This window comes from Pseudomonas sp. B10(2017) (assembly GCF_002113295.1).
GTDB classification, from domain to species: Bacteria; Pseudomonadota; Gammaproteobacteria; order Pseudomonadales; family Pseudomonadaceae; genus Aquipseudomonas; species Aquipseudomonas pudica.
Genome location: NZ_NEJU01000003.1, coordinates 1 through 114370 on the forward strand (window position 1 = coordinate 1; position 114370 = coordinate 114370).

Annotated in this window: 100 protein-coding genes, 2 tRNA genes, 1 other RNA gene and 3 pseudogenes (1 of these 106 cut by a window edge); 42 read left to right on the top strand and 64 right to left on the bottom strand. The window is 62.5% G+C overall.

Annotated features, from left to right (window positions below):
* Window positions 1–601 precede the first annotated feature (601 nt).
* The 9 genes from msrQ to mrcB all read right to left on the bottom strand — a co-directional run bounded on the left by msrQ (window position 602) and on the right by mrcB (window position 10465).
* The gene (msrQ, locus tag CAF92_RS04760; RefSeq protein WP_046613101.1) at window positions 602–1198 is read right to left on the bottom strand and encodes a protein-methionine-sulfoxide reductase heme-binding subunit MsrQ; all 597 of its coding nucleotides are present in this window, start codon (window positions 1196–1198) and stop codon (window positions 602–604) included.
* Complete coding sequence (gene msrP / locus CAF92_RS04765) at window positions 1198–2211, bottom strand: protein-methionine-sulfoxide reductase catalytic subunit MsrP (RefSeq protein ID WP_085599554.1); 1014 nt, start codon at window positions 2209–2211, stop codon at window positions 1198–1200. Before msrP ends, msrQ begins: the two co-directional genes overlap by 1 nt.
* Before the next feature lie 79 nt (window positions 2212–2290).
* Entirely contained in the window at window positions 2291–3142 is an 852-nt protein-coding gene (pssA, locus tag CAF92_RS04770) for a CDP-diacylglycerol--serine O-phosphatidyltransferase (RefSeq protein WP_003250045.1), read from the bottom strand.
* 150 nt (window positions 3143–3292) lie between these two features.
* A complete protein-coding gene (gene ilvC / locus CAF92_RS04775; protein WP_013974255.1) occupies window positions 3293–4309 on the bottom strand; it encodes a ketol-acid reductoisomerase in 1017 nt (338 codons plus the stop codon).
* Window positions 4310–4366: 57 nt separating this feature from the next.
* On the bottom strand, window positions 4367–4858 hold the full coding sequence (ilvN, locus tag CAF92_RS04780) for an acetolactate synthase small subunit (RefSeq protein WP_003250040.1): 492 nt from the start codon (window positions 4856–4858) through the stop codon (window positions 4367–4369).
* Window position 4859: 1 nt separating this feature from the next.
* The gene (locus tag CAF92_RS04785; RefSeq protein WP_085599854.1) at window positions 4860–6584 is read right to left on the bottom strand and encodes an acetolactate synthase 3 large subunit; all 1725 of its coding nucleotides are present in this window, start codon (window positions 6582–6584) and stop codon (window positions 4860–4862) included.
* Between the two features lie 408 nt (window positions 6585–6992).
* A complete protein-coding gene (locus CAF92_RS04790; RefSeq protein WP_031324603.1) occupies window positions 6993–7325 on the bottom strand; it encodes a YqcC family protein in 333 nt (110 codons plus the stop codon).
* On the bottom strand, window positions 7325–8128 hold the full coding sequence (locus CAF92_RS04795; RefSeq protein ID WP_046613103.1) for a M48 family metallopeptidase: 804 nt from the start codon (window positions 8126–8128) through the stop codon (window positions 7325–7327). Before CAF92_RS04795 ends, CAF92_RS04790 begins: the two co-directional genes overlap by 1 nt.
* A 15-nt stretch (window positions 8129–8143) precedes the next feature.
* Entirely contained in the window at window positions 8144–10465 is a 2322-nt protein-coding gene (gene mrcB, locus CAF92_RS04800; protein WP_023661650.1) for a penicillin-binding protein 1B, read from the bottom strand.
* A gap of 116 nt (window positions 10466–10581) precedes the next feature.
* Between mrcB and CAF92_RS04805 the strand changes: the two genes are divergently transcribed.
* Entirely contained in the window at window positions 10582–12144 is a 1563-nt protein-coding gene (locus tag CAF92_RS04805) for a bifunctional aminoglycoside phosphotransferase/ATP-binding protein (protein WP_085599556.1), read from the top strand.
* 244 nt (window positions 12145–12388) lie between these two features.
* The gene (locus CAF92_RS04810; protein WP_013974260.1) at window positions 12389–12667 is read left to right on the top strand and encodes a TfoX/Sxy family protein; all 279 of its coding nucleotides are present in this window, start codon (window positions 12389–12391) and stop codon (window positions 12665–12667) included.
* 177 nt (window positions 12668–12844) lie between these two features.
* Here CAF92_RS04810 and CAF92_RS04815 read toward each other — a convergent pair whose 3' ends face one another.
* Genes CAF92_RS04815 through CAF92_RS04830 form a run of 4 tightly spaced genes read right to left on the bottom strand, consistent with a single transcriptional unit; the run spans window position 12845 to window position 16465 of the window.
* On the bottom strand, window positions 12845–13726 hold the full coding sequence (locus CAF92_RS04815; RefSeq protein ID WP_085599558.1) for a ChaN family lipoprotein: 882 nt from the start codon (window positions 13724–13726) through the stop codon (window positions 12845–12847).
* A 53-nt stretch (window positions 13727–13779) separates the two neighbouring features.
* On the bottom strand, window positions 13780–14547 hold the full coding sequence (locus tag CAF92_RS04820; RefSeq protein WP_085599560.1) for a heme ABC transporter ATP-binding protein: 768 nt from the start codon (window positions 14545–14547) through the stop codon (window positions 13780–13782).
* Window positions 14547–15584 (bottom strand): iron ABC transporter permease, encoded by a 1038-nt coding sequence (locus tag CAF92_RS04825; protein WP_046613107.1) that lies wholly within the window; start codon window positions 15582–15584, stop codon window positions 14547–14549. The genes CAF92_RS04820 and CAF92_RS04825 overlap by 1 nt, the downstream gene beginning before the upstream one ends.
* Window positions 15581–16465, bottom strand: coding sequence for a hemin ABC transporter substrate-binding protein (locus CAF92_RS04830; RefSeq protein ID WP_085599562.1), 885 nt, complete (start codon window positions 16463–16465; stop codon window positions 15581–15583). Before CAF92_RS04830 ends, CAF92_RS04825 begins: the two co-directional genes overlap by 4 nt.
* Window positions 16466–16613: 148 nt before the next feature.
* On the opposite strand from CAF92_RS04830, the gene CAF92_RS04835 reads away from it, so the two are divergent.
* Window positions 16614–16931, top strand: coding sequence for a Rieske (2Fe-2S) protein (locus tag CAF92_RS04835; RefSeq protein ID WP_046613109.1), 318 nt, complete (start codon window positions 16614–16616; stop codon window positions 16929–16931).
* On the opposite strand, the gene sfsA is transcribed toward CAF92_RS04835, so the two are convergent.
* Both sfsA and CAF92_RS04845 read right to left on the bottom strand, forming a co-directional pair.
* A complete protein-coding gene (sfsA, locus tag CAF92_RS04840; RefSeq protein WP_085599564.1) occupies window positions 16921–17637 on the bottom strand; it encodes a DNA/RNA nuclease SfsA in 717 nt (238 codons plus the stop codon). The genes CAF92_RS04835 and sfsA overlap by 11 nt on opposite strands.
* On the bottom strand, window positions 17637–18809 hold the full coding sequence (locus tag CAF92_RS04845; RefSeq protein ID WP_085599566.1) for a pyridoxal phosphate-dependent aminotransferase: 1173 nt from the start codon (window positions 18807–18809) through the stop codon (window positions 17637–17639). Before CAF92_RS04845 ends, sfsA begins: the two co-directional genes overlap by 1 nt.
* 210 nt (window positions 18810–19019) lie before the next feature.
* On the opposite strand from CAF92_RS04845, the gene dksA reads away from it, so the two are divergent.
* The 13 genes and pseudogenes from dksA (at window position 19020) to CAF92_RS04905 (ending at window position 37878) form a co-directional block, all read left to right on the top strand.
* On the top strand, window positions 19020–19463 hold the full coding sequence (gene dksA, locus CAF92_RS04850; RefSeq protein WP_046613112.1) for an RNA polymerase-binding protein DksA: 444 nt from the start codon (window positions 19020–19022) through the stop codon (window positions 19461–19463).
* Window positions 19464–19527: 64 nt separating this feature from the next.
* Window positions 19528–20415 (top strand): tRNA glutamyl-Q(34) synthetase GluQRS, encoded by an 888-nt coding sequence (gene gluQRS, locus CAF92_RS04855; RefSeq protein ID WP_085599568.1) that lies wholly within the window; start codon window positions 19528–19530, stop codon window positions 20413–20415.
* A 245-nt stretch (window positions 20416–20660) separates the two neighbouring features.
* Window positions 20661–20837 (top strand): hypothetical protein, encoded by a 177-nt coding sequence (locus CAF92_RS26450; protein ID WP_003250005.1) that lies wholly within the window; start codon window positions 20661–20663, stop codon window positions 20835–20837.
* Window positions 20821–23796, top strand: a complete 2976-nt coding sequence (locus CAF92_RS04860) for a sensor histidine kinase (RefSeq protein WP_173015123.1) — start codon at window positions 20821–20823, stop codon at window positions 23794–23796. Before CAF92_RS26450 ends, CAF92_RS04860 begins: the two co-directional genes overlap by 17 nt.
* Window positions 23797–23800: 4 nt before the next feature.
* Window positions 23801–25243, top strand: a complete 1443-nt coding sequence (locus tag CAF92_RS04865) for a sigma-54 dependent transcriptional regulator (RefSeq protein WP_046613115.1) — start codon at window positions 23801–23803, stop codon at window positions 25241–25243.
* 891 nt (window positions 25244–26134) lie between these two features.
* Window positions 26135–27523 (top strand): polynucleotide adenylyltransferase PcnB, encoded by a 1389-nt coding sequence (locus CAF92_RS04870; protein WP_085599572.1) that lies wholly within the window; start codon window positions 26135–26137, stop codon window positions 27521–27523.
* The gene (gene folK / locus CAF92_RS04875) at window positions 27520–27999 is read left to right on the top strand and encodes a 2-amino-4-hydroxy-6-hydroxymethyldihydropteridine diphosphokinase (protein ID WP_046613117.1); all 480 of its coding nucleotides are present in this window, start codon (window positions 27520–27522) and stop codon (window positions 27997–27999) included. The genes CAF92_RS04870 and folK overlap by 4 nt, the downstream gene beginning before the upstream one ends.
* 262 nt (window positions 28000–28261) lie before the next feature.
* Window positions 28262–29062 (top strand): 3-methyl-2-oxobutanoate hydroxymethyltransferase, encoded by an 801-nt coding sequence (gene panB / locus CAF92_RS04880; RefSeq protein ID WP_046613118.1) that lies wholly within the window; start codon window positions 28262–28264, stop codon window positions 29060–29062.
* Complete coding sequence (panC, locus tag CAF92_RS04885; RefSeq protein WP_046613119.1) at window positions 29059–29922, top strand: pantoate--beta-alanine ligase; 864 nt, start codon at window positions 29059–29061, stop codon at window positions 29920–29922. Before panB ends, panC begins: the two co-directional genes overlap by 4 nt.
* Before the next feature lie 264 nt (window positions 29923–30186).
* On the top strand, window positions 30187–31851 hold the full coding sequence (gene pgi / locus CAF92_RS04890) for a glucose-6-phosphate isomerase (RefSeq protein WP_046613120.1): 1665 nt from the start codon (window positions 30187–30189) through the stop codon (window positions 31849–31851).
* A gap of 166 nt (window positions 31852–32017) precedes the next feature.
* On the top strand, window positions 32018–33952 hold the full coding sequence (gene acs / locus CAF92_RS04895) for an acetate--CoA ligase (protein WP_085599574.1): 1935 nt from the start codon (window positions 32018–32020) through the stop codon (window positions 33950–33952).
* A 42-nt stretch (window positions 33953–33994) separates the two neighbouring features.
* Window positions 33995–34863 (top strand): annotated as a pseudogene (locus CAF92_RS04900) (oxygenase MpaB family protein).
* Between the two features lie 78 nt (window positions 34864–34941).
* Window positions 34942–37878, top strand: coding sequence for a DUF748 domain-containing protein (locus CAF92_RS04905; protein ID WP_085599576.1), 2937 nt, complete (start codon window positions 34942–34944; stop codon window positions 37876–37878).
* Window positions 37879–38010: 132 nt separating this feature from the next.
* Here CAF92_RS04905 and CAF92_RS04910 read toward each other — a convergent pair whose 3' ends face one another.
* Window positions 38011–38424 (bottom strand): VOC family protein, encoded by a 414-nt coding sequence (locus CAF92_RS04910; RefSeq protein WP_010955354.1) that lies wholly within the window; start codon window positions 38422–38424, stop codon window positions 38011–38013.
* Window positions 38425–38484: 60 nt separating this feature from the next.
* Here CAF92_RS04910 and CAF92_RS04915 point away from each other — a divergent pair, with 60 nt between their 5' ends.
* Window positions 38485–38787 (top strand): putative quinol monooxygenase, encoded by a 303-nt coding sequence (locus CAF92_RS04915; protein WP_085599578.1) that lies wholly within the window; start codon window positions 38485–38487, stop codon window positions 38785–38787.
* A gap of 78 nt (window positions 38788–38865) precedes the next feature.
* Here the strand turns inward: CAF92_RS04915 and CAF92_RS04920 are convergent, their stop codons facing one another.
* The 16 genes from CAF92_RS04920 to rlmE all read right to left on the bottom strand — a co-directional run bounded on the left by CAF92_RS04920 (window position 38866) and on the right by rlmE (window position 54845).
* The gene (locus CAF92_RS04920; RefSeq protein WP_046613125.1) at window positions 38866–39216 is read right to left on the bottom strand and encodes a BON domain-containing protein; all 351 of its coding nucleotides are present in this window, start codon (window positions 39214–39216) and stop codon (window positions 38866–38868) included.
* 262 nt (window positions 39217–39478) lie between these two features.
* Complete coding sequence (pnp, locus tag CAF92_RS04925) at window positions 39479–41584, bottom strand: polyribonucleotide nucleotidyltransferase (protein ID WP_046613126.1); 2106 nt, start codon at window positions 41582–41584, stop codon at window positions 39479–39481.
* A 251-nt stretch (window positions 41585–41835) separates the two neighbouring features.
* The gene (rpsO, locus tag CAF92_RS04935; RefSeq protein ID WP_003249971.1) at window positions 41836–42105 is read right to left on the bottom strand and encodes a 30S ribosomal protein S15; all 270 of its coding nucleotides are present in this window, start codon (window positions 42103–42105) and stop codon (window positions 41836–41838) included.
* A gap of 146 nt (window positions 42106–42251) precedes the next feature.
* On the bottom strand, window positions 42252–43169 hold the full coding sequence (truB, locus tag CAF92_RS04940) for a tRNA pseudouridine(55) synthase TruB (RefSeq protein WP_085599580.1): 918 nt from the start codon (window positions 43167–43169) through the stop codon (window positions 42252–42254).
* Between the two features lie 3 nt (window positions 43170–43172).
* Entirely contained in the window at window positions 43173–43571 is a 399-nt protein-coding gene (gene rbfA / locus CAF92_RS04945; protein WP_046613128.1) for a 30S ribosome-binding factor RbfA, read from the bottom strand.
* A gap of 116 nt (window positions 43572–43687) precedes the next feature.
* Window positions 43688–46228, bottom strand: coding sequence for a translation initiation factor IF-2 (infB, locus tag CAF92_RS04950; protein ID WP_046613129.1), 2541 nt, complete (start codon window positions 46226–46228; stop codon window positions 43688–43690).
* A 27-nt stretch (window positions 46229–46255) separates the two neighbouring features.
* Complete coding sequence (nusA, locus tag CAF92_RS04955; protein ID WP_003258062.1) at window positions 46256–47737, bottom strand: transcription termination factor NusA; 1482 nt, start codon at window positions 47735–47737, stop codon at window positions 46256–46258.
* Window positions 47738–47796: 59 nt separating this feature from the next.
* The gene (rimP, locus tag CAF92_RS04960; RefSeq protein ID WP_003249960.1) at window positions 47797–48255 is read right to left on the bottom strand and encodes a ribosome maturation factor RimP; all 459 of its coding nucleotides are present in this window, start codon (window positions 48253–48255) and stop codon (window positions 47797–47799) included.
* Between the two features lie 130 nt (window positions 48256–48385).
* A tRNA-Met gene (locus CAF92_RS04965) sits at window positions 48386–48462 on the bottom strand.
* A gap of 100 nt (window positions 48463–48562) precedes the next feature.
* A tRNA-Leu gene (locus CAF92_RS04970) sits at window positions 48563–48648 on the bottom strand.
* A gap of 21 nt (window positions 48649–48669) precedes the next feature.
* Complete coding sequence (gene secG / locus CAF92_RS04975) at window positions 48670–49068, bottom strand: preprotein translocase subunit SecG (RefSeq protein WP_046613130.1); 399 nt, start codon at window positions 49066–49068, stop codon at window positions 48670–48672.
* 4 nt (window positions 49069–49072) lie between these two features.
* Window positions 49073–49828, bottom strand: a complete 756-nt coding sequence (tpiA, locus tag CAF92_RS04980) for a triose-phosphate isomerase (protein WP_046613131.1) — start codon at window positions 49826–49828, stop codon at window positions 49073–49075.
* A 65-nt stretch (window positions 49829–49893) separates the two neighbouring features.
* Window positions 49894–51234: a phosphoglucosamine mutase gene (glmM, locus tag CAF92_RS04985; protein WP_046613132.1), complete on the bottom strand. Its 1341-nt coding sequence runs from the start codon at window positions 51232–51234 to the stop codon at window positions 49894–49896.
* Between the two features lie 16 nt (window positions 51235–51250).
* Window positions 51251–52102, bottom strand: coding sequence for a dihydropteroate synthase (gene folP / locus CAF92_RS04990; protein ID WP_046613133.1), 852 nt, complete (start codon window positions 52100–52102; stop codon window positions 51251–51253).
* Window positions 52103–52110: 8 nt separating this feature from the next.
* Window positions 52111–54015 (bottom strand): ATP-dependent zinc metalloprotease FtsH, encoded by a 1905-nt coding sequence (gene ftsH / locus CAF92_RS04995; protein WP_015271861.1) that lies wholly within the window; start codon window positions 54013–54015, stop codon window positions 52111–52113.
* A 203-nt stretch (window positions 54016–54218) separates the two neighbouring features.
* Window positions 54219–54845, bottom strand: a complete 627-nt coding sequence (gene rlmE / locus CAF92_RS05000; RefSeq protein ID WP_046613134.1) for a 23S rRNA (uridine(2552)-2'-O)-methyltransferase RlmE — start codon at window positions 54843–54845, stop codon at window positions 54219–54221.
* Window positions 54846–54947: 102 nt separating this feature from the next.
* Here rlmE and yhbY point away from each other — a divergent pair, with 102 nt between their 5' ends.
* Window positions 54948–55256 (top strand): ribosome assembly RNA-binding protein YhbY, encoded by a 309-nt coding sequence (yhbY, locus tag CAF92_RS05005; RefSeq protein WP_003249945.1) that lies wholly within the window; start codon window positions 54948–54950, stop codon window positions 55254–55256.
* A gap of 141 nt (window positions 55257–55397) precedes the next feature.
* Here yhbY and CAF92_RS05010 read toward each other — a convergent pair whose 3' ends face one another.
* From CAF92_RS05010 to grpE, 8 genes are all read right to left on the bottom strand, one after another.
* Window positions 55398–55838: a hypothetical protein gene (locus tag CAF92_RS05010; RefSeq protein ID WP_049798463.1), complete on the bottom strand. Its 441-nt coding sequence runs from the start codon at window positions 55836–55838 to the stop codon at window positions 55398–55400.
* The gene (gene greA, locus CAF92_RS05015; protein WP_046613135.1) at window positions 55816–56298 is read right to left on the bottom strand and encodes a transcription elongation factor GreA; all 483 of its coding nucleotides are present in this window, start codon (window positions 56296–56298) and stop codon (window positions 55816–55818) included. The genes CAF92_RS05010 and greA overlap by 23 nt, the downstream gene beginning before the upstream one ends.
* The gene (carB, locus tag CAF92_RS05020) at window positions 56295–59516 is read right to left on the bottom strand and encodes a carbamoyl-phosphate synthase large subunit (RefSeq protein WP_013974293.1); all 3222 of its coding nucleotides are present in this window, start codon (window positions 59514–59516) and stop codon (window positions 56295–56297) included. Before carB ends, greA begins: the two co-directional genes overlap by 4 nt.
* A 105-nt stretch (window positions 59517–59621) precedes the next feature.
* Window positions 59622–60758, bottom strand: a complete 1137-nt coding sequence (gene carA, locus CAF92_RS05025; protein WP_025340706.1) for a glutamine-hydrolyzing carbamoyl-phosphate synthase small subunit — start codon at window positions 60756–60758, stop codon at window positions 59622–59624.
* Between the two features lie 328 nt (window positions 60759–61086).
* Window positions 61087–61893 (bottom strand): 4-hydroxy-tetrahydrodipicolinate reductase, encoded by an 807-nt coding sequence (dapB, locus tag CAF92_RS05030; RefSeq protein ID WP_046613137.1) that lies wholly within the window; start codon window positions 61891–61893, stop codon window positions 61087–61089.
* Window positions 61894–61906: 13 nt separating this feature from the next.
* Complete coding sequence (gene dnaJ / locus CAF92_RS05035; protein ID WP_025340707.1) at window positions 61907–63031, bottom strand: molecular chaperone DnaJ; 1125 nt, start codon at window positions 63029–63031, stop codon at window positions 61907–61909.
* 197 nt (window positions 63032–63228) lie between these two features.
* Window positions 63229–65154: a molecular chaperone DnaK gene (gene dnaK, locus CAF92_RS05040; protein ID WP_085599582.1), complete on the bottom strand. Its 1926-nt coding sequence runs from the start codon at window positions 65152–65154 to the stop codon at window positions 63229–63231.
* Between the two features lie 101 nt (window positions 65155–65255).
* Entirely contained in the window at window positions 65256–65813 is a 558-nt protein-coding gene (gene grpE, locus CAF92_RS05045; RefSeq protein ID WP_025340709.1) for a nucleotide exchange factor GrpE, read from the bottom strand.
* Between the two features lie 192 nt (window positions 65814–66005).
* Here grpE and recN point away from each other — a divergent pair, with 192 nt between their 5' ends.
* On the top strand, window positions 66006–67679 hold the full coding sequence (gene recN, locus CAF92_RS05050; protein ID WP_085599584.1) for a DNA repair protein RecN: 1674 nt from the start codon (window positions 66006–66008) through the stop codon (window positions 67677–67679).
* 175 nt (window positions 67680–67854) lie between these two features.
* On the opposite strand, the gene fur is transcribed toward recN, so the two are convergent.
* Window positions 67855–68259: a ferric iron uptake transcriptional regulator gene (gene fur, locus CAF92_RS05055; RefSeq protein WP_012274258.1), complete on the bottom strand. Its 405-nt coding sequence runs from the start codon at window positions 68257–68259 to the stop codon at window positions 67855–67857.
* Between the two features lie 97 nt (window positions 68260–68356).
* Here fur and CAF92_RS05060 point away from each other — a divergent pair, with 97 nt between their 5' ends.
* Window positions 68357–68890, top strand: coding sequence for an outer membrane protein assembly factor BamE (locus CAF92_RS05060; RefSeq protein ID WP_085599585.1), 534 nt, complete (start codon window positions 68357–68359; stop codon window positions 68888–68890).
* A gap of 61 nt (window positions 68891–68951) precedes the next feature.
* On the opposite strand, the gene CAF92_RS05065 is transcribed toward CAF92_RS05060, so the two are convergent.
* Window positions 68952–69386 (bottom strand): type II toxin-antitoxin system RatA family toxin, encoded by a 435-nt coding sequence (locus CAF92_RS05065; RefSeq protein WP_046613141.1) that lies wholly within the window; start codon window positions 69384–69386, stop codon window positions 68952–68954.
* 162 nt (window positions 69387–69548) lie between these two features.
* Between CAF92_RS05065 and smpB the strand changes: the two genes are divergently transcribed.
* Window positions 69549–70031, top strand: a complete 483-nt coding sequence (gene smpB, locus CAF92_RS05070) for an SsrA-binding protein SmpB (protein WP_085599587.1) — start codon at window positions 69549–69551, stop codon at window positions 70029–70031.
* 135 nt (window positions 70032–70166) lie between these two features.
* Here the strand turns inward: smpB and CAF92_RS05075 are convergent, their stop codons facing one another.
* The gene (locus CAF92_RS05075) at window positions 70167–70934 is read right to left on the bottom strand and encodes an FCD domain-containing protein (RefSeq protein WP_085599589.1); all 768 of its coding nucleotides are present in this window, start codon (window positions 70932–70934) and stop codon (window positions 70167–70169) included.
* A gap of 255 nt (window positions 70935–71189) precedes the next feature.
* Here CAF92_RS05075 and CAF92_RS05080 point away from each other — a divergent pair, with 255 nt between their 5' ends.
* The 6 genes and pseudogenes from CAF92_RS05080 to CAF92_RS05110 form a co-directional block, all read left to right on the top strand.
* Entirely contained in the window at window positions 71190–72860 is a 1671-nt protein-coding gene (locus CAF92_RS05080; protein WP_015271872.1) for a lactate permease LctP family transporter, read from the top strand.
* Between the two features lie 63 nt (window positions 72861–72923).
* Complete coding sequence (gene lldD, locus CAF92_RS05085; protein ID WP_013974303.1) at window positions 72924–74069, top strand: FMN-dependent L-lactate dehydrogenase LldD; 1146 nt, start codon at window positions 72924–72926, stop codon at window positions 74067–74069.
* 75 nt (window positions 74070–74144) lie between these two features.
* The gene (locus CAF92_RS05090; protein ID WP_085599591.1) at window positions 74145–76955 is read left to right on the top strand and encodes an FAD-binding and (Fe-S)-binding domain-containing protein; all 2811 of its coding nucleotides are present in this window, start codon (window positions 74145–74147) and stop codon (window positions 76953–76955) included.
* Between the two features lie 271 nt (window positions 76956–77226).
* On the top strand, window positions 77227–77523 hold the full coding sequence (locus CAF92_RS05100; protein WP_013974305.1) for a hypothetical protein: 297 nt from the start codon (window positions 77227–77229) through the stop codon (window positions 77521–77523).
* Window positions 77524–77622: 99 nt separating this feature from the next.
* Window positions 77623–78014: a transfer-messenger RNA gene (gene ssrA / locus CAF92_RS05105) on the top strand.
* A gap of 334 nt (window positions 78015–78348) precedes the next feature.
* A pseudogene (locus CAF92_RS05110) lies at window positions 78349–78459 on the top strand (WYL domain-containing protein); the annotation flags it as partial.
* 67 nt (window positions 78460–78526) lie between these two features.
* Here CAF92_RS05110 and CAF92_RS05115 read toward each other — a convergent pair.
* On the bottom strand, window positions 78527–80065 hold the full coding sequence (locus CAF92_RS05115; protein WP_085599593.1) for an MFS transporter: 1539 nt from the start codon (window positions 80063–80065) through the stop codon (window positions 78527–78529).
* A 155-nt stretch (window positions 80066–80220) separates the two neighbouring features.
* Here CAF92_RS05115 and CAF92_RS05120 point away from each other — a divergent pair, with 155 nt between their 5' ends.
* A complete protein-coding gene (locus CAF92_RS05120; RefSeq protein ID WP_046613146.1) occupies window positions 80221–81084 on the top strand; it encodes a LysR family transcriptional regulator in 864 nt (287 codons plus the stop codon).
* 57 nt (window positions 81085–81141) lie between these two features.
* Here the strand turns inward: CAF92_RS05120 and gabP are convergent, their stop codons facing one another.
* The 3 genes from gabP to CAF92_RS05135 form a co-directional block, all read right to left on the bottom strand.
* The gene (gene gabP / locus CAF92_RS05125) at window positions 81142–82533 is read right to left on the bottom strand and encodes a GABA permease (protein WP_046613147.1); all 1392 of its coding nucleotides are present in this window, start codon (window positions 82531–82533) and stop codon (window positions 81142–81144) included.
* A gap of 383 nt (window positions 82534–82916) precedes the next feature.
* Entirely contained in the window at window positions 82917–84260 is a 1344-nt protein-coding gene (locus tag CAF92_RS05130) for an MFS transporter (RefSeq protein WP_085599595.1), read from the bottom strand.
* Between the two features lie 175 nt (window positions 84261–84435).
* Complete coding sequence (locus CAF92_RS05135) at window positions 84436–85377, bottom strand: 2-hydroxyacid dehydrogenase (RefSeq protein ID WP_085599597.1); 942 nt, start codon at window positions 85375–85377, stop codon at window positions 84436–84438.
* Window positions 85378–85476: 99 nt separating this feature from the next.
* Between CAF92_RS05135 and CAF92_RS05140 the strand changes: the two genes are divergently transcribed.
* A complete protein-coding gene (locus tag CAF92_RS05140) occupies window positions 85477–86364 on the top strand; it encodes a LysR substrate-binding domain-containing protein (RefSeq protein WP_080958385.1) in 888 nt (295 codons plus the stop codon).
* A gap of 109 nt (window positions 86365–86473) precedes the next feature.
* Here the strand turns inward: CAF92_RS05140 and gudD are convergent, their stop codons facing one another.
* Both gudD and CAF92_RS05150 read right to left on the bottom strand, forming a co-directional pair.
* Window positions 86474–87820: a glucarate dehydratase gene (gudD, locus tag CAF92_RS05145; protein WP_085599599.1), complete on the bottom strand. Its 1347-nt coding sequence runs from the start codon at window positions 87818–87820 to the stop codon at window positions 86474–86476.
* A gap of 19 nt (window positions 87821–87839) precedes the next feature.
* Window positions 87840–89192 (bottom strand): MFS transporter, encoded by a 1353-nt coding sequence (locus CAF92_RS05150; protein WP_085599601.1) that lies wholly within the window; start codon window positions 89190–89192, stop codon window positions 87840–87842.
* A gap of 261 nt (window positions 89193–89453) precedes the next feature.
* Between CAF92_RS05150 and CAF92_RS05155 the strand changes: the two genes are divergently transcribed.
* Window positions 89454–90161 carry a FadR/GntR family transcriptional regulator gene (locus CAF92_RS05155; RefSeq protein WP_046613718.1) on the top strand — a complete coding sequence of 236 codons (708 nt, stop codon included), beginning with the start codon at window positions 89454–89456 and terminating at the stop codon, window positions 90159–90161.
* A gap of 147 nt (window positions 90162–90308) precedes the next feature.
* Here CAF92_RS05155 and CAF92_RS05160 read toward each other — a convergent pair whose 3' ends face one another.
* From CAF92_RS05160 to CAF92_RS05175, 4 genes are all read right to left on the bottom strand, one after another.
* Window positions 90309–91319, bottom strand: a complete 1011-nt coding sequence (locus CAF92_RS05160) for an NAD(P)-dependent alcohol dehydrogenase (RefSeq protein ID WP_046613153.1) — start codon at window positions 91317–91319, stop codon at window positions 90309–90311.
* A 163-nt stretch (window positions 91320–91482) separates the two neighbouring features.
* The gene (locus tag CAF92_RS05165; protein ID WP_046613154.1) at window positions 91483–92073 is read right to left on the bottom strand and encodes an HAD family hydrolase; all 591 of its coding nucleotides are present in this window, start codon (window positions 92071–92073) and stop codon (window positions 91483–91485) included.
* Entirely contained in the window at window positions 92070–92939 is an 870-nt protein-coding gene (gene tesB / locus CAF92_RS05170) for an acyl-CoA thioesterase II (protein ID WP_046613155.1), read from the bottom strand. Before tesB ends, CAF92_RS05165 begins: the two co-directional genes overlap by 4 nt.
* A gap of 95 nt (window positions 92940–93034) precedes the next feature.
* The gene (locus CAF92_RS05175) at window positions 93035–93604 is read right to left on the bottom strand and encodes a GNAT family N-acetyltransferase (protein ID WP_046613156.1); all 570 of its coding nucleotides are present in this window, start codon (window positions 93602–93604) and stop codon (window positions 93035–93037) included.
* A 179-nt stretch (window positions 93605–93783) separates the two neighbouring features.
* Here CAF92_RS05175 and CAF92_RS05180 point away from each other — a divergent pair, with 179 nt between their 5' ends.
* From CAF92_RS05180 to CAF92_RS05190, 3 genes are all read left to right on the top strand, one after another.
* Window positions 93784–94476 carry a histidine phosphatase family protein gene (locus CAF92_RS05180; RefSeq protein ID WP_085599603.1) on the top strand — a complete coding sequence of 231 codons (693 nt, stop codon included), beginning with the start codon at window positions 93784–93786 and terminating at the stop codon, window positions 94474–94476.
* 195 nt (window positions 94477–94671) lie between these two features.
* Window positions 94672–95586 (top strand): histone deacetylase, encoded by a 915-nt coding sequence (locus CAF92_RS05185; RefSeq protein ID WP_085599606.1) that lies wholly within the window; start codon window positions 94672–94674, stop codon window positions 95584–95586.
* Window positions 95587–95734: 148 nt separating this feature from the next.
* A complete protein-coding gene (locus CAF92_RS05190) occupies window positions 95735–96970 on the top strand; it encodes a TIGR03862 family flavoprotein (protein WP_085599608.1) in 1236 nt (411 codons plus the stop codon).
* A 120-nt stretch (window positions 96971–97090) separates the two neighbouring features.
* On the opposite strand, the gene CAF92_RS05195 is transcribed toward CAF92_RS05190, so the two are convergent.
* Window positions 97091–98422, bottom strand: a complete 1332-nt coding sequence (locus CAF92_RS05195) for a DEAD/DEAH box helicase (protein ID WP_085599610.1) — start codon at window positions 98420–98422, stop codon at window positions 97091–97093.
* A 56-nt stretch (window positions 98423–98478) separates the two neighbouring features.
* Complete coding sequence (yedA, locus tag CAF92_RS05200; RefSeq protein ID WP_025340737.1) at window positions 98479–99399, bottom strand: drug/metabolite exporter YedA; 921 nt, start codon at window positions 99397–99399, stop codon at window positions 98479–98481.
* Window positions 99400–99553: 154 nt separating this feature from the next.
* Here yedA and CAF92_RS05205 point away from each other — a divergent pair, with 154 nt between their 5' ends.
* On the top strand, window positions 99554–100003 hold the full coding sequence (locus CAF92_RS05205; RefSeq protein WP_013974322.1) for an Lrp/AsnC family transcriptional regulator: 450 nt from the start codon (window positions 99554–99556) through the stop codon (window positions 100001–100003).
* Here the strand turns inward: CAF92_RS05205 and CAF92_RS05210 are convergent.
* The 3 genes from CAF92_RS05210 to CAF92_RS05225 all read right to left on the bottom strand — a co-directional run bounded on the left by CAF92_RS05210 (window position 100000) and on the right by CAF92_RS05225 (window position 102011).
* A complete protein-coding gene (locus CAF92_RS05210) occupies window positions 100000–100605 on the bottom strand; it encodes a PolC-type DNA polymerase III (protein ID WP_085599613.1) in 606 nt (201 codons plus the stop codon). The genes CAF92_RS05205 and CAF92_RS05210 overlap by 4 nt on opposite strands.
* An 8-nt stretch (window positions 100606–100613) precedes the next feature.
* Window positions 100614–101093 (bottom strand): NYN domain-containing protein, encoded by a 480-nt coding sequence (locus tag CAF92_RS05215; RefSeq protein WP_046613162.1) that lies wholly within the window; start codon window positions 101091–101093, stop codon window positions 100614–100616.
* A gap of 162 nt (window positions 101094–101255) precedes the next feature.
* Entirely contained in the window at window positions 101256–102011 is a 756-nt protein-coding gene (locus tag CAF92_RS05225) for a DUF2076 domain-containing protein (protein WP_085599617.1), read from the bottom strand.
* A 166-nt stretch (window positions 102012–102177) separates the two neighbouring features.
* On the opposite strand from CAF92_RS05225, the gene CAF92_RS05230 reads away from it, so the two are divergent.
* The 4 genes and pseudogenes from CAF92_RS05230 to CAF92_RS05245 all read left to right on the top strand — a co-directional run.
* Window positions 102178–102834, top strand: a complete 657-nt coding sequence (locus tag CAF92_RS05230; protein ID WP_085599619.1) for a YciC family protein — start codon at window positions 102178–102180, stop codon at window positions 102832–102834.
* 87 nt (window positions 102835–102921) lie between these two features.
* Window positions 102922–103410, top strand: coding sequence for a hypothetical protein (locus CAF92_RS05235; protein ID WP_085599621.1), 489 nt, complete (start codon window positions 102922–102924; stop codon window positions 103408–103410).
* Between the two features lie 33 nt (window positions 103411–103443).
* A complete protein-coding gene (locus CAF92_RS05240; RefSeq protein ID WP_085599623.1) occupies window positions 103444–103974 on the top strand; it encodes a hypothetical protein in 531 nt (176 codons plus the stop codon).
* 233 nt (window positions 103975–104207) lie between these two features.
* Window positions 104208–104495: pseudogene (locus tag CAF92_RS05245) on the top strand (hypothetical protein); the annotation flags it as partial.
* 12 nt (window positions 104496–104507) lie between these two features.
* Here CAF92_RS05245 and CAF92_RS26475 read toward each other — a convergent pair.
* Together CAF92_RS26475 and hrpB are read right to left on the bottom strand one after the other, a co-directional pair.
* On the bottom strand, window positions 104508–105050 hold the full coding sequence (locus CAF92_RS26475; RefSeq protein WP_143516066.1) for a hypothetical protein: 543 nt from the start codon (window positions 105048–105050) through the stop codon (window positions 104508–104510).
* Between the two features lie 192 nt (window positions 105051–105242).
* Window positions 105243–107771 carry an ATP-dependent helicase HrpB gene (hrpB, locus tag CAF92_RS05255; protein WP_085599627.1) on the bottom strand — a complete coding sequence of 843 codons (2529 nt, stop codon included), beginning with the start codon at window positions 107769–107771 and terminating at the stop codon, window positions 105243–105245.
* Between the two features lie 117 nt (window positions 107772–107888).
* Between hrpB and CAF92_RS05260 the strand changes: the two genes are divergently transcribed.
* A complete protein-coding gene (locus tag CAF92_RS05260; RefSeq protein ID WP_085599629.1) occupies window positions 107889–108302 on the top strand; it encodes a polyribonucleotide nucleotidyltransferase in 414 nt (137 codons plus the stop codon).
* A gap of 22 nt (window positions 108303–108324) precedes the next feature.
* Window positions 108325–109197 carry a cation diffusion facilitator family transporter gene (locus CAF92_RS05265; RefSeq protein WP_085599631.1) on the top strand — a complete coding sequence of 291 codons (873 nt, stop codon included), beginning with the start codon at window positions 108325–108327 and terminating at the stop codon, window positions 109195–109197.
* Between the two features lie 124 nt (window positions 109198–109321).
* Here the strand turns inward: CAF92_RS05265 and CAF92_RS05270 are convergent, their stop codons facing one another.
* Window positions 109322–110107, bottom strand: coding sequence for a DUF6515 family protein (locus tag CAF92_RS05270; protein ID WP_085599633.1), 786 nt, complete (start codon window positions 110105–110107; stop codon window positions 109322–109324).
* A gap of 395 nt (window positions 110108–110502) precedes the next feature.
* Between CAF92_RS05270 and CAF92_RS05275 the strand changes: the two genes are divergently transcribed.
* The gene (locus CAF92_RS05275; protein ID WP_003249795.1) at window positions 110503–110979 is read left to right on the top strand and encodes an Lrp/AsnC family transcriptional regulator; all 477 of its coding nucleotides are present in this window, start codon (window positions 110503–110505) and stop codon (window positions 110977–110979) included.
* A 53-nt stretch (window positions 110980–111032) separates the two neighbouring features.
* Window positions 111033–111236: a DUF2788 domain-containing protein gene (locus tag CAF92_RS05280; protein WP_013974331.1), complete on the top strand. Its 204-nt coding sequence runs from the start codon at window positions 111033–111035 to the stop codon at window positions 111234–111236.
* Between the two features lie 136 nt (window positions 111237–111372).
* On the opposite strand, the gene CAF92_RS05285 is transcribed toward CAF92_RS05280, so the two are convergent.
* The 3 genes from CAF92_RS05285 to CAF92_RS05295 form a co-directional block, all read right to left on the bottom strand.
* Window positions 111373–112011 (bottom strand): pseudouridine synthase, encoded by a 639-nt coding sequence (locus tag CAF92_RS05285; RefSeq protein ID WP_085599635.1) that lies wholly within the window; start codon window positions 112009–112011, stop codon window positions 111373–111375.
* A 6-nt stretch (window positions 112012–112017) separates the two neighbouring features.
* Window positions 112018–113481 carry an AMP nucleosidase gene (amn, locus tag CAF92_RS05290; RefSeq protein ID WP_046613207.1) on the bottom strand — a complete coding sequence of 488 codons (1464 nt, stop codon included), beginning with the start codon at window positions 113479–113481 and terminating at the stop codon, window positions 112018–112020.
* 177 nt (window positions 113482–113658) lie between these two features.
* Window positions 113659–114370: the 3' portion of an acyl-CoA dehydrogenase family protein gene (locus CAF92_RS05295; RefSeq protein WP_085599637.1), read on the bottom strand. The gene runs 941 nt beyond the window's last position; only the last 712 of its 1653 coding nucleotides appear in the window; its start codon lies off the right edge, out of view — the gene reads right to left on this strand; its stop codon occupies window positions 113659–113661.

Sequence of the window (114370 nt, forward strand, 5' to 3'; positions counted from 1 at the left end):
CAATACTGCTTGGGTTTTTAAGAAACCCTAAACTTGGCTCAGCAATCTCAAATGACTATGTGATTTCTCGCATGGCCACTTGTAATGCTGATAATCTTTGTGACTATCAGTCCATACTCACAAGCACCCACACGAATTGCTTGATTCGATTTGTTAAAGAGCGTTTGGTTAAGAGCGTTTCGTCTCAACCGAGGCGCGCATTCTACGCTTTCCTCACTTGCTGTCAAGCGTTTATTTTGAAGTTTTTTGCGAGAAACTCGTTTAGCTTCAAACACTTGACTCGCTGCGATCTCTCGTAGCGGGAGGCGAATCATACAGCGTTTAGAAGCGCTGTCAACCATCATCTCAACCGCTGGCGACCTTTTGATCGTAGCCCTTTCAGCTCTTTCCGAACAACCTAACTTATTGAATTTCAAGAAGTTTGTCGTTCCGATGTCGCTGGAAGTGGGGCGCATTATAAGGGGATCCGAGAGGGCGTCAACCTTTAATTTCATTTATTTGAAATGTTCCAGGCGAAGACCTTATCAAGGCTACCAGGTGCTCGCCACTACACCTTCTGCGCCTGTGAGATCGAGCGCCGCACAGGCCCTTGCCCCCTCCCCTATCTCCGGCCAATTCTGGGCAGCACCCGCGCAACAGCAGGAACCCGCAACACCATCAACACAGCCCCAATACCCGCATAGATCGCCCACTCCCGCAGATCCGAGCGCACGATCCACAAGAAATGCAGCAACCCCAACCCAAGTATCACGTACACCAACCGATGTAGCTTCTTCCAACGCGCCCCCAACCGCCGCTGGCTATACCGATTCGAGGTAACGGCCAGGGCCAGCAACCCAAGAAACCCAAGCGCCCCCACAATAATGTAAGGCCGCTTGCGCAACTCCACCGCCAACTGCCCCCAGTCCAGCCCAAGGATAAAGAACAGGTAAGCCAGGATGTGCAGCACGATATAGGCGAACACCCACAACCCCAGTTGCCGGCGCACCACGATCCAACCCGACCATCCCGTCAGCTTCTGCAGCGGCGTCATGCCCAAGGTAACCAGCAGGAAGGTCAGCGCCCCGAGCCCAAGCCGGTCCATCATGATCTTTCCAGGATCAGGCCCTAGCAGATTCATCGCCGCCTCATACAACCACCAGGCCGGGAACAGGCACCCCACGATGAAGATGGCCAGGCGAAACCAGGGGTAACGCATCAATAGTTCTTCCGCAGATCAAGCCCGGCATACAGCGACGCCACTTCATCGGCATAGCCATTGAACATCTGGGTTTCTCGCACATTGGGACTGAACAGCCCGCTGGGCAGCCGCCGCTCACGCGCCTGACTCCAACGGGGGTGGTCGACCGTCGGGTTCACATTGGCATAGAACCCATATTCATCCGGCGCCAACCCTTCCCAGGTGGTGCCGGGTTGCTCCGTCACCAGGCTGATACGCACGATCGACTTGATGCTCTTGAAACCATACTTCCACGGCACCACCAGCCGCAACGGCGCGCCATTCTGGTTGGGCAGCTCCCGGCCATACATGCCAACCGCCAGGATCGCCAAAGGATGCATCGCCTCATCCAGACGCAAGCCTTCTCTATAAGGCCAGTCGATCAGGGCGAACCCCGAACGCTGCCCCGGCATGTGCTCCGGGTCTTTCAGGGTTTCGAAGCGCACATAGCGCGCCTTGGACGTCGGCTCTACCTGCTTGAGCAACTGCGCCAACGGGAAGCCCAGCCACGGAATGACCATCGACCACGCCTCCACGCAACGCAGCCGGTAGATGCGCTCCTCAAGCTGGTACGGTTTGACGAAGTCTTCCAGTGCATAGCGCCCGGGCTTACCCACCTCGCCATCGACCACAACGCTCCACGGTTCGGTTTTCAGGCTATCGCCCTTGGCCGCCGGGTCGCCCTTGTCGGGCCCGAACTCGTAGAAGTTGTTGTAGTGGGTGGCATCCTTGAACGGCGTGATTGTCTCACCCTGGACCGTTACTGCCTGCCATCGGGTGGCCGCGAGTTTTTCACTGAACCAGCCAGGCGCCCTGCCAGCTTCGACATCGGCGTAACGGCTGGTTTCAGCTGCGCGCGCCATGCTCGGCAAGGCGCCCAGCGCCAGGCCGGCCAACGAGCCACCCAGCAGGGTACGACGGGAGAGGTAGATGCCTTCGGGGGTGATCTCCGATGCCTTGCACTCGGAAGACCTGGAAAGCTTGATGAGCATGAGCGGCTCCACAGCACTGGATAACGGATGTACCAGTAAGACTATGGAGCCGGCGGGTTATTCCTGCATTAAATGATTGTCACGCTTTGCGACGGCGTGCCTTGAGCAGGAACTGGATCGGCCCCGAAGCCGCATAGGCGAGGAAGATCAGCAGCAGGATACGCGGCGGGTCGCTGAACACCACGGCAAACACCAGCACCACGGCCAGGATAGCCACGAACGGCACACGACCCTTGAGGTCCAGCTCCTTGAAGCTGTTGTACTTGATGTTGCTGACCATCAGCATGCCGGCAGCAGCCACCAGCAGCGCCACCAGGAACGACAGCTTGGAGCCCTGGATGCCGTAGTCACTGAACGCCCACACGGTACCCGCGACCACGCCCGCGGCAGCTGGGCTGGCCAGGCCGATGAAGTAGCGCTTGTCAGCGGTGCCGACCTGGGTATTGAAGCGTGCCAGACGCAGTGCTGCACCGGCCACATAGATGAAGGCGACCATCCAGCCGACCTTGCCCATGTCGCCCAGCGCCCAGCCAAAGGCCAGCAAGGCCGGAGCCACACCGAAGGCGACCATGTCCGACAGCGAGTCGTACTCGGCACCAAAGGCGCTCTGGGTGTTGGTCATGCGCGCGACACGACCATCGAGGCCGTCGAGCACCATGGCCACGAAGATGGCGATGGCAGCGAAGGCAAAGTACTTGCTCGCCTCGCGCGGGTCACCGGCGCTCAGTGCGCTCTGTGCGCTCATCGAGCTGATGATGGAATAGAAACCGGCAAACAGGTTGGCGGTGGTAAACAGGTTGGGCAGCAGGTAGATGCCACGATGGCGCACCTTGCGCCCTTCGGCGTCATGCCCTTCTTCAACGTGCTCATCGACAGGTAGCAGGCTTTCGGCGTCGGAGGGCTTGTTCGGCTCTTCGGGACGTTCGCTCATGGAGGGTACCTTGCAACAGGATGGAAAATGTTCGACACGGGCCTGCAAAACAGGTTCTGACGGCAGGCCACTGGTCTGCTTTATACCAGAAGCGGACTGTCAGAACGAAAAAACGCGGCCGAAGCCGCGTTTTTCATCTTTCGACAAGACTTAGTTCTTGGTCTTGTCGACGATTTTGTTAGCCGAGATCCACGGCATCATCGAGCGCAGTTGCTCACCGATGATTTCGATGCCGTGAGCGGCGTTGTTGCGACGCTTGGCAGTCATCGATGGATAGTTGGTAGCACCTTCGGAGATGAACATCTTCGCGTACTCGCCGTCCTGGATGCGCTTCAGGGCGTTGCGCATGGCCTTGCGGGATTCTTCGTTGATGACTTCCGGACCGGTTACATACTCACCGTACTCGGCGTTGTTGGAGATCGAGTAGTTCATGTTGGCGATGCCGCCTTCGTACATGAGGTCAACGATCAGCTTCAGTTCGTGCAGGCACTCGAAGTAGGCCATTTCCGGCGCGTAGCCAGCTTCGACCAGGGTTTCGAAACCGGCCTTGACCAGCTCTACGGTACCGCCGCACAGAACAGCCTGCTCACCGAACAGGTCGGTTTCGGTCTCGTCCTTGAAGGTGGTTTCGATGATGCCGGTACGGCCGCCGCCTACGCCCGAAGCGTACGACAGGGCAACATTCTTGGCGTTGCCGGAGGCATCCTGGTAAATGGCGATCAGGTCAGGGATACCGCCGCCCTTGACGAACTCGGAGCGAACGGTGTGGCCCGGGGCCTTCGGCGCGATCATGATCACGTCGAGGTCGGCACGTGGAACAACCTGGTTGTAGTGGATCGAGAAGCCGTGGGAGAAGGCCAGGGTAGCGCCCTTCTTGATGTTCGGCTCGATTTCCTGCTTGTACAGTTGGCCTTGGAACTCGTCCGGGGTCAGGATCATGACCAGGTCGGCAGCAGCGACGGCAGAGGCAACGTCGGTCACTTTCAGGCCATGGGCTTCTGCCTTGGCAACGGTGGCCGAACCTTTACGCAGACCGATGGTGACATCTACACCGGAGTCCTTCAGGTTGCACGCCTGAGCGTGGCCTTGGGAACCGTAACCGATGATGGCGACTTTCTTACCCTGGATGATGGAAAGGTCGCAGTCTTTATCGTAGAAAACTTTCATGAAAATACCCCTGGTTATATCTCGGCCCCTGCGGAGCCATCGCTAATTTTTTTGAATTTAGATGCTGAGCACTTTGTCGCCACGGGCAATGCCGGTAACGCCGCTGCGCACGGTTTCGAGAATCGATGCAGTGCCGATCGCCTGGATGAAGCTGTCCAGTTTGTCGCTGGTGCCGCTCAGCTGCACGGTGTACACGCTGGCAGTCACATCGACGATCTGGCCACGGAAGATATCCGTGGTGCGCTTGATCTCGGCGCGCTGGGCACCGGTGGCCTTGACCTTGACCAGCATCAGTTCACGCTCGATGTGAGCGCTTTCCGACAGGTCGACGAGCTTGACCACTTCGACCAGCTTGTTCAGGTTCTTGGTGATCTGTTCGATCACTTCGTCATGGCCAACAGTGGTCAGCGTCAGACGCGACAGGGTCGGGTCTTCGGTCGGCGCCACGGTCAGGCTTTCAATGTTGTAGTTACGCTGGGAGAACAGGCCGACCACGCGGGACAACGCACCTGGTTCGTTTTCCAGCAGCAGGGAAATGATGTGCCGCATATCAGGTACGCTCCGTCTTGCTCAGCCACATGTCACGCATCGAGCCATCCTTGATCTGCATCGGATAGACGTGCTCACTGCGGTCAACCGCGATGTCGATGAACACCAGGCGGTCCTTCATCGCAAACGCTTCTTCCAGCTTCGGCTTGAGGTCCTTCAGGCTGGTGATGCGGATACCCACATGGCCATAGGCCTCGGCCAGCTTGATGAAGTCAGGCAGCGACTCGACGTACGAGTGCGAGTGACGACCGTTGTAGGCCATGTCCTGCCACTGGCGGACCATGCCCAACACACCGTTGTTCAGGTTGACGATCTTCACCGGCAGGCCGTACTGCATGCAGGTGGACAGCTCCTGGATGTTCATCTGGATGCTGCCTTCGCCGGTCACGCAGGCCACGTCCTGGTCCGGGAAGTTGAGCTTGACGCCCATCGCCGCCGGGAAGCCGAAGCCCATGGTGCCCAAGCCACCGGAGTTGATCCAGCGGTTCGGCTTGTTGAAGCGGTAGTACTGCGCCGCGAACATCTGGTGCTGGCCCACGTCGGAGGTGACGAAGGCATCGCCATTGGTCACTTCGCACAGGGTCTCGATGACTTTCTGCGGCTTGATGACATTGCCGTCGCCCTTGTCGTACGGGAACAGCTCGCCATTGCCGCGCCATTCGTCGATCTGCTTCCACCAGGCGTCCAGCGACGCCTTGTCAGGCTGCTCGCCGATTTCCTTGAGGATGCCAAGCATTTCGCTGAGCACGCTGTCGACAGGCCCGACGATCGGTACGTCGGCCTTGATCATCTTGGAGATCGACGCCGGGTCGATGTCGATATGGATGATCTTGGCGTTCGGGCAGAACTTGGCCGGGCCGTTGACCACGCGATCGTCAAAACGGGCACCGACGGCGAAGATGACGTCGGCATGGTGCATGGCCATGTTGGCAGTGAAGCTGCCGTGCATGCCGAGCATGCCGAGGAACTGGCGGTCGGTACCCGGGAAGCCCCCCAGCCCCATCAGGGTATTGGTGACCGGCAGGTTCAGCGACTTGGCGATTTCGGTCAGGGCTTCGGAGCCACCACCGAGGATCACGCCGCCACCGGAGTAGACGATCGGGCGCTTGGCCGCCAGCAGCATCTCGGCAGCCTTGCGGATCTGGCCGGAGTGGCCGCGTACCGCCGGGCTGTAGGAGCGCAGCTTGACCTTTTTCGGGTAGACGTATTCGAACTTCTCGGCCGGGTTGGTCATATCTTTTGGAATGTCGACCACGACCGGACCTGGGCGACCGGATTGCGCCAGGTAGAATGCTTTTTTCAGAACTTCGGGGATTTCACTGGCATGTTTGATCATGAAGCTGTGCTTCACGATCGGCCGCGAAATACCGATCATGTCGGTTTCCTGGAAGGCATCGGTGCCCACCATGGTGCTAGGCACCTGGCCGGACAGGATGACCATCGGAATCGAATCCATGTAGGCGGTGGCAATACCGGTAATGGCATTGGTCGCGCCCGGGCCGGAGGTCACCAGCACCACGCCGGCCTTGCCGGTGGCGCGGGCGTAGCCGTCCGCCATATGGGTAGCTGCCTGCTCATGACGAACCAGGATGTGCTCGACTTCCGGTTCCTTGAACAGCGCGTCGTAAACATGCAGGAGAGCACCACCAGGGTACCCGTAGATGTGCTTAACGCCTTCGTCACGCAAGAAGCGGACGACCATCTCAGCGCCAGATAAAAGCTCCACGTTGTTCACCTCTAAAACGCCAGAATACCGCCCTCACTGGACGGGTCTTAATAGGTTTACTGCCAAGCAGAGCATGAGCGAACGTCAGCACTGACTGAGCAAGTATTGGGAGCACCCCAGAGTGTTGCGGGGTTTTCCCACCCAGCGCGAGGTAACGCGTTGCGGGGTGTAACAGGTCGGCGCGGGTGTGCGCCTCATGATCTGCTTAGCGGGTCTGCTTCTGGCAGTCCCTCTACAGCGGAGATTGGATTCTTCTGATTCGGCGCCAACAAGTCAAGAAAAATTATTGCCAATTTTTCCCCAAGATGAATTCCTGCCACCACTAAAAATCGCTTCAGCAGCAGAATAAATAACATTTCTACAAAAAAGGGCCACAATCTGCGGCCCTTGAAGGAAAAACTGAAGAAATCAGGCGGAAGGAGCAATCAATTGGTCAAATGCTGCCAACAGGCGCCGTAGCTCACGACTTTGTTCTGGCCGGTCGGTAAACACGGTTTCGGCCATTACAAGGATGCCTGATGCATTGGGCAGCGGGTGGCCCAGCTCGATGATGATCTTCATGCGCGGCAGGAAGATCCATTGCAACCACTGCTCGAAACTGAGGGTGTCGACTGCAAAAGGCACCGTACTGGCCAGTGCCTCGTCGCTTGGCGGCTCGTCATCCCACCAGCCTTGCACTTGCAGCTCACGCTCGATCAACAGCAGGTGGTCGGCAACATCCAGAATGCGCTGCTCGATCATCACGAATTGACCCGTGCCTTTTGCCGGGCCAGTGCTGCACCAGCGCTGTCACCCTGCTTTTCGCGGGCCTGGGCAATGGTGTTCCACAGCTCGGCCTGAAGGCTCGGGCGGCCGTTGGCGTAAGTCAGGGCACGACGTGCCAACTGCTCGGCCTGCGGTGCATCGCCTTGCGAAAGACGCACCTGGGCCAGGCGGTAAAGCACCTGCGGCTCGCGCGGGGCAATGCGCTGGGCACGCTCCAGGCTCGAGGCGGCACCGTTGAAGTCACCACTGCCCTGCTGGGTTTTCGCGGTGGTCAGCAGCGCCAGCACCGGGCCGTCCAGCTGCTCGTCGGCCGACAAGCCACCTGCAGCTGCGCTGCTACGCGGTATACCAGTTGGTGCGCTGGTGGTTTGCGGGGCACTGTTCATCGCCGCGATATCGAAAGGTTCGTCGGCGATCGGGTTGGGGTTGGTGGTCATCGGTGCCGAAGTGACAGGCCCTGTGGTGATCGGCCCCGGAGTGATCGGGGAGGTGCTGATCGGCGCTGCGCCATTGGCCGCCGGGAATGTCTGAATGCCCGAGGCGCCAGCGCCCTGCGGGATCATCACGGTGACGCCGGAGTCTTCAGGCAGCGTTTGCGCCTGTGCGGTGCCCGCGCTATAGCCACCCGCAGAGCGGTTGGCCGTCACGCGTTCGCTGTTGGACACGCGGGTGCTCGAGTCGACCACCGGAATATTGCCACGCGGGACGCTGGCGCACCCCTGGAGCACCGCCAGCGCCGTCACGGCAGGAAACAGCCACTTGTTCACGTCACACCTCATCAATGCAGCCTGTGCTTAATTCATCCAGCCCTTGACCCAGTCCATGACCGATTCAACTGGATCCTGCTCACCGCCACAGGTCGCGCCGGCGGGCGGTTCACTGCCGCGAATATACGGCATCTGCACCGCTCCCGGACAGCTGCCATCAGACCCGTGGCCACTGTACGGGTCGATCCAGGCCTGCACCACGTTGTCCGGTTGCGGCATGTCCAGCGGCAGCGGGTCGGCCTTCTTCATGAAGCTGGTCCACACCTGCAAGGCACCGGTGGCACCGGTGAATGGCGTCTTGCCGTTATCGTCACGCCCCATCCATACAACGGCCAGCAGGTCCTGGCTGAAGCCGGAGAACCAGCTATCGCGCGAATCGTTACTGGTACCGGTCTTGCCCGCCAGGGTGAGATTGCGCGGCAAAGTGTTGTACACCGAGCGGCCGGTACCTTCGCGCATCACCCGCTGCATGGCGTTCTGCACCAGGTAGATGGCCCCCGGGTCGAAGGTTTGCTGGATCTGGAACGGGTAGCGCTTGAGCGGCTCGCCCTCGGCGGTGAGCACGCTGCGGATACCGCGCATCGGGGTGTTGAAGCCGCCATTGGCGATGGTCTGGTACATGGTTGCGACCTGCATCGGCGACATGCCACCGGCACCCAGCAGCATGGCCGGGAAGGCTGGCCAGTCGACATTCACCCCCAGCCGGCCAATGGTCTTGATCACGTTAGGCACACCCACTTCCAGGCCGATCTTGGCAGTCGACAGGTTGTAGGAGTTGGCCAGCCCCTGGTACAGGTAGATGGTGCCATGCGGGCGACGATCGTAGTTCTGCGGGCGCCAGACCTGGCCGTCGGCACCTTTGACCGAGAACGGCTCGTCCTGCACCCAACTGGTCAAGGTGTACTTGGTCGGTTGTTCCAGCGCGGTCAGGTACACCGCCGGCTTGACCAGCGAACCGATCGGCCGCACGGCATCAATGGCGCGGTTGAAGCCGGCGAAGCCGGCCTGGCGGCTGCCGATCAGCGCCTGCACCTCACCGGTTTCCGGATTGGTCACGACCATCGCCGACTCAACCTCGTCCGCCCCCTTGCGCCCCGCGAGGCGCTTGAAGGTCTCGCTCATCGAGGTTTCGGCCTTCATCTGCAGGATCGGGTCGAAGCTGGTGAAGATGCGCAGGCCTTCTTCGGTCAAGTCTTCATCGCGGTAGTCCTGGCGCAGCTGACGCTTGACCAGGTCGAGGAAGGCCGGGAATGAGCTGTCTGCCAGGCTGCCGCGCTTGGTCACGCCCAGCGGCATCTTCTTCGCTGCATCGACTTCTGCCTGGCTGGCCACGCCCTGCTCGGCCACCAGGTCGAGCACCAGGTTGCGGCGGGCCAGGGCGCGGTCCGGATAGCGACGCGGGTTGTAGTAGGACGGCCCCTTGACCATGCCCACCAGCAGAGCGATCTGGTGCAATTTCAGCTCCGACAGCGGTTGGCTGAAGAAGAACTGGCTGGCGAGGCCGAAGCCGTGCACCGCCCGCTGACCATCCTGGCCGACGAACACCTCGTTGAGGTAGGCCTCGAGGATCTCGCGCTTGTCGTAGTGCAGTTCCAGCAATACGGCCATCATCGCCTCGGTCAGCTTGCGGCTGAGGCTGCGCTCGCTGGTGAGGTAGAAGTTCTTCACCAACTGCTGGGTCAGCGTGCTGCCACCCTGGCGCATGGAACCTGCCGAGGTATTGACCCACATGGCTCGGGCGATGGACTTGGGCGACACCCCGAAGTGGCTGTAGAAATCACGGTCTTCCGTCGCCACCAGGGTTTCGAGCAGGTACGGCGGTACTTGGTCGATCTTGATCAGGATGCGGTCTTCGAGGTTTTTCGGGTAGATACCGCCGATCATCAGCGGCTCCAGGCGCACTACATCGAGCGTCTTGCCGTTGGCGCCGGAAAGGCCCGCCACATAATCGCCAGAGAAGCGCACACGCACGAACTGCGCCGGCTCCATGCCCTCGTAGAACTGGAAGCCACGGGTATTGAGCTCGACGGTATTGCCGTTGACTGCCGCCGCGCCCGGGCCGTTGGCCGCGCTTTCACGCCGGTAGCCGAGGGCGTCCAGCTCGGTGAGGAAGTCGTTCTTGCTCAGCTTCTGGCCGGTGAACAGCTCCAGCGGCCGGGCATACACCTTGGCCGGGATGGTCCAGCGCTTGCCGGAAAACTTTTCCTGGACAACGGCATCGAGGTAAACCGCGAAGCCGGCGACGATCACCAGGCCGACCAGGCTGAGCTTCAAAGCCCAGCCCAGCCAGGCGCGGGAGCGGCCGGTCGGGCGTTTCTGAGGGGTACGGGGATTTCGGGTTCGGGTCATGGCGGCGGATTATACGCACTTTATAAAGGCTGGGCAGACGCCCCCGGCGGTAGGCAGGGACGGCACCATTGACCATAATGGCGCATTCGAATTCCCTGCCCCCGGAAGGATTTCCCGTGAGCCAAGCCCTTATCACTGCGTTGCAGAACCCCGCCCTGTACCCTCACCCCGTGGATGGGTTCCAGCTCATCGAGACGCATATCTCCTGGGTCCTGCTCACTGGCGAGTATGCCTACAAGATCAAGAAGCCGATGAACTTCGGCTTCCTCGACTTCACCGGCCTGGACCAGCGCCAGCATTTCTGTAACGAAGAATTGCGCCTGAACCAGCGCCTGACCGACGGCCTGTACCTGGAAGTGTTGCCGATCACCGGTAGCGTCGACGCGCCGCAGATCGGTGGTGAAGGCGAAGCCATCGAGTACGTGCTGAAGATGCGCCAGTTCCCCCAGGGGCAGATGCTCAACACCCTGCAGGCCAATGGCGAACTGAATGCCGCGCACATCGACCAGATGGCCCGGCAGATCGCCGAGTTCCACCTGCAGGCCCCACGCGTTCCGGTGGAGCACCCGCTCGGCACGCCGGACAGCGTGATGGCGCCTGTGGAACAGAACTTCGAGCAGATTCGCCCGTTCCTCAGCGACAAGGCCGACCTGCAGCAACTCGACGCCCTGCAGGCCTGGGCACGCAGCAGCTTCGAGCGCCTGCATGGCCTGCTGGAAAAGCGCAAGGCCAATGGTTTCATCCGTGAATGCCACGGTGACATCCACCTGGGCAACGCCACCCTGATCGACGGCAAGGTGGTGATCTTCGACTGCATCGAGTTCAACGAACCGTTCCGCCTGACCGATGTGTACGCCGACACCGGCTTCCTGGCCATGGACCTGGAAGACCGCGGCCTGAAATGCCTGGCCCGCCGCTTCATCAGCCAGTACCTGGAACTGACCGGCGACTACGAAGGCCTGGAACTGCTCAACTTCTACAAAGCCTACCGCGCGCTGGTGCGGGCCAAGGTTGCACTGTTCAGCATGCCAGCCGATGCCGATGGCGTGCAGCGCGCCACCACCCTGCGCACCTACCGCAACTATGCCAACCTGGCGGAAAGCTACAGCGCCATCCCGTCGCGCCTGCTGGCCATTACTCACGGTGTTTCGGCAGTGGGCAAAAGCCACGTCGCCATGCGCATGGTCGAGGCCTTGGGAGCCGTCCGCGTGCGTTCGGATGTGGAGCGCAAACGCCTGTTCGGCGAACAGCAGCAGGCTGACGCTGGCCAGCTGAGTACCGGCATCTATGGCCAGGACGCCAGTGTCGCGACCTACCAGCGCTTGCACGAGGTGGCGGCGACCGTGCTGCGAGCCGGCTTCCCGGTGGTGCTGGATGCCACCTACCTCAAGCGCGATCAACGCCAGGCCGCGGCGGACATCGCCAGCCAGACCGGCGTGCCATTCCTGATCCTCGACTGCCATGCACCGGATGCGGTCATCGCCAGCTGGCTGGAGCAGCGCCAGGCAGAAAACACCGACCCGTCGGATGCCACCCTGGAAGTGGTCAAGGCCCAGGAGGCCAGCCGTGAGCCGCTGAGTGCACAAGAGCTGGTGCAGAGCACCCGTGTCGATACCCAGAGTGCAGGGAGCATGGACCAGGTGATCGAGCAGATTCGCCAGCGCTTGCCTGGGCTGTAAGGTCAGCGTTTTCCTGTGCCGGCCTCTTCGCGGGTAAACCCACTCCCACGGACAGGTACTGCGTCAGTCGTGAGACTTGCAGAGAACCTTGTGGAAGCGGGTTTACCCGCGAAGAGGCCGGCACAGGACATCTCGTCGCCCCCTATGGCAAAAGGCCGCGCATTTCCCATCCCCCGCTACACTCCTCTCTGACCTGCTCGCGATTTATCCCCCAATCCCCGTTCAGCCATCGCAAGGAGGCTCGATGAACGATGAATTGCAGCATCTGAAGAACCTTGGCAAGACCTCTGCGCAGTGGCTGCATGCAGCCGGCATCCACAGTGCATCGGATCTGCGCCGCCTGGGCGCGGTAGGTGCGTACCAGGCCGTGAAGACACGAGGGTTCCGCGCATCGAAGGTGCTGTTGTATGCCATTGAAGGCGCCCTGCTGGACATGCACTGGAACGATTTGCCGCTGGAGCGCAAAGAGGCGCTCAACCAACAGCTGGATGCGAAAAGCCCTGCGCAAAAAAATCAGAAATAATCTCAGGAAAGGATTGACGACGAAATGAGAATAGTTATGATTATCACAACTGGTCGCGAGACTGGTTGGATAAGCTAAGAGCCCCTGGTTCGGACTCTCAGATTATCTCCTCATCAGGCTAATCACGGTTATTGACCCGGCAATTTGCCGGGTCTTTTTTTGCCTTTTGCAGCCTTGTCACCGCAGTTGCGCGCAATAGTCCTGCTCCGGCGTCGCTGCCGTGTACCACACAAAATCAGCCTCGCCTGCCTCAACCTGCTCACCGACCTCTGCCAGAAGCAATACCTTGCCCTCCCCCTGCGCTTGCAAGTCAGCCAGGTGCAACGGCACACCCAAGTCCTTGCGCACGTGATAAGCCCCGGCCAGCAGCACTGCCGGCTGCGGTGCAGCCAGCAACCGCTCGGCCATGCGCCGGTCGCGCTGTTGCTGCACAGCCAGCATTGCCGGCAGCTGGCTTTCTGGCAGCATCCCGCAATGCCCAGCACGTACATGCTCCAGCAAGGCGGCCTTGACCGCCGGCGCATTGGAGCGTTCGCCAGGTAACGAGGCCGGCTGACGATAAGCCTGGCGCATCTCGCCGGTTGATAGGTTGGCGGCCAGCAAAGGCACCCGCTGCTGCAAAGCCTCAGTCACGATTGGCCCGTACATCTGCCAATCCCAGCCGTCCTGCCAAGCCAGAGCCTTGGGCAAATCTGCCGGCAAAGGTTGCCCCGCGAGCTTGTCCAGCAGCGGTTGCTGCTCGGGCTGCAGCATTTCCAGCAGCAGGCTGCCCTGCACACGTTGGCCTTGCAGGGCGCGCAGCAGCCACAACTGCAGTGCGTGATGATCGGGGTTGTCGTGTTTCTCGCCGACCAGCACCCGGGGGGCGGCAGACAGGTGCTGCACCAGTTGCTCAGGGCTGATCAGCTGGCCATTGGCGAGATCGACGATATGCCCCAGCTCGGCATGGCTGCGCCCCTCACTGCTCTGCCAGGCGGGCAGCGGTGGCAGGTTGGCCTGGCAGCCACCCAGTACCAGCACCAGGCACAGCGAGAAAGCGGACAGCAGCGGATGTCGCATGGGCAGTACCTCCATTCATGGTCTGCACCAGCACTTGTAGGAGCGCACCAGCGTTAGCGTGTGATGATCAGCGGATGCCCACGCTCTGGGTGCGTCTGTACCAGCACATCGATCCCGTATACCGCCTTCAAAGCCGCTGGCGTCAGCACTGCTGACGGTGCGGCAAAGGCATGGCAGCGCCCGTGCTCCAGCAGCAGGATACGGTCACAGTAGCGCGCCGCCAGGTTCAAGTCATGCAGGATCACCAGCACCGCGGCGCCACGCTCGGCAAAGCGGCGCACGGCCTCCAGGGTGGTGTGCTGGTGCAATGGGTCGAGCATCGAGGTCGGCTCGTCGAGTAGCAGCGTGGTACCCGCCTCGCCCGGCCACAACTGCGCCAGCACCCGAGCCAGGTGCACCCGTTGCCGCTCGCCGCCAGACAACGCCAGGTAACTGCGCTCCACCAGGTGCCAGGCATCCGCCGTCCGCAAGGCCGCCTCGACGATTTCCGCATCGCGCCGCTGCCCGGTGCCATGAGGCATGCGCCCCATGCCAACCACTTCCTCGACCCGGAACGAGAACCCCAGGCTGGACACCTGCGGCAATACCGCCAGGCGCCTGGCCCGTTCCTGCCCCGCCCAGTCGGCCAGCGGCCTGCCCTTTAGCGTCACCTGCCCGCGATCAGGTACCAGTTCACCACACAGAACATCCAGCAGGCTGCTCTTGCCCGCACCGTTGGGGCCGAGCACGCCCACCACCTGCCCCGGGCCCAGCTGCAGATGAATGTCATGCAGCACTTCGTTGCTGCCCCGCCGCAAGTACAGCCCCTCGGCTTGCAACATCAGCTGCGCCCTCGTATCAGCAGGAACAGGAAGAACGGTGCACCGATAAAGGCCGTGACGATGCCGATCGGCAGCTCGGCAGGCGCCACCAGCAGCCGCGCCGCCAAATCGGCGAACAGCATCAGCACTCCGCCCGCCAACAAGGAAGCTGGCAGCACCACACGGTGATCAGGCCCGGCCAGCAGGCGCACCAGGTGCGGTACCACCAGGCCGATGAAACCGATCAACCCGGCAGCCGCCACCGCCGCACCTACGCCCAGCGCCGTGCAGAACACCAGCTCGCGCTTGAGCCGCTCCACGTCAATGCCCAGGTGGCGTGCCTCCGACTCACCCAGCAGCATGGCATTCAACGCCTTGGCCCGCCGTGGCAGCCACACAGCCACGCCCGCAGCCACCAGCAGCAACGGCCACAGCCGCTGGTAACTGGCGCCATTGAGGCTGCCCAGGTTCCAGAAGGTCAGCGTGCGCAGCGTGGCGTCGTCGGCCAGGTAGGAGAACAGCCCCACGACAGCCCCGCCCAACGCGGTCATGGCCACACCTGCCAGCAGCATCGTGGCGACGTTGGTCTGGCCGTCGCGTCGGCCCAGACGATAGACCAGCGCAGTCACGCCCAGCCCGCCGATGAATGCACAAAGCGACAATAGGTAAGGCGCAAGCACATCCGGCATGCCGCCCAGCCAGCTGCCACCAACGATGGCCACCGCCGCGCCCACCGCCGCCCCGGCGGCAACCCCTACCAGGCCGGGGTCGGCCAGTGGGTTACGGAACAGCCCCTGCATCGCTACACCGGACAACGCAAGCACCGCGCCCACCGCCAACCCCAGCAAGGTGCGTGGCAGACGGATCTGGCCGAGGATCATCTCGGCCTGCTGCAGGCCGTCAGCAGCTATAGGCAGCCCCAGCAGGCGCAGGCCGGCACGCAGGGTATCGAACAGCGGCAGGCTGACCGGACCCAGGGCCAAAGACAACCACACCGCCAGGAGGCACGACAGGCTCAGGCAAACGAACAGCGTGCGTGGCTGGACCCGCTGTTTCATTGGGCGAGGCTGGCCTTGGCAGCCGGATAGAAGGTGGCGGCAAGCAACTGCAGTGTTGCCGGCAGGCGTGGTCCGAGCCCGCCGACCAACAGCGTCGGGTCAAGCGATACCAGACGCTTCTCCCGCACGGCGCGCGAGGCCGCCAGCGCGGGGTTTTCTTTCAGCAACGCCTGCAAGGCCCGCTCATCGGCCAGCGCCCGGTCGGAAAACACGATCACATCCGGGTCCAGCGCCGCCAGTGCTTCGCTGGAGAAATTCTTGTAGCCCTGATGTTCTGCCAGGTTACGCCCACCCGCCTGGTTCAGCAGCCAGTCACCGGCGGTGCCCTGCCCCGCAATCAGCGGCTTGGCACCGGCATGCCCGAGCAGCAGCAATACTCCTGGCGCCTTCTGCCCGGCCTGGGCCTGCCTGACCTCGGCCTGCAAGGCATCGAGCTGCTGGTGGTACCCCGACGCCAAGACCGCGGCCTGATGTTCTGCCCCCAGCAACTGCCCCAGGTGCTTGAGGTTTTCATCCACTGCCGCCAGTTCAGCCTTGCTGGAGAACAGTTCGACCCGCACGCCAGCCTTGCGGATTTGCGCCAGTACCGGTGGCGGCCCCATTTCCTCGGTGCCCACCAGCACATCCGGGCGCAGGCTGAGAATGCCTTCCGCAGACAACTGCCGCTGGTAGCCGACGCTGGGCAGTGACTTCAGCGATGGTGGGTGCTGGCTGGTGGTATCCACCCCCACCAACCGCGCTTCACCACCCAGCGCACTGATCCATTCGCTCAGTGCACCACCAGCGCTGACCCAACGCTGCGGCAGCTCGGCCGCCAGGGCCTGAGTGGGGAGCACAAGGCTCGCGCACAGGGCGAGCAAGGCGACGGGACGACGCATCATCGGGTTCCTTCTGCAGGCGGGCCGCGCGCCTTGTGGCGGGCGACGGAACTGCGCACCATAAGCAGCCGGGCGCAGCGAATGCGGGCCATTTGATAATTATTCGCATTGAAGCGTCAAGCCACCACTTGTTTCACGAGTCGTCCTTGCCATGCACTTCCTTTGTACCTCCCACGGTCTGCTCGAAGGCCAAAGCCGCGCCTTCAGCGTAGACGGCGTCGAACTGTTCGGCGTACGCCGCCAAGGCCAGGTGTACCTCTACCGCAACCGTTGCCCCCACCGCGGCATCCCCCTGAACTGGGCAGAAGATGCGTTTCTCGATGACGGCGCCAGCCTGATCCACTGCGCCCATCATGGGGCGCTGTTCCTGATCGAAAGCGGCGAATGCGTGGCCGGGCCGTGCGAGGGCGAGCAGCTGCAGGCCCTGGGCTGCCACGAGGACAGCCAGGGCATCTGGTTCAAGGGGTAAGCAGCACCGGCAGGCGACGGTCGATGACGATGCCTTCAGCGGCGTCCAGGCGCGTGCCGTAGGCCAGCACCTCCACCCCCTCCGCCACCGCTGCGCGCAGGGCTTGGGCATAGGCCGCATCGATTTCCTCGGCCGGGCGCACCGCGTCGATACCGGTCAGGTTCACGCAATACAGCTGCACCGCCCGCACGCCTTGCCTGGCCAGCTTCGCCAGCTCGCGCAGGTGCTTGGCACCGCGCTGGGTAACTGCATCAGGGAAGGCCGCGACCGTGCTGTCTGGGTAGCCCAGCGTCACGCTCTTGACCTCGACATAGGCCGGGGCACCATCGAACTCCAGGCGAAAGTCGATGCGGCTACCTTCGTCGCCGTAGGCCACTTCACGCCTTAAAGCACTGAAGCCTGCAAGTTCGACGATGATGCCGGCATGTAGAGCCTCTTCGACCAGTGTATTGGCCCGCCCGGTATTCACACAGGCCAGCCGCCCTTGCGGGGTTTCGCTGATTTCCCACGTGCCCGGGAGCTTGCGCTTGGGGTCGTTGGAGCGGCTGAACCACACCTGCCCGCCTTCACGCATGCAGTTGAGCATGGAGCCGGTGTTGGGGCAGTGGATGGTCAGTTGTTCGCCGCCGGGCAGTTCGATATCCGCCAGAAAGCGTTTGTAGCGGCGCAGCAGGCGGCCCTGTTCGAGTGGGGGATGGTACTGCATCAGCCTTGCCAGCTCCGCAGGCCGCGGGCAATCCGCTGCACCGCCTCTTCCAGGCGTGGCAGGCTCTGGGTGTAGGCAAAGCGCACGTGGTGGCCGGCCAGGTGTCGGCCGAAGTCCAGGCCCGGGGTGAAGGCCAGGTGCTCCGTTTCCAGGAAGTGCCGGCAGAAGGCGAACGCGTCACCGCCAAAGGCACTGATGTCGGCATAAAGGTAGAAAGCCCCTTGCGGCTCGACGGCAATGCGGAAGCCCAGTTCGCGCAGGGCGGGCAACAGGTAGTCGCGGCGACGGGCGAACTCGGCGCGGCGCTCCTCGAAAATGGCCAGGGATTCGGGCTGGAAACACGCCAGCGCGGCATGTTGGGCCATGCTTGGCGCACTGATGTACAGGTTTTGTGCCAGCTTTTCCAGGTCGGCCACCGCGCCAGGAGGCGCCACCAGCCAGCCAAGGCGCCAACCGGTCATGCCGAAATACTTGGAAAAACTATTCAGGACAAATGCCGAGTCGTCCACTTCCAGCACGCTGGGTGCGTCCATGCCATAGGTCAGCCCGTGGTAAATCTCGTCTACCACCAGATGGCCATGCCGTTCGCGGGTGGCGCGGGACAGGCTGGCCAGCTCGTCACGCCCCAGCACAGTGCCGGTCGGGTTGGCCGGCGAGGCGACCAGGGCACCGACCGTGTCCTTGTCCCAGTAGCGGTCGACAAGGCCGGCGGTCAGTTGATAATTCACATCCGGGCCCACCGGCACCAGCTGCGCCCCGCCCTCGACCAGGCGCAGGAAGTGGCGGTTGCACGGGTAGCCCGGGTCGGCCAGCAGCCAGTGCTTGCCTGGGTCGACCAGCAAGCTGCTGGCCAGCAGCAGCGCACCGGAGCCACCCGGGGTGATGAGGATGCGTTCAGGGTCGACAATCAGGCCATAACGCTGGCCGTAGAAACCGGCAATGGCTTCGCGCAGCGCCGGCAGCCCGCGAGCGGCGGTGTAGCGGGTGTGCCCGGCGGCCAATGCGGCCTGACCGGCGGCAACGATGGGCGCGGCTGTGGGGAAGTCCGGCTCGCCGATTTCCAGGTGGATCACATCGTGCCCGGCCGCCTGCAGCTCGTTGGCCCGAGCCAGCAGCGCCATGACGTGGAAGGGTTCGATGGCGCGGCTGCGCGCGCTGTAGGGGTGGGCCATGACCTTCTCTCAATTGGGTCTAAACTGGAGATTCTACCTCTGCACGCCACCGAACGTGCGGTTCGCGCCGTTGTCAATTACCAGGATCGGGCGGGGTAGCGCACCCCCGATCTATCTGGTAAGTTCGGCGGCTCGCAGTCGCAGGGCCGGCGGGTGCCGGAGATGGAGCAGCCTGCGCATTGGATCAGATGAGTGAGAGGCGGTCTATTCATGTCCACCGTAGAAAAGCAAAAAGCCCAGACCATGTACGGTGTCGAGCCCTACGTAGAAACCAAGGGTGAAGAGTACATGGGCGAGCCCATGAAACAGCACTTCACCAAGCTTCTCGGCGCCTGGAAGCGAGACTTGATGGAAAGTGTCGACCGCACTGTGGATCACATGAAGGACGAAGCAGCCAACTTCCCCGACCCGGCCGACCGTGCCAGCCAGGAAGAAGAATTCGCCCTGGAGCTGCGCAACCGCGATCGCGAACGCAAGCTGATCAAGAAAATCGACAAGACCCTCGAGAAGATCAAGGCCGATGAGTACGGCTGGTGCGAATCGTGCGGCATCGAGATCGGCCTGCGTCGCCTGGAGGCCCGCCCTACCGCCGACCTGTGCTTCGACTGCAAGGAAATCGCAGAGAAAAAGGAAAAGACGGTCGGCAAAGGCTGATCTTTCTTTCCACCTGAACGGGGCGCATCATGCGCCCCGTTTCATTTATATACCCAGCCTGACCATGACCGAATCAAGCTACATCGGGCGTTTCGCCCCCACCCCCAGCGGCTTCCTGCACTTCGGCTCGCTGGTCGCCGCCCTCGCCTCCTGGCTCGATGCCCGCGCCGTGAACGGCCGCTGGCTGCTGCGCATGGAAGACACCGACCCGCCTCGGGAAATGCCCGGTGCCCGCGATGCGATCCTGCAGACCCTGGAACGCTACGGCCTGGAGTGGGATGGCGAAGTGGTGTTCCAGAGCCAGCGGCACGATGCCTATGCCGCGGTCGTCGACCGCCTGTTCAACATGGGCCTGGCCTACGCCTGCACCTGCTCGCGCAAGCAGCTCGAAGGTTACAACGGCATCTACCCAGGCCTTTGCCGCAATGTCGGGCATGCTCGTGAAGGCGCAGCGATCCGCCTGCGCGTGCCAGAGCTGCTCTACCGTTTTACCGACCGGGTGCAGGGCGAGTTCCAGCAGCACCTGGGGCGTGAAGTGGGCGATTTCGTCATCCAGCGCCGCGACGGGCTGTATGCCTATCAGCTGGCGGTGGTACTGGACGATGCCTGGCAAGGTGTTACCGACATCGTGCGTGGCGCCGACCTGCTCGACAACACCCCGCGCCAGCTCTACCTGCAAGAGTTGCTGGGCTTCTCGCAGCCGCGTTACCTGCATATTCCGCTGATCGTGCAGCCGGACGGGCACAAGCTGGGCAAATCGTACCGCTCGCCGCCGCTGCAGGCGGACCAGGCGACACCGCTGTTGCTGCGGGCGCTGCGGGCGCTGGGGCAGGAAGCAGACCCCGAGTTGTTGCTGGCAACGCCAGCCGAAGTGCTGGCGATGGCGCGCAAGCAGTGGCGGCCCGAGGCGATTGCACAGCGAACCACGGTGCCAGAGGCCGATTTGCGCTGAGGCAGGCCCGGCCCTATCGCCGGCAAGCCAGCTCCCACAGGTACAGCACAGCACTCAGATCCTGTGGTGATCCTGTGGGAGCTGGCTTGCCGGCGATAGGGCCAGAACAGGCAACCCACCCCTCAAAAACAAAAGCCCAATAAATTCAACCTCTTGGCGAACCCTATGGATTCCCGCTAGCATCCGCCCAGCCATTTGCGCCAATAATAAGTCCAAGCCCGCAGCGCCCAACCATCGAGGCCAGCATGTACATCTATCGTTTGGTCCTGCTTCTGGTCGTGGGGATCTACCTGTTCTCCCCGGCCATCATGGACTGGTGGATCGAACCGACCGGAGCCTGGTATCGCCCTTACCTGCTCTGGCTGATCCTGATCGTCGTCACCTTCATCCTGCAGAGCCAACGAGATGCCGATGAGCTTTAGCCTGACCCAGATGATCCTGATCAGCGCCGCGTACCTGATGGTGTTGTTCGGCGTGGCCTGGATCAGCGAGCGGGGGTTGATCCCGCGCTCGATCATTCGCCACCCGCTTACCTACATCCTGTCGCTCGGCGTGTACGCCAGTGCCTGGGCTTTCTATGGCTCGGTGGGCCTGGCCTACCAGTACGGCTACGGTTTCCTTGCCTGTTACCTGGGGGTGTCCGGCGCGTTCCTGCTGGCGCCGGTGCTGCTCTACCCGATCCTCAAGATCACCCGTACCTACCAGCTGTCCTCACTGGCCGACCTGCTGGCGTTCCGTTTCCGCAGCACCTGGGCCGGGGCACTGACCACCATCATCATGCTGATCGGCGTGCTGCCCTTGCTGGCCCTGCAGATCCAGGCGGTGGCCGACTCGATAAGCATCCTTACCGGTGAGCCGGTCAAGGCACGGGTGGCCTTCGCCTTCTGTGCGCTGATCATCCTGTTCACCATCTTCTTTGGTTCCAGGCACATCGCCACACGCGAAAAGCATGAAGGGCTGGTGTTTGCCATCGCCTTCGAGTCGGTGATCAAGCTGCTGGCCCTGGGCGGTATCGGCCTGTACGCCCTGTATGGCGTATTCGGCGGCCCGCACGAACTGGAAGTATGGTTGCTGCAGAACCAGACCGCCCTGGCGGCTCTGCATACGCCCCTGCAAGAAGGCCCATGGCGCACCTTGCTGCTGGTGTTCTTCGCATCGGCCATCGTCATGCCGCACATGTACCACATGGCCTTCACCGAAAACCTCAACCCGCGCTCGCTGGTCAGCGCCAGCTGGGGGCTACCGTTGTTCCTGCTGCTGATGAGCCTGGCCGTGCCGCTGGTGCTATGGGCCGGCCTGCGCCTGGGCGCCACCACCAACCCCGAGTACTTCACCCTGGGCCTGGGGCTTGCCGCCAACAACCAGGCGCTGGCGCTGCTGGCCTACATCGGCGGCTTGTCGGCTGCCAGCGGGTTGATCATCGTCACCACCCTGGCGCTGTCGGGCATGGCCCTCAACCACCTGGTGCTACCGCTGTACCAGCCGCCGGCCGAAGGTAACATCTACCGTTGGCTGAAGTGGACCCGCCGCGCGCTGATCGTCGCCATCATCACCGCCGGGTTCATGTTCTACCTGACCCAGAACAACCACCAGAGCCTGGCCAACCTGGGCATCGTCGCCTTCGTGGCCACGTTGCAGTTCCTGCCGGGCGTGCTGTCGGTGCTGTACTGGCCGACCGCCAACCGCCGCGGCTTCATCGCCGGCCTGCTGGCCGGCACCCTGGTGTGGATGGTGACCATGCTACTGCCACTGCTGGGCAACCTGCAGGGCTTCTACATCCCGCTGCTGGACATGATCTACGTGCTGGACGACACCAGCTGGCACATGGCGGCCATCGCCTCGCTGGCGGCCAACGTGCTGCTGTTCACCCTGATCTCGCTGTTCACCAACGCAAGCAACGAAGAGGTCAGCGCCGCCGAAGCCTGCGCGGTGGACAACGTGCGCCGCCCGCAACGCCGCGAGCTGCACGCCGCCTCGCCACAGGAATTCGCCACCCAACTGGCCAAGCCGCTGGGCGCCAAGGCCGCACAGAAGGAAGTGGAACAGGCTCTGCGCGACCTCTACCTGCCGTTCGACGAGCGCCGTCCCTATGCCTTGCGCCGCCTGCGCGACCGCATCGAGGCCAACCTGTCCGGCCTGATGGGGCCGAGCGTGGCCCAGGACATGGTCGAGACCTTCCTGCCGTACAAGTCCGGTAACGAAAACTACGTGACCGAGGACATCCACTTCATCGAAAGCCGCCTGGAAGACTACCACTCGCGCCTGACCGGCCTGGCCGCCGAGCTCGACGCCCTGCGCCGCTACCACCGCCAGACCCTGCAGGAACTGCCCATGGGCGTCTGCTCGCTGGCCAAGGACCAGGAAATCCTGATGTGGAACAAGGCCATGGAAGAGCTCACCGGCATCGCCGCCAAGCACGTGGTCGGCTCACGCCTGGTCACCATCAGCGAACCCTGGCGCGGCCTGCTGCAAGGTTTCATCAATGTGCCCGACGAGCACCTGCACAAGCAGCGCCTTGCGCTGGACGGCCAGCCGCGCTGGCTGAACCTGCACAAGGCGGCCATCGACGAGCCGCTGGCCCCAGGCAACAGTGGCCTGGTGCTGCTGGTAGAGGACCTTACCGAAACCCAGGCGCTGGAAGACAAGCTGGTTCATTCCGAACGCCTGGCCAGTATCGGCCGCCTGGCTGCCGGCGTGGCTCACGAGATCGGCAACCCGATCACCGGCATCGCCTGCCTGGCGCAGAACCTGCGCGAGGAGCGTGAGGGCGATGGCGAAATCATCGAGCTGTCCAGCCAGATTCTCGAACAGACCAAGCGGGTATCGCGCATCGTCCAGTCGCTGATGAGCTTCGCCCATGCCGGCGGCAGCCACCAGAACAGCGAAGAGCCGGTATGCCTGGCCGAAGTGGCGCAGGATGCCATCGGTCTGCTGGCGTTGAATCGGCGCAATTTCGAAGTACAGTTCTTCAACCTCTGCGACCCTGAGCACTGGGCCGAAGGGGACCCGCAGCGCCTGGCCCAGGTGCTGATCAACCTGCTTTCCAACGCTCGCGACGCCTCGCCGCCCGGCAGCGCCGTGCGTGTGCGCAGCGAAGTCAGCGAGCACACCGTCGACCTGATCGTCGAGGATGAGGGCAGCGGGATCCCGAAGAACATCATGGACCGCCTTTTCGAGCCCTTCTTCACCACCAAGGACCCGGGCGAAGGAACCGGACTGGGGCTCGCTCTGGTCTATTCCATCGTGGAAGAGCATTATGGGCAAATCACCATCGACAGCCCGGCCGATATCGAACGGCAACGTGGCACCCGGATCCGCGTGACCCTGCCCCGGCATGTCGTAGCGACGTCCCCTGAAATTCGAGACCGTCGAGAGAATTGAATCAATGCCGCACATTCTGATCGTCGAAGACGAAACCATCATCCGCTCGGCCTTGCGTCGCCTGCTCGAACGGAACCAGTACCAGGTCAGCGAAGCCGGCTCGGTGCAGGAAGCCCAGGAACGCTTCAGCATTGCCACCTTCGACCTGATCGTCAGCGACCTGCGCCTGCCCGGCGCGCCCGGCACCGAACTGATCAAGCTCGGCCAGGGCACCCCAGTGCTGATCATGACCAGCTACGCCAGCCTGCGCTCGGCGGTAGACTCGATGAAAATGGGCGCGGTGGACTACATCGCCAAGCCCTTCGACCACGACGAGATGCTTCAAGCGGTGGCGCGTATCCTGCGCGACCGGCAGAACGCCCCGGCAGCCGCACCGGCGGCCGAGCCACGCGCCACCAATGGCAAGGCCGCCCCGGCCGACAAAGGCAGCGCGGCAGCCGCCAATGGCGAAATCGGCATCATCGGCTCCTGTCCGCCAATGCAGGACATGTACAGCAAGATCCGCAAGGTCGCGCCCACCGATTCGAACGTGCTGATCCAGGGCGAGTCGGGCACCGGTAAAGAGCTGGTCGCACGCGCCCTGCACAACCTGTCGCGTCGGGCCAAGGCACCAATGATTTCGGTGAACTGCGCAGCCATCCCCGAGACACTGATCGAGTCCGAGCTGTTCGGCCACGAGAAAGGCGCGTTCACCGGCGCCAGCGCCGGGCGCGCTGGCCTGGTGGAAGCTGCCGATGGCGGCACCCTGTTCCTCGACGAAATCGGCGAACTGCCGCTGGAAGCCCAGGCCCGCCTGCTGCGCGTGCTGCAGGAAGGCGAGATTCGCCGGGTGGGTTCGGTACAGTCGCAAAAGGTCGATGTACGCCTGATCGCCGCGACCCACCGCGACCTGAAGAACCTGGCCAAGGCCGGCCAGTTCCGCGAAGACCTCTATTACCGCCTGCACGTGATCGCGCTGAAACTGCCTGCCCTGCGCGAGCGCGGCAGTGACGTCAACGAGATCGCCAGCGCCTTCCTCGCCCGCCAGAGCGCGCGCATCGGCCGCGACGACTTGCACTTCTCGGCCGAAGCGGAGCAGGCCATTCGTCACTACAGCTGGCCGGGTAACGTGCGAGAGCTGGAAAACGCCGTGGAGCGTGCGGTGATCCTCAGCGAGAGCGCAGAAATTTCCGCGGACCTGCTGGGCATCGACATCGAACTCGGCGACCTGGAGGAGGACGAAATCCTCGACAACGCCCTGGTCGTGGCCAGTACGGCAAATGCCAGCCATGAACCGACCGAGGACCTGTCGCTTGAGGACTACTTCCAGCACTTCGTGCTCGAGCACCAGGACCACATGACCGAGACCGAGCTGGCCCGCAAGCTCGGGGTCAGCCGCAAGTGCCTGTGGGAACGCCGCCAGCGCCTGGGCATCCCGCGGCGCAAGAGCAACGCTACCAGCGAGTAACCGTGTTGCCTGGGCGGGAGGCTCCTCCTGCCCTCATCCCTCTCTATGTGCCATTCCGGCCGCTTCGCGGGTGAACCCGCTCCCACAGGAATTTCACTGCCCTCAAGGTGGTGCGGTCCCTGTGGAAGCCGGCTTACCGGGATTTAGCGAAATCTGCGCCGTTCCCGTGGGAGCGGGTTCACCCGCGAAAGGGCCAGCAAAGCCAGCGCACACACCCCAGGTAACACTTCAGCCCCCGCAAAAATCTGTTACCCAAGCTTTCCGCCGTAACAGTTCCCGAGGCGTACGGTAACGAAATTTCGACATTTTCGACCGCCGCTAAACCGCTCACCAGCTCCAACCCCTTGATTTTACTGGGCTTGCAAAAGTTGGCACGGCACCTGCTATATGTCTGGTACAAGAACAATAACAAGCACTGCAACTCAGAATAAGAACAAGACGAAACGGCTCACGCACAATAAAAACAAGACGGCGGAGGCGCAGCTAACTGATTCTTTTGGAGAGGATGCGTGTTTGGGGCTTGCCCCACAACCAGGCAGAGAACAATAAAAACTGCACTAAAAAGCAGCGCCTGAACTGGTTGGATCGACAGATCAACGTGACATCAGCGGCCAAAGCAATCCGTTTGCTCTTAACCCCTGGATTGGGGGTCGTCCACAAGCTTCGAGATTTGTGGGCAGGGCACTCAACAAAAACAAGAAGCCCAGCAAAAAAACAATAAGAGCGCGCAACGACTTCTTGGGGAGCTTAGGCTCCCCTTGTCGTTTCTACCCTTCCCGCAGGCACCCTGCTACCCGCCTACACCATTCCTTGAGTAAATGCTAGAATCCCCGCCCATCATGCGGCCATTCTCCTATTCTTGGCCGAACATTCCTTCAAACAGTGCATCCCATGCTGAAGAAGCTGTTCCAGTCGTTCCGCCCGCCCGTACCGGGCCCGCACCACAGGCGCACCACGCCTGAGGTGATTAACAAGAGCCAGCACTCGCTGCAACGCCATCAGTTCAGCCGCCATGCGGTGAGCATCGTGGAACGCCTGCAGAGCGCCGGTTACCAGGCTTACCTGGTCGGTGGCTGTGTCCGCGACCTGATGTTGGGCATCACGCCGAAAGACTTCGATGTCGCCACCAGTGCCACCCCCGAACAGGTCCGTGCCGAATTCCGCAACGCGCGCATCATTGGCCGCCGCTTCAAGCTGGTCCACGTGCATTTCGGCCGTGAGATCATCGAAGTCGCCACCTTCCGCGCCCACCACACGGAAGACGACCAGGGCGACAGCCACCGTTCGTCGCACAATGCCAGTGGTCGCATCCTGCGTGACAACGTGTACGGCACCCTGGAAGAGGACGCGCAACGTCGCGACTTCACCATCAACGCCCTTTACTACGACCCGGTCAGCGAGCGCATCCTCGACTACGCCAACGGCGTGCACGATATCCGCAACCGCCTGCTGCGCCTGATCGGTGACCCTACCCACCGCTACCAGGAAGACCCGGTGCGCATGCTGCGCGCGGTGCGTTTCGCCGCCAAGCTCGACTTCGGCATCGAAAAGCACACGGTCCAGCCGATCCGAGAGCTGGCTCCACTGCTGCGCGAAATTCCACCGGCGCGCCTGTTCGAAGAGAGCCTCAAGCTTTTCCTCTCGGGCCAGGGCGCCATCGCCTTTGAAATGCTGGTCGACCTGCAATTGTTCGAGCCGCTGTTCCCGGCCAGTTCACATGCCCTGGACGAACGCCCGACCTACACCCACACGCTGATCAGCCAAGCGCTGAACAACACCGACCTGCGCGTGAAGCAAGGTAAACCGGTAACCCCGGCCTTCCTCTTCGCCGCGCTGCTCTGGCCAGCCCTGCCTGCCCGCGTGTTGCACCTGCAGAACCAGGGCGTACCGCCGATACCGGCCATGAACGGTGCGGCCCACGACCTGATCGCCGAGCAATGCGCACGCATCGCCATCCCCAAGCGTTTCACCCTGCCGATCCGCGAGATCTGGGACATGCAGGAGCGCCTGCCTCGCCGCAGCGGCAAGCGCGCCGACATGCTGCTGGACAACCCTCGCTTCCGTGCCGGCTACGACTTCCTGCTGCTGCGGGAAAGCGCCGGCGAAGAAACCGACGACCTTGGCCAGTGGTGGACCGATTACCAGGATGCCAACGACAGCGAGCGTCGCGAGATGATCCGCGAACTGGGTAGCCGCGACGAAGGTACCGGTGCCGGCCCGCGCAAACGCAAGCGTAGCGGTGGCAAGCGCAAGCGCAGTGGCGACGAGGCGTTCGAGTGAGTACCCGCGCCTATATCGGCCTGGGCAGCAATCTGGACGCACCTGCCGAGCAGCTGCGTAGCGCCTTGCAGGCCCTCGACCAGGTCGAAGCCACGCGTCTGGTGGCGGCCTCGGCCCTGTACACCAGCGATTCACTGCTGCCTGGCCAGCCGCGCTACACCAATGCCGTCGCCGCCCTGGACACTGCCTTGGCGCCGCTGGACCTGCTCGATGCACTGCAGGCTATCGAAAACGGCCAGGGCCGCGTGCGCAAGGAGCGTTGGGGCCCGCGCACACTGGACCTGGACATCCTGCTGTTCGGCGACCAGGTGCTCGACGAGCCGCGCCTGAAAGTGCCGCATTACCACATGCATGCCCGGCCTTTCGTGCTGTACCCGCTGGCAGAACTGGTACCGGGCGATTTCCGCCTGGCCGATGGCCGCGCCCTTGCGCAACTGCTCGACGACTGCCCGTTCGTCGGCCTGGAACGCCTGTAAACCGGGCGTTCCAGCCTTGCGCACTGGCGCGGTAACGCCAGTAACACCCTGATCGTAACAATGCGGTAACAGGGTGATTGACTTCCCCCACCTCGCTCACGACTATAGGCGTCCCGTGTGGCACCAAAGTGCCGCATACCCGTATTTAGGCCCGGACGGACCTGTGCCCGAACATCACGCGCGATGATGTGCCGCTCCGGAAGATGACTACACGCGTTGAATGCAGTCGTTTTTTACAGCGCCTGAACGAGGAATTTCCTACATGCCTGAAGTAACCCTGACCACCCTCAATGGCCTCAAGGCCAAGGGTGAAAAAATCACCATGCTGACCTGCTACGACGCGACCTTCGCCAAGGTCGCCAGCCAGGCCGGTGTAGAAGTGTTGCTGGTGGGCGACTCGCTGGGCATGGTCCTGCAAGGCCACGACAGCACACTGCCAGTGACCACCGCGGACATGGCCTACCATACCGCCAGCGTCAAACGTGGCAACGACGGCGCCCTTATCCTCGCCGACCTGCCGTTCATGGCGCATGCCACCCCGGAGCAAGCTTTCGCCAACAGCGCCACGCTGATGCAGGCCGGCGCCCACATGATCAAGATCGAAGGTGCTGCCTGGCTGGCCGAGACCATCCGCCTGCTGGCCGAGCGTGGCGTGCCGGTGTGCGCGCACATGGGCCTGACCCCGCAGACTGTCAACGTGCTGGGCGGCTACAAGGTGCAGGGCCGTCAGGAAGCCCAGGCCCGACAGATGCGCGCCGACGCCATCGCCCTGGAACAGGCCGGTGCGGCCATGCTGCTGCTCGAATGCGTGCCCAGCGAACTGGCGGCGGAAATCACCAGTGCCGTGGCCATCCCGGTGATCGGCATTGGCGCCGGCAGCGGCACCGATGGCCAGGTACTGGTCCTGCACGACATGCTCGGCCTGTCGCTGAGCGGCCGGGTACCTAAATTCGTGAAGAACTTCATGCAAGGCCAGCCGGATATCCATAGCGCTCTCGTCGCTTACGTCGAGGCGGTCAAGCAAGTCAGCTTCCCAGGCAGCGAACACGGGTTCAGTGCATGAATACAGTCAAGACCGTCCGCGAACTGCGCGCCGCAGTCGCCCGCGCCCGCGGTGAAGGCAAGCGCATCGGCTTCGTGCCGACCATGGGCAACCTGCACAGCGGCCATGCCGCCTTGGTGACCAAGGCTGCGCAGCGCGCCGATTTCGTGGTCGCCAGCATCTTCGTCAACCCGCTGCAGTTCGGCGCCAACGAAGACCTCGACAAGTATCCGCGCACCCTGGCCGCCGATCAGGAGCGCCTGCTCCAGGCTGGCTGCAATCTGCTGTTCGCGCCCAGCGTCGAAGAGATGTACCCCGACGGCATGAGCGTGCAAACCCGCGTCAGCGTGCCCGGCCTTTCCGAAGGCCTGTGCGGCGCCAGCCGGCCCGGGCATTTCGAAGGCGTGGCCACCGTGGTCAGCAAGCTGTTCAACATGGTCCAGCCCGACCTTGCCGTGTTCGGTGAAAAGGACTTCCAGCAGCTGGCGGTGATCCGCGCCATGGTGCGCGACCTGAACATGCCGATCCAGATCATCGGCGAGCCTACCGTGCGGGCCGAGGACGGCCTGGCGCTGTCGTCGCGCAATGGTTACCTCACGCCTGAGCAGCGTGCTGCGGCGCCAGCGTTGTACCGCACGCTGCAGCACATCGCTGCTGCCATCGAACGTGGCCAGCGGGACTTTGCCGCGCTGGTTGCCGAAGGCCAGACACAGTTGACCACCGCTGGTTTTCGGCCGGATTACCTGGAAGTGCGTCATGCCGTTAGCCTGCGCCCGGCAGTGATCGATGATCGAGACCTGGTGGTAATTGCGGCGGCTTACCTGGGTAATACACGGTTGATCGACAACCTGTACCTGCATGTGGAAGAAAAGACCGCGTAACGGCCTGGGGCTGCCTTGCAGCCCATTCGCCGGCAAGCCAGCTCCCAACTTGATCGCATCGGCCTCGATGCCATGCGCTATCCCTGTGGGAGCTGGCTTGCCGGCGATGAGGCCAGTACAAGCGATACAAGACAGTTGCCTCCCCCAAATTCCCCCGCCTTACCCATTCCCTGCAAGTGGCCTTTGCCTATAATGGTGCCAGCCTGAACCCGGCAATGAGTGCCGTGTCCAAGGTCTCACCACGCACCAAGGGAACCCCGCGCAATGGCGTATTACCGTACACCCCACGATGTCACGGCCCTGCCCGCCTGGCAGGCGCTCCAGCAACACCGCGACGCCATGCAAGGCTTCAGCATGCGCGAAGCGTTCGCCGCCGATGCCAAGCGCTTCGACCAGTTCTCCCTGAGTTCCTGCGGCCTGTTCCTCGACTACTCGAAAAACCTGATCACCGAACAAAGCCGCGACCTGCTGGTGAACCTGGCCAACGAAGTGGGCCTGCAGGACGCCATCAAGTCCATGTTCAGTGGCGAAATCATCAACGCCTCCGAAGGGCGCCCGGTGCTGCACACCGCCCTGCGTCGGCCGGTGGGTGACAAACTCAGCGTCAACGGCGTGAACGTCATGCCGGAAGTGCACAAGGTGCTCAACCAGATCACCGAACTGGTAGGCCGCATCCACGACGGCCTGTGGCGCGGCTACAGCGAAAAACCGATCACCGACGTGGTCAACATCGGCATCGGTGGCTCGTTCCTCGGCCCCGAGCTGGTCTCCGAGGCGCTGCTGCCCTACGCCCAGCGCGGTGTGCGCTGCCACTACCTGGCGAACATCGACGGCAGTGAGTTTCACGAGCTATCGGCGAACCTGCGCGCCGAAACCACTCTGTTCATCGTCTCGTCGAAGTCGTTCAATACCCTCGAGACCCTGAAGAACGCCATGGCCGCGCGTACCTGGTACCTGGCCCAGGGTGGCTCGGAAGCCGAGCTGTACCGCCACTTCATCGCCGTTTCCAGCAACAAGGCCGCCGCCGTGGCCTTCGGCATCCGCGAAGAAAACATCTTCCCGATGTGGGACTGGGTGGGCGGGCGCTACTCGCTGTGGTCGGCCATCGGCCTGCCGATCGCCCTGGCCATCGGTACCGCCAACTTCAAGGAGCTGCTGTCCGGTGCCTACACCATGGACCAGCACTTCCAGACCGCGCCGTTCGAAAAGAACATGCCGGTACTGCTGGCCCTGCTGGGCGTGTGGTACGGCAACTTCTGGGGCGCCCAGAGCCACGCGATCCTGCCGTACGACCACTACCTGCGCAACATCACCAAGCACCTGCAACAGCTGGACATGGAGTCCAACGGCAAGAGCGTGCTGCAGGACGGCACCCCGGTGAAGACCGACACCGGCCCGGTGATCTGGGGCGGCGTCGGCTGCAACGGCCAGCATGCCTACCACCAGTTGCTGCACCAGGGCACCCAGCTTATTCCGGCCGACTTCATCGTGCCGGTGGTGAGCTTCAACCCGGTGGCCGACCATCATCAGTGGCTGTACGCCAACTGCCTGTCGCAGAGCCAGGCGCTGATGCTGGGCAAGACCCGCGAGGAAGCCGAAGCCGAGCTGCGTGGCAAAGGCCTGAACGAAGCAGACATCGAAAAGCTTGCCCCGCACAAGGTCATCCCAGGCAACCGCCCGAGCAATACCCTGGTGGTGGAACGCATCAGCCCCCGCCGCCTGGGCGCGCTGGTGGCGATGTACGAGCACAAGGTCTTCGTACAGAGCGTGATCTGGGGCATCAACGCCTTCGACCAGTGGGGCGTGGAGCTGGGCAAGGAGCTGGGCAAAGGCGTTTACCAACGCCTGGTCGGCAGCCTGGAAGAGAGCGCCGAAGATGGCTCCACCCAAGGCCTGATCAACTACTTCCGCGGCCGTCACCGCGGTTGATCCCAAAGCCGTCATACGGCCGCTCCGTGTAGGAGCGGCCCATCGCGGCACAAGGCCGCTCCTACAGGGACCGAGTCTACCCTCAAGGAACATCACCTCTGGCTACACTGTCCTATCGAATAGCCGTTGCAGTCCATCGCCCCTTACAAGAGCAGGACCACCCGCCATGTTCGATATCCGCAACTACCCCCAGGCCCTGGCCGCCGGCCAGTCCGCCGCCCTCACTCCCGACGAGTACCGCCGCCTCTACCGCCAGTCGGTGGATGACCCCGACACCTTCTGGGCCGAACAGGCCAGGCGCCTGGACTGGATCAAGCCCTGGTCGAGCGTGCAGCAATGCGACCTGAAGACCGGCAACGCTCGCTGGTTCGACGGCGCCCAGCTCAACGTCAGCTACAACTGCATCGACCGCCACCTGGACCGACGCGGCGCACAGACCGCCCTGCTGTGGGAGGGCGATGATCCCAAGGATTCCAAGGCCATCACCTACCGCGAACTGCACCGCCAGGTATGCCGCCTGGCCAATGCGCTGAAAGCACGCGGGGTAAAGAAAGGTGACCGGGTGTGCATCTACATGCCGATGATCCCCGAAGCCGCCTTCGCCATGCTTGCCTGCACCCGCATCGGTGCCATCCACTCGGTGGTGTTCGGCGGCTTCTCGCCCGATGCTCTTCGCGACCGTATCCTCGATGCCGACTGCCGTACGGTGATCACCGCCGATGAGGGCGTGCGCGGCGGCAAACGCATACCGCTGAAACAGAACGTCGACAAGGCCCTGGCCAGCTGCCCCGCGGTCAGCAGCGTATTCGTGGTTCGCCGCACCGGCGGCGATGTCGCCTGGACCGAAGGCCGTGATCTCTGGTACCACGAGGCCACGGAAAAGGCCGGCGACGACTGCGCTCCCGAGCCAATGGGCGCCGAAGACCCGTTGTTCATCCTCTACACCTCCGGCAGCACCGGCAAACCCAAGGGCGTGCTGCACACTACGGGCGGCTACCTGCTGCAGGCCACCCTCACTTTCAAGGTGGTGTTCGACTACCGTGACGGCGAGGTGTTCTGGTGCACCGCCGATGTCGGCTGGGTTACCGGCCACAGCTACATCGTCTATGGTCCGCTGGCCAATGGCGCGATCTCGCTGATGTTCGAAGGCGTACCCAACTACCCGGACACCTCGCGCTTCTGGCAAGTGGTCGACAAACACAAGGTGAACATCTTCTACACCGCCCCTACCGCCTTGCGCGCGCTGATGCGCGAAGGCTCCGCGCCGCTGCAGGGCACTTCACGCCAGAGCCTGCGTCTGCTGGGTAGCGTCGGCGAGCCGATCAACCCCGAAGCCTGGGAGTGGTATTTCGAAGAAGTCGGGCAAAAGCGCTGCCCTATCGTCGATACCTGGTGGCAGACTGAAACCGGCGGCATCATGCTCACCCCGCTGCCCGGCTCGCAATCGCTCAAGCCCGGCTGTGCCACCCAGCCCATGTTCGGCGTGCAACCAGTGCTGCTGGACGAAAAGGGCAAGCTCATCGAGGGCCCCGGTGCCGGTCTGCTGGCGATCAAGGCCAGCTGGCCTGGGCAGATCCGAAGCGTCTATGGCGACCATCAGCGCATGGTCGACACCTACTTCAAGCCGATGCCCGGCTACTACTTTACCGGCGACGGTGCCCGCCGCGATGCCGATGGTGACTACTGGATCACCGGTCGCATCGATGACGTGATCAACGTTTCCGGCCACCGTATCGGTACCGCCGAAGTGGAAAGCGCGCTGGTGCTGCATGACAGCGTTGCCGAAGCGGCGGTGGTCGGTTACCCCCACGACCTCAAGGGCCAAGGCGTCTACGCCTTCGTCACACCGATGAATGGCGTAACACCGGACGACGCGCTCAAGGCCGAGCTACTGGCCCTGGTCAGCAAGGAAATCGGCAGTTTCGCCAAGCCCGAGCTGATCCAGTGGGCTCCGGCGCTGCCCAAGACACGCTCAGGCAAGATCATGCGGCGTATACTGCGCAAGATCGCCTGCAACGAACTCGACAACCTGGGCGATACCTCGACCCTGGCAGACCCCAGCGTGGTGCAGGGCCTTATCGACAAACGCCTCAACCAGTAACCGGCGGCCGCTGTTGTTGGCCGCCCTGAACCACAGGTCGCCATGGAAGCCCTTCGCCGCCGCATCGAAACCCAGGTCATGAGCCTTACCGGGCTGGCCCTCGGCCAGCTCGACCTGGAATCGCCCAAGGGCGACCCCGGCCTGTTCGGCCCGCACAGTATCAGCTGGCGGGTACATGGCGACTTCCCGAGCATGCTGGTCGGAGGCATCAGCGCCCTCATGCTGCAGTTGCTGCACCCGCTGGCCCTGGCCGGGGTGTGGGACCATTCCAACTTTCGTGAAGACCTGCTCGGTCGCCTGCGCCGCACCAGCCAATTCATTTCCGGCACCACCTTCGGCGCCACCCGCGATGCCGAATGGTTGATCGACAAAGTGCGCACCATCCACCTTCAGGTGACCGGCATCGCGCCGGATGGCCGCCCGTATGCGGCCAGCGACCCGGACCTGCTGACCTGGGTGCATGTGGCGGAAGTCAGCAGCTTCCTCGCCGCCCATCTGCGTTACCGCAACCCGCACCTTGCACGCGCAGAGCAGGATGCCTACTACGCAGAGATCGCGCTGATCGCCGAGCGCCTTGGCGCCCGCGACGTGCCGCGCTCGTGCCAGCAGGTCGAGGACTACCTGCAGCGCATGCGGCCACAATTGCACTGCGACGCCCGCAGCATGAGGTGGTCGGCATCCTGCTCGATGCCCCCGCCCCCAGTCGCCTGGCAAAGCCGGTGGGCAAGCTGATGCTGCATGCCGGCATCGACCTGCTGCCGGGGTGGGCCCAGACCATGCTCGGGCTGCAGCACGGCCCGTTGCAGCGGCGCATCATCCGCCTGGGCCTGCAACGCACCGCGCCAGTACTGCGCTGGGCGATGCGTGACGGCTCGGCGCACCGGGCCAAACGGCGCATGGGCATCGAATGAAGTCGAATGGTCGCCTCAGCGGAACTGATTTAACGTGCCATACTCCAAGCTCTCCTGCTTAGACAGACGAAGCGACACATGTACAAAGGATTGACTCGCGCCGTTGGCGCACTGCTGGCCTTGGTAGCCCTCTACAGCCTTCTCGGCTTTCTCGTTCTCCCCGGTGTCGCGCTGCGCATCGCCAACCAGCAGTTGGCCGAGTACGCAACCGTGCCTGCCCATCTCGAACGGATCGAGCTCAACCCCTTCAGCCTCGAGCTGACGCTGTGGGGCCTGCAGATCGGCGAGCCTGGCAAGGAGCAGGTCGGCTTCGACCGGCTATACGCCAACCTCTCGCTCGACAGCCTGTGGAGTGGCGCCCTGCACCTTGACGCAGTGGAACTGGTCAAGCCACGCAACGAAGTACTGTTCGCCAAGGACGGTACCCTCAACCTGACCCGCCTGTTCAAACTGCCAGCCAGCGAAGCCAAACCTGACGAACCGCCCAGCGACCCGTTCCCGCTACGCATCGGCAGCATCAAGCTCAGCGACGGCTACCTGCACTTCGAGGACCTGCGCCCGGGCGAGCCGATCGAGTTCCTCTATGACAACATGAACCTGGAGCTGAAAAACCTCAGCACGCTGCCCAACGACAACGCCGACATGACTTTGGTGGCCATCGGCCCCAACGGCGGGCGCATCGACTGGAAAGGCACCCTGAGCCTGGCGCCAATAGCCTCTGAAGGCACACTGAAGATCACCGAAGGCAGGATGAAGGCATTCTGGCCCTATGTACGCGATGCCGTGCCACTGGTGCTGGAAGAAGGCGTGGTCAGCCTCGACACCCACTACAAGCTCAACCTTGCCAAACAGACCGAACTGTTGCTGGACAACGCGTCGGTGCGCATTGCTCCGTTCGCCATCAAGGCCCCGGATGGCCGGCCGCTGGCACGCCTGGCCAGCCTGGAGGTAAGCGAAACCTCGGTCGACCTGGTCAAGCAGCTGGTCACCGTGGGCAAGATCCGCAGCGAAAAACTGGAAACCTGGGCTGCGCTGGAAAAGGACGGCCAGCTCGACTGGCAAAAGCTGTTCGCCAGCCAGCCGGCCAAAGCCACGCCGAAGGAAAAGGCCGAGCCTGCCACCGCCGAGCCAACGCCCGAACAGCAAGCCGCCAAGGAGCCAAGCAAACCTTGGCAGGTGTTGCTCAAGGACGTGCAACTGCGTAACTATCTGGTGCACTTGGCAGACCGTACCCAGAAGGAGCCGGTGGCCCTGGACGTCGGCCCGCTCAATGCCGACCTGCAAGGTTTCGACAGCCTCAACAAGTCGCCTTTCACGCTCAAGCTCGATACCGGTGTGGGCAAGCAAGGCAAACTGCAGGCAGCCGGCCAGGTCAACCTGGCGCCCATCTGGGCCAAGCTGGACGTGAGCAGCCGCGACATCGACCTGCGAGTGGCCCAAGCCTATATAAGCCCGTTCATTCTGCTGGAGCTGCGCAGTGGCATGCTCGCCAGCGACCTCAAGGTCGACTTGAAGAACACCGCACCGCTGGCCTTCAGCGTTACCGGCAAGGCACAGGTCAGCCAGCTGCACACCCTCGACACCATCAAGAGCCGTGACTTCGTCAAATGGCAGCAGGTGAACGTCGATGGCCTGTCCTACGTGCACGGCGATGCGCTGTCGATCGACAAGGTGACCCTGCTGCAACCCTATGCGCGCTTCATCATCAACGAAGACCGCACCACCAACATCAACGACCTGCTGATCCCGCAGCCGGCCGGCGCTCCGGCAACCAGCCAGGCCAAGCCGGCCGCTGCCAGCAACGACAAGCCGCTGGGCATCCACATCGGCCAGATCGACATCAACGACGGCTCGGCCAACTTCGCCGACCTGTCTCTCACACCCAACTTCGCTACGGCCATCCAGCAGCTCAACGGCCGGATCGGCACCATCGACAACCGCAAGCCGGTGCCGGCCAAGGTCGACGTCAAGGGCAAGGTCGACCGCTACGCGCCAGTCACCATCAAAGGCGCCCTGAACCCTTTCAACCCGTTGGCCAGCCTGGACATCGCCACGAGTTTCAAGCGGGTCGAGCTGACCACACTCACCCCCTACTCCGGCAAGTTCGCCGGCTTCCGCATCCGCAAGGGCCGGCTCAACCTCGACTTGCACTACCTGATCACCAATGGCCAGCTGAAGGCCGAGAACAAGGTGGTGGTGGAGCAGCTGCAGTTGGGCGAGAAGGTCGACAGCCCGGACGCAGTGGACCTGCCGATCCGACTGGCGGTGGCGTTGCTGAAGGATACAGAAGGCAAGATCTCGATCGAGCTGCCTGTGTCAGGCGACCTCAACAACCCGCAGTTCAGCGTGATGCCGATCGTCTGGCAAACACTGCGCAACCTGGTGTTGCGTGCGGCGCAGGCACCGTTCAAGTTCATTGGCGGGCTGGTTGCCGGCGGTGGCTCGGAAGACCTGGGCAACGTGTCCTTCGCGCCGGGCTCCAGCGAGCTCGGTGGCGACGCCAAGGCATCGCTGGACAAGCTGGCGTCGGCCCTGAAGGAACGCCCGGAGCTGCGTCTGGAAATCGAAGGCACCAGTGCCCAGGCCAGCGATGGCCCGCTGATCGCCCAGCAGCGCCTGGAGCGTGAGTACCAGGCCACCTGGTACAAGATCCTGCAGCGTCGCGGTGACAAGGTACCGGCCAATGCCTCGATGCTGGTGGTCGACGACAGCGACAAACCAGCGATGCTCGAAGGCATCTACCGTAATCGCCTGAAACAGCAGCCGCCTGCCGAATGGGAGCAACTGGGCCGTGACGAGCGCACCGCCAAGCTGCGCGAGGCGGTGATCAAGTCCTGGGCCGAGAGTACTGCGCTGCTGCGCACGCTGGGCCAGGAGCGGGCCAGCAGCATCAAGGATTACCTGGTGGACAAAGGCCAGCTGGAAGATGACCGGGTGTACTTCATCGATACCAACCTGGGCCAGGCCGAGAGCGATGGGCGGGTGGTGACGCCGATGCATCTGGATGCCGAGTAGTTTCTACCAGCAGGGCTGGCCTCTTCGCGGGTAAACCCGCTCCCACAAGGTATGCGCTGGCCTTGAGCTGTGCGCGCTCCCTGTGGGAGCTCATCGGGGCGCCGAACCGCCGCGAAGAGGCCGGTACAGGCTTCACACCAAACGCTGGCCCGACACCGCCGGGTGATACAACGGCTGCACCTTGTTCCCTGCCGGGTCCAGCAGGTGAAAGCTGCGCGCCCCGTCACCATGGTTGAACGGCCGGTCCAGCAAGGTCACGCCGTGCGCCTTGAAGTACTGGTACCAGGCTTCCAGCTCCTCCACGCTATCGACGATGAACCCATAGTGGTCCAGGGTCTGCAACCCATTGGCCGCCCCTGCCCCACGCCCCAGCGACAGATTGTCGTTACCACAAGTGAGATACACCAGGTCTTCGTTGGCCCGGTTCAGCACCTCCATGCCCAGCACATCGACGTAGAAACGTTCGCACTCCTCAAGGTTGGGCACCAACAAGGCAATATGACGCAGTCCATTCAGGCGACCAGGGCGGGCAGGCAATTCGGACATTGGCGAGGCTCCATTTTTGTATACAATTCACAGTAGAATTTAAAACAAAAGGAGAGCCTTGTGTATAGCCTGTTCATCAAGACCCGAGTGAAGCCCGGTTGCGCCGAAGATTTTCTGAGTGCGATCAAGGTCAATGCCGCAGCGTCTGTCGCCACCGAATCGGGCTGCCTTGTGTTCGACGTGTCGCAGGACCGGGCCGACCCGGAGGTGATCTACCTGTACGAGATCTACCGCGATGAAGCGGCGTATGAAGCGCACACCGAAACCGCGCACTTTCGCGATAGCCGGCCGTTGGTCGAGCCGCTGATCATCGAGCAGGAATGCTTCGAGAGTGATGTGATCGCACGTAACCCGGTTTACTAGCCGCAAATGAAAAGCCCCGGCAAATAGCCGGGGCTCGGAGCAAAGATGGCCAAATCCGTTTGGCCGACGGGACAATCCTTATTCGGCTTTCAGGCCATCCGACATCACACTCTTGACGCCTTTGATGTTCTTGGTAATACGAACAGCTTCTTCTTTCTGGGACTGAGTCACCGCCACGTCAGACGACAGCGAGACGACACCTTGGCTGGTCTCGACTTTGATGTCGCTGCCTGGAATACCTTTTTCAGTCAGCAGGTCCGCTTTCACTTTGGTGGTGATCCAGGTGTCAGAACCTTCCTGCTTGGCGTTGTCCACGGTATTGGCGGCCAACATGACTGGAGCCTGGGTTGGCTCTGCAGCGAATGCGCCGTTAGCCAGGGTCAGGGTCAGGGCGGTAGCAGTAGCGGCAGCAATGGCGAACTTCTTCATGTGAGTCACTCCTGTTTTTCGAAAGGTCTGCGCCGTATGTCCTGGCGTCAGATATGAAGGTAGTTGCACGCGCTGTGCCAGCTTTTCCGCCTCGCTTGTTTCCTTTTAAATCAATAAGTTAACGAAAAATCAGTATTCCTGTCGTCGTGCATTTTGCAATCCGCACCGTAAACCTGCATGCAAGATGCAAGTCCGCAAAAGGTTCCCTTTCGCCCATGAAAAAAGGGCCCCGAAGGGCCCTTTCCTGTAGCGTGGCAGTCGCTTAGACGCCCGAGGCCTTGGCCGCGGCAACATCCTTGATCGACAGCTTGATACGGCCGCGGTTGTCCACGTCCAGTACCAGTACTTCGACTTCCTGGCCTTCTTTCAGGATGTCGGTAACTTTCTCGACGCGAGCATCGCTCAGCATGGAGATGTGTACCAGGCCGTCCTTGCCAGGCAGGATGTTGACGAAGGCACCGAAGTCGACGATGCGTTCGACCTTGCCGACGTAGATCTTGCCAATCTCGGCCTCGGCGGTGATGCCCAGGATGCGCTGCTTGGCAGCCTCTGCCGCTTCCTTGGTTTCGCCGAAGATCTTGATCGAGCCATCGTCTTCGATGTCGATCGAAGCCTTGGTCTCTTCGCAGATGGCGCGAATGGTGGCGCCGCCTTTACCGATGACGTCACGGATCTTGTCGGTGTCGATCTTCATCGCGATCATGGTCGGAGCGTTGGCCGACAGCTCGCTACGCGACTGGGCGATGATCTGGTTCATCTGGCCGAGGATGTTCAGGCGCGCTTCCAGGGCCTGGCCCAGGGCGATTTCCATGATCTCTTCGGTGATGCCGTTGATCTTGATGTCCATCTGCAGCGCGGTAACACCCTTGGCGGTACCGGCTACCTTGAAGTCCATGTCGCCCAGGTGGTCTTCGTCACCCAGGATGTCGGTCAGGACAGCGAACTTGTCACCTTCCTTGACCAGACCCATGGCGATACCAGCAACTGGGGCCTTCATCGGTACACCGGCGTCCATCAGGGCCAGGGAAGCACCGCAGACCGAAGCCATGGAGCTGGAACCGTTGGATTCGGTGATTTCCGAAACCACACGGATGGTGTACGGGAAGTCGCTGTCGCTCGGCAGCATGGCCTGCACGCCACGACGGGCTAGGCGACCGTGACCGATTTCACGACGGCCGGCGCCGCCCATGCGGCCGCACTCACCCACCGAGAATGGCGGGAAGTTGTAGTGCAGCATGAACGGGTCTTTCTTCTCGCCTTCCAGGGTGTCCAGCAGCTGGGCGTCACGTGCGGTACCCAAGGTCGCGACAACCAGGGCCTGGGTTTCACCACGGGTGAACAGCGCCGAACCGTGGGTCTTCGGCAATACGCCGACTTCGATGTTCAGCGGGCGCACGGTGCGGGTGTCACGGCCGTCGATACGCGGTTTGCCGTTGACGATGTTCTCACGGACGGTGCGGTATTCCAGTTCGCCGAAGATGTCCTTGATGGCGCTGGCGGACGGGCCGGTCTCTTCGTTGCTCAGACGGGCAACAGCTTCGTCGCGCAGCTGGCCCAGGCGGTTGTAGCGGTCAGCCTTCTGGGTAATGGTGTATGCCTGCGAAACGGCTTCACCGAACTCGCCACGCACCAGGTTCATCAGCTCGACATTGGCCGGGGCTGGCTGCCAGTCCCAGGTCGGCTTGCCGGCTTCGGCGGCCAGTTCCTTGACGGCCTGGATCACGGCCTGGAATTCGTCGTGTGCGAACAGTACGGCGCCCAGCATCTGGTCTTCGGTCAGCTCTTTGGCTTCCGATTCAACCATCAGTACAGCCGATTCGGTACCGGCAACGACCATGTCCAGGCTCGAGGCAGCCAGTTGCTCGTAGGTCGGGTTCAGCAGGTAGCCGGTGCTTTCGTGGAAGGCAACGCGAGCGGCGCCGATCGGGCCTTCGAACGGAATGCCGGAAATGGCCAGGGCAGCCGAGGTACCGATCATCGCAGCGATGTCCGGGTCGGTCTTCTTGCTGGTGGAAACCACGGTGCAGACAACCTGCACTTCGTTCATGAAGCCTTCCGGGAACAGCGGACGGATCGGACGGTCGATCAGGCGCGAGGTCAGGGTCTCTTTCTCGGAAGGACGGCCTTCACGCTTGAAGAAGCCACCCGGGATCTTGCCGGCGGCGTAGGTCTTTTCCTGGTAGTGAACCGACAGCGGGAAGAAACCCTTGCCTGGATCAGCCTGCTTGGCGCCTACCACGGTCACCAGCACGGTGACGTCGTTGTCGACGGTAACCAGCACAGCGCCGGTTGCCTGACGGGCAATACGGCCCGTTTCGAGAGTAACGGTCGATTGACCGAACTGGAAAGTCTTGATTACCGGGTTCACGGTTTCCTACCTTTTTCAGTGGCTCTTGGGGGGAACTGGTTTCTTGCGAATTCTTGGGCAGAACGGGGAATCGGCCCCATTGACCGTCCAGATACAACACGAGGCTGGGAGCCTGGCGCCAAGCGGAAGATCCGCTCAGCGTTGCCAGGCTGCCAACCTCGGAGATACGCGTGGCGTGTCCAACGGCAGCGCTGCAAAACAGCCCTGCCGAAGCCTGCGACACGCCATGCACACCACTGGCCAGGCCGCTATTAGCGACGCAGACCCAGGCGACCGATCAGGGCGCTGTAACGAGTGGTGTCTTTGCCCTTCAGGTAGTCCAGCAGCTTACGACGCTGGTTGACCATACGAATCAGACCACGACGGGAGTGGTGGTCTTTGTCGTTGGCCTTGAAGTGGCCTTGCAGCTTGTTGATGTTGGCGGTCAGCAGAGCAACCTGCACTTCCGGGCTACCGGTATCGCCGGCGGCTTGCTGGTATTCGGCAACGATCTGAGCTTTTTCTTCAACGCTGAGGGCCATGTGGCTTCTCCTGATAACGGATCCCGCATGCGGGTCCAATAGGCCAGGGACAAATCCCTGTATTAATAAAAAAGGTGTGACCGTGCCTACTGACAGCCACCCTTGGTCCCGTGGAACCTGGCAATTGCCCGGCCCCGCGGTTTCGGTCATTCCGACCGAATCAGCCGACGCGGCGCAATGCGCCCGTCTTCGCTCACTTCACCGATACCGATGAAGCGTGCATTGTGATCCTGTACCCGGACCATGCCAAATTGTGGCGCGTCCGGCGCGCGTACCGCCTGCCCATGCAGCCAGTAGAACGCACTGTGCTCGGACAGGCACACCAGTGGCCAGTCCTGCAGGCCGCTGTCAGAAGGCATAAGGAAGCGGTCGAGCGCTTCGTTGCCGCCTTCGGCGTGGGCCTGTTCGAGTTCCTCGAGAGTGACCGTCTGCGCCAGCGCGAAAGGCCCGGCCTGGGTCCTGCGCAGCTCGGCGACATAGGCGCCGCAGCCAAGAGCCTCGCCGATATCCTCCACCAGGGTGCGGATATAGGTGCCTTTGCTGCATCCTACGCTCAACCGCGCACGGGTGCCTTCGCACTCGAGCAACTCCAAGCGGCCAATAGTAACAGAACGCGCCTCGCGCTCCACTACCTCTCCTGCACGTGCCAGCTTGTACAGTGGCTGGCCGTCACGCTTGAGCGCCGAGTACATCGGCGGTATCTGGCTGATCTGGCCACGAAAACGCGGCAGCAGGGCCTCGATGTCGGAGCGACCAACGGTCACGTCGCGAGTCTGCAGCACCTCACCCTCGGCATCGCCGGTGTTGGTAGTCTGCCCCATCTGCATGACTGTTTCGTAGCCCTTGTCGGAATCGAGCAGGTACTGCGAAAACTTGGTTGCTTCGCCAAAGCACAGCGGCAGCACGCCGGTTGCCAGCGGGTCGAGGCTGCCAGTGTGGCCGGCCTTTTCCGCATTGAGCAGCCAGCGCACCTTTTGCAGGGCCGCGTTGGAGGTGAAGCCCAGCGGCTTGTCGAGCAGGATGATGCCGCTGACGTTGCGGCGGATACGTTTGACCTGGGCCACCGCTTACTCCTCGGCGTCCGGCTTGTCGGCATCCTTGTGCAGACGGTCTTCGGCGACCGCGCGCTCGATCAATGCCGACAGGTGGGCACCACGGCTGACGCTTTCGTCGAAGTGGAAATGCAATTGCGGCACGCTGCGCAGTTGCATCACACGCCCCAGGTGCAGGCGCAGGAAGCTCGCGGCGCTGGTCAGGGCCTTGAGGGTCTGCGGCACGGCGTCGGCGCCGTCCTGGCCCATCACGGTGATGAACACCTTGGCGTGGCCAAGGTCGCGGCTGACGTCTACGGCAGTGATGGTCACCAGGCCGACGCGCGGGTCTTTGACTTCACGGCGGATCAGCTCCGACAGCTCGCGCTGCATCTGATCGCCGATGCGTTGGGTACGGCTATATTCTTTTGCCATTCTTGCTACCTGTAACTTAAAGCGGCAAACGCCCGGCCAGGCTGAAGCCTGACCGGGCGCTACCTTCAGAGGCGCTGCCAGCCGCCCAAGGGCGGGGCCTGCACCACGCTCGCCCCTTACAGGGTACGAGCCACCTGGACTTTCTCGAAGACTTCGATCTTGTCGCCGACCTTGACGTCGTTGTAGCTCTTCACGCCAATACCGCACTCCATGCCGTTACGCACTTCGGAGGCATCGTCCTTGAAGCGACGCAGCGACTCCAGCTCGCCTTCGAAGATCACAACGTCTTCGCGCAGTACGCGGATCGGACGGTTGCGGTACACGGTACCCTCGATGACCATACAGCCAGCGATGGCGCCGAACTTCGGCGAACGGAACACGTCACGAACTTCGGCGACACCCAGGATGTTCTCGCGAACATCGCTGCCGAGCATGCCGGTCAGAGCCTTCTTGACGTCTTCGATGATGTCGTAGATCACGTTGTAGTAACGCATATCCAGACCTTCCTGCTCGACGATCTTGCGCGCGCCGGCATCGGCACGCACGTTGAAGCCGAACAGTACTGCATTCGAAGCCAGCGCCAGGTTGGCGTCGCTTTCGGTGATACCACCGACGCCGCCACCGATCACACGCACCTGAACTTCGTCGTTGCCCAGGCCCGACAGCGAACCCTGCAGTGCTTCCAGGGAACCACGTACGTCGGTCTTGAGGACGATGTTGAGGGTCTTCTTCTCTTCCTGACCCATGGTCTCGAAGATGTTTTCCAGCTTGCCGGCGTGAGCACGAGCCAACTTGACCTCGCGGTACTTGCCTTGACGGAACAGGGCAACCTCACGGGCTTTCTTCTCGTCGGCAACCACGGACAGCTCGTCACCGGCTTCCGGGGTACCGTCCAGGCCGAGGATTTCGACCGGGATCGACGGGCCGGCTTCCTTCACAGGCTTGCCGTTCTCGTCGAGCATGGCGCGCACGCGGCCATAATTGGAACCGCACAGGACCATGTCGCCCTGACGCAGGGTACCGTCCTGAACCAGGATGGTCGCCACCGGGCCACGGCCCTTGTCCAGGCGCGATTCGACAACCACGCCACGACCTGGAGCGGTCGGGGTAGCGGTCAGCTCGAGGATCTCGGCCTGCAGCAGGACAGCTTCAAGCAGTTCGTCGACGCCGGTACCCATCTTCGCCGAAACCTTGACGAATGGAGTATCACCACCCCAGTCTTCGGAGGTCACGCCTTCGACGGCCAGCTCGTTGCGAATGCGATCGATATCGGCACCCGGCTTGTCGATCTTGTTCACCGCAACCACCAGCGGAACGCCCGCGGCCTTGGCATGCTGAACGGCTTCGCGAGTTTGCGGCATCACGCCGTCGTCCGCCGCCACCACCAGGATGACGATGTCGGTAGCCTTGGCACCACGGGCACGCATTGCGGTGAACGCAGCGTGGCCTGGAGTATCGAGGAAGGTGACCATGCCGCGGTCGGTTTCCACGTGGTAGGCACCGATGTGCTGGGTAATACCACCGGCTTCGCCAGCAGCAACCTTGGCACGACGGATGTAGTCGAGCAGCGAGGTCTTGCCGTGGTCAACGTGACCCATGACGGTAACGACCGGCGCACGCGATTCGACTTCACCTTCGAACTTCAGCGATTCGGCCAGGGAGTCTTCCAGGGCGGTATCGCTGACCAGGGTCACTTTGTGGCCCAGTTCTTCGGCGACCAGCTGAGCGGTTTCCTGGTCGAGCACCTGGTTGATGGTGACCGGAGTACCCAGCTTGAACATGAACTTGACCACTTCAGCGGCCTTGACCGACATCTGCTGGGCCAGTTCCGAGACGGTGATGGTCTCGCCGATGGTCACGTCACGGATGACTGGACCGGTCGGGTTCTGGAAGCCGTGCTGGTTGCGCTTCTTCAGCTTGCTCTTGCCACCGCGGCCACGGCGTACGCCATCGCTCTCTTCATCGGTGGTGCGCGGTGCGGCCCGTGGAGTCGGAGCCTTTTCCTTCTCCTTGACCTTGACCTTGATCGACACGCGCGGTGCCTCGCCACGACGCTCGCCACCACGACGGTCTTCGTCACGGGTGCGGCCTTCGTTGCGACGGGCTTCGTCCTTCTTGCGCTCGGCAGCACGGGCTGCGGCGTCTTCGGACGCCGGGGCATCGGCAACTACCGGGGCCGGGGCAGCGGCAGGCGCCGACTCTGGCTTGGCGGCAGGCGCTGGGGCTGCAGCGGCGGTTTCGGCGGCCTGACGGCGAGCCTGCTCTTCGTTGCGCTGGCGAACTTCGGCCTCGACCTTCTCGCGAGCGGCGTTTTCAGCCGCACGGCGCTCTTCCAGTTCACGCTTCTGCTCAGCCTGGATTTCTTCCGGGCTACGCTGCACGAATACTTTCTTCTTGCGTACTTCTACGCTGATGCTCTTGCTACCGGCGACACGCAGGGTGCTGGTGGTTTTGCGCTGCAAGGTAATCTTGCGCGGCTCTTCCGCCTTGCTCTTGTGGCTGCTCTTCAAATGAGTCAGCAAGGTCTGCTTCTCATTGTCGGTCACTACCTGACCGGCGTCGGTGTGCGGCAGACCTGCCTCACGCATCTGCTGCAGCAGGCGCTCTACCGGTGCCTCGACCTCTTGGGCCAGTTCTTTCACCGTGACTTGCGTCATGCACTTCTCTCCTCAGGCCGCGCCTAATTACTCGAACCAGTGGGCTCGGGCGGCCATGATCAACTTGCCGGCACGCTCTTCGTCGATGCCGTCGATGTCGAGCAGATCGTCTATCGACTGCTCGGCCAGGTCTTCGCGGTTAACCACGCCGCGCACCGCCAGTTCCGCCGCCAGGTCTTTGTCCATGCCCTCGAGGGAGAGCAGGTCGTCAGCCGGATGGGCGTCTGCCAGTTTTTCTTCGGTAGCGATGGCCTTGGTCAACAAACGGTCCTTGGCTCGAGCGCGGAGCTCGTTGACGATATCTTCGTCAAAGCCATCGATGTTGAGCATTTCTTCCAACGGTACGTAGGCAATTTCTTCGAGGCTGGTGAAGCCTTCGTCGACCAGCACTTGGGCCAGCTCCTCGTCGACTTCCAGTTCATCGATGAAATTGCGCAGGATGTCACCGGTTTCGGCCTGCTGCTTGGCCTGGATGTCCTTCTCGGTCATCACGTTCAGGGTCCAGCCGGTCAGCTGACTGGCCAGGCGAACGTTCTGACCGCCACGACCAATGGCCTGGGCCAGGTTGTCCTCGGCAACGGCGATGTCCATGGCATGGGCATCTTCATCAACGATGATCGCCGCGACTTCAGCCGGCGACATGGCGTTGATGACGAACTGCGCCGGGTTATCGTCCCACAGGACGATATCCACACGCTCACCACCCAACTCCCCGGATACGGCCTGGACGCGCGAACCACGCATGCCGATGCAGGCGCCTTGCGGGTCGATGCGCTTGTCCTTGGAGCGGACGGCGATCTTGGCTCGCGAACCCGGATCACGGGAGGCAGCCATGACTTCGATGAGGCCCTCGGCAATTTCCGGCACTTCGATGCGGAAAAGCTCGATCAGCATCTGTGGCGCGGTGCGCGACAGGATCAGCTGTGGGCCACGATTCTCGGTGCGAATTTCCTTGAGCAGCGCACGCAGGCGCACGCCAACACGGAAGGTCTCGCGCGGAATGATGTCTTCGCGGGCCAGCAAGGCCTCGGCGTTGTTGCCCAGGTCAACGATGACGTTGTCGCGGGTAACCTTCTTGACGGTACCGGAGATGATCTCGCCAACGCGCTCGCGGTAGGCATCGACCACCTGGGCACGCTCGGCCTCACGGACCTTCTGCACGATGACCTGCTTGGCGGTCTGGGCGGCAATACGACCGAACTCGATGGACTCGATCTTCTCTTCGATCACGTCACCGACCTTGGCTTCAGGGTGGGTTTCGTGAATCTTGCTCAACCAGGTCTCGATCGCCGGATCATCAAGATCGGCTTCGTCGACCACGGTCCAGCGACGGAAGGTTTCGTAGCTACCGGTGTGGCGGTTGATTTCCACACGCAGGTCGACTTCGTCTTCAAAACGTTTTTTGGTTGCAGTGGCCAGTGCCACTTCCAGCGCTTCGAAAATGACGCCGGGCGGTACACCTTTTTCGTTGGATACCGATTCAACAACCAGCAGTACTTCTTTGCTCATCGTACGCCTCGCCTTGCGCAAGCCATTGGGCCCGGATAGTCCGCCGGGCCCGGCACGTCTCAGTCAAAACTGGGAATAATATTGGCCTTGTCGATCGAGTCGATCGGCAACAGGAACTCTTGATTGTCCACCTGGACCACCACGTCCTGCTCCTCCACACCGCGGAGAAGGCCCTGGAAGTTACGACGACCCTCGAAGGGTGAGCGCAGCTTGATCTTCACTTGTTCGCCGGCATGCGAGGCAAACTGTTCCAGAGTGAACAGTGGGCGATCCATGCCTGGAGAAGACACCTCGAGGGTGTATTCACTGCTGATCGGATCTTCCACATCGAGAATTGCGCTGGCCTGACGGCTGACCGCTTCGCAGTCGTCCACCAGGATACCGCCTTCCTTGTCGATGTAGATGCGCAGTACCGAATGCTTACCCTGGGAAACGTATTCGATCCCCCAGCATTGATAGCCCAGACCCTCGACAACCGGGGCCAACAAGGCCTGCAACTGTTCTAGCTTGCTCGACACCTGAACCCCCTCGTGCATGCTGTGCAAATAAAAAATGGGCGAAGCGCCCATCCCTGAAAGCGCCGTTGGACAACGACGCCGAAAACTGTTCGGTTAGCAAAAAGCCCCTGAAAAGGGGCTCCGCTGAAGCTGGTTGCGGGGGCTGGATTTGAACCAACGACCTTCGGGTTATGAGCCCGACGAGCTACCAAGCTGCTCCACCCCGCGACAAAGCTGGGGCAAAAGTATAAGACCGAACCCTCTTGAGGGTCAAATCCGAACCTTCACCTGCAAGAAAGCCCGCTAAAGCGGGCTCTCAAGCTTTAATTGGTACCGAGAAGGGGACTCGAACCCCTACACCCTATGGGCACAACCACCTCAAGGTTGCGTGTCTACCAATTCCACCACCTCGGCAATACTACTACTTGAAACCCGTTACTTCTGCTCTTGTGCCGGAGGAGGTACATCACCCGTGCTAGGAGTGGTTTCGCTCTTCTGCTGCTGGAGCACCGGTACATCATCATTAACTGCCGGTTTCTGCGGCTCTTTCACTTCTAGCACTGCTGGATCTGGAAGACCTGCTTGGCTAAGCTGGTGAGCTTGTTGCTTCGCGAAGTATCCTAACCCAAGTGCTGTCAAAAAGAAAGTGGCAGCGAGTATAGCAGTTAATTTACTCAGGAACGTTGCAGAGCCTTGGCTCCCGAACACGGTATTTGAAGCACCCGCGCCGAAAGATGCACCTGCTTCAGCACCTTTACCCTGTTGCAACAGAACCAGCACTACAAGCGACAGCGCTGCCAACAGATGAAAAACAACGATGACTGTTTCCAGCATTTGTTCAGTTTCCTGCGGCGCGACAAATTGCACCGAATTCGTCTGCGTTCAGGGAAGCCCCACCAATGAGCCCCCCATCGATATCCGGCATGCCGAACAGTTCGGCCGCATTGGCCGCCTTCACGCTGCCGCCGTAGAGCAACTGCACCTTCGCAGCCACTTCAGCATCTTCTGCCGCCAACTGGCCACGGATGGCTGCGTGCACATCCTGGGCCTGCTGTGGCGTGGCCGTAAGGCCAGTGCCAATGGCCCATACAGGCTCATAGGCAATTACTGCATTGGCAAAAGCCTTAACACCGAATTCCTCGATGATACTGCTTAGTTGACGCCCGACAACTTCGAGCGTTTTGCCAGCCTCGCGCTCTTCAAGGGTTTCCCCGATGCAAAGCACTGGCTTCAAACCTTTGGCTTGGGCCGCTGCAAACTTTCGATTGAGCACTTCGTCAGTTTCGCCAATGATCTGGCGACGCTCCGAATGACCAATCAACACTAACTTGCAGCCTGCTTCAACCAGCTGTTCCGGAGCAACTTCTCCGGTCAGCGCACCCTGTTCGGGTTGTACTGCAGAATTCTGTGCGCCGACAGTAATTTCCTTACCTGCCAGGCCATCGATCACTTGATTGATGAACAAGGCCGGTGGAAACACAGCGACTTCCACTCCGCTCGGCAAGGCCAGATTTCTCAAGCCTTCGGTCAGCTCAGCGACGCTAGCGCGGGTACCGTGCATCTTCCAGTTACCAGCTACCATAGGGCGACGCATGCTTTACCTCGTCGGTCAAAGTGGGCGCAGATAGTACCCAACCCTATCTGCGCTGGCAAGCGCCTTCAGACACAAACTTCGTCGACCAGTTTGGCCAACGCTTCTGCGTGCGCACGCACCTGGCTTTCGTCCTCGCCCTCGACCATCACCCGCACCAACGGCTCGGTACCGGATTTGCGCAGCAGCACGCGGCCGCGGCCGGCCAAGGCCTCGGTCACCTTGGCACTGGCTTCCTTGACCGCCGGGTGCTCCAGGGGGTCGACCTTGCTGGCGCCATAGCGCACGTTGATCAGCACCTGCGGGCACTTGCGCAGGGCCTGACGAGCCTGGGCCAGGGTTTCGCCGCGACGCTTGAGTGCCATCAGCACCTGCAGCGCAGCGATGATCGCGTCACCAGTGGTGGTGTGATTGCAGCACACGACGTGACCGGAGTTTTCACCACCGACCAGCCACTCACGCTCCAGCAGCTCGGCCATGACGTAACGGTCACCGACCTTGGCCCGCACGAACGGGATATCCAGGTCCTTCAGCGCAAGCTCCAGGCCCAGGTTGCTCATCAGCGTGCCTACCACCCCACCCTGCAGCTTGCCCCGCTCCTGCAGGTCGCGAGCGATGATGAACAGCAGCTCGTCACCATCGACGATGGCGCCGGTGTGGTCGACCATCAACACGCGGTCGCCATCACCATCGAAAGCGATGCCCAGGTCGGCATGACCGACCAGCACGGCAGCCTGCAGCGACTCGATGTGAGTCGAGCCACAGCCTTCGTTGATGTTCAGGCCGTCGGGTTGGGCATGCAGCACGGTTACGTCGGCACCCAGCTCACGGAAAACGCTTGGCGCGACCTTGTAGGTGGCGCCATGAGCACAATCGACCACCAGCTTGAGGCCGTCGAAGCTGGTGCTGCTCGGCACGCTGCTCTTGCAGAACTCGATGTAGCGGCCGGCGGCATCGTTGATGCGCGAAACCTTGCCCAGCTTGCCCGACTCGACAACGGTCATAGGCTGGTCGAGCAATTCCTCGATCATCAGCTCGACTTCGTCCGGCAACTTGGTCCCCTGGCCCGAGAAGAACTTGATGCCGTTGTCGTCGTGCGGGTTGTGCGAGGCACTGATGACGATGCCGGCTTCGGCATGGAAGGTACGCGTCAGGTAGGCGATAGCCGGCGTAGGCATCGGCCCGAGCAGCATCACGTCGGCACCTGCCGCGGACAGGCCGGCTTCGAGTGCGGACTCGAACATGTAGCCGGAAATACGCGTGTCCTTGCCAACCAGTACCCGGCAGTGGCCTTGCTTGCGGAAGGCCATGCCGGCGGCCCAGCCAAGCTTCAGCATGAAGTCAGGCGTGATCGGGTATTCGCCGACGCGACCACGAATGCCGTCGGTACCAAAGTATTTTCTGCTCATAGGGACTCCAATGTTCTTATTCGGCGTTTTGCACCGCAGCGATCATGCGCACCACATCAACGGTTTCGGCCACGTCATGGACACGAAGGATGCTCGCCCCCTTGGTCATGGCCAACGCCGCCAGCGCAAGGCTGCCGTACAACCGCTCGCCGACCGGACGTTCCAGCGTCAGGCCGATCATGCTCTTGCGTGAAACACCCACCAGCAGCGGGCGCTTCAGGCGATAGAGCGCTTCCATGTGTTTGAACAAGCTCAGGTTATGCGCCAGTGTCTTGGCGAAACCAAAGCCCGGATCAAGGATGATTCTGTTTGCATCTATGCCGGCCGCAGCACAGGCGGCCATTCGCTGTTCAAGATAACGCGTAACGTCGGCGGTCACATCTTCGTAATGCGGGTCGTCCTGCATGTTGCCTGGCTCGCCGCGCATATGCATGAGGCATACCGGCAGGCCGGTATCCGCTGCAGCGTCCAGGGCGCCATCGCGCTCCAGGGCACGCACGTCGTTGATCAGCCCGGCACCGAGACGCGCCGATTCACGCATGACCGCTGGCGTGGAGGTATCGACCGAGATGACCACATCGAGGCGACTGTTGATCGCCTCGACCATGGGGGCTACCCGCTCCAGCTCCTCGGTCACCGATACCGCGCGCGCGCCCGGCCGCGTGGATTCGCCGCCGATGTCGATCAGCGTGGCACCTGCGGCAACCATCGCCTCGGCATGACGCAACGCCTCGTCACGCTGGTTGAAGCGCCCGCCATCGGAGAAGGAATCAGGGGTGATATTGAGAATACCCATGACATGGGTACGCGACAAATCAAGAACCCGGTTGCCGCAAGGCAACCGGGTCGGGTACTGCACTGAGCTCATAGATGCCCTTAGTGTTGAGCCGCTGGACCGCCAATTGGCGATTCCGGGCGATCACCCTGGGCAGCAGGCTTGCCCGAAGCCGAGTCATCATCCCAGTCGCGCGGTTCGCGGGGGGTACGGCCGGCCATGATATCGTCAATCTGCTCGGCGTCGATGGTCTCGTACTTCATCAGCGCTTCGGCCATGGCATCGAGCTTGTCACGGTTGTCGGTGAGCAACTGCTTGGCCGTGGCGTAGCACTGGTCGATGATGCTGCGCACTTCCGAGTCGATCAGCTTGGCGGTTTCGCCGGAAACGCTGGCGTGCTGGCTGGCAGCACTGCGACCCAGGAACACCTCGCCTTCTTCCTCGGCGTACATCAGCGGGCCGAGTTTTTCGGAAAGGCCCCACTTGGTCACCATGTTGCGGGCGATCTGGCTGGCACGCATGATGTCGTTGGAGGCGCCGGTAGTGACACCGTCGAAGCCCAGAGTCATTTCCTCGGCAATACGGCCGCCATACAGCGAGCAGATCTGGCTGATCAGTGCGCGCTTGGACAGGCTGTAGCGGTCTTCTTCCGGCAGGAACATGGTCACGCCCAGGGCACGACCGCGCGGAATGATCGAAACCTTGTAGACCGGATCGTGCTCAGGCACCAGACGACCGACGATGGCGTGGCCAGCCTCATGGTAGGCGGTGTTCTGCTTTTCTTTCTCGGACATGACCATGGTCTTGCGCTCGGCGCCCATCATGATCTTGTCCTTGGCCAGCTCGAACTCTTTCATTTCGACCAGGCGCTTGTTGGCGCGCGCGGCAAACAGAGAGGCCTCGTTGACCAGGTTGGCCAGGTCCGCACCGGAGAAGCCAGGGGTACCACGGGCGATGACGGCCGGGTTGACGTTCTCGCCGACCGGCACCTTGCGCATATGCACCTTGAGGATCTGCTCGCGACCACGAATGTCCGGCAGGCCGACCACCACCTGGCGGTCGAAGCGGCCGGGGCGCAGCAGAGCCGGGTCGAGCACGTCCGGGCGGTTGGTAGCGGCGATGACGATGATGCCATCGTTCATCTCGAAGCCGTCCATCTCCACCAGCAACTGGTTGAGGGTTTGCTCACGCTCGTCGTGACCGCCACCCATGCCGGCGCCACGGTGGCGACCAACGGCGTCGATCTCGTCGATGAAGATGATGCACGGGGCGTGCTTCTTGGCCTGCTCGAACATGTCGCGCACACGGCTGGCACCGACACCGACGAACATTTCCACGAAGTCCGAACCGGAAATGGTGAAGAACGGCACCTTCGCCTCGCCGGCGATGGCCTTGGCAAGCAAGGTCTTACCGGTACCGGGCGGGCCGACCATCAACACGCCACGCGGGATACGGCCGCCCAGGCGCTGGAACTTGCCCGGGTCGCGCAGGAACTCGACCAGCTCGCCGACCTCTTCCTTGGCTTCGTCGCAACCTGCAACGTCGGCCAGGGTGGTCTTGACCTGGTCTTCGGACAGCAGGCGTGCCTTGCTCTTGCCAAAGCTCATCGGCCCGCCTTTGCCGCCCGCACCGCCCTGCATCTGGCGCATGAAGAACATGAACACGGCGATGATCACCAGGATCGGGAAGCTCGCAACCAGCAACTGGGTCCAGATGCTCTGCTGCTCAGGCTGCTTGCCTTCGATGATGACGTGGTTGTCGACCAGGTCGCCGATCAGGCCATTGTCGGTAATGGCCGGGCGCACGGTCTTGAAGTTGTCGCCGTCGGCGCGCTTGCCGGTAATGATGTAACCGTCGACGGTCACACGCTCGACCTTGCCATCCTTGACCTGCTGGATGAAGTCGGAATAGTTGAGGGTCTGCGGCTCGTTAGGGCTGGAGAAGTTGTTCATCACTGTCACCAGGACAGCTGCGATGATCAACCACAGGATCAGATTCTTTGCCATGTCGTTCAATTCGCTACCCTCTGAGGCCGGCGCACGACGCAGCCGTTCCTCGCATGATATTCATCGCCCTAACTTACTACATTACCTACGCAGCCGCAGGCACCGTCTGTAACCCTTTGTGAAAGCTAGACTACACGAAGTTCGGACGATCCTGACGCAGCGGCCGATTGGAAATAACTATCGGCCACCACGCTTCACGCCTTTCATGCCCCCTTGAAGCCCCTGCCCAGCAGGTACTGTTCGCGGGAACGGTCACGCGACGACGACGGCTTGCGCATCTGCACCTTGTCGAACTTGCTGCGCACGTCCTTGAGGTACACGTCAAAACCTTCGCCCTGGAAAATCTTGATCAGGAAGTCGCCGCCGGGCTTTAGCACGCGGGTTGCCAGATCGAGGGCCAGCTCGCAAAGGAACATGGCACGCGGCATGTCAACCGCAGGCGTACCACTCATATTGGGGGCCATGTCGGAAATCACAAGGTCTACGTGCGAATCGCCGACAGCCTCGAGAATGCGCTGCAACACTTCATCATCGGTGAAATCACCTTGGATGAAGGTCACATCGGGGATCGAGTCCATCTCCAGGATGTCGGACGCGATCAGGCGACCCTGGCCACCAATCAGACGACTGGTCACTTGCGACCACCCACCCGGAGCCGCGCCTAGGTCGATCACGCTCATGCCTGGGCGGATCAGCCGGTCCTTTTCCTGGATCTCCAGCAGTTTGTAGCTCGCACGCGAGCGGTAGCCATCCTTTTGTGCCTGCTTCACAAAAGGATCGTTGAAATGCTCTCGCAGCCAGTTTGCGCTGCTTTTGGAACGTTGTACCACGGGGCACCTCGATGATATGCGTCGTGATTGACTGGGCGGAGCCGGTGGCCCTCGGGTAAAATGCCGGTCAATTTTACAGAATCAGACGGAAAGGGTCAGATTATGCCGCTCAATAACGAGCAGAAGAAGCAATACAAGTCCATTGGTCATGACCTGAAACCGGTCCTGATTGTTGCTGGCAATGGTTTGAATGAAGGTGTCATCGCCGAACTGGAGCGCGCCTTGGTCGACCATGAGCTGATCAAGGTCGAAATTCGCTCGGAAGACCGCGAAGAGCGTGCCGAGACCATTGCCGAGCTGTGCAAGGCCGGCCGTGCCGAGCTGGTGCAGACCATCGGCAAGAAAGCCCTGATCTACCGCAAGAACCCACAGCCGAACAAGCAGCTGTCCAATATCCACCGTTACAAGTAACGGCAAAGGGGCTGCTGCGCAGCCCATCGCCGGCAAGCCAGCTCCCACAGGTACGGCGCACGGCCTGAAATCGATGCAGTCGGTGTGGGAGCCGGCTTGCCGGCGATGGGCCGCGAAGCGACCCCAGCGATCTCGAGCCGCTTAGCGGCGCACCTTGACCGGAACCGGCTGGGCCACCAGCACGATGCCGGAAAAGCCCAGCACCAGGAAACAGAGCAGCTGCCAGCGCTCGCCAACGGAAATACCGTAGCGCAAGGTGTAATACCCCACACAGGCACCGAAGCCGAGCAACAGCATCTGGCCACGGAACTGCTGCCACCAGGCCGACAGGCCGTCCACCCTTGCCAGCACCGCCAGCTGGGTCAACAAGCCAAGCAGCGCCACACCGATCAACCAGCGGTCGATCTGCCCGGCGATATCCTGCACCAGCAGCGGCGCCAGGCCACTGACCTTGAGCGCGGGCACCAGCCCCACGTGAAACACCCACAGGCCACCAACCCAGAAAACCTGGGCCAGCTGCCAGAGGATTCCCTCGAGGGATGGCGCCCGCAGGCGCCGGTCAGATGTGCTTGACTTCGACAATCTCGTACTCGACCGTACCGTTAGGCGTCTTGACGACAACGGTATCCCCTTCTTCTTTGCCAATGATGGCGCGGGCAATCGGGGCGCTGTTCGAAAGCTTGCCTTTCTTCACATCGGCTTCATCTTCGCCAACGATCTGGTAGGTCACTTCATCATCGGTTTCGGTGTTGGCCAGCACCACAGTGGTGCCAAAAATCACCTTGCCGGTGTGAGCAATGGTGGTCACATCGATCACCACCGAGTTCTGCAAGCGACCTTCGATATCGCGGATACGCGCCTCGACCATGCCCTGCTCTTCACGAGCGGCGTGGTACTCGGCATTTTCCTTCAGGTCGCCCAGTTCGCGCGCTTCACCAATGGCCTGGCTCAAGCGCGGGCGCTCGGTCTTGCTCAGGAAGAGCAGCTCCTCTTCCAGGGCGCGAGCGCCCTGAACAGTCATCGGGTACTTGGTAATGCTCATGCTTTCAGTCCTGCATGCAGATCCTGCAGGCGGCGAACGGTCTTTTCCGGACCAAATTTCAGCGCCTCGCAGATGGCTTCACCGGCCGCAATGGTAGTAGTGCAGTAAATCTTGTGCTGCAGTGCATTGCGACGAATCGAGTAGGAATCGGCGATCGACTGGCGGCCTTCGGTGGTGTTGATGATCAGCGACACTTCGTCGTTCTTGATCATGTCGACCACGTGCGGGCGACCTTCGGTCACCTTGTTCACACGGCGCACTTTCAAGCCAGCCGCTTCGATAACCTTGGCAGTGCCGGCAGTTGCAACCACTTCGAAGCCCAGGGCGATCAGGTCGCGAGCAACGCCAGCCACTTGCGGCTTGTCGTCGTCACGCACGCTGATGAAGGCGGTACCGCCGGTCGGCAGCACTTCGCTGGCACCCATCTGGGCCTTGGCAAAGGCTTCACCGAAGCTGTCACCAACACCCATGACTTCACCGGTCGATTTCATCTCAGGGCCGAGGATCGGGTCAACCCCTGGGAACTTGGCGAACGGGAAGACGGCTTCCTTGACGCTGTAGAAGTTCGGGATGATTTCCTGGGTGAAGCCCAGCTCTTTGAGGGTTTTGCCGGCCATGACGCGAGCCGCGATCATCGCCAGGGAAGTGCCGATGCACTTGGAGACGAACGGCACGGTACGCGAAGCGCGCGGGTTGACTTCGATCACGTAGATCTTGTCGCCCTGCAGGGCCAGCTGCACGTTCATCAGGCCGACCACGCCCAGCTCCAGGGCCATTTTCTTGACCTGTACGCGAACTTCATCCTGCACTTCCTTGCTCAGCGAGTAAGGTGGCAGCGAGCACGCCGAGTCACCGGAGTGAACACCGGCCTGCTCGATGTGCTGCATGATCGCGCCGATCACCACGTCGGTGCCGTCGCATACCGCATCCACATCCATCTCGATGGCGCAGTTGAGGAAGTGGTCGAGCAGTACCGGGCTGTCGTTGGACACCTGCACGGCTTCACGCAGGTAGCGCTTGAGCTCGTCCAGCTCGTAGACGATTTCCATGGCACGGCCGCCCAGTACGTAGGACGGGCGCACTACCAGCGGGTAGCCGATGCCGCCAGCAGCGCTAATGGCTTCTTCTTCGCTACGCACGGTGGCGTTTGGCGGCTGCAGCAGGCTCAGTCGCTGAACCATCTGCTGGAAACGCTCGCGGTCTTCGGCGCGGTCGATGGCGTCCGGGCTAGTACCGATGATCGGTACGCCGGCTTCTTCCAGGGCGCGCGCCAGTTTCAGCGGGGTCTGGCCGCCGTAGTGGACGATCACGCCTTTCGGCTTCTCGACGCGGCACACTTCCAGCACGTCTTCCAAGGTCAGCGGCTCGAAGTACAGGCGGTCGGAGGTGTCGTAGTCGGTGGAAACGGTTTCCGGGTTGCAGTTGACCATGATGGTCTCGTAACCGTCTTCACGCAGCGCCAGTGCGGCGTGTACGCAGCAGTAGTCGAACTCGATACCCTGACCGATACGGTTAGGGCCGCCACCCAGGATCATGATCTTGTCGCGGGTCGACGGGTTGGCCTCGCACTCTTCCTCGTAGGTGGAGTACAGGTAGGCGGTGTCGGTGGCGAACTCGGCAGCGCAGGTGTCGACGCGCTTGTACACCGGGAACACTTCCAGCTTGTGGCGGTGACGGCGCAGGTTCTTGTCGGTGATACCCAGCAGCTTGGCCAGACGCTGGTCGGAGAAGCCCTTGCGCTTGAGGCGCAGCATGTAGTCCTTGTCGATCGACGACAGGGCCAGGGTCTTGACCTTTTCTTCTTCCTTGATCAGGTCTTCCATCTGCACCAGGAACCACATGTCGATGCCGGTCAGGTCGAAGATCTGCTCGCAGGTCATGCCGGCACGCATGGCGTCGGCCACGTACCAGATACGCTCGGCGCCCGGCACGGTCAGCTCGCGCTTGAGAATGCTGCTGGCTTCAGGGTTGGCCAGGTCGACTTTCGGGTCGAGGCCGCAGGCGCCGACTTCCAGGCCGCGAAGGGCTTTCTGCAGGGACTCCTGGAAGGTACGGCCGATGGCCATGACTTCACCCACGGATTTCATCTGGGTGGTCAGGCGGGCGTCGGCTTTCGGGAATTTTTCGAAGGCGAAACGCGGCAGCTTGGTGACGACATAGTCGATCGACGGTTCGAAGGACGCCGGGGTGCGGCCGCCGGTGATGTCGTTCTGCAGTTCGTCGAGGGTGTAGCCGACAGCCAGCTTGGCAGCGATCTTGGCGATCGGGAAACCGGTGGCCTTGGAGGCCAGCGCCGAGGAGCGCGAAACGCGCGGGTTCATCTCGATCACGACCATGCGGCCAGTGTTCGGGCAGATACCGAACTGCACGTTGGAACCGCCGGTTTCCACACCGATTTCACGCAGCACCGCCAGCGAGGCGTTGCGCATGATCTGGTATTCCTTGTCGGTCAGGGTCTGTGCCGGGGCAACGGTGATCGAGTCACCGGTGTGCACGCCCATCGGGTCGAAGTTCTCGATCGAGCAGACGATGATGCAGTTGTCCTTCTTGTCGCGGACCACCTCCATCTCGTATTCCTTCCAGCCGATCAGCGATTCGTCGATCAGCAGTTCCTTGGTCGGCGACAGGTCCAGGCCACGGGCGCAGATTTCTTCGAACTCTTCACGGTTGTAGGCGATACCACCACCGGTGCCGCCCATGGTGAACGACGGACGGATGATGCACGGGAAGCCCAGGCGCTCGAGGACGGCGTTGGCTTCTTCCATGCTGTGGGCGATACCGGAGCGCGGGCACTCCAGGCCGATGTCCTTCATTGCCTTGTCGAAGCGCGAGCGGTCTTCGGCCTTGTCGATGGTGTCGGCGTTGGCACCGATCATTTCCACGCCGAACTTTTCCAGAACGCCGTGGCGCTCCAGGTCCAGGGCGCAGTTCAGTGCAGTCTGGCCACCCATGGTCGGCAGCAGTGCGTCCGGGCGCTCTTTCTCGATGATCTTGGCCACCGACTGCCATTTGATCGGCTCGATGTAGGTGGCGTCGGCCATGGCCGGGTCGGTCATGATGGTGGCCGGGTTGGAGTTCACCAGGATGACGCGGAAACCTTCCTCGCGCAGGGCTTTACAGGCCTGGGCGCCGGAGTAGTCGAATTCGCAGGCCTGGCCGATCACGATCGGGCCAGCGCCGAGAATCAGGATGCTTTTGATGTCTGTACGTTTTGGCATGGTTGTCACTCAAATCCGGGGTCAGTCGGCAAGCCGCCTTGAACAATCTGGGTCAGGCGCTTCCGGGCGCGGCGCAAGCCGGCCCGGGGCCTTGAAGCAGGATGCTCAGCGGCGCTTGGCCATGGCATCGATGAAACGATCGAACAGTGGCGCGACGTCGGTCGGGCCTGGGCTCGCTTCAGGGTGGCCCTGGAAGCTGAACGCGCTCTTGTCGGTACGCTCGATACCCTGCAGGGTGCCGTCGAACAGCGACTTGTGGATGGCGCGGACGTTGCCCGGCAGGGTGGCTTCGTCAACGGCAAAGCCGTGGTTCTGGCTGGTGATCATGACCACGCCAGTGTCCAGGTCCTGGACCGGGTGGTTGGCACCGTGGTGGCCGTGGCCCATTTTCACGGTCTTGGCGCCAGAGGCCAGGGCCAGCAGCTGGTGGCCCAGGCAGATGCCGAATACCGGGATCTCGGTCTCGAGGATGTCCTTGATCGCCTGGATAGCGTAGTCGCACGGCTCGGGGTCACCAGGGCCGTTGGACAGGAACACGCCATCCGGGTTGAGTGCCAGCACTTCGCTGGCCGGGGTCTGGGCCGGCACCACGGTCACGCGGCAGCCACGGGCAACCAGCATGCGCAGGATGTTCAGCTTGACGCCGTAGTCGAAGGCGACGACGTGGTACGGCAGGTCAGCGGCTTCGATGGTCGGGTGACTGTCGGTCTTCAGTTCCCACACGCTGGAGCGCCACTCGTAGCGTTCCTTGGTGGAAACGACCTTGGCCAGGTCCATGCCCTTCAGGCCCGGGAAGGCGCGGGCGGCGGCGATGGCGGCTTCTTCGCTGATATTGTCACCGGCGAGGATGCAACCGTTCTGAGCGCCCTTTTCACGCAGGATTCGGGTCAGGCGACGGGTGTCGATGCCGGCGATGGCGACGACGTTGTTGGCCTTGAGGTACTCAGGCAGCGACTGGGTGTTACGCCAGTTGCTGGCCAGCAGCGGCAGGTCACGAATGACCAGGCCGGCGGACCAGACGCGGTTCGACTCGGCGTCTTCCGGAGTAGTACCGGTGTTGCCGATGTGCGGGTAGGTCAGGGTAACGATTTGCTGCGCATAGGAAGGGTCTGTAAGGATTTCCTGGTAGCCGGTCATAGCGGTGTTGAATACCACCTCACCAACGGTCTGACCGTCGGCACCGATAGCTTCACCGCGGAAAATACTGCCGTCGGCAAGGGCGAGTATGGCTGGCTTTGTCAAGAAGACCTCCCGTAAATCAAGCATGAAAGGGCGATCGCAGGTTGCAAAAAAGCGGAGTGACGTATGGACACGTCACCCCGCTTTCATGTGCTGAATTCAATTCGCTGCGCGCTTTTAGTGGACACACTAAAGCTGTAGCTTACAGAAAAGTGCGTTTTCGGTCTACCGCGGATGTGCCTCTAAAACACATCAATGCGACAGGCTAACATCGGCGCCGGCTTTCTTCGCGGGTAAACCCGCTCCCACAGGTACAGCGCTGCCCTCAGGCATGGCGCTATCCCAGTGGGAGCTGGCAAGCCCGCGAAGAAGCCAACACCACTCCAACTGCTTAACGCAGCTCGAGCACATCCTGCATGTCGTACAGGCCAGGCTCACGCCCGTCCAGCCACAGCGCCGCTCGCACGGCACCCTTGGCGAAGGTCATGCGACTGGAAGCCTTGTGGGTAATCTCGACGCGCTCGCCTTCGGCGGCGAACAGCACGGTATGGTCACCCACCACATCACCGGCACGTACGGTGGCGAAGCCAATGGTCTGACGCTCACGTGCGCCGGTCTGCCCTTCACGTCCATACACGGCCACTTCCTGCAAGTTGCGACCCAGCGCCTGGGCAACCACTTCCCCCATGCGCAGCGCGGTGCCCGACGGCGCATCGACCTTGTGCCGATGGTGCGCTTCGAGGATTTCGATATCCACATCGTCACCCAGCACGCGCGCTGCGGTATCCAGCAGCTTCAGGCACAGGTTGACACCGACACTGAAGTTGGCGGCGAAGACGATCGGGATTTCCTTGCCGGCTTCGGCCAACTGCTGCTTCTCTTCCGGAGTGAAGCCCGTAGTACCGATGACCATGGCCTTGCCCGCCTTGCGGCAGAACGCCAGGTTCTTCAGGGTTACCGAAGGGTGGGTGAAGTCGATCAGCACGTCAAACTCATCGACCACCTTGCCCAGGTCGTCGGAAATCGGCACACCAATACGGCCCAGGGCCGCCAGTTCACCAGCATCAGCACCCACCAGCGAGCTGTCCGGGCGGTCAATCGCCGCCGTCAGGCCTGCCTGGGGTGCCTGCTGCTGCACGGCTTCGACGAGGGTCTTGCCCATCCGCCCTGCCGCGCCCATCACTGCAATACGTCGCATAGCCATTTCCTTGTCAGAGATCGCCGAAGAAGCGCTTCACGCCATCGAACCAGCCACTGGCCTTGGGCGAGTGGGAGCTATCACCTTCCAGCGAATCACGCAGCTCTTCGAGCAATTCGCGCTGGCGGCGACTGAGGTTGACCGGAGTTTCCACCGCAACGCGGCACAGCAGGTCACCCGCACCACCACCGCGCACCGGGGCAACCCCCTTGCCGCGCAGACGGAACTGCTTGCCGGTCTGGGTGCCTTCCGGGATCTTCAGCTTCACCCGACCATCCAAGGTCGGCACTTCCAGCTCGCCACCCAGGGCGGCATCGGTGTAGCTGATCGGTACTTCGCAGTACAGGTGCTTGCCGTCACGCTGGAAGATCTCGTGCTCACGCACGTTGATCACCACATACAGGTCGCCAGTCGGGCCACCATGGGTACCAGCCTCGCCCTCGCCCGACAGGCGGATGCGGTCGCCGGTATCGACACCTGCCGGCACCTTGACCGACAGCGTCTTGTATTCCTCGACACGGCCTTCGCCGTGGCACGAGGTGCAGGGATCGGTAATGATCTTGCCCTGGCCATGGCAGCGCGGGCAGGTCTGCTGTACCGAGAAGAAGCCCTGCTGCATGCGCACCTGGCCGATACCGCCACAAGTCGGGCAGGTGGACGGGGTGGAGCCCTTCTTGGCACCGGAGCCGTCGCACGGCTGGCAGTTGACCAGGGTGGGCACGCGGATGCTGACCGTGGTGCCACGCACCGCCTCTTCCAGGTTAAGTTCCAGTGTGTAGCGCAGGTCGCTGCCGCGCTGGGCGCCGCCGCGCGAGCCGCCGCGCCCACCACCGAAGAAGTCGCTGAACACATCGCCGAAGATGTCGGAGAAGTTGGCACCACCGAAACCTGCGCCACCGCCACCCATGCTCGGGTCCACACCTGCATGGCCGTATTGGTCGAAAGCCGCACGCTTGCTGGCGTCAGACAACACTTCGTAGGCCTCGTTGGCCTCCTTGAACTTGTCTTCCGACTCCTTGTCGCCTGGGTTGCGGTCCGGGTGGTACTTCATCGCCAGGCGGCGATAAGCCTTCTTGAGGTCAGCTTCACTGGCGCCGCGCTCGACACCCAGTACCTCATAATAATCACGCTTGGACATAGGTCATTTGCACCTTGTTGGGCGTCTGGCATCTACGCCGCGCCATCAGCACCTGCCTTATACCCACCAGGGCCACTGACAGATGCTGTAAAAATTCTCGAATTCCAGATACGCCAACGCGGGAGCAAGCCCCCGCGCGGCGACATCCTACCAGCTCACCGCCAAACGGCGGTGAACCGGCCGACAACTTGCAGGGATTACTGCTTGTTGTTGTCTTTCACTTCTTCGAACTCAGCGTCAACCACGTCATCGTGCTTGGCTTCCGGCTCGGCTTGCTGCGCGCCACCCTGAGGCTGTTCGGCCGACTGCTCGGCGTACATCTTCTGGGCAACCGGTGCCGAAACCTTGGACAGCTCTTCGACCTTGGCGTCGATGGCAGCCTTGTCGTCGCCTTTGACAGCGGCTTCCAAGGCAACAACGGCAGCCTCGATAGCGGCTTTCTCTTCGGCGGTAACCTTGTCACCAGCGTCAGCGACCATCTTGCGGGTCGAGTGAACCAGCGCGTCACCCTGGTTACGGGCAGCGGCCAGCTCTTCGAACTTGCGGTCTTCCTCGGCATTGGCCTCGGCGTCACGCACCATGCGTTCGATTTCTTCGTCCGACAGGCCGGAGTTGGCCTTGATCACGATCGACTGCGACTTGCCGGTGGCCTTGTCTTTGGCGCTGACGTGCAGGATGCCGTTGGCGTCGATGTCGAAGGTTACCTCGATCTGCGGCACGCCACGCGGAGCCGGCGGAATGTCAGCCAGGTCGAACTTGCCCAGCGACTTGTTCTGTGCAGCCTGCTTACGCTCACCTTGCAGCACGTGAATGGTCACGGCGCCCTGGTTGTCGTCGGCAGTCGAGAACACCTGCGACTTCTTGGTCGGGATGGTGGTGTTCTTCTCGATCAGCGAAGTCATCACGCCGCCCATGGTTTCGATACCCAAGGTCAGCGGGCTGACGTCCAGCAGCAGCACGTCTTTCACGTCACCGGCCAGCACGGCGCCCTGGATGGCAGCACCCATTGCCACGGCTTCGTCCGGGTTGACGTCCTTGCGCGCTTCCTTGCCGAAGAAATCGGCAACGGCTTTCTGTACCAGCGGCATACGGGTCTGGCCACCGACCAGGATCACGTCGTCGATCTTGCTGGCGTCGATGCCGGCGTCTTTCAGAGCGATGCGGCAAGGCTCGATGGTACGGGTAACCAGGTCTTCGACCAGCGATTCCAGCTTGGCGCGGGAAATCTTCACGTTCAGGTGCTTCGGACCGGTAGCGTCTGCAGTGATGTACGGCAGGTTTACGTCGGTCGACTGAGCGGAGGACAGTTCGATCTTGGCCTTTTCAGCGGCTTCTTTCAGACGCTGCAGTGCCAGGGGATCGTTCTTCAGGTCCATGCCGGACTCTTTCTTGAACTCGTCCACGAGGTAGTCGATCAGGCGCATGTCGAAGTCTTCGCCACCAAGGAAGGTGTCGCCGTTGGTAGCCAGTACTTCGAACTGGTGCTCACCGTCGACTTCGGCGATTTCGATGACCGAAACGTCGAAGGTACCGCCACCCAGGTCATAAACGATGACGGTGTGGTCGCCCTTGGCCTTGTCCATGCCGTAAGCCAGTGCAGCGGCAGTCGGCTCGTTGATGATGCGCTTTACGTCCAGGCCAGCGATGCGACCGGCATCCTTGGTGGCCTGACGCTGGCTGTCGTTGAAGTAGGCCGGAACGGTGATGACCGCTTCGGTAACGGCCTCGCCGAGGTAGTCTTCGGCGGTTTTCTTCATTTTCTTCAGGACTTCGGCGCTGATCTGCGGCGGAGCCATGTCCTTGCCGCTGGCCTGAACCCAGGCGTCGCCGTTGCTGGCCTTGACGATCTTGTAAGGCACCAGCTTGATGTCTTTCTGCACCACATCTTCTTCGAAGCGGCGGCCAATCAGGCGCTTCACTGCGAACAGAGTGTTGTGCGGGTTGGTGACCGCCTGACGCTTGGCCGACTGACCCACCAGGATTTCGCCATCATTGGCGTAGGCCACGATCGAAGGGGTGGTACGCGCACCTTCGGCGTTTTCGATGACCTTGACGTTACCGTTTTCCAGAACAGAGACGCACGAGTTGGTGGTCCCCAGGTCGATACCGATGATTTTACCCATGTTAACTCTCCCGAAACTTGAATTTGGTAGCAGCGACTACTTTGGCCAACTGCGGTAATACTTGAAGGCTTGACACCTAGATGGGGATGCCCGGAAGGATTTCAAGCCTTTTCATCGATCGAGGGCTGCGCGGCGCTCGGCGCCTTGCTGACCACCACCATGGCAGGTCGCAGCAGGCGGCCGTTGAGCAGATAGCCCTTCTGGAACACGTTCAGCACGCTGTTCGGCTCGACTTCGGCGTTTTCCTGCATGGCCATGGCCTGGTGATGCTCTGGATTGAACGGCTGGCCGTGAGGGTCGACCGCTTCAAGGTTGTAACGCTTGAGGGTGTCCTGGAACATCTTCAGGGTCAGCTCGACACCTTCACGGATCTGCTTGACGTGCTCGTCGTCGGCACTGGAGTGCGCCAGGGCCAGCTCCAGGCTGTCGATCACAGGCAGCAGGTCGCCCGAGAACTTCTCGAGGGCAAACTTGTGGGCTTTCTCGACATCCTGTTCGGCACGACGGCGAGCGTTCTGCACGTCGGCAACGGCGCGCAGCGCCTGGTCCTTGGCGGCGGCCAGCTGCTCCTCGAGTTCCAGGACGCGGGCGTCGGCAGCATTACCTGCACCGGTCTCTTCGACGTTTAGGTCTTTCTCGTTCAGCTGTTCGTCAGCCATGGGGTCTCTCCTGCGCAATTTTGTGGACTGCGAGCCAGGCTCGCCTTGGATGACGGCTATATGGGGCCGGAAAAACCAGCTTCAAGGGGCAAGGTGGTTTTCCCGGCTGCAACAGAATCTGCCAAGGGGCATTGGCAGGCCTGAAAAAAGTACTGTATAAATAAACAGACCTGACCTTTCGGGAGCCGCCCCATGCTGGTGCACCTGTCCATTCACAACTACGCCATCGTCGAGCACCTCGATCTCGAAATCGCCCGCGGCATGTCCGTCATCACCGGCGAGACCGGTGCCGGCAAGTCGATCATGCTCGACGCCCTCGGCCTGGCGCTGGGCGACCGGGCTGACAGCGGCGTGGTTCGCCCCGGCACGGACAAGGCAGACATACTCGCCACCTTCGACCTGGTGGACATCCCCGAGGCACATGCCTGGCTGGCTGAGCGCGACCTGGACAACGACGGCCTGTGCATCCTGCGCCGGGTGATCACCGCCGAAGGCCGCAGCCGCGGCTACATCAATGGCACACCCTGCCCACTCGGCGACCTCAAGGCACTGGGCGAGCTACTGATCGATATCCACAGCCAGCACGAGCACCAGTCGCTACTGAAGACCGACACGCACCGCCGCCTGCTCGACGAGTACGCCGGTGCCGTCGACCTGGCCCGCCAGGTACAGCTGGCGGCCAAGCGCTGGAACCAGACCCGTCTGGAGCTGGAGCGCCTGTCCAACTCCGGCGATGAGCAGCGCGCCCGCCATCAGCTGTTGAGCTACCAACTGGAAGAGCTGGACAACCTCGGCCTGGGCGAACACGAGCTGGAGCAGCTGGAGCAGGAACACAAGAACCTGACCAGCGCCGAAGCCCTGTTCGGCATTTGCCGACAGGTCATCGACCAGTGCAGTGAAAGCGATTCGGGCAATGTGCTCAGCGCCCTCACCTCCTGCCTCAACCGCCTGGGTGCCGCTACCAACTCGCCGAAGGCACTGAGCGAAGCGGCCAACCTGATCGCCAGCGCGCAGATCCAGGTCGAGGAGGCCGTGGGCGAGCTCAACCGCTTCCTCGACAACTTCGACGCCGACCCCATGCGCCTGCAGGCACTGGAAGAACGCCTCGACACTATCTATACGCTGGCGCGCAAACACCGCGTGCACCCCACCGAACTACCCCACCTGCAACAGCAGTTGATGGAAGAGCTGGAAGGCCTGAACGCCAGTGACGAGTCGATCGAGCGGCTGGGTGAAGAGCTGGCCGCTTTCGCCCAGCACTATAAAGAGAAGGCTCGCGAGCTCAGTGCACTGCGCCAGCAGGCTGCCCAGCAGCTGGCAGTGGCCGTCGAGCAGGAAATCCAGCGCCTGGGCATGCCCGGCGGGCGCTTCTGCATCGCACTTACACCCAATGAGGGAGCAGACCTTTCGCCTCATGGCCTGGAGCAGATCGAACTACTCGTAAGCGCCAACCCCGGCCAACCGCTCAAAGGCCTGGCCAAGGTGGCTTCAGGTGGCGAACTGTCCCGCATCAGCCTCGCCATTCAGGTGATTACCGCGCAGACCTCACGCATTCCCACCCTGGTGTTCGACGAAGTCGACGTCGGTATCGGCGGGCCTACTGCCGAAATCGTCGGCCAACTGCTGCGCCGCCTGGGCGAACGCGGCCAGGTGCTAACCGTTACTCACCTGCCGCAGGTGGCGGCACAAGGGCATCACCACCTGTTCGTGCACAAGGTGCGCAACAGCGACACCACCCATACCGCCGTGGCCAACCTGGGCAAACGCGAGCGGGTCGAGGAAGTGGCGCGGATGCTGGGCGGCATAGACCTGACCAAGGAATCCCTGGCGCATGCGCGCAAGATGGTGGTGAGCGGCAAGGCCTGAACCCTTCTTTTCCAGGCCTCTTCGCGGGTAAACCCGCTCCCACAGGATATTCCGCAGTACCTGTGGGAGCGGGTTTACCCGCGAAGAGGCCTGCACAAACGACCCAGCTCTCAGCCTCAGAAAGCACAAAGGCGACCCGAAGGTCACCTTTGCCATTCATAACGATAAGAAATCGTTACTTCTTTTTACGCACGTACAGGACCAGATTGTGGTCTACCAGCTCATAGCCATGCTCGGCCACGATTTCGCGCTGGCGTTTCTCGATCTCGGCATCCATGAACTCGATGACTTCACTGGTATCCACGTTGACCATATGGTCGTGGTGACCGCCATCGGCCAGTTCGAACACCGCATGACCGCCGTCGAAGTTGTGGCGAACCACCAGACCCGCCGCTTCGAATTGGGTCAGTACGCGGTAGACGGTGGCCAGGCCCACGTCCTCGCCAGCCTCCATCAGCGCCTTGTAGACATCCTCGGCGCTCATGTGACGCTGCTCGGTGGAGTCGAGCATCTGAAGGATCTTGACTCGAGGCAGGGTCACCTTGAGACCGGCTTTGCGCAATTCGCTATTTTCAACCATGGTCAGCTTTCTCGCCGATGCTGCTTCGCAGCTTCTCTTAATACGGGTATGATCGGGGTTTACGTTGTCCAGCCAAGATAGTGGAAGTCGCCCACCGATGCAAAACACCAAGCTCTTGCTAACCAGCCTCACCCTAGTGGGACTGCTCGCACTCGCCGGTTGCTCGTTTCCCGGGGTTTACAAAATCGACATCCAGCAGGGCAATGTCGTTACGCAAGACATGATAGACCAATTGCGCCCCGGAATGACCCGCCGGCAAGTAAGGTTTATCATGGGTAACCCGCTGATCCAGGACACCTTCAACACCAACCGTTGGGATTACCTGTACAGCCTGCAGCCAGGCGGCGGCAAACGCCAGCAAGAACGCATGAGCGTGTTCTTCAACGAAAGCGATCAGCTGGTCAGCCTTTCTGGCGACTTCATGCCAGGCGTCAGCCGCGACCAGGAAATCCTTGGCGGCAGCAGTGACACCACGGTCAGCCCGGCCAACCAGGCAGAGCAGCCAACCGTGCAGCCTGAAGAAAAACCGGCCAAGCCAGGCTCGGTGGAAGAATCCATCCAGCGCGAGATCGACACCATCGAGACCACCCCGGTCCCGACTCCAGCTCCGTTGGAAACCTCGCCTCAATAAGCGGCGAGCAGAAACAAAAAAGCCCGGACCTGGTCCGGGCTTTTTGTTGCCGCTTTTTCAGTCAGGCATTCAACTGCTTGGCACGCTGGCAAAACGCATCCACCAGCGTATTGGCCGCCTGGTTGAACAGCGGACCCAGGGTCGCGCGCACCAGCGGGCCGGCATAATCGAACGACAGATCCAGGCTGATCTTGCAGGCCTTGTCACCCAACGGCTTGAACACCCACAGGCCATGCAGCTGGGTGAACGGCCCTTCTTCCAGGTTCATCTCGATGGACTGCCCCGGCACCAGTACATTGCGGGTGACGAAGTGCTGGCTCATGCCGCCCTTGGCCACTTCGAGCTTGGCGCGCATGTGCGTGTCGCTGGCTTCGATCACCGTCGAGGCCGAGCACCAAGGCAGGAACTGCGGATAGCTGGCCACATCGTTGACCAGATCGTAAAGCGCCTGGGCAGGGTATGGCAGCAGGGCGGAGCGTTGAATATGGGTAGTCATCCAGGCGTCACTTCCAAGGCTGGGTGGCGGCGCTTCGCAGCGCGCCGAAAACAGGTTCTGCCGCAAAGACAGGGGCTGTATTGTCCGGTATTCATTGCAGTGGCTCAAGCACACCGAAATCCCATAGCCGACGACGCGGCGACTGCCTATAATGCCGCCCCTATGGCTAAACAAAAGAAACATCCGACCGGGACCATCGCGCAAAACAAGAAGGCGCGACACGATTACTTCATCGAACACAAGTTCGAGGCCGGGCTGGTCCTGTCCGGCTGGGAAGTAAAAAGCCTGCGAGCCGGCAAGGCGCACCTGACTGACAGCTACGTGCTGCTGAAGGACGGTGAAGCCTGGCTGTTCGGCAGCCACATCACCCCGCTGATCACGGCCAGCACCCACGTCGTCGCCGACCCCATCCGTACTCGCAAGCTGCTGCTGAACAAGCGCGAGCTCGAGCGACTGGAAGCGGCCGTGGCGCAAAAGGGCTACACCTGCGTGGCCCTGGCGCTGTACTGGAGCAAGCACCTGATCAAGTGCGAAATCGCACTGGGCAAGGGCAAGAAGGAATTCGACAAGCGCGACACCATGCGCGAGCGCGATTCCAACCGCGAGCTGCAGCGGGCTGTGCGGAACAAGGGCAAGGAAGAGTAATACCTCTTCTTTAGCCTGTTCCGGCCTCTTCGCGGGTAAACCCGCTTCCACTGGATTAACACTGAGTTCAGATTCGGTGCAGTCTCTGTGGGAGCGGGTTTACCCGCGAAGAGGCCAGCACTGCCAGTACAAATCTCAACGCCCGCTACGCCGCTCCGCCCGCGCCACTCGCTGTGCTTCTTCATGCGCCTCTTCCAGCACCTCCTGCACATACAGAATGTGCCGGCTGGACACCTCCCGCGCATCCTCCGCCCTGCCCTCGACTATCGCCAGGTACAGCTCCCGGTGCTGGCTGATAAGCATGTCCCGGGTCTCGGTGCGTTGCTGGTACATGCCACCGATGTTGGTCACTACATTGCGCTTGAGCAGGTCGAACAAGCCCCGAATGGTGTGCAGCAGCACGGCGTTATGGCTGGCTTCGGCAATCGCAAGATGGAAGCGCGCATCGGCAGCGCCCTCCTCTGCGCGAGTCACCTCATCGGCCCTCGCATAGCAGTCCTGCAGCTCGTCGAAGGCTGCCTTGAGCCGCGTCCGGTCCGGATCGGTGGCCCGCCGGGCCGCGTAGTAGGCACAGGACGCTTCAAGGGTATGGCGAAATTCGAGCAGGTCACGCTGCGCATCGGCACTGTGCTCGAGCAGCTGCAGCAATGGGTCGCTGAAAGTGGACCCCAGAGACTCGGCGACAAAATTGCCCCCACCCTGGCGGCTGACCAGCAGCCCCTTGGCCACCAGCTTCTGGATCGCCTCACGCAGTGACGGGCGGGACACACCAAACTGCTCGGCAAGGACACGCTCGGCCGGCAACCGCTGCCCCGAGGTCAGCGTGCCTTCCAGAATCATCCCTTCCAACCGATCGACAATGTCGTCGGACAGGCGCCGTTGGCGGACCTGATCAAAAACCATCACATGCTCTCCACAAACCCCCGGCAGATTTCAGGGGCGTCTATTCTCGCCGATCCAGATCGCGCAAACACCCACCAGGTGACGATTTTCCCGGCCCACCAGGCGCCCGCTCATCGGCACACGACCAAAGTTTTGCACGGGACAAATTGACACACCCACGAAGACGCTTTTAACCTAGCGCCCAGTCATTGTAAATTGGTCTTACCAATTATCCAATGCCAGTGCCTGACCAACAACAATTAGGGGCCACCCCATATGCAAACCTGGCAACAAATCTATAGCCCGCTTGGTAGTCTTGGCCTGTCCGCACTGGCGGCGGTCATTCCCATCGTCTTCTTCTTCCTCGCCCTCGCCGTATTCCGCCTCAAAGGCCACGTGGCCGGCAGCATCACCCTCGCATTGTCGATCCTGGTGGCCATCTTCGCCTTCCAGATGCCTGTCGACATGGCATTCGCCGCTGCGGGTTATGGCTTCCTCTACGGCCTCTGGCCGATTGCCTGGATCATCGTTGCCGCGGTGTTCCTGTACAAACTCACGGTCAAGAGCGGCCAGTTCGAAGTGATCCGCAGTTCGGTGCTGTCGATTACCGATGACCAGCGCCTGCAAGTGCTGCTGATCGGCTTCTGCTTCGGTGCCTTCCTGGAAGGTGCGGCAGGCTTTGGCGCACCGGTGGCAATCACTGCCGCGCTGCTGGTGGGCCTGGGCTTCAACCCTCTGTACGCCGCCGGCCTGTGCCTGATCGCCAACACCGCGCCAGTGGCCTTCGGCGCCCTGGGTATCCCGATCATCGTGGCCGGCCAGGTCACCGGCATCGACGCCTTCCACATTGGCGCCATGACCGGCCGCCAGCTGCCGCTGCTGTCGCTGTTCGTACCGTTCTGGCTGGTGTTCATGATGGACGGCCTGCGTGGCGTGAAAGAAACCTGGCCTGCCGCCCTGGTCGCCGGCCTGAGCTTCGCCGTCACCCAGTACTTCACCTCGAACTTCATCGGCCCGGAGCTGCCGGACATCACCTCGGCCCTGGCCAGCCTGATCGCCCTGACCCTGTTCCTGAAAGTCTGGCAGCCCAAGCGTTCGTTCGCCGAAGCCAAAGGCAGCGTCGGCGCCGCCGTGGTTCAGCCAAGCGGCAGCCAGCCAAGCCCCTACAGCTTTGGCGAAATTTTCAAGGCCTGGTCACCGTTCCTGATCCTCACCGTGCTGGTCACCATCTGGACCTTGAAACCGTTCAAGGCAGCGTTCGCCCCAGGCGGCGCGATGTACAACTTCGTGTTCAACTTCGCCATCCCGCACCTCGACCAACTGGTGATCAAGACCGCACCGATCGTCGCCGCGCCAACCGCCATGCCAGCGGTGTTCAAGCTCGACCCGATCTCTGCCACCGGCACCGCGATCTTCCTCTCGGCGCTGATCTCCATGGCCGTGCTGAAGATCAACTTCAAAACTGGTCTGACCACTTTCAAGGAAACCTTCTGGGAGCTGCGCTGGCCAATCCTGTCGATCGGCATGGTGCTGGCCTTCGCCTTCGTCACCAATTACTCCGGCATGTCCTCGACCATGGCGCTGGTGCTGGCGGGTACCGGTGCCGCGTTCCCGTTCTTCTCGCCATTCCTCGGCTGGCTGGGCGTGTTCCTGACCGGTTCCGACACCTCGTCCAACGCCCTGTTCAGCTCGCTGCAGGCCACCACCGCGCACCAGATCGGGGTCAATGACACTCTGCTGGTAGCAGCCAACACCAGCGGCGGCGTGACCGGCAAGATGATTTCGCCGCAGTCGATCGCCGTGGCCTGCGCCGCCACCGGCCTGGTTGGCAAGGAATCCGACCTGTTCCGCTTCACCGTCAAGCACAGCCTGTTCTTCGCCACCATCGTCGGCCTGATCACCCTGATCCAGGCCTACTGGCTGACCGGCATGCTGGTTCATCACTAAAGTGAAAGGGGCCGGGCGCCATCGCGCGCCCGGCAGTCCCCACATGCAACGCTGCGAGAATCCATGATCATTTCTGCCTCTACCGACTATCGCGCCGCGGCCCAACGCAAGCTGCCTCCCTTCCTGTTCCACTATGCCGACGGCGGCGCCTACGCCGAGCACACCCTGCGCCACAACGTCTCGGACCTGGCCAGTATTGCCCTGCGTCAGCGCGTGCTGAAGAACATGTCCGAACTCAGCCTTCAGACCAAACTGTTCGACGAAACCCTGAGCATGCCAGTGGCCCTGGCCCCGGTCGGCCTCACCGGCATGTACGCCCGCCGCGGCGAAGTGCAAGCGGCGCGCGCGGCAGCTGCCCACGGCATCCCGTTCACCATGTCCACGGTGTCGGTTTGCCCGATCGAAGAAGTGGCCCCGGCCATCGACCGGCCGATGTGGTTCCAGTTGTACGTGCTCAAGGACCGCGGCTTCATGCGCAACGCTCTGGAGCGGGCCAAGGCCGCCGGGGTCAAGACCCTGGTGTTCACCGTCGACATGCCGACACCCGGCGCCCGGTACCGCGACGCCCACTCTGGCATGAGCGGCAAGAACGGCCCGCTGCGTCGCGTGCTGCAAGCCATGACCCACCCCGAGTGGGCGTGGGATGTCGGCGTGATGGGGCGCCCGCACGATCTGGGCAACATTTCCACCTACCGTGGCAACCCCACCGGCCTTGCCGACTACATCGGCTGGCTGGCCAACAATTTCGACCCGTCGATCTCCTGGAAAGACCTGGAGTGGATCCGCGAATTCTGGGATGGCCCGATGATCATCAAGGGCATCCTCGATGCCGATGACGCCCGTGATGCGGTCAGGTTCGGTGCCGACGGCATCGTCGTGTCCAACCACGGCGGCCGCCAGCTCGACGGCGTGCTGTCCAGCGCCCGCGCCCTGCCGGCAATTGCCGATGCGGTAAAAGGTGACCTGAAGATCCTCGCCGACTCCGGCATCCGCAGCGGCCTCGACGTGGTGCGCATGATCGCCCTGGGCGCCGATACCGTACTGATCGGCCGCGCCTTCCTCTACGCCCTTGCCGTGCACGGCCAGGCCGGGGTGAAGAACCTGTTGGAGCTGTTCGAGAAGGAAATGCGCGTAGCGATGGTGCTGACCGGCGCCAAGTCGATCAGCGAAATCACCCGCGACTCGCTGGTACGCGAACTGGGCGCCTGACCGCCCGCAAGAACGACCGCCTGATTGACCCGGGGCATGTGGCGCACAGACGCCACGGCCCCGCGAGGAGACTGCATGAGCCTGCCTGCCGCGTTCCTGCGTGATGCCGAGCGCCTGATCCCCGCCGAACGCCGTTTCGACGACCCCACCTCCACCCTGGCCTTCGGCACCGACGCCAGCTTCTACCGGCTGATCCCCAAGCTGGTGGTGCGCGTCGAGTCCGAGGACGAAGTGGTCGGCCTGATCAAACTGGCCCAGCGCGAGCGGGTGCCGGTCACCTTCCGCGCCGCCGGCACCAGCCTGTCCGGCCAGGCCATCAGCGACTCGGTGCTGATCGTGCTGGGCGATAACTGGAACGGCCGCGAAATCCGCGGCCAAGGCGAACAGATCCGTCTGCAGCCCGGCGTCATCGGCGCCCAGGCCAATGCCTGGCTGGCCCCCTTCGGGCGCAAGATCGGCCCCGACCCGGCCTCGATCAACGCTTGCAAGATTGGCGGCATCGTTGCCAACAACGCCAGCGGCATGTGCTGCGGCACCGCGCAGAACACCTACCACACCCTGGCCGGCCTGCGCCTGGTGCTGGCCGACGGCACGCGCCTGGACAGCGAAGACCCCGCCAGCGTCGCCGCGTTCGAGGCCAGCCACGCCGACCTGCTGGAAGCACTGGCCCGCCTGGGCCGCGAGACCCGCGCCAACACTGCACTCGCCGAGCGCATCCGGCACAAATACCGGCTTAAGAACACCACCGGCCTGTCGCTGAACGCACTGGTGGACTACGACCAGCCGCTGGATATCCTGCAACACCTGCTGGTCGGGTCCGAAGGCACCCTGGGCTTCATCAGTGCCGTCACCTACGACACCGTGCCCGACCACCCGCACAAGGCCAGCGCCCTGTTGGTGTTCCCCAGCGTGGAAAGCTGCTGTCGCGCGGTGACCGTACTCAAGCGCCAGCCGGTCTCGGCCGTGGAGCTGCTCGATCGCCGCAGCCTGCGCTCGGTGCAGAACATGCCCGGCATGCCGCTGTGGGTAAAAGGCCTGTCGGATAATGCCTGCGCCCTGCTGATCGAGTCCCGCGCCGCCAGCCAGAGCCTGCTGCATGAACAGCTGCAACAGGTGATGGCCTCGATCGCCGACTTCCCGCTGGAACAGCAGGTGGACTTCAGCGAAGACCCGGCCGTGTACAACCAGCTGTGGAAAATCCGCAAGGACACCTTCCCTGCTGTTGGCGCCGTGCGCCAGACCGGCACCACAGTCATCATCGAAGACGTCACCTTCCCCATCGAGCAACTGGCAGACGGCGTCAACCGCCTGATCCAGCTGTTCGACAAGCACCGCTACGATGAAGCGATCATTTTCGGCCATGCCCTGGAAGGCAACCTGCACTTCGTCTTCACCCAGGGCTTCAACAGCGCCGAGGAAGTCGCCCGCTACCAGGCCTTCATGGACGATGTGGCGCAGCTGGTGGCGGTGGAGTTCGGCGGTTCGCTCAAGGCCGAGCACGGCACCGGGCGCAACATGGCACCGTTCGTCGAGCTGGAATGGGGCCATGACGCGTACCAACTGATGTGGAAGCTGAAGCGTCTGCTCGACCCAAACGGCATCCTCAACCCCGACGTGGTGCTGAGCGAAGACCCGGATATCCACCTGAAGAACCTCAAGCCGCTGCCCGCTGCCGACGAGATCGTCGACAAATGCATCGAGTGCGGCTTCTGCGAACCGGTGTGCCCGTCCAAAGGACTGACCCTGAGCCCGCGCCAGCGCATCGTCATGTGGCGTGACATCCAGGCCAGACAGCGCGCCGGCATCGACACCCGCGAACTACGCCAGGCCTTTCAGTACCAGGGCATCGACACCTGCGCCGCCACCGGCCTGTGCGCCCAACGCTGCCCGGTCGGCATCAACACCGGCGAACTGGTGAAGAAACTGCGCAGCCAGGCTGCCGAGCACGAAAGAACCGCCGACTGGCTGGCCGAACACTTCCACACTGCCTTGGGCGGCGCGCGCCTGACCCTGACCGCCGCCAACACCGCACGCAAGCTGCTCGGCGCCCCACGCCTGGGCCGCCTGAGTGCCTCGCTGAACAAAGCCAGCAAAGGCCGCCTGCCACAGTGGACCCCGGCGATGCCACAACCCCTGCGCCCACTGGACTTCGGCCCGGCCAGCAACGACGCCCGCCCTCGGGTGGTGTACCTGGCCGCCTGCGTCTCGCGGGTGATGGGCCCGGCCTATGCCGACCGCGAGCAAAGCTCGCTGCTGGACAAGACCCGCGCCCTGCTGGAAAAGGCCGGTTACCAGGTGGTGTTCCCCGACAACGCCGACAGCCTGTGCTGCGGCCAGCCGTTCGCTTCCAAGGGCTACCCCGAACAAGCCGAACACAAGCGCCAGGAGCTGATCAACGCCCTCTTGCACGCCAGCCGCGGCGGCCTCGACCCGATCTACTGCGACACCAGCCCCTGCACCCTGCGCCTGGTGCAGGACCTGGGCGAAAGCCGGCTGGACTTGTACGACCCGGTGCGCTTCATCCGCACCCACCTGGTCGACCGCCTGGAGTTCACGCCCCAGGACGAGCCGGTGGCCGTACACGTGACCTGCAGCACCCAGCACCTTGGCGAAAGCCAGGCGCTGATCGACCTGGCGCGGCGCTGCAGCAAACAGGTGGTGATCCCTGAGGGCATACACTGCTGCGGCTTTGCCGGTGACAAAGGCTTCACCACCCCCGAGCTCAACGCCCACTCGCTGCGCAGCCTGAAGGAGGCGGTGCAGTACTGCAGCGAAGGCATATCCACCAGCCGCACCTGCGAGATCGGCCTGAGCAGCCACAGCGGCATCGACTACCACGGCCTGGTCTACCTGGTAGACCGCGTCACCCGGCCCCGCAGTATCTGACCCTGTGGGAGCGGGCATGCCCGCGAACACCGGCGCAGCCGGTGCCATACACCGCGCCGCCTGCTTCGCGGGCACGCCCGCTCCCACCGGTTCAGCGCATACCCCGAGCTAACCCAATTCCATGTGGGAGCGGGTTCACCCGCGAACACCGGCAAAGCCGGTGCCATCGCCATCCTCATTTCACTCCGCCACCATCCCGATTGAACCCCCGCCAATCCCCCGCAGTCCACCCTTACAGGCCCACCTTCCAGAGGCCCAGAAGGAGACTCCCATGAAAGGTACCGCGCTTTCGGCCCTGTTCGCGGCCGCCACCCTGCTGGCTTCGCCGGTGTTCGCCGCCGAAGACCTGTGCACCGCCAACCTGCAAAAGATCGACGACAGCATGGCCACCGCCGGCGCCACCTCCGAAGGCCTGGACAAGGCCATCACCGAGCACGTCGACAAAGCCAAGGCTGCCCAAGCCTCGGGCGACACCAAGGAATGCATTGCCATCACCAGCAAAGTCCTGGAGCGCCTGGAAAAAACCGAGAAAGGCAGCGGCACCAGCGGCGGCGGTAGCGGCGCGTGAGCCCAGAAGCGGGCGACCGGACCGGCTGTCGACGTCGCCCGCGCAATGGCGTATACTCCGCCTCACGTACCGTAAGGTGCGTTAGCTTAGAGCTAGTGTGGGGCCGATCAGGATTCGACGCCGGTAGCGAAACTCTAGGTGCATGCCGAGTTGGTAACAGAACTCGTAAATCCACTGTTGCAACTTTCTATAGTTGCCAATGACGAAAACTACGAGGGCTACGCTCTCGCTGCGTAAGCAGCTGAGCCCGCTCTCCTGGTAGCTTCGGCTCCAGCAATCATCAGGGGATGCCTGTAAACCCGAAATGATTGTCATACAGAACAGGATCGTCGTGTAGCACGTTGGGGGCAAAGCGACTAAAACTTACCCAACTCGTCCAAAGCACCCTGCCCGTCGGGCGGCTGCGGATTAACTCAGTAGACAAGGCTAAGCATGTAGTACCGACAGCGGAGTACTGGCGGACGGGGGTTCAAATCCCCCCGGCTCCACCAAATCCCAAAGAAGAAGACGCCCTCGGGCGTCTTTTTTTGTGCCTGGGGTTGGGGTGCGCGAGCCCCAAAATCAGATTTCACCCCTTCCGTGTAGGGCGTTTCCCAAAGATCTCCCAACGCCTGTTTTCCGTTGCGGTCGTTTTTTAGCGTTCTAGGCTCGGTGGGTCGTTGTTCATCAACGACCAGCTTTGACAGGCTGATGACGACCATACACACGGTTTTGCCTATAGCGGCTGTGTGTGGGGCACCTCGTGTGCGCCGGTTTGGTCTTCACCGGTCTGTCAACCCATACACGGCTGCCACCACTTGTTTGACAGCAAGCGACTTTGTCCTCCTGTTGCAGCGCTACCAGATCGACCACCGCAACCTGGCCGTACTACCCGAGGCGCAGCAACTGGTGGTTAGCAATCTCAAGGAACTGAAGCCCTGGCTATTGAATGACTGATTGTCGAGTGCCGCGGCGAGGGGCTTGATACCCCCAGCTGCCGTGCCGGGGTACCCCGCCGCACGTTTCATGATCGCCCCTCGCCCAGCAATACCTCTGGCATGGCCGGCAGCGGCCGGCTCAGCAACACGCCAACCAGTAGCGCAAACAGCAGCGCCGCCACACCGGCGACCAGTAACACAGCTTCGAAGCCTCCGATGAACGCCTGGCGGGCCAAGGGTGCCACCGTTTCCCGCAACCCGGGCTCAAGCAACGCCAATGCCGCCTGCAAATCACCCGCGGCAACCCGCGTGGCCATTGCGGCAACCTGGCCCGATTGCCCAGGCGCCACGGCAGCCATGGCCTCATGCAGCAACTGCCCACTATGTGCAGCCAGCACACCACCCAGCCCACCGATGGCCAGCACGATCGCCCCGAACCGCGTGGTTGTACTCAACCCCGAAGCCATGCCGGTGCGCTCACGCGGTACGCAAGCCATGATGTTCTTCTGCGTATCGCCATTCAGCAACCCGGCGCCCGCACCCAACACCAGGCTGGCGAGGGCGAATGCACCGTAACCGCCCTGCTGCGTGGCCCAGGCACACAGCAGGTTACCCGCCCCGACCAATACCAGCCCAAGTGCGAACACCTGCGCCGGGCTCAAGTGTGCAGCCAGGCGCATGCCCAGGCGTGGCGCCAGCAGCATGGCCACGGCAAACGGCAACATGCCCGCCCCTGCGGCCAGGGCTGACAGCTGCAGGCCGTTCTGCAAGTACAGCGGTAGCAGGGTCATCATCACCTGGGCGCAGGCAGCGTAGGCGAACATACCCAGCAAGGCACCAACGAAGCGGCCGCTGCGCATCAGCCGCAGGTCCATCATCGGCCGTTGCTGACTGCGCTCGACCATGACGAACAGGCCAAACAGGAAAGCGCTGATCACCAGCCGACCCAACGTTTGCGCACTGCCCCAGCCCACCTGGCTGGCATCGATCATTGCCCAGATCAGGTAACCCAGGCTGCCGGCGAAAGTCAGGCTGCCCCATGGGTCGAGCCGGGCCGCAGCGCTGTCACGGGACTCTTCGACACTGCGCAGCACCATCACTGCAAGCACTGCCACCAACGGCAGGTTGATGTAGAAGATCCAGCGCCAGCCAAGGGTGCTGGCGATCACACCGCCCAGCAGCGGCGCAAAGGTAATGGTGGCGCCCATGCAGGCGCCCCAGAAGGCCCAGGCGCGCATGCGTTCCTGGGGTTGATGGAAGCGGTGGCCGATCGCGGCCAGGGCCGAGGTCAGCAGCAGCGCTGCGCCAACGCCCTTGGTTGCCCTGGCCAGGTCGAGGAACAGCAAGGTGGGCGCCGCGCCGCAGGCCAGCGAGGCGATGCCGAACAGGGCCAGGCCGAGCAGCAGCATGCGGCGGCGGCCAAAGCGGTCGGCCAGGCTGCCAGCGGGCAGCAGGCAGGCGGCAAAGGCCAGCAGGTAGGCGCTGACCACCCATTCGATATCGGCAAACGAGCCGGACAGGTCACGGGCGATGCTGGGCAGGCTGACCGCGACGATGTTGGTGTCGAGGATGATCAGGGCGCAGACCAGGGAGGCGGTAAGCAGGGTGAAACGCGCAGAGGGCATGGTGAGGCTCCGGATGCAGGGCTGGTTGGTCAAAATGCCGGGGCTGCCTTTGCCGCCAAGCCATCAGCCTTGTAGTGTTGGCCTCACCATAACGCCGCTAGCCCCCAGGCTTGTTAGCCCCGGCGGCCCGCGTCATTACCCTGCAGGTAACACCCATGGAAATCCGCCATTTCCGCTACTTCCTCTGCGTCGCCCGCCACGGTCACTTCACCCGTGCCGCCGAACAGCTGGGTATCGCCCCGCCCACCCTCAGCCGGCAGATCCAGGACATGGAGCGCGAGCTGGGCGTGCGCCTGTTCGAGCGCAACCAGCGCGAGGTCAACCTCACCGCTGCGGGCCAGGCGCTGTTGGTCGAGGCCGAACATGCAGTGCGCCAGTTCGACGCCGCGCAACTGGGTGCGCAACGGGCAGCCCGAGGGGAAAGCGGGCGCATAGAGCTGGGCTATGTGGCTTCGGCCGCGTATTCGGGCATGCTCCAGCAGCAAGTCAGCCGCTACAGCGAAACCTGCCCCGCAGTGCGCATGAACATTCGCGAACTGCCCATGGCCGAACTGCCCGGCATGGTCCGCGACGGCTTGCTCGACCTTGCCTATGTGCGCTCGCCGATGGAGCTACCCGAGGAACTCGAAGCCATCGCCTTGCACCAGGAAGGTTTCGTCCTCGCCCTGCCCGCCAACTCGCGAATAAATGAAGTACCGCAGATCCCGGCCTCGCGCCTGGCCAACGAAACCTTCATCCTGCCCGAACAGATCTCCGGCACGCTGGAAGTGGCAGCACAAGGTGGTTTCGTCCCGAGGCTCGGCCCCCAGCCGGGCAGCCTGGTGGCGGTGATCACCTTGGTATCACTCGGCCAGGGCATCGCAGTGGTGCCAGAATCGGTGGTCCAGCGCGTCAGCCTGCCGCAGGTGAACTACCGGCGTATTGTCGACTGCCAGGCCAGCTCGTGGCTTAGCCTTATTCATCGACGTTTCGAGAAGGCGCCAGCGGCAATCAGATACATCGATATGATGAAGAGCTGAAAAAACAAAGGGCACCTATCCACTGGTGCCCTTTGCCCTACCGCCAGGTGAACTGAATCACCCCATCGAACGCACCCCCACAGGTTGCGCATGGCCCCGCGTGGTCACGATCCCCAGGAAGGAAATCACTATCGCCAGGCCCAACGTAGAGGTCACCTCCGCCCGGTGTTCAGGCGTGAACATCATGACTGCCAGCGCCCCGCCAATGAACAGGATCACCGCCCAGGTGAGGTACGGGAACAGCCACATGCGGAACTTCAGCTCGGTGTTTTCCCGCTCCAGGCGGCGGCGCATGCGCAGCTGCGAAATGGCGATGACCATGTACACCAGCAAGGCGATGGCGCCGGAGCTGGCCAGCAGGAACTCGAATACACCCTTCGGCGCGAAGTAGTTGAGGATTGCAATGGCCGCGCCGATCAGCGTGCTGCCGAATACCGCAGCGCGCGGTACACCGACCTTGGAGGTCTTGTTGAGCATGGCCGGTGCGTCACCGCGCTTGGCCAGCGAGTACATCATCCGCGAGGCAATGTAGATCGAAGAGTTCATGCAACTGGTCACTGCCACCAGCACCACCAGGTCGACCATGAAGGCCGCGTTGGGAATGTTCATGATTTCCAGCGCACGCTGGTAGGAACCCACCACCGCGAGCTGCGGGTCGTTCCACGGCACCACCGAAATGATCACGAAGATCGAGAGGATGTAGAAGGTGCTGATGCGCCAGATCACCGAGCGAGTGGCCTTGGCGATGTTGCGCGACGGATCGCTGGATTCGGACGCGGCGATGGTAACCGCTTCGGTGCCGATGAAGCTGAACATCACAGTGATGAACGCACCAACCACGGCCGACCAGCCCTTCGGCGCGAAGCCGCCGTGCTCGGCCATCAAGCCGCTAAGGCCGCTGACCTCGCGGTTGGGCAGCCAGCCCATCAGTGCGGCGAAACCCAGGCCGATGAAACCGAGAATGGCCGTGACTTTCAGAATGGCGAACCAGAACTCGAACTCACCATACTTGGCCACACTGAACAGGTTGGTACCAGCCAGCAGCAGCACCGAAGCCAGGGCGAATATCCAGCTGTCCACCTGCGGAAACCAGGCGTTCAGCACATGCCCGGCGGCTAGCGCTTCGATCGGGATGACCAATACCCAGAACCACCAGTACAGCCAGCCGATGGTGTAGCCGGCCCAGCGGCCGATGGCCTGCTCGGCGTAGGTGGAAAACGATCCGGTGTCCGGGTGAGCCACGGCCATTTCGCCGAGCATGCGCATGACCAGTACCACCAGGGTCCCGGCCACGAAATAGGAAATTATGGTAGCTGGCCCGGCTGCCGCGATGGCGTGGCCAGAGCCGACGAAAAGTCCGGCGCCGATGATGCCGGCGATGGACAGCATCGTTACATGACGTGGCTTGAAACCTTGTGCAAGGTTGCCATCAGATCCCACGGTGTTCATTGATGTTGTTCTCTTTTTGCTGACACAAGGATGGACGGGCAGGTGTAGGCGAAAATATCTCCTTTGAAATCAATAAGTCGACACGTTACTCGCGCTCTGTTGTTGATATTTGGCACGCGTCACAGAGCAACGTGTCAGTGCAGGTCGGGCTTCATTTAAGCCCCGCAGGGCTGTGGGAAATTACACGAGAACGCCCCGGAACTGTTCGATCACGACAGGGCATTTCCATGAACGCCAGATGTCGTGAATGGCTTGCCCGATCGCGTCACCAGGCCGTCTGGAGCTTTTGTTTTTCATTTGGGTGTGTTTGTGGCTGTACTGGCCCTTTCTGCCAGCCACAAAAAAGCCCCGGTCTCCCGGGGCCTCTGTTGCCAGGCGTCTGCCTACGCCTGCCCGGTACGCTCGAAGCGTCGGGCCAGCAACAGGTAAGCGAGGATCCCCAGCACGCCATGGGCGGCCACGAACCAGAGTGCGTTGTGAAAGGAGCCGGTGCTGGCCACCACATAACCGATCACCAACGGGGTGACGATACCAGCGATGTTGCCGATGCCGTTGAACACTCCACCGCACAGGCCAACCATCTTCTTCGGTGCCACATCCGACAACACCGCCCAGCCCACCGCCGCCAGGCCCTTGCCGAAGAACGCCAGGGTCATCAGGGCGATCACCGCGGCATTGCCGTCCACATAGTTGGCCAGCACCAGGCTGGTGGACAGCCCCATGCCGATGATGAACGGGGTCTTGCGGGCCTTGGACGGGTGCACCCCACGGCGGATCAGCCAGTCGGACACGAAGCCACCGAGAATGCCACCGGTAAAACCGCAGATTGCCGGCAACGCGGCCACCCAGCCGGCCTCCATGATGGTCATGCCACGGCCCTTGATCAGATAGATCGGGAACCAGGTGATGAAGAAGTAGGTAAGCGCGGTAATGCAGTACTGGCCCAGGTACACCGCCCACAGGTTACGGCTGGTGAACAGTTGCGCAAGCTCGGCCCGGGTCGGTTTGCTCTTGGCAGTCTTGCGTTCCTTTTCCAGGTCGACCAGGGCGCCGCCTTCACGCATGTAGTCCAGCTCTTCGGGGCTCAGCCCTGGCGCACTGTGCGGCTCGTGGTACAAGCGGAACCACACCACGCTCAGCGCCAGCCCCAGCACGCCCATCCAGATGAACACCTGCTCCCAGCTCAGCGCATGGGTCATCCACGCCATCAACGGTGCGAACACCACCACGGCCATGTACTGCGCCGAATTGAACAGTGCCGAGGCGGTGCCGCGCTCGCGGGTGGGAAACCAGCAACTGACGATGCGCGAGTTGGCCGGGAAGGCCGGCGACTCCACCAGGCCCAGCATGAACCGCATGGAGAACAGCGCCACGGCGGCGGACACACCAGCCAGGCCCATCCAGCCCACGGTCCCTTGCAGCAGGGTGAACAGCGACCAGAGGATCAGGCTGATGCCGTAGACCCGGCGGGCGCCGAAGCGGTCGAGCAACCAGCCGCCAGGCACCTGACCCAGGGCGTAGGCCCAGGCGAAAGCAGAGAAGATCATGCCCAGCATGACCGGGTCCAGGCCGAGGTCCTTGAGCACCTCGGTACCGGTAATCGACAGGGTGGCGCGGTCGGCGTAGTTGATGACGGTGATGACGAAGATCAGTGCCAGGACCAGGAAGCGATGGCGACCGATCCCGGCCACGGCCTGCGGTGCGGCGACGGCGGATTTGCTGTTCATGTGGACCCTCTTGCTTCTCGGTGGAAGCGATTGTTCTTGTGCGGAGAAGGTGTGGCCTTTGGGGCCTTCTGTTGCCTATGCCGGCCTCTTCGCGGCTAAAGCTGCTTCCACAGGGTCAGTGCAGTGTTCAGGGCATGCGCTGTTCCTGTGGGAGCCGGCTTGCTGGCGATGGGGCCTACACGCAATTCGGGGGAACCTCGCCACGGAAGCAAGCAGCGAGATTCGATAAAACCATCTGCCCCATTTCCAGCCGGGTTTGCAGCGTGGCGCTGCCTCGATGTGGCTGCAGAACGACCTGGTTCAGGTCACGCAGCGCCGGCGGCACATGCGGCTCGTGGACGAAAACATCCAGCCCGGCCCCGGCAATGCGCTGCTCCCGCAACGCCTCGACCAGCGCCTCTTCATCGACCAACTTGCCGCGCGCTACATTGACCAGGTACCCCTCCGGCCCCAGTGCATCGAGCACCTCGGCCGTCACCAGCACCTCGCCGCCATCGGCGGCAGCTGCAACCACCAGCACATCCACCGAACGCGCCAGTTCGACCAGATCGGCTTCAAAGCGGTAGCCGGTTTCTGGTTGCTCGCGCCGCCCGTTGTAGGCAATACGCATGTCGAATGCAGCGGCACGGCGAGCGATAGCCTTGCCCACCTCGCCAAGCCCGACGATGCCCAGTTCTATACCGCTGACCTTGCGCGCCAATGGCAGGTCTACCTTGCCCCACAGGCCATCACGCACCAGCCGCTCCCCCTCGCCCAGGCGGCGCAAGGTGCTGATGATCAAGCCCATGGCCAGGTCGGCCACATCGGCGGTGAGCACGCCCGGCGTGGTGGTGACATGGATGCCGCGGCTGGCCGCATGGCGCAGGTCCACGGCATCGGTGCCGATGCCGCTGATGGCGATGATCTCGAGCGCGGGCAGTTGCTCCATCAGCTCATTGGACAGGCCCTTGGCACCACCTGTAACCACCCCACGAATGCGCGGGCCGGCATCGTCGAGCAACTGTTGCGGGTTGGAATGCTGATACAGGCGATGTACCCGATAAGCGTTGACCAGCCGGGCATCGATGGCCTCTGGTACTGGCTGGGTCAACAGCACTTCGATGGGGTTCTCGTTCATGGTGCGCATCCGGCAGTTCGAAGACATGACTCGATGCTAGGCCGGCATTTGATACAGGTCTAATATAGATACTGGATCGAATAATTCAGGAATTGAATCATGGAGCTGCATCAGCTGCGCTGTTTCGTAGCCGTGGCCGAAGAGCTGCATTTCGGCCGTGCCGCCACCCGCCTGCACATGACCCAACCGCCCTTGAGCCGGCAGATCCAGCTGCTGGAACACACCCTGGGCGTGCTGCTGCTCGAGCGTAACAACCGCCAGGCGCGGCTGACCCTGGCGGGCCAGAGCTTTCTCGAAGACGCCCGTCGCATCCTGCAGATCGCCGAGTCGGCCAGCCAGTCGGCGCGGCGCATTGCTCATGGCGAAGCGGGCCGGTTGACCTTGGGCTTCACCGCAGTGGGAGCCTACAGCATGATCCCGCGCTTGCTGGTGCATGCCGGGCAGACGCTGCCGGACATCGAACTGGTGCTCAGCGAACGCGTCTCCAGCACCCAGGTGCATGACCTGGAGGCAGGGCTGATCGATGTTGGGCTGGTGCGCCAGGTGCTGCCCAGCGCGCGCGTGGAGTACCTGCCGATCCACCGCGAACCCTTCATCGCCGCCCTGCCCGCCGGGCATGCGCTGGCGGCACGTGAGCGGCTCAGGCCGAGCGATTTCGATGAGCAACCATTCGTGATGTACAGCGCCAACGAAGGGCGCTATTTCCATGACCGCATCGCCAACCTGTTTGCCCGGCATGAGGTGCAACCACGGTACCTGCACCAACTGGGGCAGACTCACTCGATACTGGGGCTGGTCAATGTGGGGCTGGGCTGCGCAGTGGTGCCGGCCTCGGCGCAGGCATTGCGCCTGGAGCAGGTGGTATTCAGGCCGTTGGTGGGGATGGAGCAGCAGGCGGAGATTTTCCTGGCGTTCTGCCGGGATAACCCCAACCCGGTGCTGGGGGCATTCGTGGCGATGGCGCGGAAGTTTTTCGAAGCAGGTTGATTTGTGCCTGTCTCTTCGCGGGCTCGCCCGCTCCCACAGGATAAATGCAGGCCTGGAGCCTGATGCAGTACCTGTGGGAGCGGGCAAGCCCGCGAAAGGGCCAGCAGCCTCAACGCACCAGGCAAGGCCGCTTGTTATCGAAGCTCCACCCCGGAATCAGGAACTGCATTGCCACGCTGTCATCCCGCGCGCCCAACCCCATGTTGCGGTAGCACTCATGCGCCTTGGCCAGCTGGTCTTCATCCAGCTCCACCCCAAGCCCCGGCCGCGCCGGCACGTGCACATGCCCATCGACGATGCGCAGTGGTTCACGGGTCAGGCGCTGGCCGTCCTGCCAGATCCAGTGGGTGTCGATCGCAGTGATTTCACCCGGCGCCGCAGCTGCCACCTGGGTGAACATTGCCAGCGAGATATCGAAGTGGTTGTTGGAATGCGAACCCCAGGTCAGCCCCCAGTCGTTGCACATCTGCGCCACCCGTACCGAACCCTGCAAGGTCCAGAAGTGCGGGTCGGCCAGCGGAATGTCCACCGACTGCAACTGGATCGCATGGCCCATCTGCCGCCAGTCGGTAGCGATCATGTTGGTGGCGGTGGGCAGGCCGGTGGCGCGGCGGAACTCGGCCATAACCTCACGGCCCGAGTAGCCGTTCTCGGCACCGCACGGGTCTTCGGCGTAGGCCAGCACATCGTGCTTGTCGCGGCACAGGGCAATGGCCTCCTTCAATGACCAGGCACCATTCGGGTCGAGGGTGATGCGGGCTTCGGGGAAACGTTCGGCCAGCGCCGTTACCGCTTCCATCTCCTCCTCGCCGCGCAACACCCCGCCCTTGAGCTTGAAATCGCTGAAACCATAGCGGGCCTTGGCGGCCTCGGCCAGACGCACCACCGCCTCCGGCGTCAGGGCCTTTTCGTGGCGCAGGCGGAACCAGTCGTCCTCGGCATCGGCTTCGTTGCGGTAGGCCAGGTCGGTCTGCTGGCGGTCGCCGATGTAGAACAGGTAACCGAGCATCTTCACCGCCTCGCGTTGCTGCCCCTCGCCCAGCAGTGCTGCCATCGGCACGTTCAGATGCTGGCCAAGCAGGTCGAGCAGCGCAGACTCGATGGCCGTCACCGCATGCACGGTGATGCGCAGGTCGAAGGTCTGCAGGCCGCGACCAGCCGAGTCACGGTTGGCGAAGGTATGGCGCATGGCATTGAGCACGCGCTGGTAATGGCCGACCGGCTGGCCGACCACCAGGCTGCGGGCGTCCTCCAGTGTCTGGCGGATCTTCTCGCCGCCGGGCACCTCGCCCAATCCGGTATTGCCGGCGCTGTCACGCAACACCACCACGTTGCGGGTGAAGAACGGGCCATGGGCACCACTGAGGTTGAGCAGCATGCTGTCGTGCCCGGCAACGGGGATCACGCGCAGCTCAGTGACCACAGGGGTGCTGGTGTAAAGGGTCTGCATGTTCATGGTTGTTGTCTCGCAGTCATCAATGGCTCTGACCCAGGGCCGAAGGGGCCTTGAGGTCATCGGAAGGGACGCCCTTTGGGCGAGTGCGTACGAAGAAGATGGCAATGGCCGCCAGCACCGAGGTCACCGCCAGGCCATACAGGCCGCCTTGGATCGAACCGGTCTGCTGCTCGAGCAGGCCGAAGGTGGTTGGGGCGACGAAGCCACCGAGATTGCCGACCGAGTTGATCAACGCGATCACCGCAGCGGCGATGCGGGCATCCAGGTAACCCTGCGGGATCGGCCAGAACAGTGACGACGCCGACTTGAAACCGATGGCCGCGAAGCACACCGCGACAAAGGCGAACACCGGCCCACTCGTGGTGGACATGAACATGCCGATGGCAGCGATCACCAGCGCACCTGCGACCCAGGCCTGCTGGAACTTCCAGCGCGCCGAGCCGGCGGCGAAGGCATACATGGCCAGGATCGAAATCAGCCATGGGATCGAGTTGAAGAAGCCGACCTGCAGGTCGCTGAGGTCACCCATGCGCTTGATGATGCTCGGCAGCCAGAAGGTAGCGGCGTAGATGGTCAGCTGGATGCAGAAGTAGATCAGGCAGAACAGCAGGATCTGGCGGTCCTTGAGCAGGCTCCAGGTCGATGGCTTGACCACGCCGACCGCTTCACGCTCAAACTGCTCGCGATCGATGGTGGCCACCAGTGCGTCCTGCTCGGCCTGGCTCAGCCACTTGGCGTCCTGCGGCCTGGAGTCGAGCCAGAAGAACACGAAGAAGCACAACGTCACCGAGGCCATGCCTTCGATGAACAGCATCCATTGCCAGCCATGCATGCCCAGCCCCTGGATCTGCATCAGCGCACCGGCCAACGGCCCGGAAATCAGCGATGCCAGCGCCGAGCCGCTGAGGAAGATGGCAATCGCCTTGCCGCGCTCGGCGGCCGGCAGCCAGCGGGTGAAGTAGTAGATCACCCCGGGGAAGAAGCCCGCTTCGGCAACGCCCAGCAGAAAGCGCAGCACGTAGAACTGGGTTTCGTTCTGCACGAAGGCCATGGCAGTGGCCACCAGCCCCCAGGTGAACATGATGCGGGTCAGCCACAGCCGTGCGCCGACCTTCTGCAGCAGCATGTTCGAGGGCACTTCGAACAACGCGTAGCCAATGAAGAACAGGCCGGCGCCAAAGCCATAGGCCGCAGCGCTGATGCCCAGGTCGCTTTCCAGATGCGGGCGGACGAAGCCGATGTTGACGCGGTCCAGGTAGTTGACGATGAACATGATGACGAACAGCGGCAGGACGTGGCGCTTGACCTTGGCCACGGCGCTGGCCAGGGCGTCGCCTTCATTCCGGGCAGACGGAGCGAGGGTATCGTTCACTTGCGGATCTCCCACTAATTGTTTTTGTGCGGGTCGAGGTTGTCTGACATGGCAGTGGGGAAGAGCATATGCGCAGCACAGTTGTACGACAAGGTCGCCAACATCGGTAAAATCACAAAATACAAGCTATCAAAATACGTATTAGCGTCGATCTTGCAAAATACACCAAGCTATCCGCTGACTTGAGTACAGGAAAAATCGGCAAAAAATATTTTTATCCGTTAACTTGTCGTACAAGCACAACAACAATTGGACTACACCATGGCCACCGAGCAAGCCCACAAACGCGGCCACAGCCGCGCCCATGACCTGGTCTCCAGGCTGACGCAACAGATCTTGCTGGGCACCTTCAAGCCAGGCGACAAGTTGCCCTCGGAAAACAGCCTGGTACGCGAGCATGGGGTCAGCCGCACCGTGGTCCGCGAGGCCCTGTCGAAATTGCAGGCCTCGGGGCTGGTGGAGCCACGCCACGGTATCGGTACGTTCGTGATGGAGCGCCAGGGCCAGGCCGGTCTGCGCATAGCTGCGGAAAGCGCGGCGAATGTGCGCGACCTGCTGGAGTTGCGCATCGGCCTTGAAGGCCAGGCCGCAGCCCTGGCCGCGCTACGCCGTGACGAGGGACACCTGACGCGCATGCGCCAAGCGCTGGATGATTACCAGGACCTGGCCGCCGCCGGCGACAGCTGCATCGAGGCTGACCGGCGCTTTCACCTGCTGATTGCCGAGGCCACTGGCAACCTGTACTTCACTGAAATGCTGTTGCAGCTGGGCAACGGCCTGATCCCGCGCAACCGAATGGCCCTGGCCGAACGCAGCGGGGCGAAGCTGGCCCGGCAGGCGTACCTGGCCAACCTCGAGCATGAGGCGATCCTCAATGCCATCCGCCGGCAGGACCCGGACGCGGCCCGGGCAGCGGTGTGCCTGCACCTGTCCAATAGCCGCGACCGGCTACTGCCCGAACAGGCCTGACACGATCCCCTGTAGGAGCGGCCTTGTGGCGCGAAGGGCTGCACAGCAGCCCCTGGATTTCAGCTACAGAATTGCAGGCCGGGGGCCGCTTTGCGGCCCTTTCGCGACACAAGGCCGCTCCTACAAAGAGAACCGCGTCGGGCCCTGCTACCAGGTCAGGCAGATCTTGCCGAAATGCCGGTTGCTCTCCTGATAACGGAACGCCTCGACGATCTGCTCCAGCTCGAAATGCTTGTCCACCACTGGCCGCAGGCCATTGGCATCGATTGCTCGCACCATCGCCTGTTGCTGGGCGCGGCTGCCCACCAGCACGCCTTGCAGGCGAATCTGCCGCACCAGCGCCTGCACCAGTGGCAACTGGCCAGCCACGCCGGTGAGGATACCGATCAACGACACATGCCCGCCAATGCGCGCGGCAATCATCGATTGCTCCAACGTCGCCGGGCCACCCACTTCGATCACATGGTCGACGCCGCGGTTGCCGGTCAGCTCGCGCACTTTCTCACCCCACGCCGGGGTGCTCTTGTAGTTGATCAGGTGGTCGGCACCCAGGGCCTTCAGTCGCTCCAGCTTGGCGTCGCTGGACGAGGTGGCGATCACCGTCGCGCCAGCCAGCTTGGCAAATTGCAGGGCGAAGATAGACACGCCGCCGGTACCCTGCACCAGCACCGTATCGCCAGGCTTGAGGTGATCGTCGCTCGTCAGTGCACGCCAGGCCGTGAGACCGGCCGTGGTCAGCGTGGCAGCTTCAGCATGGCTGAAGCCCCTGGGCGCCAGGGTGAAGGAGGTGGCGCGAGCGGTGACCTGCTCACGGGCGTAACCATCGATACCATCGCCGGGCACCCTGGCGAAGCCTTCCACATTGGCCTGGCCGTCGAGCCAGTCTGGGAAGAAGGTACTGACCACATTGTCGCCGACCTGGAACTCGGTGACGCCGCTACCCACCGCGACCACTTCGCCAGCGCCATCGGCCATGGGGATGCGCCGCTCGCTCGGGCCCCACATGCCGCTGACCACGGCGAAATCGTGGTAGTTGAGAGAGCTGGCGTGCAGGCGCACGGTGATTTCGCCGGCCTGGGGTGCGAGAGCCTCGCTGGTACCGACCTCGACCTTGTCGTAGCCGCCGCCGGGTTGTACGTAGATGGCCTTGCTGGTCATGGATAGGTCTCCGTTCAGGGAATAGATTGGGGTTCAGCATAGACAGATCCGGCCCTATCGCCGGCAAGCCAGCTCCCACAGGTATTGCACAAGTCTCAGCTCTAGTGGTGTCCCTGTGGGAGCTGGCTTGCCGGCGATAGGGCCCACATTGCCAACACAAGATTCAGCCCAGCATCACCTTCAATGCCCGGCAATCGGCCGCATGCCAATCCACCAGCTCCGGCCACGGATTGTCCGGCAGGTTCACCAGAACCGTGCGCGCCCCTGCGGCGCGCCCACAGTCCAGGTCAAACCGGTAATCCCCCACCATCACCAACTCACCCGGTGCCACACCCCAGGCATTGGCAATCTTCAGCAGCCCATCCGGGCTTGGCTTGGGCGCCGCTTCGTCACGCCCCAGAATGTGCTCCACCGGGAAGCAGTCCGCCAGGCCGATGGCCTCCAGTGTCACATGCGCCAACTCACGGGCGTTGCGGGTGAGAATGCCCAGCCGGCAACCACGCTCGGCCAGTTCGCGCACCAGTTCCACCGCCCCGGTGGCCGCCGTGGAAGCAATCGCCAGGTCGCGCTCGTGCTCCAGCAGCCAGGCATGCTTGGCTGCCGCTTCGTCCGCCGGCAAGGCCGCCAGGTGGGTGAGGATGTCGTGCTCGGCCGGGATATCCAGCGCCAGGCGGATAGCGGCAAAATCGTGCACAGCCACCGTCAGGGTGCCGTCCATGTCGAACACCCAGTTGCGCACCTCGCCCAGGCTCATGCCCAGTCCTTGCGGTGGCGAATCAAGCCTTCCTGGCAGGACGACGCCACCAGTTGCCCGGCCTGGTTGAAGATGCTGCCTCGGCAGAAGCCGCGGGCATTGCCTGCCCAAGGGCTGTCGGTGGCGTACAGCAGCCACTCGTCGGCACGCAGGTTGCCATGGAACCACAGCGAATGATCGAGGCTGGCAATCTGCATGTCACGCTGCCACACCGATTTGCCGTGGGGCAGCAACGCAGTGGTCAGCAGGCCGAAGTCCGAGGCGTAGGCCAGCATGTATTTGTGCAAGGCCGGGATATCGGGCAGGTTGCCGTCCGCGCGAAACCAGGCGTACTTCACCGGGTCGCCAGGCTTGGGGTTGAACGGGTCGCGCTCGGTGACCGGGCGGATCTCGATCGGCTTGGCGCACAGCACCTTGTCGCGAATTCGCTCGGGCAACTGGTCGGCCATGGCCCGGGCCAGCTCTACTTCAGTGGGCAAGTTTTCCGGGCCGACCACCTCGGGCATCTGCGCCTGGTGCTCGAACCCTTCCTCGTCGTACTGGAACGAGGCGCTGCAGGTGAAGATCGGCTGGCCCTTCTGAATCGCCGTCACCCTCCGGGTGCTGAAGCTGCCGCCATCGCGCACGCGGTCCACCGAATACACCACCGGCAGGCTGGCATCGCCAGGGCGCAGGAAGTAGCCATGCAACGAATGCACATGGCGTGCATCCTCGACCGTCTGGCTGGCCGCCGACAATGATTGGCCCAATACCTGCCCGCCGTACAACTGGCGGAAGCCCAGGTCCTGGCTGCGTCCACGGAACAGGTTCTCCTCGATGGACTCGAGGCTCAACAGGTCGACCAGGTCGTCCAACACATGACTCATCGGGGGTTCTCCTAGCAAGGCAACATGTCTCTACAGCACTCTCATGAAGGCAAATGATACAGGGTTTGTCATTCGCGCCGGGCATGGCCATGAATTCAGGCGTGCAGGGTACGCTCCCAGTGAGCGCGGTCGATGCGATACAGCACATGCGGGCGCAGCGGATGGCCCACGGGCAGGCGGGGGTGTTCGAAACTGCCGTTCAGATCCTGCTGCATACCGATGGCCTGCATGACCTTCTGCGACGGCAGGTTGCTCTCGCTAGTGAACGACACCACCTCTTCCAGGCGCAATTGGGCGAAAGCACAGCGCAGGCAGGTCCACGCCGCCTCGCTGGCGAAACCCAGGCCCCAATGGCGGCGTGCCAGGCGCCAACCGATCTCCACCGCCGGCGCAAAATCGGCATCGAAGGCCACGTGCAGCAACCCGGTCATGCCGATGAAGGCACCGCTGTCCTTGCGCTCCAGGGCCCAAAGGCCAAAGCCATACTCATTGAAATGCCCGCGCACGCGACCGATCAGCGCGGCTGCCTCCAGGCGCGTCAGCGGCGCCGGGAAGTAGCGCATCACCTGCGGGTCGGCACACAAGGCGGCGAATTCGCGCAGGTCGTCGTCGTGCCACTGGCGCAGCACCAGCCGCGCGCTTTCCAGTTGCAGGATAGGGGTCATCGGGCGTGCTCCGGTTTTAGCGTCTTGCAGTTTACAGCGTAGGCGCGGGTGCAGGTTTCACCCAGCCGGCGCGCCCGAATGCAATTTTCACACGCCCTTCACCGCCCCCCGACAGGCCTGTTGGCAGGATGCCAGCCAATACCGCCGCGCCAGCCGCGACCATGCCAACGGAGCAACGCATGCTATCGAGCAACACCCTGGGGCACCCTGCCATCCACGCCCGGCGCAAGCGACGCCTGACCCGCAAAGCCCTTGGTGCCGCTCTTGGCCTGTGCATGGTCGTGGCGGCGTTGAGCACCTGGTTGGCGACGAGGACGCACATCGTGGACCTTGGCAACGAACGGCAATTGAGTAACAGCGGCCTGCTGCAAGACTGGGCCGACGGTACGGTGATCGTGATGATCCGCCACGCCGAGCGCTGTGACAGCGCCCCTGGCCCGTGCCTGGACGACCCCACCGGCATCACCGTGGGCGGCAGCCAGGCCGCGGCTCGCGTTGGCCAAGGACTGCACCAGTTGGGTCTGGACAACGCCGATATGCTCAGCAGCCCGAAACTGCGCACACGGCAAACCGCGCATTTCATCCTCGGCCAGGCGGTGGCCAGCGAGGACTGGCTGGAAAGCTGTGACAGCCGGTTCGCCAGCGAAGCGCTGGCACACAAACGACCGGGGCATAACCTGGTGCTGGTGACCCACAACGGCTGCATCGACCATTTTGCCCGTCAGCAGAACGTTGCGGGGGGCGAGCGTGAGAGCGGCTATGCCAGTGCGCTGTTCGTTTCGGTGGATGGCAATGGCAGGACGCGCATCCTTGGCCGCCTGAACGAGCCGGACTGGCAACGGGTGCTGGCCAGTACCACGAAACAGCACTGACGCCGCTCCTGCCTGCCAGGGCAACTGCCTTTCACTGCCTTTTCTGGCCTCATCGCCGGCAAGCCAGCTCCCACAGGTATCCCATAGCCTTTTAGCCTTGTGCAGTAACTGTGGGAGCTGGCTTGCCGGCGATTGGGCAGCAAAGCTGCCCCAGCCATGGCAAGATCAGCACTGACCCCGATTGCGACCCCACCCATGCCGTTGCCGCTGATCTACCACGAAGACTACAGCCCGGAGTTCCCTGCCGAACACCGCTTCCCCATGGACAAGTTTCGCCTGCTGCACGACCACTTGATCGACAGCGGGCTGACCACCGACCAGGCCCTGCTGCGCCCGGACATCTGCCCCAACGACATCCTCGCCCTGGCCCACGACCGCAGCTACATCGAGCGCTACATGAACGGTGACCTGTCACGCGAGGACCAGCGCCGCCTCGGCCTGCCCTGGAGCGAGGCCCTGGCCCGGCGTACCGTGCGCGCCGTAGGCGGCTCGCTGCTGAGCGCCGAGATGGCGCTGCAGCACGGCATCGCCTGCCACCTTGCCGGCGGCACCCACCACGCCCATTACGACCACCCTGCCGGCTTCTGCATCTTCAACGACCTGGCCGTGATCAGCCGCTACCTGCTGGAGGCCGGCCGGGTACACCGGGTGCTGATCTTCGACTGCGACGTGCATCAGGGTGACGGCACCGCGCGCATCCTGCACGAGACACCAGACGCCATCACGGTATCGCTGCATTGCGAACAGAACTTCCCGGCGCGCAAGGCACAAAGCGATTGGGACATTCCCCTGCCCCGGGGCATGGGCGACATGGCCTACCTGAAAGTGGTGGACGACGCCCTCAACTACCTGCTGCCACTCTATCGACCCGACCTGGTGCTGTATGACGCCGGTGTCGATGTGCACAAGGACGACGCCCTGGGCTATCTGCAACTGACCGATGCAGGCGTTGCCGCCCGTGACGAAGCAGTGCTGCGCCACTGCATGGGCCGCGATATCCCGGTGGTGGGCGTGATCGGCGGTGGATACAGCAAGGACCGTGCAGCCCTGGCCAGGCGCCATGGCATCCTTCATCACAGCGCGGCACGCGTCATCGGTTGTTCACAATGACTGTGGAGCCGCTTGTGGATAACCTGCGGGAAAGGCGCTGCAGCCCTTTACAGGCAAGGCCTGCAAAGCTCTGATCATTTTTTGAGCAGTGCTTCCACAGACCGCGCTGCGCTAGAATGCGCCTCTTTTCCACAGCCTGCTGCCCACCATGCCTGATCTGAGCCCCGCCTCCCCTCCCCTCGCTGTCGTCATCGGCGGCGGCCCAGCCGGCCTGATGGCCGCCGAAGCACTGGCCCAGGCGGGCCTGGCGGTCGAGGTTTTCGATGCCATGCCTTCGGTGGGCCGCAAGTTCCTGCTGGCGGGTGTCGGCGGCATGAACATCACCCATTCCGAGCCCTACCCAGCATTCGTCAGCCGGTACGCCGAGCGCCAGGGCGAAATCGCCGCGCTGCTGCAGGACTTCGATGCCGACGCCTTGCGCCAGTGGATTCACGGCCTGGGCATCGAAACCTTCGTTGGTACCTCGGGCCGAATATTCCCCACCGACATGAAAGCCGCGCCCCTGCTGCGCGCCTGGCTCAAGCGCCTGCGCGACAGCGGGGTAGTTATCCACACCCGTCACCGCTGGCTGGGCTGGAATGCCGAAGGTGCATTGCGGATTGCTTATCCACAAGGCGAGCGGCTGGTGAAGGCTGCCGTGGTGGTGCTGGCGCTGGGTGGCGGAAGCTGGGCGCGACTGGGCTCGGACGGTAGCTGGCAGCCACTGCTGGCCGCACGCGCTGTGGATATCTCGCCCTTGCGGCCCAGCAACTGCGGTTTTGAAGTGGCAGGCTGGAGCACGCTGCTCAAGGACAGGTTCGCTGGGGCGCCGTTGAAGAACATTGCGCTCAGCGTTCCCGGCAGCGCGCCGCGCAAGGGTGAGTTCATCCTCACCGCACAGGGTGTGGAAGGCAGCCTGGTGTATGCCTGGTCAGCACTGGTGCGCGAGGCTATCAACCGCGACGGCCACGGGGTGTTGCTGCTCGACCTGTTGCCGGAAAAGCCTGTGGACAAGATTGCCCAGGCGCTGGCCAAGCCACGGGGTTCGCGCTCCATGGCCAAGCACCTGCACAGCCAGCTGGGTATTGATGGGGTCAAGGCTGCGCTGTTGCGCGAGCTGACCGATCAGGCGACGTTTGCCGACCCTGGTGCCTTGGCGAGGGCGATCAAGGCATTGCCGATCACGTTGGTGCGTACGCGGCCGCTGGATGAGGCGATCAGCAGCGCGGGCGGGGTGCGTTTCGAGGGGCTGGATGAGGGCTTGATGGTCAAGGGCATGCCAGGGGTGTTCTGTGCCGGCGAGATGCTGGACTGGGAGGCCCCGACCGGGGGGTATCTGCTGACGGCGTGCTTTGCCAGCGGCTTGCGCGCCGGGCGGGCGGCGGCAAGCTGGCTGAAATCCTGACACATACTCGATCCACTGTGGGAGCGGGCGTGCCCGCGAACACGGGCGAAGCCCGTGCCATGCACCGCGGTGCCTGCTTCGCGGGCACGCCCGCTCCCACAGGTGCCAAGCTTCCCCAGGCTACGGCTTACGCTTGCGCGCCCCACCATTGAAGCTCGGCACCTTGCGCACCGCCTTCACCGCCGGCTCGGCACTACCTGATTCAGCGCTGTCCATCCAGCGCCCCAACCCGCGCTTGGCGCTGTTTTCCTTCGGCTTCTTGGGCTTCTTCGGCTTCTTGATCACCTGGCCACTGGCGTCGGTCATCGGCACCCGGTGGTCAGGGATGAAGTCCGGCTCTTCATGACGCGGCAGGGTCTGCCGGGTCAGCACTTCGATTGCCGCCAGCAGCTGTACTTCATCGGCACACACCAGCGAAATCTCCTCGCCCTTGTTGCCCGCCCGCCCGGTACGCCCGATGCGGTGCACGTAATCCTCGGCAACGATCGGCAGGTCAAGGTTGACCACCAGCGGCAGGTCATCGATATCCAGGCCGCGGGCCGCCACATCGGTCGCCACAAGCACCTGGATTTCGCGGGCCTTGAAGCTGTCCAGCGCGCGCTGGCGGGTAGCTTGCGGGCGGTCACCGTGGATGCCGTCGGCATTCACACCCTCGGCCAGCAAACGCTCTACCAGTTGATCGACGCCGTTGCGGGTCTTGGCGAACACCAGCACCTGCTTCCAGCGCTGCTTGCGCAGCAGGTGGCAGAACAGGTCCACCTTGCGTTTTTTATCCACAGGCACCAGCCACTGCTTGACGCTGGTGGCCGTGGCATTGCGAGGGCTGACTTCGATGCTCAGCGGGTCATTCAGGGCCAGCCCCGCCAGCATGCGGATCTGGTCGGAGAAAGTGGCAGAGAACAGCAACGTCTGGCGCTTGCGTGGCAGCGCGGCGTACACCGACTGCAGTTCTTCGGCAAAGCCCAGGTCGAGCATGCGGTCGGCTTCGTCCAGCACCAGGGTCTGCACCTGATTGAACTTCACGGCGTTCTGCCGAAACAGATCGAGCAAGCGCCCCGGGGTGGCCACCAGCAGGTCGACACCACGGCGCAGGCGCATCATCTGCGGGTTGATGCTGACCCCGCCATACACCGCGTAGGTGCTCAGCGGCAGGTTCTCGGCATACTCGCGCACATTGTTGTGCACCTGCTCGGCCAGCTCACGAGTGGGCACCAGCACCAGTGCGCGGATCGAGTTGCTGGCCACCTTCTCGCCTTCCAGCGCCAGGCGCTGAAGCACAGGCAGGGCAAAGCCCGCGGTCTTGCCGGTGCCGGTCTGGGCCGCGGCCATCAGGTCGCGGCCGGCCAGCACGGCGGGGATGGCCTTGGCCTGCACCGGGGTCGGGGTGGTGTAGTCCAGTTGCTGCAGGGTGCGCAGCAGCGGTTCGATCAGGCCGAGTTTGGCGAAATTCATGGCAATACCGTCAGGGGGGTTCAGCGAAGGCGGCAAGTTTACCGCATCACCCCCACCTACTTGCAGATTTCGCCTTTCAATGGCTGCGCCGGCTCTGGTGCCTTGCGCCACTGCGGTAGGCCGATCAGCACCACTGCACCGATGATCACCGCCATGGCCACACATTCTTCTGCACCAATCTGCTCACCGGCAAAGACAATACCCAGCAGAACGGCCACTGCCGGGTTGACGTAGGCATAGCTGGTGGCAGCTGCCGGGCGCACGTGCTTGAGCAGGTACATGTAGGCACTGAACGCCAGGATCGAACCGAAGAACACCAGGTAGGCCAGTGCCCCCCAGCCGGCAGCGGTCGGCATCTGCGTCATGCGCTCGCCAGACAGCACGCTGCCGAGCAACAGCACGGCGCCACCGACCAGCATTTCCGCGGCGCTGGCCATAGGCCCCTGAGGCAGCGGCAAGGTCTTGCTCCAAACCGAGCCGAATGCCCACGACGCTGCCGCAAAGATGATCAGCGCCGCGCCAATCGGGCTTGCCTGCAGGTTGGAGCCCAGGTTCAGCAGGCCGATACCCACCAACCCGAGGGCTATCCCCGCCCACTCCAGCTTCGAATTGCGGTGCCCGAACAGCAGGCCGAACAGCAAGGTGAACAGCGGCACGGTCGCCACCGCCAGCGCCGCCACGCCCGAGGCCACGCCGGCATGCTCGGCCACGGTCACGCCACCGTTGCCACAGCTGAGCAGCAGGAAACCGATCGCCCCCGCAGCCCGCCACTGCGGCCAGGTCGGTGCCGGTACACCGCGCCAGCGCAAGAAACCATACAGCAGGCCCCCGGCAATCAGGAAGCGCACCCCGGCCATGAGCATCGGTGGCCAGCTCTCGACGCCAATGCGAATGAACAGGTAGGTAGAGCCCCAGACCAGGTACAAGGCCAGGAAAGCGCCAATGAGCAACAACGGGAAGCGACGGGAGGCAGGCATGGGAAACACTCGAAATCCGTTTACGGGTGGCTTAGTTTAGAAAGGCCACTGTGTAAACTTAAGTTACAAAGCAGCTTTAAATGACCCGAACACTTTGCATTGCATGGTTATTCGGATGCTTTTCAATCGAATCGAAACCAGGCAGGGAAATTCCATGGACAAGTACGACCGCATGCTGCTCGCCGCCCTGCTCGACAACGGCCGCGCCACCTTCGCCCAACTGGCGCGCCAGGTGAACCTGTCGGCGCCGGCGGTGGCCGAGCGGGTGGCCAAGCTCGAGGCCAGCGGAGTAATCACCGGCTACCAGGCCAAGGTCGACATGAGCAAGATTGGCCTGCCGATCCAGTGCGTGATCGAACTGCGCCTGGCCAGCCACGGCAACCAGCAGGCCTACGAAGCGTTGACCCAGATACCCCAATTGACCGAATGCCATCGGGTAACCGGCGACCCCTGCGTCATCATGCAGGCAGCGGTGGGTTCGATGCCGGAGCTGGAAGAACTGATCAACCGGGTCGCGCAATTCGGCTTCAGCAAGACCTCGATCATTCTCTCCAGCGCAGTGGAGCGACGGGTGCCGCTGGGGCAACTGGAGAAGAAGCCCTAACAGAACCTGGCCAGGGTTTCACGAACCTTCGCGGCAGGTGTTTTCTGCAGGCGGCAGAGCAGGTCGTGCGAGAGTTGCTGTACACCATGGCCCTGGCGCAGCACGCCAGCCAGGTGTTGCAGCAGGTTGGCGGCCATTTCGGCATCGGCCATGGCCCGGTGCGCGGTACCGGTATCCGGCAGCTCGGCCCAGCGGGTCAAGGTGCCCAGCTTGTGGTTCGGCGCCGCCGGCAACAAGCGCCGTGACAGCAGCAAGGAGCAGGCGAAGGCCTGGGTGCGGCTACGGCCGATGCGGCCCAGTTCGTAGTCCCAGAACTTCTGGTCGAAGGCGGCATTGTGTGCCAGCAGCGGGGTGCCACCAACGAACTCGGCCACTTCGTTCATCACCTTCTCCACCGGCGGCGCACTGCGCAGCATGGCGGTGGTGATGCCAGTGAGCCCGGCGACGAAGGCCGGTACCGGCACACCCGCGTTCATCAGGCTCTGGTAGCGCTCGACGATGCGCCCGCCCTCCAGCATCACCACCGCCACCTCAGTGGCGCGGCAGCCGGCACCGGGGCTGATGCCGGTAGTTTCAAAGTCGATGACAGCGATACGTTCCATGAAAAATCTCAGTGTTTTAGCAACAGCGCACCCTCGATGGGCACATAGCGGGTGGCGGCACGGATCAGCGAGAGTGCGGTAAGCCCGGGCACACCATACACCACTGCTTCGGTGCCATGGCGCTGTCTCACCCGCTCCAGCAACAGATCGAAATCGCCATCGCCTGAGGCCAGTACCACTTGGTCGACGCGGCTGGCGGCGTCGATCACATCCAGGGTAATGCCCACATCCCAATCACCTTTGGCCGAGCCATCGCTGCGCTGGATGAAGGGCTTTAGGCGCACATCGAAACCGAGGTTGCGCAGGATCTGCTGGAACTGCTGTTGTTTGCTGTCGCCACGGTCGATGGCATAGGCCACGGCCTCGACGATCTGGCCTTCGCGGCTGACGTCGGCCCACAGGGCGGTGTAGTTGAAATGGCAGCCGTGGGCCTGGCGCACGGTGTAATAGAGGTTCTGCACATCGGCGAACAACGCGATCTTTTTCACCTTGGAACCCCTTGGTCGGCCTGGTTTGCTGGGGGCAGCTGTGCAGCCCTTTCGCGACACAAGGCCGCTCCCACAGGGGTTCGCGTACCCTTGTAGGAGCGGCCTTGTGTCGCAAAAGGGGCGCAAAGCGCCCCCAAAATCGCCAGCAGTATGCCAGACCTGTCAGACGTACGAATCGTCGTCCGAGAAGAACCCACCATCATCGCTGCCATAATCGCTGTCGGCATAACCACCCTGGTCGCTGCCCCAGCCACCGTTGTCAGCTACCTGCTGCTGCGCCCCCGAGTCGTTCCAGCCACCGTTGTCACTGGCCGGCGCCGGCTCTTCCTTGATCACCTCGACCACCTCCTCCGGCTGCGAGTTGTGGTTGAACAGGCTGCTGATGCCCTGCGCCAGCAACACGCCACCCGCCACACCGGCTGCAGTCTGCATCGCGCCGCCAAGGAAGCTGCTGGCACCACTGCGTGCCGGTGCAGCGCCAAAGCCAGGCTGCTGCGCTTGTGGCTGGGAAAAGCCCGGCGCCGATGGCTCACGCCAGCCACCGCCAGATGTCACGGGTGCTGCAGCGGGACGCTGCGGTTGCGCGGCCGGGGCCGCATTGCGCCCAGCCGAACCAAAGATGCTGGACAGGAAACCACCACCGCCATTACTCGGCGCACTGCTGGCGCGGGCGGCCTCGGCCTGGGCACGGGCCTGCTTCAGTTCGGCTTCCAGTTGCTTGTTCTGCTCGTCGAGGCGCTTGATCGCTGCCTCCTGCACCAGAATCGCCTGGGCCATGTAATAAGGCGCCGCCGGCTGCTGACGTACATGTTCCTCGATGCATGCCTGGGCCTGCGCATCACGTGGCTGGCTCGGATCCTCGGCTTGCTTGAGGCGGCCGAACAGGCCATCGATCAGGGTTTGTTCTTCAGTATTCATGGGGCGACCTCGTGGGGTAGCGGACAACGGACAGCGTCAAAGATGGGGCGTACAGGCGTGGGATTCAATCACCGGCGGCGTGAAACTTTTTTCAGCAAGTGACAGCCCCAAGCCTGCTTTGGGCTAAAGTTAAGCCCCTGTTTTTACTGCCATGCGATCTTGACTGATGAATCCGCTGAGCGTCCTGCGCGACTCCCTGTACTTCTTCCGCCGTCACCTGCCAAACATTCTCCAGCTGTGCCTGCCGCTGGTGGTGTTGGAAGCCTTGCTCACCCAGTTGCTGTACCGGCAGATGGGCGACCAGGCATCACCAGCCTACGGCATGCTGATCAGCCTGCTGTTCTACCCGCTGTACAGCGCCGCGCTGATCCTGTACCTGGACACCCGCAGCAACGGTCAGGACATCGCCAAGCGCGACCTGTTCGCCCGTGCCCTGCAACTGTGGCCGCAACTGGCCCTGCTGATCCTGATCAGCTCGCTGCTGATCATGGCCGGCCTTGCGCTGTTCATCTTCCCGGGCGTGTGGATCATGATCAATCTGGTGTTCGCCGAATACCTGCTGGTACTGCGCGGCCGCCCGGTGGTGCAGTCGATGCGCGACAGCGCCAGCATGACCACTGGGCATTTCATGCGCATCATGGTTTGCGTGGTCGGCGTGCTGGCACCAATCTGGCTGATCGACGGGCTGCTGCTGATGGCCTTCCCCGAGCCATCCCCCGGCATGGAGCTGGCCATGGACAGCCTCAGCGGCGTCCTGCAACTGTTCAGCACCGTGGTGCTGTATCGCCTGTTCATGCTGCTGGAAGGTGAAGCCGGGGCCTGAGGCATCCGGGAAAGTCTTCGTTCTGCTCGCACGCCCCACGGTGGCATTAGGGTTAACAAACCTTCAAAGCCACTTGAGGATCGCAACATGGACGAAATCATTGAATCTGGATATTCAAGATCGTTTAGCGGCAGGCTATATGTGGTCGGCGGCGATTACCGTGGACGGCTGCGCCTGAGCCGCAAAACCGACAAGTCCGCCTGGAGTATCTCACCCCAAGATGACTGGTTGGAGGCGTATGGATACGGGGACTCGCTGTTGATGGAGTTCGCTTACCACTCTCGAACCGAAGATCGTCTGCATTATCACATCAGTATTCCAGGAGATTCGAAGGCCAAGAAACTGGGTGTCAGCCGCAATGGCTACCCCGGTTTCTACTCGAATGCAGAAGTCACCGATTACTGGAAGATCGAACCACTTCATCTGAACGATGAAGGGCTGTTCTGTCATCTGCGTGATCACCGCGGATTCAGAGTGAGCGCCATCGGCGGTGTGCCCTATTACCTAGAGGAAGTGATCCAGCTGAACGTAGAGCAAGGTTCGGCCATTACCTTCCTGTTGGAAAAGTCAGAATAACATTCACCGCTGCTTTGTATTAGGAGATAAGAGATGAACGATTTGTTATCCCTGCCAGCATGGACCGAACAGAATTTTTTTGCCCATCTGTACAGATTGGATGAAGGCCTCAAGAAACCGCTGGCCATATTTTACGAGCCCACCCCTTACGACATAACTTTTGAACTGATTGACCATGCGAAAAAAATCAATTTCAGAAAAAATCGTGGCGAGACGGAACTGTTGAGTTTCAAACCATTAGACGGCGGTCTATTCCAGCTTAGGCACTATCGTTGCGGCCATGGATATATTCTGAAAGACAGCCGCTTAATACCATGGCATAACGAAAAAAAGGCCTCCATTGGCTTACAACCACTGGAAATAGATGATAGCACCATCCGCTGCCAACTTACCAATGACGAAAAATTACCGTTCTTATGGACCCAGAAAGAAGCAAGGGTATGGAAATTTGAGGAAGGGCCATTCCACGGTGCTCGGCATGAAGGCCTTAATTTTGAGGCAGATTTCCTGAGCACTCGCGAGGGTGAACCCGTCGAATTTTTGATCCAGCGTTTCTCCGATTGAAGTCAGCCTGCGTAGTCGTTCAGCACTGCGGGGCTGTATCGCCTGTTCATACTGCTCAATCACCTGACGGTTGTGATCACCAGGGCTACCGGGCGGGAGCCATCCTGGACACCCCACATTACAACCGCCAGACACAGTACCTGCTGAACAAAAAAGAAGGCGAAATACTCACCTTCCTGCTCCAGCAGGACAGCTGAATACCGCCTTCTAAGGCTTGATCGAGAGCAGATCCAGATCTGGTGTTCGCCGAGTAGCTGCTGTTGCTGCCTGGTCTGCAAGTGGTCCAGTCGATGCGCGAGATCACACGCATGACCACCGGGCACTTCATGCACATCATGATTTGCGTCGTAGGGGTGCTGGCGCCGATCTGGCTGGTCGACGGGCTGCTGCTGATGGCCTTCCCCGAGCCATCGCCCGGCGTGGAGCTGGCCATGGACAGCCTCAGCGGGCTCCTGCAGTTGTTCAGCACGGTGGTGCTGTATCGGCTGTTCATGCTTTTGGCACCCCAATCTAACCGTTGATGCGCAGCAGGCTTAGCTGATTGGTGTGATCAGGAAATCGGTGTCACCGCTGATATTTACATTCAGGTGATCGAGGTAACCACCTTGCCGATCGAAACTTTTACCATCGCCTGGGTTGTCGCCTATTTCCACAGTCTGCCCAAGGTGGTCTCGCCACCGGCAACGAAGCTGCTGTCCATCCCACTCAAGGGGTTGAAGCTTGAAGATATTGATCGCATCAGCAGCGGCGTACATACCTACATAACCTTTATGGCTACAGGCCAGCCGGCGCCCTTTGCGGCTTGAAGTACCACATATACTGTAGTGCAACCGATCACTGGTTTGGGAGCGGAAGTAGAATGTGAAGATTCGGCGGCCGTCCTCATACGCTTGACCGGGGTCGCCTTTGATCAGCCAGTCCCAACGCCCTGGGACGATGGACTCGGCATAGTCTTCCTCTGTGCTGAGCACTATCGGATGGGCAACTCCCTGGTGAAGTGCATGAATGGTGCAATCGAAAATTTTCAGTGCGCTGAAAGACATCGGATCTTCGGTGGAGATATCACTGAGATTCATCGTGCAGGGCCTCAAGAATATGATGGGAACAAAGGAAGCTGGCGCCGCCTCACTCCATTCTTTTCATTACTGCGGCCCAACAGCAGCACGAAAGGTTTCCCGTTCGATGGCCTGCCATGCCTTACATCCTCCGAACAGCAGGTAACATGCGCCATGCAGCGTGCCCTGCCGCCTTGAGTACCATTGCTGCCGTCATGTCCCCCTCGGCTTGGCACGTGCCGTCGCCTCGGCCACCAACGGGTCATCTGGCCAATAATGCTTCGGGTAACGCCCTTTCAGGTCTTTCTTCACCTCGGCATAGGTGGTGCGCCAGAAATTGGCCAGGTCCTGGGTCACCTGCACAGGCCGGCGGGCTGGTGACAGCAGGTGCAACTTGACCTGCTGGCGGCCATTGGCGATGCGCGGTGTATCGGCAAGGCCGAACAACTCCTGAAGGCGCACAGCAAGAATCGGCGGGTTCTCGCTGTAGTCCAGGCGAATGTGGGAACCGGACGGCACCGCCAGATGCGCCGGCGCCTGCTCTTCCAGGCGCTGCGGCAGCGGCCAGGGCAGCAAGTTGCGCAACAGCGACGACAGGTCCAGTGCGGCGAAGTGACTAAGCCGCGACACTTTTCCCAGGTAGGGCTGCAACCAGTCTTCCAGGCGGGCGAGCAAGGCCTCATCAGCCAGGTCGGGCCATTCACTGTGGCCTTCCTTGGCCAGGTCCAGCTGACGCAGCAAGGCTACGCGCGCCTGCCATTGCCGCAGCTCGGGGGTCCAGGTCAGCAGGTTAAGCCCTTTGCGCCGGACCAGCCCAAGCAGAGCGCGAGCCCGCGCCTCGTCATCCATGCCGGGCAGCGGTTCGCGGCTGAGCACCAGCTCGCCGAGCTTGACTTGGCGCTCGGCGCGCAACACCTGCTCGCGTTCGTCCCAATCGAGGATATCGACCCGCTCGACCTGCTCGGCCAGAACACCCTCGAGCAGCGCCGGATCGAACTCGGCGGCCAGGTAGATACGCTCTTCGCGCTGGCCCTGCCGGCTGCCCAGGTCGGCAATCACGAGCCACGGGCACTTCATCAGTGCATCGACTTCGGCAAACAGCGCCGCTCGGCCGTTGGCCAGCCGGTATTCCGCACCGCCTTCGCGGCGCTGCTGGGCGACGCGGTCAGGGTAGGCCAGCGCCAGCAGCGCGCCCAGCCAGCGCGGGTGATCGGGGTCCACGACCGGCGCGCGTGGTTTGCCACGCAACAGGCCACGGTACTGGCGAGCCAGTTGGCGCGCACGCTGCACGCCGCCGTGGCTGCCACGGGCAGCCTTGCTTTCGCCACTGACCAGCGCCAGCCGGCTGTGCAAATCAGCACCACCGCCGCGCTGGATATCCCGCTCGCCCAGCAGCGCAGCCACATCACAGGCCATCTGCGCCAGGCCAAGGTCCTGGCCGCGCAACAGCAGATGCGCGATACGTGGATGCGCCGGCAACTCGGCCATGGCCTGGCCGTGTTCGCTGAGGTTGTCACGGCTTCCGGGCTTGAAGGCATTGAGCCGTGCCAGCAGGTCCTGGGCCTGAGCGAAGGCGGCAGTGGGGGGCTGGTCGAGCCAGCGCAACTGCTCGGGCGTCACGCCCCAGCGTGCCAGTTGCAGGGCCAGGCCGGCCAGGTCGGCCTGCAGGATCTCGGCGCTGCCGTGTGCGGCCAGCTGTTCATGCTGGGCCTCGGACCACAGGCGGTAACACACGCCGGGCTCCAGGCGGCCGGCACGGCCGGCGCGCTGGGTAGCACTGGCGCGGGAGATGCGCTGGGTGTCCAGGCGGGTCATGCCGCTGCCGGGATCGAAGCGCGGTACCCGGGCCAGGCCTGCGTCGATCACCACGCGCACGCCGTCGATGGTCAGGCTGGTCTCGGCGATATTGGTGGCCAGCACTACCTTGCGCAGCCCCTCGGGCGCCGGGTCGATGGCTGCACGCTGGGCGTCGAGATCGAGCTCGCCATGCAGCGGGCAAAGCAGGACCTCGGGGCGCTCGCCCAGCGCTTCCTGCAGGCTCTGGTGCACCCGGCGAATCTCGGCTTGACCTGGCAGGAATACCAGCACACTGCCGGTCTGGTCAGCCAGTGCCTGCAACACGCTGTCCACTACCCGTGGCTCGATGAACTCACCCGGTTGGAAAGGCCGCCCCCAACGGATGTCGACGGGGTGCATGCGGCCTTCGCTGCTGACCACCGGGGCATCATCCAGCAGCCGCGAAAGGCGCTCGCCCTCCAAGGTCGCGGACATCAGCAGAATCTTCAGTGGCGGGTCGTCTCGCAGCAATTCCCGGCCATTCAGGCTCAATGCCAGGGCCAGGTCAGCATCGAGGCTGCGCTCGTGAAACTCGTCAAAGATCACCAGCCCCACGCCCTCAAGCGCCGGGTCGGCCTGCAGGCGGCGGGTGAGGATGCCTTCGGTCACTACTTCGATGCGGGTTTTCGGCCCGACCTTGCTGTCCAGGCGGATGCGATAGCCCACGGTTTCGCCGACCTTTTCGCCCAGTTCGCTGGCCAGCCGCTCGGCCGCAGCCCGCGCTGCCAGACGCCGGGGCTCGAGCATGAGAATGTTCTGCCCGGCCAGCCACGGCTCGTTGAGCAGCGCCAGCGGTACTCGGGTGGTCTTGCCGGCGCCAGGCGGCGCCTCTAGCACCGCTTCGTCACGGTTTTCCAGGGCCTGGCGCAGGGCCGGCAAGACAGCATCGATCGGTAATGAAATCATGGTGGTCCTCGAACAGTCTGGCGAGTATAACGGCGAACCCAAGCTGCCCTATCATGGTCTTAGCTTCAGGTGCAGGCGTTTCGCTTGCCCTGCTGAATACCTTTTCGGAGTTTTTACATGCGCATCCCATCCCGCGTCATCGGTGGCGCCCTCATCGTCACCTTGCTGACCCAACTGACGGCCTGCGGCACCATTCTGTACCCGGAACGTCGTGGCCAGATCGGCGGCAAGATCGACCCAGTGGTTGCCGCAATGGATGCCATCGGCATCCTGTTCTATGTAATCCCGGGGCTGATCGCCTTCGGTATCGACTTCGCCACGGGCGCCATCTATTACCCAGGCGGGCGATCCGCCCAGGTCGACCCGGTCAAACTGCGCGAAGCCGTGAGCCCCGATGGCAAGGTCGACAACCTGAAGTTGCAGGCCATTCTGGAAAGCGAATTGGGTCAGCGCCTGCCGCTGAACGACCCGCGGCTGATCCAGCATCGCGGCAGCATCGAGCAGTTGGCCAGCCTGGTGCCTGCTGCCTGAAGCACAAGGACGCTACCCACGGATGATGACCACCCCGGCTGAACACCAGCGCCTGCTACGCCTGGCCACTCGCGCATCGCTGGCGGTGGCCAGCATCCTGGTCCTGAGCAAGGCGCTGGCCTGGTGGCTGAGCGGGTCGGTCAGCCTGCTGGCCGGGCTGACCGACTCGGCACTGGACGCTGTTGCCTCGTTCCTGAACCTGCTGGCCGTGCACTACGCCCTGCGGCCAGCCGACAACGACCACCGGTTCGGCCATGGCAAGGCCGAAGCCCTGGCCGGTATGGCGCAGGCGCTGTTCATCGGGGTCAGTGCGGTGCTGATCGGGGTGCAAGCGGTTGACCGCCTGCACACGCCGCAACCCTTGGGCGATACCGCTGTCGGTATCGGGGTGATGGTGCTGTCGCTGGTGCTGACTCTTGCCCTGCTGGCACTGCAACACAAGGTCATCCGCCTGACCGGCTCCACGGCGGTGCGGGCCGACTCCCTGCACTACCGCTCGGACCTGCTGCTCAACGGCAGCATCCTGCTGGCCCTGCTGCTGGCACGCTTTGGCTGGCCGCAGCTGGATGCGCTGTTCGGCTTGGGTATCGCTGTCTATATCCTCTGGAGCGCGCTGCAGATCGCGCGGGAGAGTACGGCCATCCTGATGGACCAGGAACTGCCCGGCGATGTTGGTGAAGACATGGCTGCGCTGGTGCTGGCCATTCCCGGGGTTGAAGGCGTGCACGACCTGCGTACGCGGGTGTCGGGCAACCAGTGGTTCGTGCAGCTGCATCTGGAGATGCCGGGGCAATTGCCGCTGCATGATGCGCATGCCTTGTGCGTGGAGGCCTCGAAGGTGATCCGCCAGCGTTATCCACAGGCGGATGTGATGGTGCATGCGGATCCGGTGTGAACCTGCAAGGGCCCTATCGCCGGCAAGCCAGCTCCCACAGGCACTAAACATGGCTTCAGGCCGGCGCGGTTCCTGTGGGAGCTGGCTTGCCGGCGATAGGGCCGGGACAGGCAGCATATCTGGATCAGTTGATGCTGTAGCCTCGGCCGCTGAAACAAGCGCCCAGCGCCCGCCGGTAGTTGTCCGCCACAGTGGCCGGCGGTGCATAAGTCGCCGTCGCCGGGTCGAAGCCTGATTGGTTCACCGCCCAGCGGTGGCACTGGTAACGGTCCTGATCCTGCTGTTCCCGCCCTTGCCCGTACATCGGGTAGGCCACCACGTCATACCCACCGCCTACAGGTGCCGGCACCGCAACCGGCGGATTGACCACCACGTACTCGCGGCTATCGGCCAGGTACTGGTAATAGGTATCGGCCACCAGGAAGAACAGCGCCCCGCCCAGCCAGACTTCCCGCGCATAGGGCGGCAGATAGTCGACTCGCACGCCAAGGGGCGGGGTCACTACCACATAACGGCCACCATGGGGGCGATACCAGTAACCGCCGGAGTAGAAGTAGTCATCGCCACGGTAGGGCACTTTCCAGTAGCGGTCCGGGAAATGATCGATGGTGTGACCCGGGCGATACTGCGGCCCCGGCCCCCAGCCATTGCCATGACCATCCGGGCGCCCCTGCCAGTCACCGCCAGGCCGTTGCCCCGGGCCACCGGCTTCCCAGTGGTGGTTATCGCCATGGCGGCGGGGAATGTCCTGGTAATAGCCTTGGCGTGGCGGCTGGGTCTGCTGCACTTCGTCACGCGAATTGAGCGAGCGGCCCGGCGCCCCTTCGCCCGGCCCTTCGGCCATGGCCCCGAGGCTGATGCTCAACCCCAACACACCAACACCTGCCAACTGCCAGATGCGCGACTTCATGCTGTTCCTCTCGGTAGAAAATACGGCAACCACAGCCAGTCTACCGCGCCTGTCATGCAGGCCAATTAAATTTCCGGACATGAAAAAAGGGAGGCCGCTGGGCCTCCCTTCAGGAATTGTCGTCCGTGCTCGGCACTTGTGGCGCCGGCTCACCTCACACCGTCTTCTGGAAGGTGTGTAGCCCGGGGGCCTGCAGATCCTGTTGGATGGCTGGCCGCGACCGCCCGCCTAGGGCGCGTCGCCGTGGACTGATGTCCGGGCAGTGATTCTGTGGATAAAGATACCGGACAGGCCGCGGCAGATGATTGCGAAGATTGCTTGGATAAATAGCACTTGCGCAATTTTTCACCCTGGATTGATAATTCACCGCAATCCGAACAGAAAAGGCATAACCCATGAGCAAACTTGACCGCTACGACCTGAGCATCCTCGCCGAATTGCAGCGCGATGCGCGCATTTCCAACCAGGAACTGGCCGAACGCATCGGCCTGTCGCCTTCGCCATGCTCGCGTCGGGTCAAGCAACTGGAGGACGATGGCTACATCTCGCGCCAGGTGGCCCTGCTCGACCGCAAGAAGCTGGGCCTGAGCCTGACTGCCTATGTGCTGATCGGCATGGACCGACACACCCCGGAGCGTTTCGAAACCTTCGAGGCGGCCATCCGCAACCTGCCCCAGGTGCTTGAATGCAGCCTGGTCACCGGCATGGATGCCGACTACCAGCTGAAAGTGGTGGTGCCCGACATGGACCATTACCAGAAACTGCTGCTAGGCAGCCTGACCCGCATTGAAGGCGTCACCAGCGTGCGTTCGAGCTTCGTGCTGAACCAGGTGCTGGCCAGCACCGAGCTGCCCTTGACCCACCTGCGTTAATGCCTGCGCCAGCAGGCGTATAATCGGACGCTCAAACCGCCTGGAGAACACCGATGGATCCCGCCGTATTCGAAGAGTGGATGATGATCATCCTGGTCACCGTGTTGATCGGTTTCATGGGTTTCATCGTCTGGGACCTGGCGAAAAAGTCCAAGGCCGGGCGGTTCGGGACGCTGATCCTGTTCTTCGTGCTGGGGCTGGGGGTGTTGGCCTTTATCATCAAGAGCGTGGTGGTGGGGTTTCTCGAAGGGGTGTAAGGCTCAAGAAAGCCGGGAGCGCTTTGCGCTCCTTTCGCGACACAAGGCCGCTCCTACAGGGATCGCACAATGCCTGAGTTTGCGCTGCACCTGTAGGAGCGGCCTTGTGTCGCGATGGGCCGCAAAGCGGCCCCCGCTAGCGCTGCAACTTCGCCGCCACTTCGCGCCAGCAGCCCTGCTCCAACCCATCCAGCGCCCAGTCGCCAATCCGCACCCGCACCAGGCGCAAGGTCGGCAACCCCACCGCCGCCGTCATCCGCCGTACCTGGCGGTTACGCCCTTCGCGAATAACCAGCTCCAGCCAACTGGTCGGCACGCTCTTGCGAAAACGCACCGGCGGGTTGCGCGGCCACAGCTCGGGCTCGTCCAGGCGCCGCGCCTCGGCCGGCAAGGTCGGCCCATCGTTCAGTTCCACGCCATCGCGCAAGCGCTGCAACTGCTCCTCGCTCGGCTCCCCCTCCACCTGAACCCAGTATGTCTTGGCCAGTTTGTGCTTCGGGTCGGCAATGCGCGCCTGCAGGCCGCCATCGTTGGTCAGCAGCAACAGGCCTTCACTGTCGCGGTCCAGCCGCCCGGCCGGGTACACGCCGGGGATGTCGATGAAGTCCTTGAGCGTCGCGCGCCCGTCGCCGTCGCTGAACTGGGTCAGCACGTCGAACGGTTTGTTGAACAGGATCAGGCGCGGCTCGGCCGGTGGGGCCTTGGGCTGGCGACGCGGGCCGGTGGCAGGCCGCGCCTGGGGACGGCGCGGCTTGGAACGGGGTGGCAGTGACATGGATCCTCAGCGGAACGGCGGCTCATCGAAACTGCGCAGTTTACGCGAGTGCAGCGAGTTGAGCTCGGTGCGCAGCAGGTCGAGGGCGGCAATGCCGATCTTCAGATGCTGGCTGACCGCCCGGTTATAGAAGGCGTTGGCCGAACCCGGCAGCTTGATCTCGCTGTGCAGCGGTTTGTCGGACACACACAGCAAGGTGCCGTACGGCACGCGCAAGCGGTAACCCTGGGCGGCAATGGTACCGCTTTCCATGTCCACCGCCACGGCACGCGACAGGTTGATCAGCGGCCGCTCCTGGGCCCAGCGCAGCTCCCAGTTGCGGTCGTCGTAGGTCAGTACGGTGCCGGTGCGCAGGCGCTTCTTCAGCTGTTCGCCACGCTCGCCGGTGACCTGCGCGGCGGCTTCCTGCAAGGCCAGCTGCACTTCGGCCAGGGCCGGAATCGGGATGTTCGGCGGCACCACCCGGTCGAGAATGCCGTCACGGCGCATGTAGGCGTGTGCCAGCACATAATCGCCGATGGTCTGCGACTGCCGCAGGCCGCCGCAGTGGCCGATCATCAGCCAGCAGTGCGGGCGCAGCACGGCCAGGTGGTCGGTGATGTTCTTGGCATTGGACGGGCCGACGCCGATGTTGACCAGCGTGACGCCGTCGCCATCAGCGGCGATCAGGTGATACGCCGGCATCTGGTAGCGGTGCCAGATCACGCTGGCCACCAGGGCCTGGGTTTCACCGTGGTCCATGCCCTTTTCGATCACCACGTTGCCCGGCAGCACCATGCGCACGAAGCGCGGGTCGTCACGCAACTGGTCGAGGCCGTGGCTGATGAACTGGTCGACATAGCGGTGATAGTTGGTCAGCAGGATCCACGGCTGCACATGGCGCCAGTCGCTGCCGGTGTAGTGCACCAGGCGACGCAGCGAGAAGTCGACCCGAGCGGCATCGAACAGCGCCAGCGGCAAGGTTTCGGCACCGCCCCAGTCATACAGCCCGTCGGCGATGTTGTCGGTGGCAGCCGACAGGTCGGTGCTGGGGAACACCCGCGCCAGCTGCGCGGCGGTGATGCCGCTGCCGGCCAGTTCGTCGCCCTGGTCGACCACGTAGGGGTAAGGGATGTTCTGTTCGCTGACGCCGACCTCTACCGTGACGGTGTAGTCGTGCATCAGCGGGCGCAGTTGCTCCAGCAGGTAGCCACGAAAAGCAGCCGGCTGGGTGATGGTGACGCTGTAGGTACCGGCCACCTGGACCTTGGCGTAGGCCCGCGTGGTGGCGGCGACTTCACCGTGACTGTAATAGGTCAGGCGCAGCGCCGGGTAGCGGAACAGGTCGCGCTCTTCGACGCCCGGCTCGGTACGGTCCTTCAGGTAACGCTTGAGGGCCTGGCTAAGGGCCCCGGTGGCCTGTTCATGCAGGGCCGCCAGACGGTCGACGGCCTGCTCGGGGGTATCAACGACTACAAAAGCTTGGCTCACACTGTGCTTCCTGTCTGGACATGCATGTGAACCATCTTGCCTGCCTTCTTGGCTAAATACACCCCCATTGATCGGTGTTGCATCCATTCGCGGGCACGCCCGCTCCCACAGGATCTTCACTGCCCTCAAGTACGACGCAGTACCTGTGGGAGCGGGCGTGCCCGCGAAGAAGCCAGCTCAGTTTGCCCAGGCTGGCGTCGCCCTGGTCACCAATGCCGCCACATCCACACCCCGCGGCAACGCCCCGTACACGCGCCCGCCCCCCGTCAAGCGGCTGTCGATAAACGCATCACTGACCACCGCATTACCCGCCTCCAGCAACAGCTTGGCCTGCAGCGCCAGGGCAATATCCTCGGTCAGTTGCCGCGCGCGGTACTGCATGTCACCAGTGTCGGCAAACGCCCCCTTGAGGTTGCCGATGTGCGCCGCCAGACGCGGGTCCCCGTGCCCATCGCCCAGCTCGGCGAACAGCGCATCCAGCACGCCCGGCTCCTTGGACAAGGCCCGCAGCACATCCAGGCACTGCACATTGCCCGAGCCTTCCCAGGTCGAGTTGACCGGCGCTTCGCGGTACAGCCGTGGCAGGATGCTGTCTTCCACATAACCTGCCCCGCCCAGGCACTCGGCGGCCTCGTTGATCATGGCCGGCGCGCGCTTGCAGATCCAGTACTTGCCCACCGCCGTGACCAGCCGGGCGAAATGCGCCTGCTGCGGGTCTTCCAGCTGTTCCAGCGCCTGCCCCATGCGCAGGCTCAAGGCCAGCGCGGCCTCGCTTTCCAACGCCAGGTCGGCCAGCACGTTCTGCATCAACGGCTGCTCGCTCAGCAGCCGCCCGCCGACCTTGCGGTGCGCGCAATGGTGGGTCGCCTGGGTCAGCGCCTGGCGCATC

What these genes read in the sequence shown, in the direction of transcription:
- CAF92_RS05120 (WP_046613146.1), top strand. Translation starts at nt 80,221, where the DNA reads ATGGAAATCCGCCATTTCCGCTACTTCCTCTGCGTCGCCCGCCACGGT.
- gudD (WP_085599599.1), bottom strand. Translation starts at nt 87,820, where the DNA reads ATGAACATGCAGACCCTTTACACCAGCACCCCTGTGGTCACTGAGCTG.
- grpE (WP_025340709.1), bottom strand. Translation starts at nt 65,813, where the DNA reads ATGGCTGACGAACAGCTGAACGAGAAAGACCTAAACGTCGAAGAGACC.
- CAF92_RS05260 (WP_085599629.1), top strand. Translation starts at nt 107,889, where the DNA reads ATGCGCATCCCATCCCGCGTCATCGGTGGCGCCCTCATCGTCACCTTG.
- CAF92_RS05195 (WP_085599610.1), bottom strand. Translation starts at nt 98,422, where the DNA reads ATGAATTTCGCCAAACTCGGCCTGATCGAACCGCTGCTGCGCACCCTG.
- CAF92_RS05160 (WP_046613153.1), bottom strand. Translation starts at nt 91,319, where the DNA reads ATGACCAGCAAGGCCATCTACGTACAACCCGGCGGCGGCTACGACAAG.
- tesB (WP_046613155.1), bottom strand. Translation starts at nt 92,939, where the DNA reads ATGAGTCATGTGTTGGACGACCTGGTCGACCTGTTGAGCCTCGAGTCC.
- CAF92_RS05090 (WP_085599591.1), top strand. Translation starts at nt 74,145, where the DNA reads ATGAGCCTGCCTGCCGCGTTCCTGCGTGATGCCGAGCGCCTGATCCCC.
- glmM (WP_046613132.1), bottom strand. Translation starts at nt 51,234, where the DNA reads ATGAGCAGAAAATACTTTGGTACCGACGGCATTCGTGGTCGCGTCGGC.
- CAF92_RS05285 (WP_085599635.1), bottom strand. Translation starts at nt 112,011, where the DNA reads ATGTCACTGCCACCCCGTTCCAAGCCGCGCCGTCCCCAGGCGCGGCCT.
- carB (WP_013974293.1), bottom strand. Translation starts at nt 59,516, where the DNA reads ATGCCAAAACGTACAGACATCAAAAGCATCCTGATTCTCGGCGCTGGC.
- CAF92_RS05265 (WP_085599631.1), top strand. Translation starts at nt 108,325, where the DNA reads ATGATGACCACCCCGGCTGAACACCAGCGCCTGCTACGCCTGGCCACT.
- CAF92_RS05135 (WP_085599597.1), bottom strand. Translation starts at nt 85,377, where the DNA reads ATGAACGAGAACCCCATCGAAGTGCTGTTGACCCAGCCAGTACCAGAG.
- yedA (WP_025340737.1), bottom strand. Translation starts at nt 99,399, where the DNA reads ATGCCTGCCTCCCGTCGCTTCCCGTTGTTGCTCATTGGCGCTTTCCTG.
- hrpB (WP_085599627.1), bottom strand. Translation starts at nt 107,771, where the DNA reads ATGATTTCATTACCGATCGATGCTGTCTTGCCGGCCCTGCGCCAGGCC.
- CAF92_RS05275 (WP_003249795.1), top strand. Translation starts at nt 110,503, where the DNA reads ATGAGCAAACTTGACCGCTACGACCTGAGCATCCTCGCCGAATTGCAG.
- CAF92_RS05270 (WP_085599633.1), bottom strand. Translation starts at nt 110,107, where the DNA reads ATGAAGTCGCGCATCTGGCAGTTGGCAGGTGTTGGTGTGTTGGGGTTG.
- CAF92_RS05185 (WP_085599606.1), top strand. Translation starts at nt 94,672, where the DNA reads ATGCCGTTGCCGCTGATCTACCACGAAGACTACAGCCCGGAGTTCCCT.
- CAF92_RS05065 (WP_046613141.1), bottom strand. Translation starts at nt 69,386, where the DNA reads ATGACTACCCATATTCAACGCTCCGCCCTGCTGCCATACCCTGCCCAG.
- CAF92_RS04825 (WP_046613107.1), bottom strand. Translation starts at nt 15,584, where the DNA reads ATGAAACAGCGGGTCCAGCCACGCACGCTGTTCGTTTGCCTGAGCCTG.
- CAF92_RS05060 (WP_085599585.1), top strand. Translation starts at nt 68,357, where the DNA reads ATGCAAAACACCAAGCTCTTGCTAACCAGCCTCACCCTAGTGGGACTG.
- CAF92_RS05240 (WP_085599623.1), top strand. Translation starts at nt 103,444, where the DNA reads ATGAACGATTTGTTATCCCTGCCAGCATGGACCGAACAGAATTTTTTT.
- nusA (WP_003258062.1), bottom strand. Translation starts at nt 47,737, where the DNA reads ATGAGCAAAGAAGTACTGCTGGTTGTTGAATCGGTATCCAACGAAAAA.
- CAF92_RS26450 (WP_003250005.1), top strand. Translation starts at nt 20,661, where the DNA reads ATGTACATCTATCGTTTGGTCCTGCTTCTGGTCGTGGGGATCTACCTG.
- pgi (WP_046613120.1), top strand. Translation starts at nt 30,187, where the DNA reads ATGGCGTATTACCGTACACCCCACGATGTCACGGCCCTGCCCGCCTGG.
- dksA (WP_046613112.1), top strand. Translation starts at nt 19,020, where the DNA reads ATGTCCACCGTAGAAAAGCAAAAAGCCCAGACCATGTACGGTGTCGAG.
- CAF92_RS04905 (WP_085599576.1), top strand. Translation starts at nt 34,942, where the DNA reads ATGTACAAAGGATTGACTCGCGCCGTTGGCGCACTGCTGGCCTTGGTA.
- CAF92_RS05165 (WP_046613154.1), bottom strand. Translation starts at nt 92,073, where the DNA reads ATGAGCCTGGGCGAGGTGCGCAACTGGGTGTTCGACATGGACGGCACC.
- greA (WP_046613135.1), bottom strand. Translation starts at nt 56,298, where the DNA reads ATGAGCATTACCAAGTACCCGATGACTGTTCAGGGCGCTCGCGCCCTG.
- CAF92_RS05175 (WP_046613156.1), bottom strand. Translation starts at nt 93,604, where the DNA reads ATGACCCCTATCCTGCAACTGGAAAGCGCGCGGCTGGTGCTGCGCCAG.
- CAF92_RS05130 (WP_085599595.1), bottom strand. Translation starts at nt 84,260, where the DNA reads ATGAACAGCAAATCCGCCGTCGCCGCACCGCAGGCCGTGGCCGGGATC.
- CAF92_RS05140 (WP_080958385.1), top strand. Translation starts at nt 85,477, where the DNA reads ATGGAGCTGCATCAGCTGCGCTGTTTCGTAGCCGTGGCCGAAGAGCTG.
- CAF92_RS05080 (WP_015271872.1), top strand. Translation starts at nt 71,190, where the DNA reads ATGCAAACCTGGCAACAAATCTATAGCCCGCTTGGTAGTCTTGGCCTG.
- smpB (WP_085599587.1), top strand. Translation starts at nt 69,549, where the DNA reads ATGGCTAAACAAAAGAAACATCCGACCGGGACCATCGCGCAAAACAAG.
- msrP (WP_085599554.1), bottom strand. Translation starts at nt 2,211, where the DNA reads ATGCTCATCAAGCTTTCCAGGTCTTCCGAGTGCAAGGCATCGGAGATC.
- CAF92_RS04820 (WP_085599560.1), bottom strand. Translation starts at nt 14,547, where the DNA reads ATGTTGCAAGCCGAGGGGCTGTACTTGCGGCGGGGCAGCAACGAAGTG.
- CAF92_RS05225 (WP_085599617.1), bottom strand. Translation starts at nt 102,011, where the DNA reads ATGAATACTGAAGAACAAACCCTGATCGATGGCCTGTTCGGCCGCCTC.
- mrcB (WP_023661650.1), bottom strand. Translation starts at nt 10,465, where the DNA reads ATGACCCGAACCCGAAATCCCCGTACCCCTCAGAAACGCCCGACCGGC.
- CAF92_RS04910 (WP_010955354.1), bottom strand. Translation starts at nt 38,424, where the DNA reads ATGTCCGAATTGCCTGCCCGCCCTGGTCGCCTGAATGGACTGCGTCAT.
- ftsH (WP_015271861.1), bottom strand. Translation starts at nt 54,015, where the DNA reads ATGGCAAAGAATCTGATCCTGTGGTTGATCATCGCAGCTGTCCTGGTG.
- CAF92_RS04870 (WP_085599572.1), top strand. Translation starts at nt 26,135, where the DNA reads ATGCTGAAGAAGCTGTTCCAGTCGTTCCGCCCGCCCGTACCGGGCCCG.
- CAF92_RS05075 (WP_085599589.1), bottom strand. Translation starts at nt 70,934, where the DNA reads ATGGTTTTTGATCAGGTCCGCCAACGGCGCCTGTCCGACGACATTGTC.
- ilvC (WP_013974255.1), bottom strand. Translation starts at nt 4,309, where the DNA reads ATGAAAGTTTTCTACGATAAAGACTGCGACCTTTCCATCATCCAGGGT.
- fur (WP_012274258.1), bottom strand. Translation starts at nt 68,259, where the DNA reads ATGGTTGAAAATAGCGAATTGCGCAAAGCCGGTCTCAAGGTGACCCTG.
- CAF92_RS05210 (WP_085599613.1), bottom strand. Translation starts at nt 100,605, where the DNA reads ATGGAACGTATCGCTGTCATCGACTTTGAAACTACCGGCATCAGCCCC.
- CAF92_RS04860 (WP_173015123.1), top strand. Translation starts at nt 20,821, where the DNA reads ATGCCGATGAGCTTTAGCCTGACCCAGATGATCCTGATCAGCGCCGCG.
- CAF92_RS05180 (WP_085599603.1), top strand. Translation starts at nt 93,784, where the DNA reads ATGCTATCGAGCAACACCCTGGGGCACCCTGCCATCCACGCCCGGCGC.
- CAF92_RS04830 (WP_085599562.1), bottom strand. Translation starts at nt 16,465, where the DNA reads ATGATGCGTCGTCCCGTCGCCTTGCTCGCCCTGTGCGCGAGCCTTGTG.
- infB (WP_046613129.1), bottom strand. Translation starts at nt 46,228, where the DNA reads ATGACGCAAGTCACGGTGAAAGAACTGGCCCAAGAGGTCGAGGCACCG.
- CAF92_RS04835 (WP_046613109.1), top strand. Translation starts at nt 16,614, where the DNA reads ATGCACTTCCTTTGTACCTCCCACGGTCTGCTCGAAGGCCAAAGCCGC.
- CAF92_RS05155 (WP_046613718.1), top strand. Translation starts at nt 89,454, where the DNA reads ATGGCCACCGAGCAAGCCCACAAACGCGGCCACAGCCGCGCCCATGAC.
- sfsA (WP_085599564.1), bottom strand. Translation starts at nt 17,637, where the DNA reads ATGCAGTACCATCCCCCACTCGAACAGGGCCGCCTGCTGCGCCGCTAC.
- secG (WP_046613130.1), bottom strand. Translation starts at nt 49,068, where the DNA reads ATGCTGGAAACAGTCATCGTTGTTTTTCATCTGTTGGCAGCGCTGTCG.
- yhbY (WP_003249945.1), top strand. Translation starts at nt 54,948, where the DNA reads ATGCCGCTCAATAACGAGCAGAAGAAGCAATACAAGTCCATTGGTCAT.
- CAF92_RS04810 (WP_013974260.1), top strand. Translation starts at nt 12,389, where the DNA reads ATGAACGATGAATTGCAGCATCTGAAGAACCTTGGCAAGACCTCTGCG.
- CAF92_RS05115 (WP_085599593.1), bottom strand. Translation starts at nt 80,065, where the DNA reads ATGCCCTCTGCGCGTTTCACCCTGCTTACCGCCTCCCTGGTCTGCGCC.
- CAF92_RS04815 (WP_085599558.1), bottom strand. Translation starts at nt 13,726, where the DNA reads ATGCGACATCCGCTGCTGTCCGCTTTCTCGCTGTGCCTGGTGCTGGTA.
- dapB (WP_046613137.1), bottom strand. Translation starts at nt 61,893, where the DNA reads ATGCGACGTATTGCAGTGATGGGCGCGGCAGGGCGGATGGGCAAGACC.
- tpiA (WP_046613131.1), bottom strand. Translation starts at nt 49,828, where the DNA reads ATGCGTCGCCCTATGGTAGCTGGTAACTGGAAGATGCACGGTACCCGC.
- CAF92_RS04845 (WP_085599566.1), bottom strand. Translation starts at nt 18,809, where the DNA reads ATGGCCCACCCCTACAGCGCGCGCAGCCGCGCCATCGAACCCTTCCAC.
- CAF92_RS26475 (WP_143516066.1), bottom strand. Translation starts at nt 105,050, where the DNA reads ATGAATCTCAGTGATATCTCCACCGAAGATCCGATGTCTTTCAGCGCA.
- CAF92_RS05100 (WP_013974305.1), top strand. Translation starts at nt 77,227, where the DNA reads ATGAAAGGTACCGCGCTTTCGGCCCTGTTCGCGGCCGCCACCCTGCTG.
- dnaJ (WP_025340707.1), bottom strand. Translation starts at nt 63,031, where the DNA reads ATGTCCAAGCGTGATTATTATGAGGTACTGGGTGTCGAGCGCGGCGCC.
- CAF92_RS05230 (WP_085599619.1), top strand. Translation starts at nt 102,178, where the DNA reads ATGAATCCGCTGAGCGTCCTGCGCGACTCCCTGTACTTCTTCCGCCGT.
- CAF92_RS05280 (WP_013974331.1), top strand. Translation starts at nt 111,033, where the DNA reads ATGGATCCCGCCGTATTCGAAGAGTGGATGATGATCATCCTGGTCACC.
- CAF92_RS04865 (WP_046613115.1), top strand. Translation starts at nt 23,801, where the DNA reads ATGCCGCACATTCTGATCGTCGAAGACGAAACCATCATCCGCTCGGCC.
- ilvN (WP_003250040.1), bottom strand. Translation starts at nt 4,858, where the DNA reads ATGCGGCACATCATTTCCCTGCTGCTGGAAAACGAACCAGGTGCGTTG.
- msrQ (WP_046613101.1), bottom strand. Translation starts at nt 1,198, where the DNA reads ATGCGTTACCCCTGGTTTCGCCTGGCCATCTTCATCGTGGGGTGCCTG.
- rbfA (WP_046613128.1), bottom strand. Translation starts at nt 43,571, where the DNA reads ATGGCAAAAGAATATAGCCGTACCCAACGCATCGGCGATCAGATGCAG.
- pssA (WP_003250045.1), bottom strand. Translation starts at nt 3,142, where the DNA reads ATGAGCGAACGTCCCGAAGAGCCGAACAAGCCCTCCGACGCCGAAAGC.
- CAF92_RS04920 (WP_046613125.1), bottom strand. Translation starts at nt 39,216, where the DNA reads ATGAAGAAGTTCGCCATTGCTGCCGCTACTGCTACCGCCCTGACCCTG.
- panB (WP_046613118.1), top strand. Translation starts at nt 28,262, where the DNA reads ATGCCTGAAGTAACCCTGACCACCCTCAATGGCCTCAAGGCCAAGGGT.
- gluQRS (WP_085599568.1), top strand. Translation starts at nt 19,528, where the DNA reads ATGACCGAATCAAGCTACATCGGGCGTTTCGCCCCCACCCCCAGCGGC.
- panC (WP_046613119.1), top strand. Translation starts at nt 29,059, where the DNA reads ATGAATACAGTCAAGACCGTCCGCGAACTGCGCGCCGCAGTCGCCCGC.
- CAF92_RS04795 (WP_046613103.1), bottom strand. Translation starts at nt 8,128, where the DNA reads ATGAGGTGTGACGTGAACAAGTGGCTGTTTCCTGCCGTGACGGCGCTG.
- CAF92_RS05205 (WP_013974322.1), top strand. Translation starts at nt 99,554, where the DNA reads ATGGACAAGTACGACCGCATGCTGCTCGCCGCCCTGCTCGACAACGGC.
- gabP (WP_046613147.1), bottom strand. Translation starts at nt 82,533, where the DNA reads ATGAACACCGTGGGATCTGATGGCAACCTTGCACAAGGTTTCAAGCCA.
- CAF92_RS05235 (WP_085599621.1), top strand. Translation starts at nt 102,922, where the DNA reads ATGGACGAAATCATTGAATCTGGATATTCAAGATCGTTTAGCGGCAGG.
- lldD (WP_013974303.1), top strand. Translation starts at nt 72,924, where the DNA reads ATGATCATTTCTGCCTCTACCGACTATCGCGCCGCGGCCCAACGCAAG.
- CAF92_RS04790 (WP_031324603.1), bottom strand. Translation starts at nt 7,325, where the DNA reads ATGATCGAGCAGCGCATTCTGGATGTTGCCGACCACCTGCTGTTGATC.
- rpsO (WP_003249971.1), bottom strand. Translation starts at nt 42,105, where the DNA reads ATGGCCCTCAGCGTTGAAGAAAAAGCTCAGATCGTTGCCGAATACCAG.
- folP (WP_046613133.1), bottom strand. Translation starts at nt 52,102, where the DNA reads ATGAGCTCAGTGCAGTACCCGACCCGGTTGCCTTGCGGCAACCGGGTT.
- acs (WP_085599574.1), top strand. Translation starts at nt 32,018, where the DNA reads ATGTTCGATATCCGCAACTACCCCCAGGCCCTGGCCGCCGGCCAGTCC.
- dnaK (WP_085599582.1), bottom strand. Translation starts at nt 65,154, where the DNA reads ATGGGTAAAATCATCGGTATCGACCTGGGGACCACCAACTCGTGCGTC.
- CAF92_RS05190 (WP_085599608.1), top strand. Translation starts at nt 95,735, where the DNA reads ATGCCTGATCTGAGCCCCGCCTCCCCTCCCCTCGCTGTCGTCATCGGC.
- recN (WP_085599584.1), top strand. Translation starts at nt 66,006, where the DNA reads ATGCTGGTGCACCTGTCCATTCACAACTACGCCATCGTCGAGCACCTC.